Source organism: Thermus sediminis, assembly GCF_003426945.1.
GTDB lineage: Bacteria > Deinococcota > Deinococci > Deinococcales > Thermaceae > Thermus > Thermus sediminis.
Map to the genome: position 1 here is coordinate 1,699,255 of NZ_QURO01000004.1, position 107,220 is coordinate 1,806,474.

At 68.6% G+C, this 107,220-nt stretch carries 112 protein-coding genes and 6 tRNA genes (1 of these 118 only partly in view); 70 read left to right on the forward strand and 48 right to left on the reverse strand.

The window, feature by feature from the left end; genetic code table 11:
- A protein-coding gene (gene rpe, locus ATI37_RS09790; RefSeq protein ID WP_117238179.1) for a ribulose-phosphate 3-epimerase crosses the window boundary here: on the forward strand, positions 1-407 show its 3' portion. 259 nt of this gene lie to the left of the window's left edge; 407 of the gene's 666 nt are visible here — the last part of the coding sequence; its start codon lies off the left edge, out of view; its stop codon occupies positions 405-407.
- A gap of 94 nt (positions 408-501) precedes the next feature.
- Here rpe and ATI37_RS09795 read toward each other — a convergent pair.
- A tRNA-Pro gene (locus ATI37_RS09795) sits at positions 502-578 on the reverse strand.
- A 56-nt stretch (positions 579-634) separates the two neighbouring features.
- On the opposite strand from ATI37_RS09795, the gene ATI37_RS09800 reads away from it, so the two are divergent.
- The 9 genes from ATI37_RS09800 to ATI37_RS09835 all read left to right on the forward strand — a co-directional run bounded on the left by ATI37_RS09800 (position 635) and on the right by ATI37_RS09835 (position 8,255).
- A complete protein-coding gene (locus ATI37_RS09800) occupies positions 635-952 on the forward strand; it encodes a cupin domain-containing protein (protein WP_117238180.1) in 318 nt (105 codons plus the stop codon).
- 38 nt (positions 953-990) lie between these two features.
- A complete protein-coding gene (locus ATI37_RS09805) occupies positions 991-3,156 on the forward strand; it encodes an ATP-binding protein (protein ID WP_117238181.1) in 2,166 nt (721 codons plus the stop codon).
- A gap of 60 nt (positions 3,157-3,216) precedes the next feature.
- On the forward strand, positions 3,217-3,576 hold the full coding sequence (locus tag ATI37_RS09810) for a response regulator transcription factor (RefSeq protein ID WP_117238182.1): 360 nt from the start codon (positions 3,217-3,219) through the stop codon (positions 3,574-3,576).
- Entirely contained in the window at positions 3,560-4,708 is a 1,149-nt protein-coding gene (locus ATI37_RS09815; RefSeq protein ID WP_117238183.1) for a HEAT repeat domain-containing protein, read from the forward strand. Before ATI37_RS09810 ends, ATI37_RS09815 begins: the two co-directional genes overlap by 17 nt.
- The gene (locus ATI37_RS09820; protein WP_232822492.1) at positions 4,696-5,643 is read left to right on the forward strand and encodes a glycosyltransferase family 2 protein; all 948 of its coding nucleotides are present in this window, start codon (positions 4,696-4,698) and stop codon (positions 5,641-5,643) included. Before ATI37_RS09815 ends, ATI37_RS09820 begins: the two co-directional genes overlap by 13 nt.
- Positions 5,526-6,122, forward strand: a complete 597-nt coding sequence (locus ATI37_RS12200; protein ID WP_232822493.1) for a glycosyltransferase — start codon at positions 5,526-5,528, stop codon at positions 6,120-6,122. The genes ATI37_RS09820 and ATI37_RS12200 overlap by 118 nt, the downstream gene beginning before the upstream one ends.
- Positions 6,123-6,275: 153 nt before the next feature.
- Entirely contained in the window at positions 6,276-7,133 is an 858-nt protein-coding gene (locus tag ATI37_RS09825; RefSeq protein WP_117238184.1) for an NAD(P)H-dependent flavin oxidoreductase, read from the forward strand.
- A gap of 10 nt (positions 7,134-7,143) precedes the next feature.
- Positions 7,144-7,638 (forward strand): hypothetical protein, encoded by a 495-nt coding sequence (locus ATI37_RS09830; protein WP_117238185.1) that lies wholly within the window; start codon positions 7,144-7,146, stop codon positions 7,636-7,638.
- 23 nt (positions 7,639-7,661) lie between these two features.
- The gene (locus tag ATI37_RS09835) at positions 7,662-8,255 is read left to right on the forward strand and encodes a TetR/AcrR family transcriptional regulator (RefSeq protein WP_117238186.1); all 594 of its coding nucleotides are present in this window, start codon (positions 7,662-7,664) and stop codon (positions 8,253-8,255) included.
- Here the strand turns inward: ATI37_RS09835 and uvrA are convergent.
- Genes uvrA through ATI37_RS09850 form a run of 3 tightly spaced genes read right to left on the reverse strand, consistent with a single transcriptional unit; the run spans position 8,252 to position 11,764 of the window.
- The gene (uvrA, locus tag ATI37_RS09840) at positions 8,252-11,110 is read right to left on the reverse strand and encodes an excinuclease ABC subunit UvrA (RefSeq protein WP_117238187.1); all 2,859 of its coding nucleotides are present in this window, start codon (positions 11,108-11,110) and stop codon (positions 8,252-8,254) included. The two genes, ATI37_RS09835 and uvrA, sit on opposite strands and share 4 nt — an antisense overlap.
- Before the next feature lie 40 nt (positions 11,111-11,150).
- Complete coding sequence (locus tag ATI37_RS09845) at positions 11,151-11,549, reverse strand: type II toxin-antitoxin system VapC family toxin (protein WP_117238188.1); 399 nt, start codon at positions 11,547-11,549, stop codon at positions 11,151-11,153.
- On the reverse strand, positions 11,531-11,764 hold the full coding sequence (locus ATI37_RS09850) for a toxin-antitoxin system HicB family antitoxin (protein WP_117238189.1): 234 nt from the start codon (positions 11,762-11,764) through the stop codon (positions 11,531-11,533). The genes ATI37_RS09845 and ATI37_RS09850 overlap by 19 nt, the downstream gene beginning before the upstream one ends.
- A gap of 30 nt (positions 11,765-11,794) precedes the next feature.
- On the opposite strand from ATI37_RS09850, the gene ATI37_RS09855 reads away from it, so the two are divergent.
- Entirely contained in the window at positions 11,795-12,826 is a 1,032-nt protein-coding gene (locus ATI37_RS09855) for an SIS domain-containing protein (protein ID WP_117238190.1), read from the forward strand.
- A 77-nt stretch (positions 12,827-12,903) separates the two neighbouring features.
- On the opposite strand, the gene ATI37_RS09860 is transcribed toward ATI37_RS09855, so the two are convergent.
- Both ATI37_RS09860 and ATI37_RS09865 read right to left on the reverse strand, forming a co-directional pair.
- A complete protein-coding gene (locus ATI37_RS09860; RefSeq protein ID WP_117238191.1) occupies positions 12,904-13,233 on the reverse strand; it encodes a tRNA-binding protein in 330 nt (109 codons plus the stop codon).
- 43 nt (positions 13,234-13,276) lie between these two features.
- Positions 13,277-13,353 (reverse strand) — tRNA-Ile (locus ATI37_RS09865).
- 71 nt (positions 13,354-13,424) lie between these two features.
- Here ATI37_RS09865 and ATI37_RS09870 point away from each other — a divergent pair.
- Together ATI37_RS09870 and ATI37_RS09875 are read left to right on the forward strand one after the other, a co-directional pair.
- On the forward strand, positions 13,425-13,616 hold the full coding sequence (locus ATI37_RS09870; RefSeq protein ID WP_117238192.1) for a YgaP family membrane protein: 192 nt from the start codon (positions 13,425-13,427) through the stop codon (positions 13,614-13,616).
- A complete protein-coding gene (locus tag ATI37_RS09875) occupies positions 13,613-14,137 on the forward strand; it encodes a DUF402 domain-containing protein (RefSeq protein WP_198665545.1) in 525 nt (174 codons plus the stop codon). The genes ATI37_RS09870 and ATI37_RS09875 overlap by 4 nt, the downstream gene beginning before the upstream one ends.
- Positions 14,138-14,354: 217 nt before the next feature.
- Here ATI37_RS09875 and ATI37_RS09880 read toward each other — a convergent pair whose 3' ends face one another.
- The 3 genes from ATI37_RS09880 to ATI37_RS09890 form a co-directional block, all read right to left on the reverse strand.
- Positions 14,355-14,903 (reverse strand): LabA-like NYN domain-containing protein, encoded by a 549-nt coding sequence (locus ATI37_RS09880; RefSeq protein WP_117238194.1) that lies wholly within the window; start codon positions 14,901-14,903, stop codon positions 14,355-14,357.
- Between the two features lie 96 nt (positions 14,904-14,999).
- Entirely contained in the window at positions 15,000-16,007 is a 1,008-nt protein-coding gene (locus ATI37_RS09885; RefSeq protein ID WP_117238195.1) for an NAD(P)/FAD-dependent oxidoreductase, read from the reverse strand.
- A gap of 71 nt (positions 16,008-16,078) precedes the next feature.
- Positions 16,079-17,110 (reverse strand): zinc-binding dehydrogenase, encoded by a 1,032-nt coding sequence (locus ATI37_RS09890; protein ID WP_117238196.1) that lies wholly within the window; start codon positions 17,108-17,110, stop codon positions 16,079-16,081.
- 139 nt (positions 17,111-17,249) lie between these two features.
- Between ATI37_RS09890 and ATI37_RS09895 the strand changes: the two genes are divergently transcribed.
- The 9 genes from ATI37_RS09895 (at position 17,250) to ttuA (ending at position 26,522) form a co-directional block, all read left to right on the forward strand.
- Positions 17,250-18,998, forward strand: a complete 1,749-nt coding sequence (locus ATI37_RS09895; RefSeq protein ID WP_117238197.1) for an ABC transporter substrate-binding protein — start codon at positions 17,250-17,252, stop codon at positions 18,996-18,998.
- Between the two features lie 51 nt (positions 18,999-19,049).
- Positions 19,050-20,033 carry an ABC transporter permease gene (locus ATI37_RS09900; RefSeq protein WP_117238198.1) on the forward strand — a complete coding sequence of 328 codons (984 nt, stop codon included), beginning with the start codon at positions 19,050-19,052 and terminating at the stop codon, positions 20,031-20,033.
- A gap of 10 nt (positions 20,034-20,043) precedes the next feature.
- Complete coding sequence (locus ATI37_RS09905) at positions 20,044-21,402, forward strand: ABC transporter permease (RefSeq protein ID WP_117238199.1); 1,359 nt, start codon at positions 20,044-20,046, stop codon at positions 21,400-21,402.
- A gap of 72 nt (positions 21,403-21,474) precedes the next feature.
- Positions 21,475-22,494 (forward strand): ABC transporter ATP-binding protein, encoded by a 1,020-nt coding sequence (locus tag ATI37_RS09910; RefSeq protein WP_117238200.1) that lies wholly within the window; start codon positions 21,475-21,477, stop codon positions 22,492-22,494.
- Positions 22,491-23,468, forward strand: a complete 978-nt coding sequence (locus ATI37_RS09915; protein ID WP_117238201.1) for an ABC transporter ATP-binding protein — start codon at positions 22,491-22,493, stop codon at positions 23,466-23,468. Before ATI37_RS09910 ends, ATI37_RS09915 begins: the two co-directional genes overlap by 4 nt.
- Positions 23,469-23,609: 141 nt before the next feature.
- Positions 23,610-24,236 carry a CBS and ACT domain-containing protein gene (locus ATI37_RS09920; RefSeq protein WP_117238202.1) on the forward strand — a complete coding sequence of 209 codons (627 nt, stop codon included), beginning with the start codon at positions 23,610-23,612 and terminating at the stop codon, positions 24,234-24,236.
- Positions 24,230-25,357: an acetoin utilization protein AcuC gene (locus ATI37_RS09925; RefSeq protein ID WP_117238203.1), complete on the forward strand. Its 1,128-nt coding sequence runs from the start codon at positions 24,230-24,232 to the stop codon at positions 25,355-25,357. The genes ATI37_RS09920 and ATI37_RS09925 overlap by 7 nt, the downstream gene beginning before the upstream one ends.
- Before the next feature lie 4 nt (positions 25,358-25,361).
- Entirely contained in the window at positions 25,362-25,559 is a 198-nt protein-coding gene (gene ttuB, locus ATI37_RS09930) for a sulfur carrier protein TtuB (RefSeq protein WP_117238204.1), read from the forward strand.
- On the forward strand, positions 25,560-26,522 hold the full coding sequence (gene ttuA / locus ATI37_RS09935) for a tRNA-5-methyluridine(54) 2-sulfurtransferase (protein WP_117238205.1): 963 nt from the start codon (positions 25,560-25,562) through the stop codon (positions 26,520-26,522).
- Here ttuA and treS read toward each other — a convergent pair.
- From treS to ATI37_RS09950, 3 genes are read right to left on the reverse strand one after another with little or no spacing between them, the layout of a single operon-like run.
- The gene (gene treS / locus ATI37_RS12500) at positions 26,519-29,413 is read right to left on the reverse strand and encodes a maltose alpha-D-glucosyltransferase (protein ID WP_117238206.1); all 2,895 of its coding nucleotides are present in this window, start codon (positions 29,411-29,413) and stop codon (positions 26,519-26,521) included. The two genes, ttuA and treS, sit on opposite strands and share 4 nt — an antisense overlap.
- A gap of 17 nt (positions 29,414-29,430) precedes the next feature.
- A complete protein-coding gene (gene otsB, locus ATI37_RS09945) occupies positions 29,431-30,120 on the reverse strand; it encodes a trehalose-phosphatase (protein ID WP_117238207.1) in 690 nt (229 codons plus the stop codon).
- Positions 30,117-31,472: a trehalose-6-phosphate synthase gene (locus ATI37_RS09950; protein ID WP_117238208.1), complete on the reverse strand. Its 1,356-nt coding sequence runs from the start codon at positions 31,470-31,472 to the stop codon at positions 30,117-30,119. Before ATI37_RS09950 ends, otsB begins: the two co-directional genes overlap by 4 nt.
- Before the next feature lie 111 nt (positions 31,473-31,583).
- Here ATI37_RS09950 and ATI37_RS09955 point away from each other — a divergent pair, with 111 nt between their 5' ends.
- The 3 genes from ATI37_RS09955 to ATI37_RS09965 are packed head-to-tail and all read left to right on the forward strand — an operon-like array spanning position 31,584 to position 34,556.
- Positions 31,584-33,173, forward strand: coding sequence for an alpha-amylase family glycosyl hydrolase (locus ATI37_RS09955; protein ID WP_117238209.1), 1,590 nt, complete (start codon positions 31,584-31,586; stop codon positions 33,171-33,173).
- Positions 33,174-33,177: 4 nt separating this feature from the next.
- Entirely contained in the window at positions 33,178-33,816 is a 639-nt protein-coding gene (locus tag ATI37_RS12505; RefSeq protein WP_117238210.1) for a class I SAM-dependent methyltransferase, read from the forward strand.
- Positions 33,807-34,556: a class I SAM-dependent methyltransferase gene (locus ATI37_RS09965; protein WP_117238211.1), complete on the forward strand. Its 750-nt coding sequence runs from the start codon at positions 33,807-33,809 to the stop codon at positions 34,554-34,556. Before ATI37_RS12505 ends, ATI37_RS09965 begins: the two co-directional genes overlap by 10 nt.
- A gap of 20 nt (positions 34,557-34,576) precedes the next feature.
- Here the strand turns inward: ATI37_RS09965 and ATI37_RS09970 are convergent.
- Positions 34,577-34,663, reverse strand: a tRNA-Leu gene (locus ATI37_RS09970).
- Positions 34,642-35,973, reverse strand: a complete 1,332-nt coding sequence (gene lnt, locus ATI37_RS09975) for an apolipoprotein N-acyltransferase (protein WP_198665546.1) — start codon at positions 35,971-35,973, stop codon at positions 34,642-34,644. The genes ATI37_RS09970 and lnt overlap by 22 nt, the downstream gene beginning before the upstream one ends.
- Positions 35,974-36,042: 69 nt before the next feature.
- Between lnt and ATI37_RS09980 the strand changes: the two genes are divergently transcribed.
- Complete coding sequence (locus ATI37_RS09980) at positions 36,043-36,747, forward strand: metallophosphoesterase family protein (RefSeq protein ID WP_117238213.1); 705 nt, start codon at positions 36,043-36,045, stop codon at positions 36,745-36,747.
- Here the strand turns inward: ATI37_RS09980 and queG are convergent.
- Entirely contained in the window at positions 36,676-37,797 is a 1,122-nt protein-coding gene (gene queG / locus ATI37_RS09985) for a tRNA epoxyqueuosine(34) reductase QueG (RefSeq protein WP_117238214.1), read from the reverse strand. The genes ATI37_RS09980 and queG overlap by 72 nt on opposite strands.
- Positions 37,798-37,831: 34 nt before the next feature.
- On the opposite strand from queG, the gene ATI37_RS09990 reads away from it, so the two are divergent.
- The 5 genes from ATI37_RS09990 (at position 37,832) to ATI37_RS10010 (ending at position 41,000) form a co-directional block, all read left to right on the forward strand.
- Entirely contained in the window at positions 37,832-38,830 is a 999-nt protein-coding gene (locus ATI37_RS09990) for a homoserine dehydrogenase (RefSeq protein WP_117238215.1), read from the forward strand.
- 229 nt (positions 38,831-39,059) lie between these two features.
- Positions 39,060-39,290, forward strand: coding sequence for a PDDEXK family nuclease (locus ATI37_RS09995; RefSeq protein WP_232822494.1), 231 nt, complete (start codon positions 39,060-39,062; stop codon positions 39,288-39,290).
- A 31-nt stretch (positions 39,291-39,321) separates the two neighbouring features.
- The gene (gene thrC / locus ATI37_RS10000) at positions 39,322-40,377 is read left to right on the forward strand and encodes a threonine synthase (RefSeq protein WP_117238216.1); all 1,056 of its coding nucleotides are present in this window, start codon (positions 39,322-39,324) and stop codon (positions 40,375-40,377) included.
- A gap of 12 nt (positions 40,378-40,389) precedes the next feature.
- Positions 40,390-40,704: a hypothetical protein gene (locus ATI37_RS10005; protein WP_117238217.1), complete on the forward strand. Its 315-nt coding sequence runs from the start codon at positions 40,390-40,392 to the stop codon at positions 40,702-40,704.
- Positions 40,704-41,000 (forward strand): hypothetical protein, encoded by a 297-nt coding sequence (locus ATI37_RS10010; protein ID WP_117238218.1) that lies wholly within the window; start codon positions 40,704-40,706, stop codon positions 40,998-41,000. The genes ATI37_RS10005 and ATI37_RS10010 overlap by 1 nt, the downstream gene beginning before the upstream one ends.
- On the opposite strand, the gene ATI37_RS10015 is transcribed toward ATI37_RS10010, so the two are convergent.
- Together ATI37_RS10015 and ATI37_RS10020 are read right to left on the reverse strand one after the other, a co-directional pair.
- Positions 40,973-41,311 carry a hypothetical protein gene (locus ATI37_RS10015; protein WP_117238219.1) on the reverse strand — a complete coding sequence of 113 codons (339 nt, stop codon included), beginning with the start codon at positions 41,309-41,311 and terminating at the stop codon, positions 40,973-40,975. The two genes, ATI37_RS10010 and ATI37_RS10015, sit on opposite strands and share 28 nt — an antisense overlap.
- Complete coding sequence (locus ATI37_RS10020) at positions 41,304-42,728, reverse strand: ATP cone domain-containing protein (protein ID WP_117238220.1); 1,425 nt, start codon at positions 42,726-42,728, stop codon at positions 41,304-41,306. Before ATI37_RS10020 ends, ATI37_RS10015 begins: the two co-directional genes overlap by 8 nt.
- 83 nt (positions 42,729-42,811) lie before the next feature.
- Here ATI37_RS10020 and ATI37_RS10025 point away from each other — a divergent pair.
- From ATI37_RS10025 to ATI37_RS10035, 3 genes are all read left to right on the forward strand, one after another.
- Positions 42,812-42,886: transfer RNA gene (locus ATI37_RS10025), tRNA-Cys, on the forward strand.
- A 7-nt stretch (positions 42,887-42,893) separates the two neighbouring features.
- A tRNA-Val gene (locus ATI37_RS10030) sits at positions 42,894-42,970 on the forward strand.
- A 45-nt stretch (positions 42,971-43,015) separates the two neighbouring features.
- Positions 43,016-43,405: an NADH-quinone oxidoreductase subunit 15 gene (locus ATI37_RS10035; RefSeq protein WP_117238595.1), complete on the forward strand. Its 390-nt coding sequence runs from the start codon at positions 43,016-43,018 to the stop codon at positions 43,403-43,405.
- On the opposite strand, the gene hemW is transcribed toward ATI37_RS10035, so the two are convergent.
- From hemW to ATI37_RS10080, 9 genes are all read right to left on the reverse strand, one after another.
- Positions 43,402-44,508: a radical SAM family heme chaperone HemW gene (gene hemW, locus ATI37_RS10040; protein ID WP_117238221.1), complete on the reverse strand. Its 1,107-nt coding sequence runs from the start codon at positions 44,506-44,508 to the stop codon at positions 43,402-43,404. The genes ATI37_RS10035 and hemW overlap by 4 nt on opposite strands.
- Positions 44,492-44,860 (reverse strand): HEPN domain-containing protein, encoded by a 369-nt coding sequence (locus tag ATI37_RS10045; RefSeq protein ID WP_232822495.1) that lies wholly within the window; start codon positions 44,858-44,860, stop codon positions 44,492-44,494. The genes hemW and ATI37_RS10045 overlap by 17 nt, the downstream gene beginning before the upstream one ends.
- Positions 44,861-44,882: 22 nt before the next feature.
- Entirely contained in the window at positions 44,883-45,200 is a 318-nt protein-coding gene (locus tag ATI37_RS10050; RefSeq protein ID WP_117238223.1) for a nucleotidyltransferase domain-containing protein, read from the reverse strand.
- A 4-nt stretch (positions 45,201-45,204) separates the two neighbouring features.
- A complete protein-coding gene (locus ATI37_RS10055) occupies positions 45,205-46,425 on the reverse strand; it encodes a glycerate kinase type-2 family protein (RefSeq protein ID WP_117238224.1) in 1,221 nt (406 codons plus the stop codon).
- Positions 46,410-46,802: a type II toxin-antitoxin system VapC family toxin gene (locus ATI37_RS10060; RefSeq protein WP_117238225.1), complete on the reverse strand. Its 393-nt coding sequence runs from the start codon at positions 46,800-46,802 to the stop codon at positions 46,410-46,412. Before ATI37_RS10060 ends, ATI37_RS10055 begins: the two co-directional genes overlap by 16 nt.
- Positions 46,802-47,062 (reverse strand): type II toxin-antitoxin system VapB family antitoxin, encoded by a 261-nt coding sequence (locus tag ATI37_RS10065; RefSeq protein WP_117238226.1) that lies wholly within the window; start codon positions 47,060-47,062, stop codon positions 46,802-46,804. The genes ATI37_RS10060 and ATI37_RS10065 overlap by 1 nt, the downstream gene beginning before the upstream one ends.
- Positions 47,063-47,165: 103 nt before the next feature.
- The gene (locus ATI37_RS10070) at positions 47,166-48,422 is read right to left on the reverse strand and encodes a (Fe-S)-binding protein (protein WP_117238227.1); all 1,257 of its coding nucleotides are present in this window, start codon (positions 48,420-48,422) and stop codon (positions 47,166-47,168) included.
- Positions 48,412-49,470, reverse strand: coding sequence for an FAD-binding protein (locus tag ATI37_RS10075; protein WP_117238228.1), 1,059 nt, complete (start codon positions 49,468-49,470; stop codon positions 48,412-48,414). The genes ATI37_RS10070 and ATI37_RS10075 overlap by 11 nt, the downstream gene beginning before the upstream one ends.
- Positions 49,457-50,842 (reverse strand): FAD-linked oxidase C-terminal domain-containing protein, encoded by a 1,386-nt coding sequence (locus ATI37_RS10080; RefSeq protein ID WP_117238229.1) that lies wholly within the window; start codon positions 50,840-50,842, stop codon positions 49,457-49,459. Before ATI37_RS10080 ends, ATI37_RS10075 begins: the two co-directional genes overlap by 14 nt.
- A gap of 36 nt (positions 50,843-50,878) precedes the next feature.
- On the opposite strand from ATI37_RS10080, the gene ATI37_RS10085 reads away from it, so the two are divergent.
- The 3 genes from ATI37_RS10085 (at position 50,879) to ATI37_RS10095 (ending at position 52,863) form a co-directional block, all read left to right on the forward strand.
- A complete protein-coding gene (locus tag ATI37_RS10085) occupies positions 50,879-51,277 on the forward strand; it encodes a hypothetical protein (protein ID WP_117238230.1) in 399 nt (132 codons plus the stop codon).
- Positions 51,264-52,793, forward strand: coding sequence for a tRNA lysidine(34) synthetase TilS (gene tilS, locus ATI37_RS10090; RefSeq protein ID WP_117238231.1), 1,530 nt, complete (start codon positions 51,264-51,266; stop codon positions 52,791-52,793). Before ATI37_RS10085 ends, tilS begins: the two co-directional genes overlap by 14 nt.
- A tRNA-Ser gene (locus tag ATI37_RS10095) sits at positions 52,772-52,863 on the forward strand. The genes tilS and ATI37_RS10095 overlap by 22 nt, the downstream gene beginning before the upstream one ends.
- A 126-nt stretch (positions 52,864-52,989) precedes the next feature.
- On the opposite strand, the gene ATI37_RS10100 is transcribed toward ATI37_RS10095, so the two are convergent.
- On the reverse strand, positions 52,990-53,595 hold the full coding sequence (locus ATI37_RS10100; protein WP_117238232.1) for a YkgJ family cysteine cluster protein: 606 nt from the start codon (positions 53,593-53,595) through the stop codon (positions 52,990-52,992).
- Positions 53,592-53,768 (reverse strand): hypothetical protein, encoded by a 177-nt coding sequence (locus ATI37_RS11705; protein ID WP_198665547.1) that lies wholly within the window; start codon positions 53,766-53,768, stop codon positions 53,592-53,594. The genes ATI37_RS10100 and ATI37_RS11705 overlap by 4 nt, the downstream gene beginning before the upstream one ends.
- Positions 53,769-53,791: 23 nt before the next feature.
- Between ATI37_RS11705 and ATI37_RS10105 the strand changes: the two genes are divergently transcribed.
- Together ATI37_RS10105 and ATI37_RS10110 are read left to right on the forward strand one after the other, a co-directional pair.
- Entirely contained in the window at positions 53,792-54,280 is a 489-nt protein-coding gene (locus ATI37_RS10105) for a DinB family protein (protein ID WP_117238233.1), read from the forward strand.
- 9 nt (positions 54,281-54,289) lie between these two features.
- Positions 54,290-54,682 carry a DUF3197 domain-containing protein gene (locus ATI37_RS10110; RefSeq protein ID WP_117238234.1) on the forward strand — a complete coding sequence of 131 codons (393 nt, stop codon included), beginning with the start codon at positions 54,290-54,292 and terminating at the stop codon, positions 54,680-54,682.
- Here the strand turns inward: ATI37_RS10110 and ATI37_RS10115 are convergent.
- The 8 genes from ATI37_RS10115 to guaA all read right to left on the reverse strand — a co-directional run bounded on the left by ATI37_RS10115 (position 54,679) and on the right by guaA (position 61,452).
- The gene (locus ATI37_RS10115) at positions 54,679-55,536 is read right to left on the reverse strand and encodes a hydroxymethylglutaryl-CoA lyase (protein WP_117238235.1); all 858 of its coding nucleotides are present in this window, start codon (positions 55,534-55,536) and stop codon (positions 54,679-54,681) included. The two genes, ATI37_RS10110 and ATI37_RS10115, sit on opposite strands and share 4 nt — an antisense overlap.
- Positions 55,537-55,619: 83 nt before the next feature.
- Entirely contained in the window at positions 55,620-57,293 is a 1,674-nt protein-coding gene (locus ATI37_RS10120) for an acyl-CoA carboxylase subunit beta (protein ID WP_408646671.1), read from the reverse strand.
- Positions 57,294-57,317: 24 nt separating this feature from the next.
- Complete coding sequence (rnhA, locus tag ATI37_RS10125) at positions 57,318-57,809, reverse strand: ribonuclease HI (protein WP_117238237.1); 492 nt, start codon at positions 57,807-57,809, stop codon at positions 57,318-57,320.
- A 9-nt stretch (positions 57,810-57,818) separates the two neighbouring features.
- Positions 57,819-58,676, reverse strand: coding sequence for an ABC transporter ATP-binding protein (locus tag ATI37_RS12605; RefSeq protein ID WP_117238238.1), 858 nt, complete (start codon positions 58,674-58,676; stop codon positions 57,819-57,821).
- On the reverse strand, positions 58,664-59,041 hold the full coding sequence (locus tag ATI37_RS10135) for a VOC family protein (RefSeq protein WP_117238239.1): 378 nt from the start codon (positions 59,039-59,041) through the stop codon (positions 58,664-58,666). The genes ATI37_RS12605 and ATI37_RS10135 overlap by 13 nt, the downstream gene beginning before the upstream one ends.
- Positions 59,041-59,328: a glutamine synthetase/cystathionine beta-lyase binding protein gene (locus ATI37_RS10140; RefSeq protein WP_003045118.1), complete on the reverse strand. Its 288-nt coding sequence runs from the start codon at positions 59,326-59,328 to the stop codon at positions 59,041-59,043. Before ATI37_RS10140 ends, ATI37_RS10135 begins: the two co-directional genes overlap by 1 nt.
- A gap of 43 nt (positions 59,329-59,371) precedes the next feature.
- Complete coding sequence (locus ATI37_RS10145; RefSeq protein ID WP_198665548.1) at positions 59,372-59,941, reverse strand: Uma2 family endonuclease; 570 nt, start codon at positions 59,939-59,941, stop codon at positions 59,372-59,374.
- On the reverse strand, positions 59,941-61,452 hold the full coding sequence (gene guaA, locus ATI37_RS10150; RefSeq protein ID WP_117238241.1) for a glutamine-hydrolyzing GMP synthase: 1,512 nt from the start codon (positions 61,450-61,452) through the stop codon (positions 59,941-59,943). Before guaA ends, ATI37_RS10145 begins: the two co-directional genes overlap by 1 nt.
- Positions 61,453-61,482: 30 nt before the next feature.
- Here guaA and ATI37_RS10155 point away from each other — a divergent pair, with 30 nt between their 5' ends.
- The 6 genes from ATI37_RS10155 (at position 61,483) to ddl (ending at position 65,884) form a co-directional block, all read left to right on the forward strand.
- Positions 61,483-61,941 carry an S-ribosylhomocysteine lyase gene (locus tag ATI37_RS10155; protein ID WP_117238242.1) on the forward strand — a complete coding sequence of 153 codons (459 nt, stop codon included), beginning with the start codon at positions 61,483-61,485 and terminating at the stop codon, positions 61,939-61,941.
- Complete coding sequence (gene mtnN, locus ATI37_RS10160; RefSeq protein ID WP_117238243.1) at positions 61,938-62,615, forward strand: 5'-methylthioadenosine/S-adenosylhomocysteine nucleosidase; 678 nt, start codon at positions 61,938-61,940, stop codon at positions 62,613-62,615. The genes ATI37_RS10155 and mtnN overlap by 4 nt, the downstream gene beginning before the upstream one ends.
- Positions 62,616-62,618: 3 nt before the next feature.
- Positions 62,619-63,542 (forward strand): ribose-phosphate diphosphokinase, encoded by a 924-nt coding sequence (locus tag ATI37_RS10165; protein ID WP_117238244.1) that lies wholly within the window; start codon positions 62,619-62,621, stop codon positions 63,540-63,542.
- Between the two features lie 52 nt (positions 63,543-63,594).
- Positions 63,595-64,212: a 50S ribosomal protein L25 gene (locus tag ATI37_RS10170; RefSeq protein WP_117238245.1), complete on the forward strand. Its 618-nt coding sequence runs from the start codon at positions 63,595-63,597 to the stop codon at positions 64,210-64,212.
- Positions 64,213-64,357: 145 nt separating this feature from the next.
- Positions 64,358-64,909: an aminoacyl-tRNA hydrolase gene (gene pth / locus ATI37_RS10175; protein ID WP_117238246.1), complete on the forward strand. Its 552-nt coding sequence runs from the start codon at positions 64,358-64,360 to the stop codon at positions 64,907-64,909.
- Positions 64,910-64,924: 15 nt separating this feature from the next.
- Entirely contained in the window at positions 64,925-65,884 is a 960-nt protein-coding gene (ddl, locus tag ATI37_RS10180) for a D-alanine--D-alanine ligase (RefSeq protein ID WP_117238596.1), read from the forward strand.
- 3 nt (positions 65,885-65,887) lie between these two features.
- Here the strand turns inward: ddl and ATI37_RS10185 are convergent, their stop codons facing one another.
- Positions 65,888-68,692, reverse strand: a complete 2,805-nt coding sequence (locus tag ATI37_RS10185; protein WP_117238247.1) for a glycoside hydrolase family 2 protein — start codon at positions 68,690-68,692, stop codon at positions 65,888-65,890.
- Between the two features lie 72 nt (positions 68,693-68,764).
- Here ATI37_RS10185 and ATI37_RS10190 point away from each other — a divergent pair, with 72 nt between their 5' ends.
- From ATI37_RS10190 to ATI37_RS12225, 6 genes are read left to right on the forward strand one after another with little or no spacing between them, the layout of a single operon-like run.
- Positions 68,765-69,556 (forward strand): carbohydrate deacetylase, encoded by a 792-nt coding sequence (locus ATI37_RS10190; protein WP_117238248.1) that lies wholly within the window; start codon positions 68,765-68,767, stop codon positions 69,554-69,556.
- A complete protein-coding gene (locus tag ATI37_RS10195; RefSeq protein ID WP_117238249.1) occupies positions 69,553-70,806 on the forward strand; it encodes an MFS transporter in 1,254 nt (417 codons plus the stop codon). The genes ATI37_RS10190 and ATI37_RS10195 overlap by 4 nt, the downstream gene beginning before the upstream one ends.
- Positions 70,803-73,163 carry a glycoside hydrolase family 31 protein gene (locus ATI37_RS10200; protein ID WP_117238250.1) on the forward strand — a complete coding sequence of 787 codons (2,361 nt, stop codon included), beginning with the start codon at positions 70,803-70,805 and terminating at the stop codon, positions 73,161-73,163. The genes ATI37_RS10195 and ATI37_RS10200 overlap by 4 nt, the downstream gene beginning before the upstream one ends.
- Complete coding sequence (locus tag ATI37_RS10205; protein WP_117238251.1) at positions 73,160-75,208, forward strand: glycoside hydrolase family 2 TIM barrel-domain containing protein; 2,049 nt, start codon at positions 73,160-73,162, stop codon at positions 75,206-75,208. Before ATI37_RS10200 ends, ATI37_RS10205 begins: the two co-directional genes overlap by 4 nt.
- Before the next feature lie 8 nt (positions 75,209-75,216).
- Positions 75,217-75,660 (forward strand): aminopeptidase P family N-terminal domain-containing protein, encoded by a 444-nt coding sequence (locus tag ATI37_RS12220; protein ID WP_232822496.1) that lies wholly within the window; start codon positions 75,217-75,219, stop codon positions 75,658-75,660.
- A 30-nt stretch (positions 75,661-75,690) separates the two neighbouring features.
- Positions 75,691-76,221 carry a M24 family metallopeptidase gene (locus ATI37_RS12225; protein WP_232822526.1) on the forward strand — a complete coding sequence of 177 codons (531 nt, stop codon included), beginning with the start codon at positions 75,691-75,693 and terminating at the stop codon, positions 76,219-76,221.
- On the opposite strand, the gene ATI37_RS10215 is transcribed toward ATI37_RS12225, so the two are convergent.
- Complete coding sequence (locus ATI37_RS10215) at positions 76,201-76,974, reverse strand: DeoR/GlpR family DNA-binding transcription regulator (RefSeq protein WP_117238252.1); 774 nt, start codon at positions 76,972-76,974, stop codon at positions 76,201-76,203. The genes ATI37_RS12225 and ATI37_RS10215 overlap by 21 nt on opposite strands.
- Positions 76,975-77,093: 119 nt before the next feature.
- Here ATI37_RS10215 and ATI37_RS10220 point away from each other — a divergent pair, with 119 nt between their 5' ends.
- The 8 genes from ATI37_RS10220 to ATI37_RS10255 are packed head-to-tail and all read left to right on the forward strand — an operon-like array spanning position 77,094 to position 87,503.
- Positions 77,094-78,365: an ABC transporter substrate-binding protein gene (locus ATI37_RS10220; protein WP_117238253.1), complete on the forward strand. Its 1,272-nt coding sequence runs from the start codon at positions 77,094-77,096 to the stop codon at positions 78,363-78,365.
- 45 nt (positions 78,366-78,410) lie between these two features.
- On the forward strand, positions 78,411-79,259 hold the full coding sequence (locus ATI37_RS10225) for a carbohydrate ABC transporter permease (RefSeq protein ID WP_117238254.1): 849 nt from the start codon (positions 78,411-78,413) through the stop codon (positions 79,257-79,259).
- Positions 79,256-80,086, forward strand: a complete 831-nt coding sequence (locus ATI37_RS10230; RefSeq protein ID WP_117238255.1) for a carbohydrate ABC transporter permease — start codon at positions 79,256-79,258, stop codon at positions 80,084-80,086. Before ATI37_RS10225 ends, ATI37_RS10230 begins: the two co-directional genes overlap by 4 nt.
- Positions 80,087-80,089: 3 nt before the next feature.
- Positions 80,090-82,027 carry a beta-galactosidase gene (locus ATI37_RS10235; protein WP_117238256.1) on the forward strand — a complete coding sequence of 646 codons (1,938 nt, stop codon included), beginning with the start codon at positions 80,090-80,092 and terminating at the stop codon, positions 82,025-82,027.
- Complete coding sequence (locus ATI37_RS10240; RefSeq protein ID WP_117238257.1) at positions 82,024-83,454, forward strand: glycoside hydrolase family 36 protein; 1,431 nt, start codon at positions 82,024-82,026, stop codon at positions 83,452-83,454. The genes ATI37_RS10235 and ATI37_RS10240 overlap by 4 nt, the downstream gene beginning before the upstream one ends.
- Complete coding sequence (gene galT / locus ATI37_RS10245; RefSeq protein ID WP_117238258.1) at positions 83,438-84,484, forward strand: galactose-1-phosphate uridylyltransferase; 1,047 nt, start codon at positions 83,438-83,440, stop codon at positions 84,482-84,484. Before ATI37_RS10240 ends, galT begins: the two co-directional genes overlap by 17 nt.
- Positions 84,481-85,971: a glycerol kinase GlpK gene (glpK, locus tag ATI37_RS10250; protein WP_117238259.1), complete on the forward strand. Its 1,491-nt coding sequence runs from the start codon at positions 84,481-84,483 to the stop codon at positions 85,969-85,971. The genes galT and glpK overlap by 4 nt, the downstream gene beginning before the upstream one ends.
- Complete coding sequence (locus ATI37_RS10255; RefSeq protein ID WP_117238260.1) at positions 85,968-87,503, forward strand: glycerol-3-phosphate dehydrogenase/oxidase; 1,536 nt, start codon at positions 85,968-85,970, stop codon at positions 87,501-87,503. Before glpK ends, ATI37_RS10255 begins: the two co-directional genes overlap by 4 nt.
- Positions 87,504-87,580: 77 nt before the next feature.
- Here the strand turns inward: ATI37_RS10255 and ftsH are convergent, their stop codons facing one another.
- Positions 87,581-89,425: an ATP-dependent zinc metalloprotease FtsH gene (ftsH, locus tag ATI37_RS10260; protein WP_117238597.1), complete on the reverse strand. Its 1,845-nt coding sequence runs from the start codon at positions 89,423-89,425 to the stop codon at positions 87,581-87,583.
- 74 nt (positions 89,426-89,499) lie between these two features.
- Here ftsH and ATI37_RS10265 point away from each other — a divergent pair, with 74 nt between their 5' ends.
- Positions 89,500-90,849, forward strand: a complete 1,350-nt coding sequence (locus tag ATI37_RS10265; RefSeq protein WP_117238261.1) for a tetratricopeptide repeat protein — start codon at positions 89,500-89,502, stop codon at positions 90,847-90,849.
- Here the strand turns inward: ATI37_RS10265 and ATI37_RS10270 are convergent.
- Both ATI37_RS10270 and ruvB read right to left on the reverse strand, forming a co-directional pair.
- Positions 90,842-91,879 carry a DUF4388 domain-containing protein gene (locus ATI37_RS10270; protein WP_117238262.1) on the reverse strand — a complete coding sequence of 346 codons (1,038 nt, stop codon included), beginning with the start codon at positions 91,877-91,879 and terminating at the stop codon, positions 90,842-90,844. The genes ATI37_RS10265 and ATI37_RS10270 overlap by 8 nt on opposite strands.
- The gene (gene ruvB, locus ATI37_RS10275) at positions 91,876-92,853 is read right to left on the reverse strand and encodes a Holliday junction branch migration DNA helicase RuvB (protein ID WP_117238263.1); all 978 of its coding nucleotides are present in this window, start codon (positions 92,851-92,853) and stop codon (positions 91,876-91,878) included. The genes ATI37_RS10270 and ruvB overlap by 4 nt, the downstream gene beginning before the upstream one ends.
- A gap of 24 nt (positions 92,854-92,877) precedes the next feature.
- Here ruvB and panB point away from each other — a divergent pair, with 24 nt between their 5' ends.
- From panB to ATI37_RS10295, 4 genes are read left to right on the forward strand one after another with little or no spacing between them, the layout of a single operon-like run.
- The gene (gene panB, locus ATI37_RS10280) at positions 92,878-93,660 is read left to right on the forward strand and encodes a 3-methyl-2-oxobutanoate hydroxymethyltransferase (RefSeq protein ID WP_117238264.1); all 783 of its coding nucleotides are present in this window, start codon (positions 92,878-92,880) and stop codon (positions 93,658-93,660) included.
- Positions 93,661-93,671: 11 nt separating this feature from the next.
- Positions 93,672-94,586, forward strand: coding sequence for an RluA family pseudouridine synthase (locus ATI37_RS10285; RefSeq protein WP_117238265.1), 915 nt, complete (start codon positions 93,672-93,674; stop codon positions 94,584-94,586).
- Positions 94,587-94,594: 8 nt separating this feature from the next.
- Positions 94,595-95,458 (forward strand): DNA-methyltransferase, encoded by an 864-nt coding sequence (locus ATI37_RS10290; protein WP_117238266.1) that lies wholly within the window; start codon positions 94,595-94,597, stop codon positions 95,456-95,458.
- Between the two features lie 2 nt (positions 95,459-95,460).
- Positions 95,461-96,117 carry a hypothetical protein gene (locus tag ATI37_RS10295; protein WP_232822497.1) on the forward strand — a complete coding sequence of 219 codons (657 nt, stop codon included), beginning with the start codon at positions 95,461-95,463 and terminating at the stop codon, positions 96,115-96,117.
- Here ATI37_RS10295 and ATI37_RS10300 read toward each other — a convergent pair.
- Together ATI37_RS10300 and purE are read right to left on the reverse strand one after the other, a co-directional pair.
- A complete protein-coding gene (locus ATI37_RS10300) occupies positions 96,114-97,205 on the reverse strand; it encodes a 5-(carboxyamino)imidazole ribonucleotide synthase (protein WP_117238267.1) in 1,092 nt (363 codons plus the stop codon). The genes ATI37_RS10295 and ATI37_RS10300 overlap by 4 nt on opposite strands.
- Entirely contained in the window at positions 97,202-97,696 is a 495-nt protein-coding gene (gene purE, locus ATI37_RS10305) for a 5-(carboxyamino)imidazole ribonucleotide mutase (RefSeq protein WP_117238268.1), read from the reverse strand. Before purE ends, ATI37_RS10300 begins: the two co-directional genes overlap by 4 nt.
- 47 nt (positions 97,697-97,743) lie before the next feature.
- Here purE and ATI37_RS10310 point away from each other — a divergent pair, with 47 nt between their 5' ends.
- Together ATI37_RS10310 and ATI37_RS10315 are read left to right on the forward strand one after the other, a co-directional pair.
- Complete coding sequence (locus tag ATI37_RS10310; RefSeq protein ID WP_117238269.1) at positions 97,744-98,700, forward strand: sodium-dependent bicarbonate transport family permease; 957 nt, start codon at positions 97,744-97,746, stop codon at positions 98,698-98,700.
- 3 nt (positions 98,701-98,703) lie between these two features.
- Positions 98,704-99,006 carry a P-II family nitrogen regulator gene (locus ATI37_RS10315; RefSeq protein ID WP_117238270.1) on the forward strand — a complete coding sequence of 101 codons (303 nt, stop codon included), beginning with the start codon at positions 98,704-98,706 and terminating at the stop codon, positions 99,004-99,006.
- 83 nt (positions 99,007-99,089) lie between these two features.
- Here ATI37_RS10315 and ATI37_RS10320 read toward each other — a convergent pair whose 3' ends face one another.
- Together ATI37_RS10320 and ATI37_RS10325 are read right to left on the reverse strand one after the other, a co-directional pair.
- A complete protein-coding gene (locus ATI37_RS10320; protein WP_117238271.1) occupies positions 99,090-99,620 on the reverse strand; it encodes a DedA family protein in 531 nt (176 codons plus the stop codon).
- A gap of 1 nt (position 99,621) precedes the next feature.
- Positions 99,622-100,317, reverse strand: a complete 696-nt coding sequence (locus ATI37_RS10325; RefSeq protein WP_117238272.1) for a TerC family protein — start codon at positions 100,315-100,317, stop codon at positions 99,622-99,624.
- Positions 100,318-100,493: 176 nt separating this feature from the next.
- On the opposite strand from ATI37_RS10325, the gene ATI37_RS10330 reads away from it, so the two are divergent.
- Positions 100,494-100,850, forward strand: a complete 357-nt coding sequence (locus tag ATI37_RS10330; protein WP_117238273.1) for a metal-sulfur cluster assembly factor — start codon at positions 100,494-100,496, stop codon at positions 100,848-100,850.
- 141 nt (positions 100,851-100,991) lie between these two features.
- Here ATI37_RS10330 and ATI37_RS10335 read toward each other — a convergent pair whose 3' ends face one another.
- Positions 100,992-102,047, reverse strand: coding sequence for a proline racemase family protein (locus tag ATI37_RS10335; RefSeq protein WP_117238599.1), 1,056 nt, complete (start codon positions 102,045-102,047; stop codon positions 100,992-100,994).
- A gap of 224 nt (positions 102,048-102,271) precedes the next feature.
- Here ATI37_RS10335 and ATI37_RS10340 point away from each other — a divergent pair, with 224 nt between their 5' ends.
- From ATI37_RS10340 to ATI37_RS10350, 3 genes are read left to right on the forward strand one after another with little or no spacing between them, the layout of a single operon-like run.
- Positions 102,272-104,002 carry an NAD-dependent malic enzyme gene (locus ATI37_RS10340; protein WP_117238274.1) on the forward strand — a complete coding sequence of 577 codons (1,731 nt, stop codon included), beginning with the start codon at positions 102,272-102,274 and terminating at the stop codon, positions 104,000-104,002.
- 4 nt (positions 104,003-104,006) lie between these two features.
- Positions 104,007-104,891 carry a DNA double-strand break repair nuclease NurA gene (locus tag ATI37_RS10345; RefSeq protein ID WP_117238275.1) on the forward strand — a complete coding sequence of 295 codons (885 nt, stop codon included), beginning with the start codon at positions 104,007-104,009 and terminating at the stop codon, positions 104,889-104,891.
- Positions 104,891-106,615, forward strand: a complete 1,725-nt coding sequence (locus ATI37_RS10350; protein WP_117238276.1) for an ATP-binding protein — start codon at positions 104,891-104,893, stop codon at positions 106,613-106,615. The genes ATI37_RS10345 and ATI37_RS10350 overlap by 1 nt, the downstream gene beginning before the upstream one ends.
- Here the strand turns inward: ATI37_RS10350 and ATI37_RS10355 are convergent.
- On the reverse strand, positions 106,612-107,052 hold the full coding sequence (locus ATI37_RS10355; protein ID WP_232822498.1) for a PIN domain-containing protein: 441 nt from the start codon (positions 107,050-107,052) through the stop codon (positions 106,612-106,614). The two genes, ATI37_RS10350 and ATI37_RS10355, sit on opposite strands and share 4 nt — an antisense overlap.
- On the reverse strand, positions 107,007-107,219 hold the full coding sequence (locus ATI37_RS10360) for an AbrB family transcriptional regulator (protein ID WP_117238277.1): 213 nt from the start codon (positions 107,217-107,219) through the stop codon (positions 107,007-107,009). Before ATI37_RS10360 ends, ATI37_RS10355 begins: the two co-directional genes overlap by 46 nt.
- Position 107,220: the final 1 nt, after the last annotated feature.

Consider the following 107,220-nt stretch of genomic DNA (forward strand, 5'->3'; position numbering starts at 1 on the left):
TCCACTTTGAGGCCACGCCCCACGCCCACCGGGCGGTGCAGCGGGTGAAGGAGCTGGGGAAGAAGGCGGGGCTGGCCATCAACCCCGCCACCCCTTTGGCTGCCTTTGAAGCCCTTCTGCCTGAGCTGGACCTGGCCCTCCTCATGAGCGTGAACCCAGGGTTTGGCGGGCAGAGGTACATCCCCCAGTCCACCGAGCGGCTTAGGCGGCTGAAGGCCATGCGGGATGCCCTTAACCCGGGCTGCCTCCTGGAAGTGGACGGGGGGATAAACCGGAGCACGGTGGGCGAGGTCTACCTGGCGGGTGCGGACGTGGCGGTGGCGGGAAGCGCCCTTTTCAACGACAGGCCGGTCGGGGAGAATTTGAGGGAGTTAAAGGCGGCGCTGTATGCCTTCGGCGGCGGATAGGTGGGGTCTGGGACAAGGCTCGGCAGGAGGTTGCGCCATCGTCCTCTAACCCCGGCCGTAGAATGCTTTACCCCGCCCTCAGGGCGGGGCCCTTTGGTCGGGGAGGCCGGATTTGAACCGACGACCACACGCACCCCAAGCGTGTGCGCTACCAGGCTGCGCTACTCCCCGGCGCGCAGAGGTCAGTCTAGCCTCCCGCCCGCCCTTCGTCAAGTAGACTTGGGGGCATGGAGATCCGCGACCTGAAGAAGCTAGCCCGCTTCTCCGAGGAGAAGCTTTTGAAGATCCCCGTCTTTGACTCGGAACGGATGTTCTTTGATCTCTACGCCCTTCTTCCAGGGCAAGCGCAGAAGGCGCACGCCCACAGGGGCTCGGACAAGGTGTACTGCGTCCTCGAGGGGGAGGTGGTGGTCCAGGTGGGGGAGGAGGAGGCCCTCCTGGCCCCGGGCATGGCTGTTTTGGCCCCGGCGGGGGAGGTGCACGGGGTCAGGAACGAGTCGGCAAGCCCCGCCCTGCTCCTGGTGGTCATGGCCCCCAAGCCCTAGCCACAGATTTTTCGCGCAGAGGCCCTAGGCTGGAGGCGATGGTGCGGGCTCCTCCCTCGGACCTCGCCTTCCTGGCGGAACTCCTCGCCCGCTACCCGGTGCGGCTCGTCTACCGGGGTGAGGTTCTGCCCCAGGGGCCCGTGCAGGGGGAGAAGCTTTTGCAGGAGGGGGAGCTGGCCCTTTATTGGGAGGGTCCCAAGCCCCCAAGCCGGGGGGTGCGGGAGGCCTTGGCCCTCCTTTTGCGGGCCTTCCGGGAGCTCCTCGCCCTGCGGGAGCGGGAACTTGCCCTCCTCCAGGCCCAGGACGAGACGGCGAGGCTTCTTCGCCTCCTCCTTCACGAGATCAAAAACCCCCTCATGAGCATCCTGGGCGCCATGGAGCTCCTGGGGGTGGAGGGTCTGCCCGAGGAGGCTAGGGAACTTCTCCAGATCGCCAAGAGGAGCGCCAGGCGCATCCAAGAGCTTCTGCAAAAGGCCCAGGACTACCTGAGGCTGGGCCAGGGGGTCCGCCTCGAGGTGGAGCGGGTGGACCTGAAGGCCCTCCTCCAGGAGGCGGTGGAGGAGGTGCGCCCCTTGGCCCGCAGGAAGCGGATCGCCCTCCGCCTTACCCTGCCCCGGGGGGAGGCCTGGGCCTATGGGGACCGGGACTGGCTTTACCAGGCGGTGCTCAACGTCCTTTCCAACGCCGTCAAGTACACCCCGGAGGGGGGGCAGGTGGCCGTGCGCCTCCTCCAGAGCCGGGATCGCTACGGCATCGCTGTGGCCGACACCGGCCCCGGCATCCCCAAGGAGGAGCAGGAAAAGGTCTTTGAGCCCTTCTACCGGGCCTCCACCCGGGGGGAAGTGGAGGGCACAGGGCTGGGACTGGCTCTGGTGAAGCGGGTCCTCGAGGCCCACGGGGGCGAGGCACGCCTGAGGAGCCGCCTGGGCAGGGGAAGCCTTTTCCTCCTCCTTCTCCCCAGGCCCAGGCCCGGCCAGAGGGCCCCGGTGGGGCGGCTTCTCCTCCTCCTTCTCGCCCTCATCGCCCTGGCCCGGCTTCCCCTCTACCCGGCCCCCCTGGGCTCCAAGGCCTTCGGGGAGGTGCCCGCGGGGGAGGTGGTGCGCCTAAAGGGGTTGGAGCTGGCCTTTAGCCCCGAGGCCCGGGGGGAGGCCCGGAGGTGGCGGAGCCTCTGGGGTGGTGGAGAGCGGGTGCGGGTGGCCCTGGAGGCGGGCAGCGTGGAGGCGGTGCGGGAGGCGGCCATCCCCCTCACCCTCTCCACCCCGGAAGGGGAGGTCCGGCCCACGGGCACCCACCTGCGCCTTTCCCGGGAGGAAGGGGGGCGGGTTTCCCTCTACCGGGGCCGGCTGGCCCTGGGTGCCGAAGGGCTTCCCGCTGGGGAGGGGGTGGTCTTGGGCACGGGGGAGCGGCGGAAGCTCCTCTCTGCGCCCCTGGTGCGGGCGGCCTATGGCCCCTCGGGGGAGGTGGTCTTCCGCCTCCTGGGCCCCGAGGGTAACCGGGGCTTTCGTGTGGAGGTGCGAAGCGGGGAGGCGGTGGTCCTTTCCGCCAAGGTGGCTGAGGCTTTGTTCACGTACGCTCCCCAGGCGGACCGGGTGAGCCAGGTGCGGGCCTTCGCCCTGGACGAGCTAGGCCTCGAGGGCTTCCCCTCGGAACCCCTTTCCTTTCGGGAGCGGAGGAGCTTTTACGAGGGGAAAGGGCGCCTCCCGGGGGACCCCCAAGGGGCCGAGGCCCATCTGAGGCGGGCGGTTGCCGCCTTCCCCGATGACGCCGAGGCCCTAGGGGAACTGGCCTTCGCCCTCTACCTCCAAGGCCGTCACGCCGAGGCCAAGCCCCTTTACGAGAGGGCCCTAGCCCTTCTGGACAGCCCCGACATCCGGGTACGCTATGGCCGCCTCCTCCACCACATGGGGCGCTACGGGGAGGCGGAGGCGAGCTACCGCCAGGTCCTCTCCCAGGACCCCGGGAACCTGGACGCCCGCTGGGGCCTGGCGGAGGTGGCGCTGGCCTTGGGCCGGGCCAAGGAGGCGGAGCTTCTCGCCCGCCAAGTCCTCCTGGTGAGGCCCGACTACCCCTTGGGCCGCTTCACCCTGGCCAAGGCCCTCCTGGAGCAGGGGAAGGGGGAGGAGGCCCGGAGGCTCCTGCAGGAGGAGCTCAGGGCCAACCCGGACCCCGAGGTGGGGCGCCTTTTGCGGGAGCTGGGAGAGTAGCTTTCACGGGGTTTTGACATCCCCTTCTTACCTTGTAGTTGGGAGTAGTTCGGAGGTTGCATGAGGGTTCTTTTGGTGGAAGACGACCCTTTGGTAGCCCGGGTGCTTGAGATGGTCCTCTCCCGGGCGGGCCATGAGGTCCACCTGGCCAAGGGCCTCCCCGCGGCCAAGGAGAGGCTCGCCGAGGCCTGGGAGGCCATCATTTTGGACCTGAACCTGCCCGGGGGGTTCGGCCTGGACCTCCTCCGCCACCTGCGCCAGGACCTGGGCAAGGCGATCCCGGTGATCGTTCTCTCCGGCCTGAAGCAGGAGAGGACGGTTTTGGAAGCCATGCGCCTGGGGGCCCAGGACTACCTCACCAAGCCCTTCAGCCCGGGCGAGCTGGTCCTCAGACTGGAGCGGCATGTGGCGAAAAGGTGAGCGGCTCTACGCCCTCCTCGTCTTCCTGGTGGTGGCCCTCGAGGCCCTGGCCCTGGGCGGGCTCCTTTGGGTTTTTTCGGGGCGCCTCCTGGGTGCCTTTGACTACCCCTTGGCTAGGCTCTACCTCCTGCGGGGGCTTCTCCTCACCGCCCTGGCCCTCCTGGTCCTAGGGGCATACATCCTCCTTTACCACGTCTACACCTACTGGAAAGAGGTCCGGGATAGGGCCCTTTACGAGCGGTACCTCTCCACCTTTACCGAGGCCCTCTTCTCCGGGGGTAAACCCCCGCCCCCTCCTTGGCCGGAGCCCGCTCTGGAGGCCCTCTTGCACCTAAGGGAGATGCTAAAAGGGGAGATGGGAGAGAGAGTGTCCGGTTGGCTCCGGCAGGCCCGTCCGCCCTGGGTGTTTCGCCTCCAGGCCCGTTGGACCTCCCGCCCCGAGCGCCTCGAGGCCCTGGAGGCCCTGGGGCTCGCCCGACTTCCCGAGACCCTTTGGGCTATCCTTCCCTATCTGGAGCAGCGGGACCCCGTCCTCCGGCTGGCGGCGGCCCGGGCCGGGGCCCGGGTGGCCCAGGGAGAGGGGGTCCTTCACCTGGGTAAGGCCCTCTTGAGGGCGGGGCTCCCCCGGGGGGCCCTTCTGGAGGCCCTGCTCCTCCTGGAGGACCGGGGGGAGCCCGTGGCGGCCCTTTTTCTGGAAAAGGGGGGAAGGGAGGAGGTCTGGGCGGCCCTGGAGGCCACGGGCCGCCTCCATCTCCACGCCTTGGCGGAGAGGGTTCTCCCCTTCCTGGAGGCCGAGGACCCCGAGGTGCAGGCGGCCGCCCTCAGGGCCCTAGCCCGCCTGGGCTATCCCCTTGTGGGCCACGAGGGGGTGGTCTTGGGGCTTCTGACGGGTGGGGAAGAGTTCCTGAGGGTCCATGCGGCCCGCCTCGCGCCCCTTCTCCCCCAAAACCTTGCCAGAAGGGCCCTCTGGGAGGCCCTCGAGGACCCTTCCTTCTACGTGCGCCGGGCGGCGGCGGAGGCCTTGGCTACCCTGGACCTGGAACTCCTCAGGAAGGCAGCCGAGGCCCATTCCGACCCTTACGGCCGGGCCATGGCCGCCCAGGTGCTTCAGGAGGCAGCATGGAGTTCCTAGCCCCCCTCCTTTACGCTTACCAGGTCTTTATCCTCTACTACTTCGCCCTCCTCAACTTCCTCTACGCCCTCTTCGCCGTCTTCGGCCTGGGCATGGTGGCCCGCTACGCCCGGGAGCTCTCGGAGCTCTCCCTCAAGGACCTCCTGGAGCGGGAGGCCTACCTGCCCGTCTCCATCCTGGTCCCCACCTACAACGAGGAGAGGACCATCGTCCACTCGGTGCGCTCCTTCCTGGCCCTCCGCTACCCGGAGTTTGAGGTGATCGTGGTCTGCGACGGCCCCAAGGACCGGACCCTCGAGGTCCTGAAGGAGGCCTTCCGCCTGGTCCGGGTGGACTGGGTTTTCCGAAGGGCCCTCCCCACCAAGCCCATCCGCGGGGTCTACCGTTCCCTCGCCCACCCCAACCTCCTGGTGGTGGACAAGGAAAACGGGGGCAAGGCGGACGCCCTGAACGCCGGCCTCAACCTCGCCCGCTACCCCCTCTTCTGCGGGGTGGATGCGGACAGCCTCCTGGACCCCGAGGCCCTCCTCCGGGCGAGCCGGCTTTTCCTGGAGGACGAGCGGGTCCTGGCGGTGGGGGGGACCATCCGCCCCCTGAACGGGGCCAGGGTGCGGGAGGGCATCGTGGAGGAGCTCCGCCTTCCCAAGGGATTTCTGGAGAAGATGCAGATCGTTGAGTACGCCCGGGCCTTCTTCATGGGCCGGGCTGGGTGGAGCGCCATGAACGCCCTCCTCATCATCTCCGGGGCTTTTGGCCTCTTCCGGCGGAGCGAGGCCCTGAGGGCGGGGGGTACCGCACGGACACCGTGGGGGAGGACATGGAACTGGTGGTCCGCCTCCACCGGAGGGCGCGGGAGGAGGGACGGGACTGCAGGGTGCTCTACACCCCAGACCCCATCTGCTATACGGAGGTGCCTGCCGACTGGGCCACCCTGAGGCGGCAGCGGAACCGCTGGCACCGGGGGCTATGGGAGGTCCTTTGGCTCCACCGGGCCATGCTCTTCAACCCCAGCTACGGCCGCCTGGGCCTGGTGGCCATGCCCTACTTCTTCCTCTTTGAGGCCCTGGGGCCGGTGGTGGAGGTCTTAGGCTACCTCCTCCTTCCCGTCTTTTACCTCCTTGGGGTCCTCAACGCCGAGTTCGCCCTTCTCTTCCTCCTCCTGGCCCTGGGGTACGGGGTGCTCCTCTCCCAGCTGGCCATCGGCATGGAGACCCTTCTCCTCAAGCGCTACCCCAGGCTCCTTGACCGGGTGGTCCTCCTCTTCCTGAGCCTTCTGGAGGTGCTGGGCTACCGCCAGGTTCTGGCCCTGGAGCGCTTCCTGGCCACCTTTCAGGTCCTCAGGAAGCGGGGCCAGTGGGGGGAGATGCGCCGCAAGGGGTTAGAAGGCGAAAGCGCCAGGCCACCAGGATCCTGAGGGCCAAGGCCCCGGGGGCGTAGCCTGTCAGGATCACCCCGGTGCTCCAGTGGGTAAAAGGGGCGGAGAGGGCCCCTTCCCAGAGGGCAAGCCTTAGGGACCGGTCCGGTTCCACCCCCTGGTCATTCCTTGAACCCGGTAAAATCCTGTGCCATGGAAACCGCCGTCACCAGGATGCTGGGCCTCCGCTACCCCATCGTGGCTGCCCCCATGTTCCTGGTCTCCGGGGCCAGGCTTCTCCTCGCGGTGGCCGAGGCGGGGGGGATCGGGGTCATCCCTAGCCTCAACTTCCGCACCCACGGGGCCTTCCGGGAGTTCCTGGAGAACTTCCCCCAAGGGGTGCCCTTCGGGGTCAACCTGATCCTGAAGGACAACCCCCGCCTCGAGGAGGACCTCCTGGCCGTGGCCGAGCGCCGGGTGCCCCTGGTGGTCACCTCCCTGGGGGACCCCTCGAGGGTGGCGGAAAGGGTCAAGGCCTACGGGGGCGTGGTCTGGTGCGATGTGGTGGGCCTGAGGCACGGGAAAAAGGCGGTGGCGGCCGGGGCCGACGCCCTGGTGGCCGTGGCCTCCGGGGCGGGGGGGCATGCGGGCACGGTGAGCCCCTTCGTCCTCGGGCCCTGGCTCCGGGAAGAACTCGGGGTGCCCGTCCTCATCGCCGGGGGCATCGCCACGGGCCGCCAGCTCCTCGCCGCCTTAGCCCTGGGGGACGGGGCCTACATCGGCACCCGCTTCATCGCCACCCTGGAATCCGAGGCCCCTCTGGAGTACAAGGAGGCCCTCCTCCGGGCCACCCCCGAGGACATCCTCTACACCCCTGAGGTGTCCGGGGTGCCGGGCAACTTCCTCCGGGAGTCCCTGGAGCGCTTCCGCCAGGGCGGGGGGAAGGCCTGGAAGGAGGTCTACTCCGCAGGGCACGGGGTGGCCTTCATCCGGGAAATCCCCTCGGCCAAGGAGGTGGTGGCCCGCCTGGTGGCGGAATACCAGGAGGCCAGGCGGGCCCTTCCCTCATAATGGGCCCAGGGTGCTGGCGATCCTCCTCCTCCCCGAGTTCTCCGAGCTGGAAGCGGCCTTGGGCCTCGAGGCGGCGAGGCGGTTGGGCATCCCCGCCTACACCGTGGCCAAGGGCCGAAAGGGGACGCCCGCCTTGGCGGGTTCGGTCTGGACCCCCACCTACGCCTTTCCCGCGGCCCCGCCCCCCAAGGCCCTCCTCATACCCGGGGCCAGGAGTCCTGGACGGATGGCCCAGGACTCCACCTGGTTGGCCTTTTTGGAGTTGGTCTGGGAAGATCTGGAGATCGTCTTCCTGGGGTACAACGCCCACCTCTTCCTGGCGGAGGTGGGGAGGCTCCCTCCCCGGGTGGCGGGGGGGGAGGAGGTGGCGGAACCCCTCCGGGGGATGGGGTACCAGGTGGAGCCCGTGCCTTTCCTGCGGGAGGGCAGGGTGTACACCACCCGGGGGGGGCTAGCCCTCCTTCCCGCCCTCTCGGACTGGGTAGGAAAAGTGGTTGAGCTTTGAGTTTGTACGGGTACACTAAGCCCATGACCGTGAGGGAGTACCAGAAAAGGCGGCGCCGGGACCGGATCTTCCAGGCGGCCATGGCCCTCTTCCGCGAGCGGGGCTTCCAGGAGACCACGGCCAGCGACATCGCCAAGGCCGCCCACGTTTCCCGGGGCACCTTCTTCAACTACTTCCCCTACAAGGAGGCCGTCCTTTTGGACTACGGGAGCCTCCTTCTAGCCCGGCTCAGGGAGGAGATACGTGGGCGCCTGGCCCAGGGGATGGACCCTTTGGCCGTCCTTCACTTCCTCTTCCAGGAGGTGGCCCTGTTCACCGAGGCGGAGAAGGAGCTCTTGCTGCCCCTCTTCTACGAGCTTTTGAACCCCGAGCCCATCCGGGCCAGGGCGGCCTTTGAGGCCCTGCCTCTTGGGGACCTGATCGCCGAGGTGCTAAGGCCCCTCAAGGAGAAGGGGATGGTGCGGCAGGACCTCTCCCTGGAACGCATGGGCCGGACCTTGGCCGACCTCTACTTCCTCTCCGCCTTGCGCTGGGCGGCCTACACCCCCCACCGGGACCTGAAGGGGGAGCTGGAGAAGACCCTGGACCTAGCCCTTTTGGGCATCCTGGCCCGCTAGTCCGCGGCCACCTTGAGCCTTTCGGCGATCTCGGGGATCCTGGCCAGGAAGACGCCGGTGGGGCTTCCCGTGAGGGCCACCTCCTCCGGGGTGCCTTCGGCCACGATCTCCCCGCCCCGGTCCCCGCCCTCCGGCCCCAGGTCAATGACCCAGTCCGCGGTCTTCACCACCTCCAGGTTGTGCTCAATGACCACCACGGTGTTACCCCCGTCCACCAGGCGGTGGAGGACCGAGAGGAGCTTGGCCACGTCGTCGAAGTGGAGGCCGGTGGTGGGCTCGTCCAGGATGTAGAGGGTGCGGCCCGTGGACTTGCGCCCTAGCTCCGTGGCCAGCTTGACCCGCTGGGCCTCCCCCCCGGAGAGGGTGGGGGAGGGCTGGCCCAGGCGCATGTACCCTAGGCCCACGTCCACCATGAGCTGGAGCTTGCGGGCGATGGTGGGGACGTTCTGGAAGAAGTCCAGGGCCTCCTCCACGGTCATGTCCAGGACGTCGGCGATGCTCCTGCCCCTAAGCTTCACCTCCAGGGTTTCCCGGTTGTAGCGCCTCCCCTTGCACACCTCGCAGGGCACGTAGAGGTCGGGCAGGAAGAGCATCTCGATCTTCACCGTGCCGTCCCCACCGCAGGCCTCGCACCGCCCCCCCTTGACGTTGAAGGAGAACCGGCCCGGGCCGTAGCCCCGCTTCCTGGCCTCGGGGGTCTTGGCGAAGAGGTCGCGGATCTCGTCAAAGATGCCCGTGTAGGTGGCGGGGTTGGAGCGGGGGGTGCGGCCGATGGGGGACTGGTCGATCTCGATGACCTTGTCCAGGTGCTCTATTCCCTCCAGGCCCTCGTAGGCCCCAGGGGTGGTCTTGGCCCGCATGAGCCTCTGGGCCAGGGCGGCGTAGAGGATGTCGTGGATGAGGGTGCTCTTGCCCGAGCCCGAGGGTCCGGTGACCGCCACGAAGCGGCCCAGGGGGATGCGCAGGGTGATCCCCTTGAGGTTATGCTCCCTAGCCCCTTTGAGCACCAGCCACTTGCCGTTTCCCTTGCGGCGCTCCTTGGGCACGGGGATCCGCTTCTCCCCCCTCAGATAGGCCCCGGTGAGGCTCATTGGGTTTCGCAGGATGGCCTCGAGGGGGCCCTCGGCCACCACCTCCCCCCCGTGGATCCCCGCCCCCGGGCCCATGTCCACGATCCAGTCCGCGGCCCGCATGGTCTCCTCGTCGTGCTCCACCACGATCAGGGTGTTGCCCAGGGCCTGGAGGCGCTTGAGGGTGGCGATGAGGCGCTGGTTGTCCCGGGGGTGGAGGCCGATGCTGGGCTCGTCCAGGACGTAGAGGACCCCGGTGAGGCCCGAGCCCACCTGGGTGGCCAGGCGGATCCTTTGGGCCTCGCCCCCGGAGAGGGTGTTGGCGGCCCGGTCCAGGGTGAGGTAGTCCAGGCCCACCCCCACCAGGAACCCCAGGCGCTCCACGATCTCCCGCAGGATGGGCTGGGCGATCCTGGCCTGGAAGGGGGGGAGCTTTTCCCCAAGGTCCTGGAAGAAGGCCAGGGCGTCCCGCACCGTGAGGGCGGAGACCTCGGCGATGTTCCTCCCCGCCACCCTCACCGAGAGCACCTCCCTCCTGTACCGGGTTCCCCCGCACGCGGGGCAGGGCTTCGTGGCCATGAAGCCCTCGAGGACCTCCCGCACCCCCTCGGAGTCCGCCTCCCCATAGCGCTTCTCCAGCCAGGGGATGACCCCCTCGTAGTGGACCTCTACCCGGAAGGTCTCCTTACCCCCGCGGCGGAAGACCACCTGGAAGGGCTCGGGGAGGCCGTAAAGCACCGCCTGCCTCGCCTCCTCCGGCAGATCCTTGAAGGGGGTCCTGAGGTCAAAGGAGAGGTGCTCTGCCAAAGCCCGTAGGCGGTCCCAGAGGTAGCTCCGGCCCGTGTCCCGCCCCCGGGCCCAGGGGAGGATGGCCCCCTCGGCCAGGGAGAGCTCGGGGTTCACCACCAAGGCGGGGTCAAACTCCTGCTTGTACCCAAGCCCCGAGCAGGCGGGGCAGGCCCCGTAGGGGGCGTTGAAGGAGAAGATCCGGGGCTCAAGCTCCTCCAGCACAGAGCCGTGCTCGGGGCAGGCGAACTTCTCTGAGTAAAGGGCCTCCTCCCCCAGGTCGGGGTAGAGGACCCGCAGGAGGCCCTCCCCCCGGAGGAGGGCGAGCTCCACGGCCTCGGCGATGCGGGGGCGCTCCTCTTCCTTGAGGACCACCCGGTCCACCACCAGGTCGATGTCGTGTTTCTCGTATTTCTCCAGGTTGAGGTTCTGGGCCTCCTCCAGGAGGTAGATGACCCCGTCCACCCGCACCCGGGCGTACCCCTCCTTCAGGAGCTGCTGGAAGAGCTTGCGGTACTCCCCCTTCCTGCCCCGGACCAGGGGGGCCATGAGGACGGCCCGGGTGCCAGGGGGCTTCTGGAGGAGGCGGTCGGCGATCTCGCTGGCGGACTGCTTCTCAATGGGACGGCCGCACTCGGGGCAGTGGGCGGTGCCCACCCGGGCGAAGAGGAGGCGGAGGTAGTCGTGGATCTCCGTGACCGTGCCCACGGTGGAGCGGGGGTTGTGGCTCGTGGTCTTCTGGTCAATGGAGATGGCGGGGGAGAGGCCCTCAATGCTCTCCACCTCGGGCTTGTCCATCACCCCCAGGAACTGGCGGGCGTAGCTGGAGAGGCTTTCCACATAGCGCCTCTGCCCCTCGGCGTAGATGGTGTCAAAGGCCAGGGTGCTCTTCCCCGAGCCCGAGACCCCGGTGATGACGATGAACTTGCCCCGGGGGAGCTCGAGGCTGATGTTCTTCAGGTTGTGCTCCCGCGCCCCCCGGATGACGATGCGGTCCATCTGTGGAAGTATACCACCCCTTCAGGGCCCGGAGTAGGGCCTAGAGGCGGAGGTGGATCAGGGGTACGGGAAGGCCTGGGACCCGGGCCAAGGGGCCGCTTGCGGTGAGGATGGGGGCGGCAAGCTTCTGGGCCAAGGCCGCGTAGAGGGCCTCGTAGGCGGAGAGGCGATCCCTTAGGGCAAAGGCGGGTAGGAGGAGGGGCCTGTGGTCCACCCGGATGAGGGGCCAGCTGGAGAGGTCCTCCAAGGCTTCCTGGGCCCGCTTTGGGGAAAGGCGGCCAGAGAGGATCGCCCTGTGGAGCACGGCCAACACCTCGGCGTCCAGGAGGGCTGGGGCGAAGAGGCTCTTTCCCTCCACCAGGGCAGCCACCTGTTGGCCCAAAGGGGTGCGGAGGAGGTACTCCGCCGCGGCGGAGGCGTCTAGGACGAGGCGGTCCACTTCCCCTCCTGGGCCTCTTCTAGAAGCCTGGCGGCGGGGAGGCCCAGGTCCACGGGGGACCTTTTGGAGAGGCGTTCCTGCCACTCGGACCACTCCAGCTCCCGTTCCAGGGCCTTTAGGACAAACTCACTCAGGGTCAGGCCTCTAGCCCGGGCCTGGCGCAAGAGGCGGGCCTTGAGCTCGTCGGGCACCTTCTTCACCTGAAGGGTGCTCATGGCATGATTTTAGCATGCTAAACTTTGAGTATGGCCTCCTGGATGCTGCGGGAAGCGGAGGAAGCCCCTAAGGTGGTGGAGCGGCTTCTCAAAGAGAACGAGGCCGAGGTGCGCGGCCTCGCCGCCTTCCTGCGGCGAAGACCCCCCGCTCTGGTCCTCACGGTGGCCCGGGGGAGCTCGGACCACGCGGCCCTCTACGCCAAGTACCTCCTGGAGACCCGCCTCCTGTGGCCCGTCCTCTCCTTGGCCCCCTCCGTCCTCACCCTCTACGGGGCGAGGCCCAGGGTCCCTTGGCCTAGCCTCCTCCTGGCCTATAGCCAAAGCGGGGAGAGCCCGGACGTGGTGGAGACCGTGCGGGCCTACCGAGGGGCGGGGGTCCTCACCGTGGCCCTGGTGAACCAGGAGGAAAGCCCCTTGGCCCAGGCGGCGGAGGTGGTCCTCCCCCTCCACGCCGGGGAGGAGCAGGCCGTGGCCGCCACCAAGAGCTTCCTGGCCATGCTGGCCGCCACGGTCCACCTCCTTGCCCACCTCCTGGAGGAGCCCGCTTTGAGGGAGACCCTCCCCGCTCTCCCCGAGGCCATGGGCCGGGCCCTGGGGGCCGAGGGGAGCCTCGAGGACCTGGTGGAGGCGGAAAACCTCTTCGTCCTGGGCCGGGGCCTCGTCTTTCCCATGGCCCTCGAGGCCGCTCTAAAGCTCAAGGAGGTGGCGGGCCTCCACGCCGAGGGGCTTTCGGCCGCCGAGTTCCTCCACGGGCCCAAGGCCCTTTTGGAGGCGGGCTTCCCCCTTTTGGCCCTGGTCCAAAGGGATCAGGCCCTGGAGGCCACGCTGAGGACCCTCGAGGCCCTGAAGGCCACGGGGGCCCACCTCCTTGTCCTCTCCCCCGAGCCGGAGGCCCTGGACCTGGCGGACGTACCCTTGCGCCTTCCCCTGGCCCTTTCTCCCGAGCTCACCTCCCTGCTCCTGGCCCAAGCCTTCTACCCCATGGCCGAGGCCCTGGCCTGGGCCCGGGGCCTGGACCCGGACCGGCCCCGCCACCTCTCCAAGGTGACCCGCACCCGCTAAGTGCCCCGCTACCCGGATTGGACCTAGGGCGATGGCCACCCGTTTTCTAGAGCCCGTCTGGGCGCAGGCCAGGGCGGTTAAAAGACCTTTTCCCCCAGGGGCACCTCCCGCTCAGGAGCCAGGAGGACCACCCGCCCCTCCTCGTCCCGCACCCCCAGGACCAGGACCTCTGAGGGGAAGCCGGCGATGGAGCGGACCCCCAGGTTCACCGCCGCCACCACCAGGCGGCCCGTTAGGGCCTCGGGCCGGTAGAGGTCCGTGATCTGGGCGGAGCTGGTCTTTACCCCCAAGGGGCCAAAGTCAATCCAGAGCCTGTAGCTGGGCTTCCTGGCCTTCTCGTGGGGCTCGGCCTTTAGGATCCGCCCCACCCGCACGTCCAGAACCTGGAAGGCCTGCAGGGGGTCCATGCCCCGAGTGTGGCAAAAAACCGGGCCCCTGGCAAGGGGCCTCTGGTGGGCCGTGCAGGACTTGAACCTGCAACCAACCGGTTATGAGCCGGCCGCTCTGACCGATTGAGCTAACGGCCCGCGCCGAAGGGTCATTTTAGCACAAAGCGCCCCTAAAGCCGAGGGTGTATACTTCACCTGGAGGTGAAACCATGACCGTGAACGAGAGCGCCACCGACCGGGCCATCCGCTTCGTGCTGGCCCTGGTCCTCTTCTACTTCGCCTTCCAGTCGGCCTCCCCGTGGAACTGGATCCTGGGCATTGTGGCCCTGGTCCTCCTCTTCACCGCCGTCACCGGCTTCTGCGGCCTCTACCGGCTCCTCGGCATCAGCACCAAGCGGTGAGCTTGCCCGTGGCCCCCGGGGACTCCCTGCGGGTGGAGTTCTTCAAGTTCCCGGGGAATGCCCTGCACTACTGGTGGGAGGCCCGGGTGGTGGAGGTGCGGCCCGAGGGGGTCCTCACCCTCCTCCCCCAGGGCGGGGTTTTCCACCACACGGGCAAGGGGAGGCAGGTGGTCTTGGACCACGAGGCCTACGTGGCCTTCTTCCCCGGGGCCTGGTACTCCGGGGGGCCCGACGTGCGGGAGGGCCGGGTTCTGGAGTACTACTGGAACGTCCAGACCCCTCCCCTTTGGACCGGCAGGGGCTTCCGCCAGTACGACCTGGAGCTGGACGTGCGGTGCCGGGCCGACCACACCTGCCAGGTCTTCGACCAGGAGGAGTTTCTGGCCAAGCGCCACCTCTACCCAAGGGCCTGGGTGGCCCAGGCTGAGGAGGCGGTGGGGGCCATCCTCCGCCACATGCGGGAGGGGCGGTGGCCGGTCCTGCCCCCTGGGGAGCCCTCGCCATGGATGGAGCGAATCTAGAGGATACGGGGTAGAGGGGCCGGGAGCGTGCGCCGGGACGTGGTGGGCAACGATGATAGGAGAGGGGGGCTACGGGCCTGGCCCATGGCCTGGTTGGGACTGGGGAAGTACCCCTGGACTGCCCCCGCGCCCAGGAGAGGGTAAAGGCCTGCCCTGTGGGCTAGGCGCTGGGCCGCCAAGGCCAGGAGGAGGGGGGCTAGGGGCCCCGGGGCATGGGCTACTTCCCTGGGCCCTCCACCGTGGCGGGGGGTACCTCCACCGTGGCCTCCACCGGGTAGCCTGCGTAGGTACGGCGCCCCCCCACGCCCCTTTCCAGCACCTCCCGCCACTCGGGGAGGTTCAAGAAGCGGTCCGCCTGGTTGCGGAGCTCGATGTCGGAAATCTCCCGCACCCCCAGGAGGTGGATCTCCTTGCCCATGGCCCTGAGGGCCTGGAAGGCGTGGGCCAGGTCCCCGGAGCCCGAGGCCACGATGGCCCGGTCCCAGCGGGGGGCGGTGGTGAGGAGGTCGGTGGCCATCATGGCCTCAAACCGGGCCTCCCCCCGCACCAAGCGGCTTCGCACCGTGTAGCCCATGAAGACCAGGGCGTCTATGAAGCGCTGCTGGCGCTCGTCCTCGGGGTCGGTGACGGGCACGTAGTAGAAGGCGTTGTAGAGCTGCTCGGGGGTGGCGAACTGGGTGAGGACCCGCCGGTGGTCCACGTTCCAGCCCAGGCGCTTGGCCGCCTGGTACATGTACGATCCGTCAATGAATAGGGCAACCCGCATGCTGGCCTCATCTTAGCGGAAAGGGCCCTGGCCAGGGCCCAGAGGGTTTGGGGTGAACCGAGGTTCCTGTTCTGGAGAAGCCAGGATGGGGCGGGGCTAGGCCGGGGCCTTCTCCTCTGCCCTTTCCGAGGAGTGGCCAGGGTTCACCTTGAGGGCGGGGTTGGCGTAGGCGGCGGCGTGGTTGGCGGCGATGGCCGCCTCGCCGAAACCTAGGACGATGAGGGGAAGCTTCCCGGGGTAGGTGACGATGTCCCCGCAGGCGTAGACGCCGGGGATGCTGGTGGCCATGGTGGTGTCCACCTTGATCTTGTTCTTCTCCAGCTCCAGCCCCCAGGCCGCCAGAGGGCCCAGCTTGGTGAGGTAGCCCGCCAGGATGAGGACGGCGTCCACCGCAAGCTCCATCTCCTCTTGGGTCTGGTTGTGGAAGATCACTGCCCGCCTTACCCAAAGGTCTCCCTCGAGGCGGCGCACCTCGTAGGGGGTGAGGACCTTAAGGCGGCCCTCCTCGTGGGCCCTGAGAAGCTCCTTAACGCTGGCCTCGTGGGCCCTAAACTGGGAGCGGCGGTGGATGAGGGTGATCTCCTTGGCGGTGCCCAGGAGGTTCAGGGCCCAGTCCACGGCGCTGTCCCCGCCCCCCACGATCAGGACCCGCTTCCCCTCGAACTCGGCCTTGGCCCTCACCGCGTAGTAGACCCCCCTGCCTTCAAACTCCTTCTCCCCCGGGGCCCCTAGGCGCCTGGGCTCAAAGGCCCCCACCCCGGCGGCGATGATCACCGCCTTGGCGGTGTAGACCCCCCCGGCCGAGGTGGCCACCTTGAAGAGGCCGTCCTCCCTGGTGAGGGTCTCCGCCCGCTCCCCCAGGTTGTAGATGGGGCCAAAGGGGGCCACCTGCTCCACTAGGCCCTGGACCAGGTCCTTGGCGTAGACCTTGGGGAAGCCCGCCACGTCGTAGATGTACTTCTCCGGGTAGAGGGCGGATAGCTGTCCCCCTGGCTCCGGAAGAGGGTCGATGAAGCGGAAGGAAAGCCCCCGCATGCCCACATAAAACCCTGCGAAAAGCCCCGCAGGTCCCGCGCCGATGACGATGACGTCCGTGTGCTCCATGGCCCTACCTCTTCCGGCATTCTAAGGCTTTCCCCATGGTGGGGACGCTTCCTTTTTGGAAGGGACAAACCTCAGTCCACCCTGAGGACCACCTTGCCGAAGACCCGCCTCTCCTCCAGGAGGCGGTGGCCCTCAGCGGCCTCCTCGAGGGGCAGCACCTGCCCGATCACGGGCCTGAGCTTCCCCGCCTCCACCAGCCGCAGGATGGGGAAGAGGCGGCTTTTGGAGGCCATGGTGGAGCCCAGGATGGAAAGCTGCCGGAAGAAGACGTGGGCGAAGGGCAGGGTCCCCTCGTACCCCGAGGAGGCCCCGGCGAGGGCGATCCGGCCCCCATTCGCCGTGGCCTTGATGACCCCCTCAAAGTAGAGGGCCCCCGTGTGGTCCACCACCTTGTCCACCCCCTTGCCCCCCGTGAGGCGGCGCACCTCCTTGAACCAGTCGGGGTGGGTGTAGTTCACCACCTCGTCAGCCCCAAGCTCCTGGGCCTTCCGCAGCTTGTCCTCCGAGCCTGCGGTGGCGATGACCCGCCCCCCAAAGAGCTTGACGATCTGGATGGCGGCCACGCTCACCCCGCTTCCCGCCGCCATGACCAAAACGTCGTCCCCGGGGCGCACCTGAAGCTTGTCCACCACCATCTGCCAGGCGGTGAGGAAGGTGAGGGGAATAGCGGCCGCCTCCTCAAAGGAGAAGCCCTGGGGCTTCCTGAGGAGGTTCACCTCGGGGACCACCAGGTACTGGGCATAGGCCCCGTGGCGGTGCTCCCCTAGGATCTCGTAGCGGGGGCAGAGGTTATCCTCTCCCGAAAGGCACCGTTCGCAATGGCCGCAGGAAAGCCCGGGATTCACCACCACCTCGTCCCCTGGGGCGAAGGCGGTAACCCCAGGCCCCACGGCCTCCACCACCCCGCTGGCGTCGGCCCCCAGGATGTGGGGAAGGGGGATCCGGGGGCTCGCTACCCCCTTGCGCACCCAGACGTCCAGGTGGTTGAGGGCCGCCGCCCTCACCCTTAGGCGCACCTCCTTGGGCCCTGGCTCCGGGGTGGGCATCTCCGTGGGCTTCAGGACTTCTGGGCCGCCTCGAGCCTCCATCACCACCGCCCTCATGCCGCCTCCCTACGCCAGGGATTTTCCCACGCCCTCTTCCCAGGGTCAAGGCACCCCACCTCTTGACAACCCCCTGACGGGGCGGGTACCCTTACCCCAACGGGTACCCTTACCCCAATAAGACCTCGAGGAGGTTGGAATGAAAAAAGCCTTGGTGCTGATCGGCCTTTTGGCCCTGGCGGGCGCCGCCAGCGCCCAGACCTTCGTCTGGCCGCAGAAGTGGACGGTGGCCAAGCCCCAGGAGGCAAGGCGCGGGGGTACCTTGCGGGCGGCGGTCATTTCCGACTACCGCACTTTTAACCCTTTCATCACCGCCGAGGCGGGCAATGTGCCTAGCATCATCTCGGGAGATAGGGGCCTCGTGACCCGGGACCCCACCACCGGGGACTGGATCCCCTACATGGCCGAGTCCTTCACGGTGAGCCCCAACAGACTGGAGATCACCTTCAAGATCCGCCGGGGCATGAGGTGGTCCGATGGCCGCCCCATCACCGCCGATGACTGGATCACCACCTGGCGCATCCACACGGACAAAGCGGTGGGCTCCAACGCTTACGACTCCTTCTTCCTTGACGGCAGGCCCATTGTCCTTCGGAAGCTGGATGACTACACCATCCGCTTCATCTACCCTAGGACGGACGCTGAGGCCTTCAGCGTGGCCAGCTTTGCGCCCTGGCCCGCCCACATCTTCGGCCCCGTCTACCAGCGGGAGGGGGCGGAGGGTATCAAGAGGATGTGGCCCCTGAGCGCGGACCCTGCCAGTATCGTCTCTGGCGGCCCTTGGCTCATTGAGAGCTACCGCCCCGGGGAGCGCCTAGTCCTCAGGCGGAACCCCGCCTTTGGGGAGTGGAACAGGGACGAGGCGGGCAACCCCCTCCCCTACCTGGACCGCTACGAGATCCGGATCGTTGCGGACACCAACGCCCAGCTGGCCCAGTTCCTCGTGGGGAACATCGATGTCTTCAACCCCGCTACCGTAGACCACATCTCCCAGGTGCGCCAGGCCATCCAGGCGGGCCGTCTGGACGCCACCCTCAAGGTGAACGCTTCCCCTGTAGCCTCCAGCCAGTTCATGGTCTTCAACTGGAACAAGGCCTCGGACCCCTTCAAGCAGAGCCTCTTCCGCTCCGACAAGTTCCGCCGGGCCATGAGCCATGTGGTGAACCGACAGGCGGTCATTGACATCGTCTACGGGGGCCTGGGCACTCCCATGTACACCAGCGTTTACCCGGTCCTCACCCAGTGGGTGAACCCCAGGGTGCCCAAGTACGAGTACGACCTGAACCAGGCGTCCAAGCTCCTCGCTGAACTGGGCTTTACTCGGAGGGACCGGGAGGGCTTCCTGGTGGATAGCAGGGGCCGCCGCCTGGAGTTCAACCTGTCCACCAACGCCGGCAACGTCCAGCGGGAGCAGATCGCCAGACTCATCGTAGATGAGGCCAGGAAAGTGGGGGTCAGGGTCAACTTCCAGGCCATTGACTTCAACACCCTGGTGGGCCAGCTCCTCTCCTCCGGCCCCGACCGGCCGTTTGACGCCATCATCATCGGCCTCACAGGGGGCGGCCTGGACTGGCCCTTTGGCGCTAATGTGGTGCCCTGCAATGGTAACCTCCACATGTGGAACAAGTCGGGCCAGTGCCTGGACCCTAGGGAGACCCAGCTGGACGCCCTCTACTCCCGCGGCCGCGCGGAGCTGGACTTCCAGAGGCGGCGGGAGATCGCCTTCCGCATGCAGGAGATCGAAGCAGAGCTCCTCCCTGTCATTTACATTGCCGGCCCCAACTACCACCCCGCCTGGAACAATCGCCTGGGGGGCGAGCACCCCGATGCCATCATCTCCAGCATCTGGGGGCAGCGGCAGCTGGAGCTGACCTTCATCAAGAGGTGAGCTAAGCTAGGTGCGCCCTGGGGTCCTGGCTCCGGGGCGCCTTCCGCCACTATGGCAGCCTACATCTTCCGCCGCATCCTCTACCTTATCCCCACCTTCTTCGGGGCTACCTTCCTGGCCTTCCTCATCATCCAGATGGCCCCGGGGGACTACCTGACCCAACTGGAGCTGGACCCTAAGGTTACCCCAGAGACCATCGCCCGCCTCCGGGCCCAGTTTGGTCTGGACCGCCCCATCTACGAGCAGTACCTCCTGTGGATGAACAACCTCCTCCACCTGAACCTGGGATACTCCTTCGCCTACCAGGCCCCGGTGCTCGAGGTCATCTGGCCCCGAGTGGTGAACTCCATGGTCATCGTCATCCCCTCCACCCTCCTCCTCTACCTGGTGGCCATCCCCATCGGGGTCTACGGGGCGGTGCGCCCGTACTCCCTGGGGGACCGGATCCTCTCCTTTCTGGCCTACGTGGGCCTTTCCGTGCCCAGCTTCTTCCTGGCCCTCATCGCCATCTACATCCTTCTGCAGATCAAGTTCAAGACCGGAGTCCTCCTTTTCCCGGTCTCGGGTATGACCAGCAGCGGCTTTGAGCAGATGCCCCCCCTCAAGCAGTGGCTGGACATCGCCTGGCACGCGGTGGTGCCCATCCTGGTGGCCACAGCCAACGACATCGCCGGGCTCTCCCGCCTCATGCGGGGGCAGATGCTCGAGGTCTTGGGCCAGGACTACATCCGCACCGCCCGGGCCAAGGGCCTCGCGGAGCGGCTGGTCCTCTACAAGCACGCCTTCCGCAACGCGGTCATCCCCTTCGTGGCCACCCTAGGCGGCCTTCTTCCTAGCCTCATCTCTGGGGCGGGCTTTGTAGAGGTGGTCATGGCCTGGCCGGGTATCACCCCCTTCCTCCTAGACGCCATCGCCAGCCAGGACCTCTACGTGATCGCGGGCTTCCTCACCGTGAGCCTGGTACTCCTTATGGTCGGCAACCTGATCTCCGACTTGCTCTTGGCTTGGGTGGACCCCAGGATCCGCTACGAGTAGGGGGTGGCCCTTGGAACGAGCCTCCGCTTCCCAGTTCGCCGTCGCCTTACGCCAGTTCCGCAAACACCGCCTGGCGGTCTGGGGCGGGCGCATCCTCCTGATCCTCTACTTCATGGCCGCCTTCGCGGGCTTCTTCAGCCCTTACGACCCCAACTACTACGAGCTCTTCCCCCCCAAGGGCCACCACCCTCCAAGCCGCATCCACTTCGTGGACCCGGAAACAGGCCGCTTGAGCCGCCCCTTCGTCTACGCCACCCAGAGGAGTATTGACCCCGTCACCCTCCAGCCCCGCTACGAGGAGGACCCCAGCCAGGGGAAGTTCTACGTCCGCTTCTTCGTGCGCACCCCGGAACAGCCCTACACCATCTTCCGGGTCTTCCGCTCCGACCTACGCCTCTTCGGCGTGGACCCTCCCGGGCGCATCTTCCTCATGGGCACGGACAACTTTGGCCGGGACCTCTTCAGCCGCGTGGTCTACGGGGGCCAGGTATCCCTCACCATCGGCATCCTCTCGGCCCTGGTTTCCTTCGTCCTGGGCCTCCTCCTTGGGGGCATCGCCGGGTACTTCTCGGGAAGGCCCTTCCGGCTCTCCCTACCCCCTTCCGCTTGGCGGGGGGCGGGCCTTCTTCTTGGGCCCCTGAGCCTCCTCCTCTGGCTTGGGGTGGGGGGAGCGGCCCTTTTCCTAGCCCTCTCCTTCGTCCGCTTAAGCCCCCAGGATAAGCTCTTTTCCTATACCACCCTGGTGGACGGGGTAGTCCTCCTCCTGGGGGTGGGGGCGGTTTTCCTCATCCTCCGTCGCATTTTCCGGGAGCCCATCCGCTTGGACCCTGACGACCTCATCATGCGCACTGTGGAGATCATCGCCGCCATTCCCTCCCTCTTCCTCCTCATCTCCTTGAGGGCGGTTTTTCCTACGAACATTGACCCCCTTTTCACCTTCTACCTGGTGGTGGGGCTTCTAGGCTTCATCGGCTGGGGGGGGCTCGCCCGGGTGGTGCGGGGCATCGTCCTCTCCGTAAGGGAGATGGACTACGTGCAGGCGGCCCGGGCCCTGGGGGCTTCCGATAGGCGCATCATCGGCCGCCACATCCTGCCCGCTACCGCCAGCTACATCATCGTGAGCCTCTCCCTTACCATCCCCGGGTTTATCCTGGGGGAGTCGGGCCTTTCATTCTTGGGGCTTGGGGTCACGGAGCCCTACACCAGCTGGGGCCTTCTCCTACAGGCGGCCCAGCAGGGAGGTTTCGCCTCCTTCACCGACCGCCCCTGGGTGCTCTGGCCGGGGTTTTTCATCTTCCTTTCCGTGCTCTCCTGGAACTTTTTAGGGGATGGCCTCAGGGATGCCCTGGACCCCAGGCGAAGGCAGTAGGCCCTTCTCTTTTGACCAGGTATGGCGTATAACGGATGAGGTGTTTTCGGGGCAACGCCCGAAGGAGCTAGCATGGACGAGAAGCGGCTACTGGAGGTGAGGGACCTCAAGGTCCACTTCTTCACCGACGACGGGGTGGTGAAGGCGGTGGACGGGGTCTCCTTCCACGTGGACAGAGGGGAGACCCTGGCCGTGGTGGGGGAGTCGGGTTCGGGGAAGAGCGTGACTTCTTTGGCCATCATGCGTCTGATCCCCACGCCTCCTGGGCGGATCGTGGGGGGGGAGGTCCTCTTCCGGGGGAAGGACGGGCAGGTCCGGGACCTCACCAAGCTCCCCGAGGCGGAGATGCGGCGGATCCGGGGCAACGACATCGCCATGATCTTCCAGGAGCCCATGACCTCTCTGAACCCGGTGTACACGGTGGGGGACCAGATCGCCGAGGCCATCATGCTCCACCAGGGGAAGAACCGGAAGGAGGCCATGGACTTGGCCGCCCACATGCTAGACCTGGTGGGGATTCCCGAGCCCAAGAGGCGGCTGGCCAACTACCCCCACCAGATGTCGGGGGGGATGCGGCAGCGGGTGATGATCGCCATGGCCCTCTCCTGCAACCCCTCCTTGCTCATCGCCGATGAGCCCACCACGGCCTTGGACGTGACCATCCAGGCCCAGATCCTGGAGCTCATGAAGAGGCTCCAGGAGGAGTTTGGCATGAGCATCCTCTTCATCACCCACAACCTGGGGGTGGTGGCGGAGATGGCCGACCGGGTGGTGGTGATGTATGCGGGCCGGGCGGTGGAGCAGGCGGACGTGGTGCCCCTCTTCAAGGAACCCCTTCACCCCTACACCCAGGGGCTCCTCCACTCCGTGCCCCGGTTGGACCTGGCGGCGGAGCACAAGGTCCGCCTGGAGGCCATCCCCGGGAACGTCCCCAACCCCCTCTACCTCCCCCCTGGGTGCGCCTTCCACCCCCGGTGCAAGCACTACGCGGAGGGCCTCTGCGATCGGGAGGTCCCCCCCTTGGAGGACGCCGGGGAGGGGCGGCAGGTCCGGTGCGTGCGTTGGCGGGAGATCCTGGAGGTCAGGGCATGAACGGGGTTCTCCTGGAGCTCAAGGACCTGAAGAAGCACTTTCCCATCCGGGGCGGGATCCTCTCCCGGGTGGTGGGGACCGTCAAGGCGGTGGACGGGGTTTCCTTCGCCATCAGGAAGGGGGAGGTCCTGGGCCTGGTGGGGGAGTCGGGGAGCGGCAAGACCACGGTGGGCCGCACCCTCCTCCGCCTCATTGAGCCCACGGGGGGGCGCATCCTCTTTGACGGCCAGGACATCACCGAGCTGCCCCGGGACAGGCTCCGCCCCTTCCGGCGCCGGATGCAGATCATCTTCCAGGACCCCTTCAGCTCCCTGAACCCCCGGATGACCGTGGGGGACATCATCGCCGAGCCCCTCCTCATCCACGGGCTGGGCAAGACCCCAGAGGAGCGCCTGGAGCGGGTGGCGGAGCTACTAAAACTCGTGGGCCTCTCCCCAGACCACATGCGCCGCTACCCCCACGAGTTCTCCGGGGGGCAGCGGCAGAGGATCGGCATCGCCCGGGCCCTGGCGGTGGCCCCGGAGTTCATCGTGGCCGATGAGCCCGTTTCCGCCCTGGACGTTTCCATCCAGGCCCAGGTGGTGAACCTCCTCCAGGACCTGAAGGAGGAGCTGGGCCTCACGATGCTCTTCATCGCCCACGACCTGGCGGTGGTGGAGTACATCTCCGACCGGGTGGCGGTGATGTACCTGGGGAAGATCATGGAGATCGCCTCCTCCCGGGACCTCTACCGGAGCCCCAAGCACCCCTACACCGAGGCCCTTCTCTCCGCCGTGCCCATCCCTGACCCCACGGTGAAGCGGGAGCGGATCGTCCTCCAGGGAGACATCCCTTCCCCCATCAACCCCCCTTCGGGGTGCGTCTTCCGCACCCGGTGCCGCTACGCCCTGCCCGAGTGCGCAGAGGTGGTCCCCGAGCTCAAGGAGGTGGCCCCGGGCCACCTCAAGGCCTGCATCCGGGACGACATCCTCTAAGTACCCCGCCGTGGCTTTTGCCGCGGCGGGGGCTAGGAAGGGCCCTTTCGGGCGCGAAGGTTGGCCCAAGTAGGGTGGGGGCCCCAAGATCCGCAGAAACCTCATAGGCCAGGTTTGCCCTCTTGGGGGTATACTGGCCCCATGCTGGTCAAGGATGTGATGAAGGGTCCGGTCCTCACCGTGGGCCCAGATGTGACCCTCGAGGAGGCCTACGGGCTCCTCCTGGCAAGGGGCATCCGCCACCTTCCCGTGGTGGCGGAGGGGAGACTGGTGGGCATCGTTACCGACCGGGATATCCGCCTGGCCACCAGCCACCTGAACCCCAAGGGTCCCTGCCCCGGGTGCACCCAGGTGGGGGAGGTCATGACCCGAGAGGTGGTGACCGCCCACCCCTTGGACCCCGTGGAGGAGGCGGCCTTCGTCATGCGCCACCGCAAGATCGGCTGCCTGCCCGTCCTGGAGGATGGGGAGATCGTGGGCATCGTGACGGGAATAGACCTCCTGGACGCCCTCCTCAGGCTCACCGGGGTCACGGAGCCCTCCGGAAGGCTGGAGGTGCGCCTTCCTGACCGGGTGGGGGAGCTGGCCCGCCTCACGGGCTTTCTGGCGGGGCGGGGGGTGAACATCCACTCCCTCCTCTCCTACCCCGAGGAGGGGGAGTATGTGCGGGCCGTGGCGCGGGTGAACACCCTGGAGACCCACCTCCTGGCCCAGGGCCTCCGGGAGGCGGGCTTTGAGGTGCTCTGGCCCCCCAAGAAGCCATGGTGATCTACCGGGACGAGTACCGCCTCTACAACTTTGGCCCAGGCCACCCCTTCACCCCCGCCCGCCTGGAGATGCTCACCTCCCTGCTCCAGGCCCTGGGGGTCTGGCGGGAACCCCTGGCCCCCCCCGAGGCCAGCCGGGAGGAGGTGCTCTCCGTCCACTCCGAGAGGCTGGTGAGGCGGGTGGAGGCGGCAAGCTGCGGCGAGGGGGTGCCGGATTTGGAGCACTACGGCCTGGGCACGGGGGACACCCCGGTCTTTCCGGGGATGGACCGGGCGGCCCGGGTCCTGGTGGGGGGGACCCTTGAGGGGGCGAGGCGGATCCTAGTTGGGGAGCGGCGGGTTCTGCAGCTGGGGGGCGGCCTCCACCACGCCCAGTACGACCGGGCCTCGGGCTTTTGCGTCTACAACGACCTCTCCGTGGCCATCCGCCACTTGGTGCGGGCGGGCCTAAGGGTGGCCTATCTGGACATCGACGTCCACCACGGGGACGGGGTGCAGTGGATCCACTACGAGGAGAAGGAGGTCCTCACCCTAAGCCTCCACGAGTCGGGGCGCTACCTCTTTCCCGGCACGGGCCACGTCCACGAGATAGGCCGGGGGGCAGGCCTGGGGCGGAAGCTGAATCTCCCCCTGGAGCCCTTCACGGAGGACGGGAGCTACCTGGAGGTCTTTGAGGCCCTCCTGCCCTGGGCCCTTGGGGCCTTCCGCCCCGATGTCCTGGTGGTCCAGGCGGGGGCTGATGCCCACTTCTTGGACCCCCTGGCCGACCTCCTCCTCACCACCCGGGCCTACGAGCGCCTCTTCCGCCTCATCCTGGAGTACGCGGAGGCCTACGCCGGAGGCCGGGTCCTCTTCACCTTGGGGGGCGGGTACAGCCTGGACGCTACGGTCCGGGTCTGGACCCTCCTCTACCACGTCTTCCACGGCCTTCCCCTGCCTGAGAGGCTTCCCGAGGCCTGGCTCCGCCTCTGGGAGGCCCGTCTGGGGAAGCCCCTCACCCCCACCCTCCACGACCCCGAGGGGGCCTACCCGGAGATCCCCAGGAAGCCGGAGATCGAGGGGCGCAACCGCCTTACCCTGAGAAGGCTCACGGAGCTGGCAGAGCCCTACCTGCTACACTAGCGGGGTGAGGGTGATCCTGCGCCTGCCCGAGCGGAAGGAGGTGGAGGTGCGGGGGGATAGGCCCCTCAGGGAGGTCCTGGAGGAGCTGGGCCTGAACCCCGAGACCGTGGTGGCCGTGCGGGGGGAGGAGCTCCTTACCCTGGACGAGAGGGTGGAGGAGGGGGACACCCTGGAGGTCCTCTCCGCCATCTCCGGAGGCTAGATGGTTTGCAAGGTATGCCGGGCCAAGGCCCAGGTGGAGGTGAAGAGCCGGGGCTTCGCCCTTTGCAAGGAGCACTACCTGGAGTGGTTTGTTAAGGAGACCGAGAGGGCCATCCGCCGCCACCGGATGCTGCGGCCTGGGGAAAGGGTCCTGGTGGCCGTCTCCGGGGGGAAGGACTCCCTGGCCCTTTGGGACGTCCTCCACCGCCTGGGCTACGAGGCCGTGGGGCTCCACCTGGAGCTCGGCATCGGGGAGTACTCCAAAAGGAGCCTCGAGGTCACCCAGGCCTTCGCTAGGGAGCGGGGGCTTCCCCTTCTCGTGGTGGACCTCAAGGAGGCCTACGGCTTCGGCGTGCCGGAGCTGGCGGCGCTTTCCGGGCGGGTGGCCTGCTCCGCCTGCGGGCTTTCCAAGCGCTACCTCATCAACCAGGTGGCCCTGGAGGAGGGCTTCAGGGTGGTGGCCACGGGCCACAACCTGGACGACGAGGCCGCCGTGCTCTTGGGCAACCTCCTGAACCCCCAGGAGGATGCCCTCGCCCGCCAGGGGCCCGTCCTCCCCGAGAGGCCGGGCCTCGCCGCCCGGGTCAAGCCCTTCTACCGCTTCAGCGAACGGGAGGTCCTCGCCTACACCCTCCTTCGGGGTATCCGCTACCTCCACGAGGAGTGCCCCAACGCCCAAGGGGCCAAGAGCCTCCTCTACAAGGAGGCGCTGAACCGGGTGGAAAAGGAGATGCCTGGGGCCAAGCTCCGCTTCCTGGAAGGTTTCCTGGATAAAATCCAACCTCACTTGAAGCCCGAGGGGGAGGTACCCCTTCGGGAGTGCCAGCGGTGCGGCTACCCCACCACGGGAGCGGCCTGCGCCTTCTGCCGCATGTGGGAGGCCGTCTACAAAAGGGCCAAGAGGCACCGCCTCCTCCCCGAGGAAGCCCAGTTCTCCCCCAAGGCCCAGGCCGTCCGCGGCTAAGTCTCCTGGGCCTTCCTCCGCCAGCGCTCGTGGATGCGCTGGCGCGCGGGGTGGTCCTCCCGGAGGAGCTGGGCCTCGGACCAGCGGAGCATGGCGGCGGTCCAGGCCTCCTTTTCGGGCGGGGGGGCCTGGGCGGCGCTCTGCCAGGCCGAAAGGAGGGCCTCCTCCAGAAACTCCCCCACCTCGCTCCGGAGTTCCCAGGGGGTTTCCTCCGAGCCTTCCCAGGCTAGGGCCACCGCCCGCTCCAGGTCGTAGGCTAGCCGGGCCAGGTCCTCTAAGGGGTGGCCACGTCCCCTGGATCCCAGGGCCAAGAGGTAGACCTCTCCCGCCACCTCCAGGAAGGCCCCCAGCCCCCGGCCCAGGAGGGGCTGCCCTCCCTCCTCCCCCTCCGCTTCCGCCAGCGCCTGGTGGAGGAGGGCGAGGCGCACGCCCAGGAGGCGGGCCAAGGCCTCCAGCTCCCGCAGGGCCTCGGCCAGGAGCCCCCGGCTTTCCACGGGCAAGGGGTGTCCCTGGAGCCGGGAAAGCCCCTCGGCGGCCATGGCCTGGGCCAAGGCGAAGGCTTCCCGAGGCTGGCCTGGGGGCAGGGAGCCCGTGAGGGCCAGGACGCGCCGCTGGCCGCCTCGCTCCCAGAGGAGCCTGCCTTTGGGGGAGAGGATCCAAGGAAAGGGGAGCTGGGGCAGGACCTCCAGGGTGCGCTCCAAGCCGCCGTCCTGCACCAGGCCCGACTGGAGCCAAACCCCCTCCCCGGCGGCTAGCCCCGGGTGGAGGAGGTCCAAACCCTTTGGGACCGGCCCCGGGTGGTGGCCCCGGTAGTAGGCCTTGAGGCTTCGGCCCTCAAAGCCCCTCGCCAACCTTTCCAGGAGGAGGCTGTAGAATCCTGCGTCCTGGGATAGCTCGTAAAGGTAGCCCTCCTTGGGCCAGGTGCGGGCGAAAAGCCCCGGGGCCTGGACCATGGTGGGCTGGAAGCGGATGGGGAGGAAGACGTCTTGCACCCCCTGGCCCTCGAGGCGGAGGAGGGTCAGGTAAAGGGGAGGGTCCTTTTGCAGGCGCAGGGCGTCCAGGAGCTCCGCCCGCTCGGGCTTCAAAGCGAGCCAGCTCCGGCCTCTCAGGCTCTGGGTCAAGGCGTCTAGGAAGGCCTTGCGGGAGCCCTCCTCCGCCAGGGTTTCCACGAAGAGGATCTCGGGGCCCTCCTTTAAGGGCACTTCGGGGACGCTTTCGGGGACGGCCTCCTCCTTCCAGTCGGGGGTCTGGACCCGGAGGGGCTCCTCGGGGGTGAGGGCGAAGAAGGCGAACCCGTGGGGACCCAGGGTGAGGCGGTAGGGGCCCTCCACCGGGGGAAAGGGGTTTTGGGAGAAGAGCTCCACGGGCACCAGGCCCCTGTGGGCCTCGAGGGGGAGGTCAAAGGCCTGGGTGTAGCGGGAGAGGTTGGCCACCACCAGGATCCTCTCCCCTTGGTACTCCCGCACATAGGCCAGGATCCGGCGGTTTTCCACGGGCAGGAGGGCCAGGCTCCCCCGGCCAAAGGTCTGGGCGTGCCGGTTTCTCAGGGCCAGGAAGCGGCGGACGAAGTTCAGCAAGGAGTGGGGGTTTTCCTGCTGGGCCTCCACGTTGACGAAGTGGTAGCTGTAGGGTCCCTCGCTGATGGGAGGGAGAAAGAGGCGGTGATGGGGGGCGCGGGAGAAGCCGGCGTTGCGGTCGGAGGACCACTGCATGGGGGTGCGGACCCCGTTGCGGTCCCCCAGGAAGGGGTTATCCCCCATGCCGATCTCGTCCCCGTAGTAGATGATGGGGGTTCCCTTCAGGGTGAAAAGCAGGGCGTGCAAGAGCTCATACCGCCTGCGGTCCCCGCCCAGCAGGGGCATGAGGCGCCGCCGGATGCCCAGGTTGATCCGGTACTGGGGGTCCGGGGCGTAGACCTCCCACAGGAACTCCCGCTCCTCCTCCGTGACCTTCTCCAGGGTGAGCTCGTCGTGGTTGCGCAGGAAGAGGGCCCACTGGGCCGCTTCGGGGATCCCCTCCGTCTCCTTGAGCATGGCCTCGATGGGCCCGCGGTCCTCCCGGCGGAGGGCCATGAAGATCCTGGGCATCAGGGGGAAGTTGTAGGCCATGTGCACCCCGTCCCCCTCGCCGAAGTAGGGGAGGGTCTCCTCCGGCCACATATTGGCCTCGGCCAGGAGGATTTTCCCCGGCCCGTAGCGTTCCTCCAGGGCCTTGCGCAGGCGTTTGACCGCGGCGATGGTCTCGGGGAGGTTTTCGCAGCTCGTGCCCTCCCGCTCGTAAAGGTAGGGGACGGCGTCCAGGCGGAAGCCGTCCACGCCCAGGTCGCCCCAGAAGAACATCACCTCGTGGATGGCCCGCTCCACCTCGGGGTTGTCCCAGTTCAGGTCGGGCTGGTGGTGGTAGAAGCGGTGCCAGTAGTAGGCCTGGGCCACGGGGTCCCAGGTCCAGTTGGAGGGTTCAAAGTCCTGGAAGATGACCCGGACCCCCTTGTACCTCTCTGGGGTATCGCTCCAGACGTACCAGTCCCGCATGGGGCTGCCGGGCTTCCGGGCCTCCTGAAACCAGGGGTGGTCTATGGAGGTGTGGTTCAGGACCAACTCTATGAGGACCCGGATCCCCCGTGCGTGGGCCTCGTCCAAAAAGGCTTTGAAGTCCTCCAGACTGCCGTGGACGGGGAGGATCTGGTAGTAGTTGGAGATGTCGTACCCGTCGTCCCGCAGGGGGGACTGGAAGAAGGGCATGAGCCAGAGGGTGTTCACCCCCAGGGCCTCCAGGTAAGGGAGCTTCTCCTTGAGGCCGGCGAAGTCCCCGTAGCCGTCGTGGTTAGCGTCAAAGAAGGAGCGCACGTGGAGCTGGTAGATGACCGCATCCTTGTACCAAAGGGGGTCCACGCCCCCAAGTTAGGGGACTAGAGGTAGGTTTTCAAGTAGGCCAACACCGCCTCCACATCCCTAAGCCGCCCCTGGGCCGCCGTGGGCCCGGGCCCCACCTTGAGGGTGAGGCCCCGGCCCTCCAGGGCCCGGAAGGCGGTCTCGTCCGTGGTGTCGTCCCCGATGTAGACCGGGGTCCTCCCGGGGTGGCGCGCCAGGAGCCGGAGCACCGCCTCCCCCTTGTTCACGCCCTGGGGCTTGATCTCCAGGACCTTCTTCCCCGGGAGGACCTCGAGGCCCAAGGCCCGCAAAAGCCCCTCCACCTCCCCGAGCCAGGCCTGCAGGCAGGCCAGGGCCTGGGCCTCATCCTCCGCCTCCCGGTAGTGCAGGGCCAGGGCAAAGCCCTTGTCCTCCACCCGGACCCCGGGGCACCGGGGCAGGCGCGCCCGCAAGGGGGTTAGGTCCACGGGGAAGAGGGACCGCTTCTCCCCACCCAAAACCCCCTCCTCCAGGCCGTGCCCGCCCACCACGGGGAGGCCCGGCAGGGGTAGAAGGCGTTCCAGGTCCTCCACCCGCCTTCCCGTCACCACGTACACCGGGTGGCGTTGGCGGAGGGCCTCCAGGACCCTTGGGGTCTCCGGATGGGGGAAGGCCTCCTCGGGCCTCGGGGCCACGGGGGCCAGGGTTCCGTCGTAGTCCAGGAGGAAAACCGGGTTTTCCGCCTTCACGCCGCCTCCAAGGAGGCCAGGAAGCGCTCCGCCCAACTCTTGGCGTCCAGGGCCTGGATGCGCCGCTTGAGCCTCGCGAGCCGCTCCCGCCTTTCCCCTTCCGGGGTCCGCAAGGCCCGGTCCAGGGTCCGGGCTACCCCGTCCAGGTCGTAGGGGTTGACCAGAAAGGCCTCCTTCAGGTGCTCCGCCGCCCCCGCCAGGTTGGAGAGGACCAGGGCCCCACTATCCGAGGTGTAGGCGTACTCCAGGGCCACCAGGTTCATCCCGTCCCGCAGGGGGGTGATGAGGGCCACGTCCGCCGCCCGGTAGAAGGTGGCCAGCTCCTCCTGGGTGTAGGTCTGGTAGAAGTAGCGGAGGGGTACCCAGTCCTCCCGGAGGAAGTTCCCCAGGATCCGCCCCACCACCTCGTCCACCAGGCGCTTGAGCTCCCGATAGGCGCCCACGCCCGTGCGGCTGGGGGTGGCGATCTGGAAAAGGCTCACCCGCCCCCGCCACTGGGGGTAGGACTGGAGGAAGCGCTCGTAGGCCAGAAGCCGCTCCAGGATCCCCTTGGTGTAGTCCAGCCGGTCCACCCCTAGGATGAGGCGGTCGGCCCCCGCCAGGTGCTTCAGGCCCCGGGCCTGGAGGCCGATGTGGGGGTCCTGGGCCAGCTCCCCAAAGCGGCCCGTGTCGATGCCCAGGGGGTGGACCTCCACCCTCGCCCAGCGGTCCCCAACCCGGACCCGGCCTTCCTCTACGGGGAACCCGTAGTGGGCCGCGGTCCTGAGGAAGTTCTCCGCGTACTCCTGGGTGTGGAAGCCGATGAGGTCGGCCCCCAGGAGGCCTTCCACCAGGGCCCGGCCCCAGGGGAGGATGCGGAAGACGCCGCTAGAGGGCCAGGGGATGTGGTAGAAGAACCCGATCCTCATCCTCCCCGGCGCCCGTTCCCGGAGAAACCTGGGCAGGAGGAGGAGGTGGTAGTCCTGGACGAAGACCGCGTCCCCCTCCCGCCACACCTGCAGCACCTTCTCGGCGAAGCGCCGGTTGGCCCGCAGGTAGTCCTGGTAGAACTCCCGCTTCAGCTCCGTCCGCTCCAGAAAATAGTGGCAGAGGGGCCAGAGCACCCGGTTGGAAAAGCCCCCGTAGTAGCCCTGCCATTCCCTTTCCGGGATGGGGACCTGCTCCAGGCGGACCGGGCCCTTTAGGGTGGCCGGGGCCTTTCCTCCTTCCTTCCACTCCCCTGCGGCCACCCAGACGCCTTCCTTGGCCTCGAGGACGGGGAGGAGGGCGGTGGCGAGCCCGCCCACGGCGGGCACCAGCCCCTCGGGGGTGAGGCGGAAGGGGGCCCGGTTGGCCACGATGATGAGCCCCATAGGGCCCAGGATACCTCCTCCCAGGCTCCCGGGGCCAAGGGCCGGAGGGCCCTGCCAAAGGGGGGTCGGCCCCGGGGCTGCTCCCCCGGGCCAGGAGCGTAGACTGGGGCCATGGCCTGGTGGAAGGAGGCGGTCATCTACCAGATCTACCCCCGAAGCTTCCAGGACGCGAACGGGGACGGCGTTGGGGACCTGGTGGGCGTGGGGCAGAGGCTTCCCTACCTCAAGGCCTTGGGGGTGGACGCCGTCTGGCTTTCCCCCTTCTACAAAAGCCCCATGAGGGACTTCGGCTACGACGTGGCCGACTACACCGACGTGGACCCCGTCTTCGGCACCCTGGAGGACTTCAAGGCCCTCCTGGAGGGGGCCCACGCCCTGGGGCTCAGGGTCTTGATAGACCTCGTTCCCAACCACACCTCCAACGAGCACCCCTGGTTCTTGGCCTCACGCGCCTCCCGGGAAAATCCCAGGCGGGACTGGTACATCTGGAAGGACCCGGGGCCCGGCGGGGGCCCCCCCAACAACTGGCAGAGCTTCTTCGGCGGCCCCGCCTGGACCCTGGACGAGAGGACGGGCCAGTACTACCTCCACCTCTTCCTCCCCGAGCAGCCCGACCTCAACTGGCGCAATCCCGAGGTGCGGGAGGCGATCCTCGAGGCCATGCGCTTTTGGCTCCGCCTTGGGGTGGACGGCTTCCGGGTGGACACCCTCTGGCTTTTGGGCAAGGACCCCCTTTTCCGCGACGAGCCGGGAAGCCCCGCCTTCCGTCCAGGCCTGCCCGACCGGGCCCGGCACGAGCACCTCTACACCGAGGACCAGCCGGAAACCTACGCCTACGTGCGGGAGATGCGCTTTGTGCTGGACGAGTTCTCCGAGCCGGGGCGGGAAAGGGTCATGGTGGGGGAGATCTACCTGCCCCTCTTTCGCCTGGTGCGCTACTACGCCGCGGGGTGCCACCTCCCCTTCAACTTCAGCCTGGTCACCCAGGGGCTTCCCGACTGGCGGCCCGAAAACCTCTCCCGGATCGTGGAGATGTACGAGGGCCTCCTCACCCCCTGGGACTGGCCCAACTGGGTCCTGGGCAACCACGACCAGCCCCGGCTCGCCTCCCGCCTGGGGGAGGCCCAGGCCCGGGTAGCGGCCACGCTCCTCTTCACCCTAAGGGGCACCCCCACCTGGTACTACGGGGACGAGATCGGCATGGTCAATGGGGAGATCCCTTGGGAAAGGGTCCAGGACCCCGCCGCCCTCCGCCAGAAGGGCCGCCTGGGGGAGCACGGCCTCCCTCCGGGCCGCGACCCCTGCCGCACCCCCATGCAGTGGGACGCCTCCCCCTACGCGGGGTTTTCCACGGTGGAGCCCTGGCTTCCCGTGAACCCCGACTACCCCAGGAGGAACGTGGCCCTCCAGGAGGAGGACCCCCGATCCATGCTCCAGTTGGTGAGGCGCCTCATCGCCCTGAGGAAGGACCCCGGGCTCCTCTACGGGGCCTACCGCACCTACCGGGCCCAGGGGGGGGTCTACGCCTACTTCCGGGGGGAGGGCTGGCTCGTGGCCTTGAACCTCACCGAGAAGGAGCGGGCTCTGGGGCTTCCCAGTGGAGGGCGGGTGGTCCTCTCCACCCACCTGGACCGGGAGGAGGGGGTAGGGGAGAGGCTCCTCCTGCGCCCCGATGAGGGCGCGGTCCTCCGGCTAGACTAGGGGCGTGGACCCCTTCGCCCCCATCGCCGAGGCCTACGAGGCCTGGTACGAGACCCCCTTGGGGGCCTATGCGATCGCTGAGGAGGAAGGGGCCCTCCTCCGCCTCCTCCCCCCGGGGGAAAGCCTCCTGGAGGTGGGGGCGGGCACGGGGTACTGGCTTAGGCGCCTCCCCTACCCGAGGAAGGTGGGCCTCGAGCCCTCGGAGGCCATGCGCCGCCTAGGGGAGGCCCGGGCGCCCGAGGCCCTTTGGTTAGCGGGCCGGGGGGAGGCCCTGCCCTTTCCCGAGGGGAGCTTTGACCTGGTCCTCCTCTTCACCGTGCTGGAGTTCGTGGAGGACGTGGAGAAGACCCTCGCCGAGGCCAGAAGGGTCCTGAAGCCAGGAGGGGCCCTCCTCGTGGGGATCCTCGAGGCCCTCTCCCCCTGGGCCGCCCTCTACCGGAGGCTTGGGGAGAGGGGCGCGCTCCCCTGGGCCCAGGCCCGCTTCCTCTCCCGGGAGGACCTCCTCGCCCTCCTGGGCCCCCCGGAGGCGGAGGCGGGGGCGGTCTATCTGGCCCCGGAGGCCGCCCCGCCCTTCCCCGAGGCCGAGGCCGCGGGGAGGCGGGCCGGGAACCGCCCCGCCCTATACTTGGGAAGATGGCGGTGAAGGCCCTCTTCGCCCTTTACCCCCTCCTCCAGGGGGATTACAAGGCGGTGGAGAAGGCCCTTCTGGTTCTGGAAGGGAGCGGTCTGGAATACCGGGTCTTTCCCACCCACTCGGAGCTCTCCGGCGAAGAGGAGGGGGTTTTCCAGGCCCTGAAGGAGGCCTTCCTTGCCGCCTCGGAGGAAGGGGGCCTCGTCATGTGGGCCCTCCTCACCAACGCCTGCGAGGCCAAAGACCCCTTCCGCAAACCGGACCGCCTCCTGCGCTTTCCCCCATCCCGGATCGCCAAGGAGGCCCTCGAGGGCCTGGAGGCCAGAAGCGCCCTGGACATCGGTACCGGGACCGGGGTCTTCGCCGAGGCCTTCGCCGAGCTCGGGCTTTTCACCGTGGGGGTGGACCCCCGGGCGGACCGCCTGGAGGTGGCCCGGGCCAAGGTGAAGGGGGCCCGCTTCGTGGAGGCCAGGGCGGAAAGCCTCCCCTTCCCTGAGGGGAGCTTTGACCTGGCCTTCTTCGGCCTCTCCCTCCACCACCTGGAGGCGGAAAAGGCCCTGAAGGAGGCCGCCCGGGTGGCCCGGCGGGTGGCCGTCTTGGAGTGGCCCTACAAGGAGGAGGAGGTGGGCCCGCCCCTCGCCAGGAGGTTTTCCCCGGAAAGCCTCAAGGCCCTCTTCCTGGGGGCCTTGGGAAGCCCGCCCCGCCTCCTCTTGGGGGAGGGCTACGTCCTGGCCCTCTGGGACAAAGCCTAGGCCCCCCGGAGGGGGCCCTTTGGTGCCGGGGGCGGGACTCGAACCCGCACGCCCTTGCGGGCAGCAGATTTTGAGTCTGCCGCGTCTACCGATTCCGCCACCCCGGCGGACGCACCCTAAGGATAAGGCCCAGGAGGAAGGAGGTCAACGCCACCCCCAAGGGCCAGTCCCCAAGGCGTACATAAGGGGTTTCCCCGGTCCTCAGGGCGTAGGGGGCCAGGAGGAAGCCTTCCTTTTGGGGGGGGATGGCGGCCACCACCCGCCCATAGGGGTCAATGCTGGCGGTAATGCCATCGTTCCCCGCCCGAAGGAGCCAGCGCCCCGTCTCCACCGCCCGCAAGCGGCCTAGGGCGAAGTGCTGCCTTCCCCCGTAGGAGGGGCCGAACCAGGCGTCGTTGGTGAGGAGGACCAGGGCCTCCGCCCCCGCCCGCACCAGCCCCCGGGCGGCGCTGGGGAAGGCGGACTCGTAGCAGATGAGGGCCCCGTAGGGCCTCAAGGGCCTTAGCCCTTCCCCCGGGGTGCGGTCCCCCAACTCCCCCAGGCCCATGGCCCGGAAGAAAAAGGCGTAGACCCCCCCCAGGACCTCCCGGAAGGGGAAGCGCTCCCCGAAGGGCACCAGGCGGGTCTTGTCGTAGTGGGCGAGGACCTTCCCCTCCCGGTATAGGACCGCCCGGTTGGGGCCCGGGAGGTTGAGCCCGGTGAGGAGGGGGCGGCCCTTTAGGACCTCGTCTATCCCCTCGGGGATCTGCCAGACCGCGGTCTCGGGCCAGACCACCAGGCCCGCCTCGGGGTGGGCCCTTAGCCCCTCTTCCGTGAGCCGCAGGTAGACCGCCTCGTCCAGCTCCCCCTGGAACTTGCGCAAGGGGTTGATGTTCCCCTGGACCAGGAGGGCCTGGGCCTCGCCCCTGGCCTCGGGGAGGGGGAGGAGCCAGAGGAGGCCCCAGGGGAGGAGGAGGTACCAGCGCCCCCTGGAGAGCCCCCAGGCGAAGAGGAGGACCAGGAGGGAGAGGAGGTAGACCCCGCCCAGGGCGGCCAGGACCCGGCCCGGGGCCTCGAGGAGGGCGTAGCCCAGGAAGCCCCAGGGGAAGGCCAGCTCCCCCTGCTCCGTGAGCCATTCCAGGAGGACCCACCCCCCCACCCGGGAGAGGGGTGTGGGGGTGAGGGCGAAGAGGAGGCCGAAGCTGAGGGCCTTGAGGAGGACCAGGGGCAGGAAGGGCACCGCCCCCCAGGGGCCGAAGTTCTGGGCAAAGCTCTGGGGGAGCCAGAGGAGGTGGAGGCTCCAAAACCCCAGGCCCATGAGGAAGCCTGCCCGGAAGCCCCCTCTGAGGAGGGGGACCAGGACCAGGGGGGCCAGGGGGCCAAAGGGGAAGGGGGGAAGGGTGAGGGCCAGGAGGAGGCCCAGGAGGAGGGGCCGCACCCTTCCACCATACGGGCTTCGCGGGAGGATTTCACCGGGTTTTCGCAAGCGGGGTGGGAGAATAGGGGCGTGCGCCTAGGGGTGATCTCCGACATCCACGCCAACCTCCCCGCCCTGGAGGCGGCCCTCGAGGCCCTTCGCAGGGAGGGGGTGGACGAGGCCCTGGTCCTGGGGGACCTGGTGGGGTACGGGCCCCACCCCAAGCAGGTGATCCAGAGGGTTTGGAAGGAGGGGCTTCCCGCCATCGCCGGGGCCTGGGACCTCAGGGTGGCCTACCCCCTCCCCGGCACCCTCCCCGAGGGGGTGGGGAGGGCCACCCTGGCGTGGACCCGGGCCCAGCTTTCTGAGGAGGAACTGGACTACCTCCGCTCCTTGCGCCTTTCCCACCGCAGGGCCTACGGGGGGAGGCGGCTTGTGGCCTTCCACGGCAAGCCGGGAAGCCCCGAGGAGCAGCCCGACCTCCTGGGCCCCGCCAAGGATTTTTTGGAGCTTCTTTCCCGTTACGGGGCGGGGATCCTCCTCCTCGGGGGGCGGCACCTGCCCCTGGCCCGAAGGGTGGGGGCGGGGCTTCTCGCCGACCCGGGGAGCGTGGGCCTAAGCCTCTCCGGGGAGCCCGGGGCCGACGCCCTCATCCTGGACACGGAGTCCCTCGAGGCCCGCTTCCTCAAGGTCCCCTACGACCTGGGCCCCCTCCTCTTTGACCTAAAGGCCTGGGGGCTTCCCCCCGTTCTGGAGAAGGTCTACCGCACCGGGCGCTTCCCCAAGGAGGGCTAGGGCCTCGGCCCGGATCTGGGGGTCGGGGTCCTTCAGGAAGCCCTCCAGGGGCTTTCCTGCCCGGTGGAGGGCGTGGAGGGCGGTGCGCCGCACCAGGGGGCTGGGGTCCCAGGCCGCCTCCGCCATGAGGGCCTCCCCCAGGCCCAGGTTGCTTAAGGCGATGAGGGCGTTCCGGGCCATGCGGGCCCGCCCAGGGCGTAAGAAGGCGGTGCCCGCGTACTTCCTCCTGAAGGCCCGCCCCGAGAGGCGGAAGAAGTCCAGGAGGTCCGGGTGGGCGAGCCCGGGCTCGGGCCGGAAGCCCCGCCAGGCCTTGCCAAAACGCTCCCAGGGGCAGGCCTCCCCGCAGAGGTCGCACCCCAAGAGCCAAGCCCCCATCCCCCGCCAGAGGCCCGGGGGGATGAAGCCCTTCTCCTCAATGGTCAGGTAGCTGATGCAGATTCGGGCGTCCAGGGTGCCATCCCCCAGGAGGGCCCCCGTGGGGCAGGCGGGGAGGCAGCGGGCGCAGCGGCCGCAGCGGGAGGGGTGGAGGGGAGGGGGCTCCACCTCTAGGGAGGTGAGGAGGACCCCTATAAAGGCGTGGACCCCGAAGCGCTGCGAGAGGAACATCCCGCTTCTCCCCACCCAGCCCGCCCCGGAGAGGACCGCTAGGGCGCGCTCGGGAAGGGGGCCGTGGTCCACGTAGCCCTTGGCCTCCACCCCAAGGCCCTTCGCCAGGGCCTCGAGGGCCCTAAGCTCCTCCCCTAGGAGGAGGTGGTAGTCCCGGGTCCAGGCGTAGCGGGCCACGAGGCCCACCCGGAGGCCCCCTGGGGGCTTCCCCGGGTCCTCGTAGGCGTAGGGGGCGAAGAGGAGGAGGGCGCTCCTCGCCCAGGGAAAGCGCCGCCAGGGGCGGAAGCGCTCCTCCTTGGCCCTTTCCAGGTAGGCCATTCCCCCGTGCCTTCCCGCCCCCAGCCAGGCCAGGAAGGGGCCCTCGGCCCCGGGGAGGGGGTCCAAGGGGGCCCAGGCGGTGAGGAGGCCCCTTGCCCTGGCGGCTTCCTCCAGGAGGTCCCTCATTTCCCCTAGTTTAGGGGCCGATATAATCCTCCCCATGGAGCCCTTGAAGATCGCCCTCCTGGGCGGGGGAACGGTGGGGAGCGCCTTTTACCGCCTGGTCCAGGAGCGCCAGGAGGACCTGGCCGCCCTGGGCTTTGCCCCCAGGTTCCTGGGGGTCCTGGTGCGGGAGAGGGGCAAGCCCCGGCCCCTCCCCGAGGAGCTCCTCCGCACGGAGCCCTTTGACCTCCTGGAGGCCGATGTGGTGGTGGAGGCCCTGGGGGGGGTGGAGGTGCCCCTGGGGCTCGTCCTTCCCGCCCTAAAGGCGGGGATTCCCCTCATCACCGCCAACAAGGCCCTCCTGGCCGAGGCCTGGGAGGGGCTCAGGCCCTTCGCCGAGGAGGGCCTTATCTACCACGAGGCCAGCGTCATGGCGGGCACCCCGGCCCTCTCCTTCCTGGAAACCCTTAGGGGTAGCGAGCTTGTGGAGCTCCACGGGATCCTGAACGGCACCACCCTCTACATCCTCCAGGAGATGGAGAAGGGCAGGATCTACGGGGAGGCTCTGGCCGAGGCCCAGCGCCTGGGCTACGCCGAGGCCGACCCCACCCTGGACGTGGCGGGGATAGACGCCGCCCACAAGCTCACCCTCCTCGCCCGTCTCCTCGTAGACCCCGGCTTCCCCTTCGCCCAGGTAGAGACCAGGGGCATCCAAGGCCTCACCCCAAAGGCCCTGAAGGAGGCGGGGGCCAGGGGGGAAAGGGTGCGACTTTTGGCGAGCCTCTACGGGGAGGAGGGGCGCTGGCGGGCCCGGGTGGCCCCGGTGCGCCTTCCCCAGGAGCACCCCCTGGCCCGGGCCCAGGGAAACGCCCTCTGGGTCCGGAGCGTCCCCCTGGGAGAGGTCTTGGTCGCCGGGCCCGGGGCGGGGGGAGGGGCCACTGCGAGCGGCCTCTTCGCCGACCTCCTCCGCTTCCTCTCCGGGGCCCCCGGCCACCTGCCCGCCTCCGGCAAGAAGGCCCCGCCCTCGGAAGGCACCCCCTTTCCCGAGGTAGAGTGAGGCCATGCCCCTGCTGGGGGTCCGTTAAGGGCCTCCTGGCCCTCTCCCGGCGGAACCCCGGGCCCAAGCTAGAAAGGGTGAAGGCAGGCTTTGCGCGTCTCCCACGGGCGGGGAAGGGGGACGGGTGAGCGCCGAGGTTCTGGGCCGGTTTTCTCCCCGGATGCCGCCTAAGAAAGGAGCGCTGGCTCGCCCTCATCCCGGGGAAGGCTTCCCTCCCTTGGCTCCCGGCGTGGTCTTTGAGGTGGGCTCCAGGGGCGATGGCCCGGCGGAGCTTCGGGAGAAGACCAGGTTTTGCCTGAAGAATGGGACGCCCCTGGTGGTCTTGGTGGACCCCTACGGGCCCTGGGTGAGGCGCACCGCCCCTGAGGTGGGGAGCGCTTTGGAACCTCTGGAAGTCCCCCTGGACCCCGGGCCCCAAGGCTTCCGCCCCCGGGCTTCCCAGCTCTTCTCCACCCCTTGACCCTCAACCTTTTATCCCTGACCATATCCCCATGCGCCTGTCCCTCATGGAGCGCTACCGCGCCTTCCTGCCCGTCTCCGAGGCCACCCCGGTGGTCTCCCTCCTCGAGGGCTCCACCCCCCTCATCCCCCTGAAGGGCCCAGAGGAGGCCAGGAGGAGGGGGATCCGGCTCTACGCCAAGTACGAGGGCCTGAACCCCACGGGGAGCTTCAAGGACCGGGGGATGACCCTGGCCGTGTCCAAGGCGGTGGAGGCCGGGGCCAAGGCCGTGGCCTGCGCCAGCACCGGGAATACCGCCGCCTCCGCCGCCGCCTACGCTGCCCGGGCAGGGATACTCTCCATCGTCATTCTGCCTGCGGGGTACGTGGCCCTGGGCAAGGTGGCCCAGAGCCTGGTGCACGGGGCCAGGATCGTCCAGATTGAGGGGAACTTTGACGAGGCCCTCCGCCTCACGCGGGAGATCACGGAGCGCTTTCCCGTGGCCCTGGTGAACTCGGTAAACCCCTACCGCCTCGAGGGCCAGAAGACCCTGGCCTTTGAGGTGGTGGACGAGCTGGGGGACGCCCCCCAGTACCACGCCCTCCCCGTGGGCAACGCTGGGAACATCACCGCCCACTGGATGGGCTACAAGGAGTACTTCGCCCTGGGGAAGGCCAAAAGCCTCCCCAGGATGCTAGGCTTCCAGGCGGCGGGGGCGGCTCCCCTGGTCCTGGGCCGCCCCGTGGAGAGGCCCGAGACCCTCGCCACCGCCATCCGCATCGGCAACCCGGCGAGCTGGGAAGGGGCCCTTCGGGCCAAGGAGGAGTCGGGGGGCTTGATTGAGGCCGTGACCGACGGGGAGATCCTGGCGGCCTACCGCTACTTGGCCCGGGAGGAGGGGCTTTTCGTGGAGCCCGCTAGCGCCGCCAGTTTGGCGGGGGTGTGGCGGCTTCTCAGGGAGGGCCGCCTGGAGGAAGGGGCCACCCTGGTCCTTACCCTCACCGGCCACGGCCTCAAGGACCCCGCCACCGCGGAAAGGGTAGCTGAGCTTCCCAAGCCGGTTCCCGCCACCCTCGAGGCGGTGGCCCGGGCCTCGGGCCTCCTGTGATAAGCTTGGGCCATGTCTGAGGCCAGAGACGCCCGTAAGAGGCGCAAAGAGCCTTTCCCCGGGGCCTACTACCTGGCAGGGGCCATCACCATTGGCCTCATGCTCCTCTTCCTGGCCCTGGGGGCGAGCCTTCCTCCAGGGGTAGCGGGGTTTCTGGTGGCCTTCGTCCTGGGCCTTACCGTGAGCCCCAGGTACGTGCCCTTCTTCCTCCTTGCCGGGATCTTCTCTGCGGTCATGGGCTTTCTGGGCCGGGAGCCCCAGGTGGCCTGGGGGGGTGTGGCCCTCGTCCTCTCCCAGCTCCTCCTGCCCCGTCTGGTGAAGGACTGATGGACCCGAACCGCCTCTCCCAGGCCCTCTCCCTCTTGGGCGTGGCCGCTTACGCTTACTTCCTCTGGTTCCGCCCCAGCCAGGAGGGCATCGCCCTGGCCCTGGGCCTGGCCCTCGGGGGGGCTTCCCTGGCCTATCGGGAAAGGCCCTTCCCCGTCCCCCTCTTTCTGGGGCTTTTCGCCCTCCTCCTCCTCTTGCAGACCCTGTTCGGCCACCCCCTCTACTATCTCCTGGGGGGGGCTTTGGGGGCAGGGCTTCCCTACCTGGTTTACCGTTTGCGGAGCCCCGCCAGGTAGAGGAGGGTTCCCAGGAGCATCCCCTCGCCCAAGGCGGGGAGGTAGAAGGTGAACTCGCGGAAGTCCAGCCGCAGGTAGAGGAAAAGGGGCCAGGGTGTGAGGGCCCAAACCATCAGGGGCTTGCCGTACCCCGCGGCCAAGAAGAGCCCCGATCCCAGGCCCCGCAGGTAGGCCAGCCAGCCCGAGCCCCACTCGTTCTGGTAGACGAACCAGAGGAGGTTGAGCCAGATCCCAAGGGCGGCCAAGGGGAGGCGCCCCTGCATGCGGAAGGCCAAGGCCAAGAGGAGGGGGAAGGCCAGGGCCTCAAGCACGGGCCGCCTCCTCGGCCTCCAGGTAGGCCACCAGGACCTCCAGGGCCTTCTCCACCGCCTCGTCCAGGTCCTCCCCCGGGATGACGGGGATACCCTCTTCCTGAGCCCAGAGGAGGAGGCGTTCCTGGATGAGGCGGATCTCGGCGAAGTGGGTCAGGTACTTCTCCTGGGGCCGGGCGTGGCCCGTCTCCCAGTCCCTAAGGAGGAAGCGGTCCCGATGGAGCCCTTCGTCTTGAAGGGCCACCAGCATGGGCACGGTGGTGACCTTTTGCCGATGGGGGTGGTCCAGATAGCGGGGCACCACGTGGACTCCCTCCAGGACGATGGAGGTGCCCTCCAGGGCGCTCCGCTCTTGGATGGCCCTGAGGCCCACGGCCACCTTCATCACCTGGTCCAGGAAGCCCCGCAGGACCCGTTCCTCGTGGCCTTCCTCCTTGGAGATCTCGGGCGGAAGGGCCTTCCAGGCCTCAAAGGTGGACTGGTGCAGGGTGGGGAGGAGGTCCTTGGAAAGGGTGGCGCGGAAGACCTCGCGCACCGCGTCCGAGGGGACGATGTGGGTGATCCCAAGCCGGTAGGCCAGGGCCGAGGCCAGGACGCTCTTCCCTACCCCCGTCACCCCCCCGATCAGGATGTGCACGGGGCGGGCGCTCCTCCTCAGGTGCCTCAGGAAGAGGTAGCGGCGGGCCATTTCCTCCCCCGCTTCCTTGAGGAGGGCCTGGTGCACCCGTTCCCGTAGCTCGGTCCGGCGGACCACCCTTTTCCCCTCCTGGCGGAGCTGGGCCTCCAGCTCCCGGGCCAGGCGGTAGGCTCCTTCCGGGGAAAGGCCGATCCCCATGAGGGACTGGGCCAGGATTCCCTTGGAAAAGGGCATCTGGGGTTCCCCGCTTTCCTCCGCCACGAAGAGCTCTCCCGCGAAGGTCCGGCGCTGGAGGTAGCGGCGCTTGGCGGCCTTGCCCTTGGTCCGCTCCAGCTCCTGGGCCACCAGGCCCTCGAGGCGGCGGGCAGGGATGGCCTTGACTCCCTCCTCGCGCAGGCGGCGCTCTATCCTCTTGGCCAGCTCGTGGGCCTCCTTTAGGGAGAGCCCCGCCTCCTCCAGACTTCTGGCCATGAGCCCCTTGGAGAAGGGCTGCCTCCGCCTGCCCTCCACCACCAGGATCTCCTCAAAGGGAAGGGTCTGGCGGGCCAGGCGCTCCGCCACCTCCTGGCCTAGGGCCCGGGCCACCTCCTCCAGGAAGACCCGGCGCAGGGTCCGGGGGGAGACCTCCGTCTGCTTCGCCCCCCTGAGGCGTTCCTCCACGGTGTGGGCCGCGGCCTGGGCGGCCTCGAGGGGCACCTTTAGGGGCAGGAGGGCCTCCACCAGAAGCCCCTTGGAAAGGGGCCAACGGCCCCGCCGGAGGCGGACGAAAACCTCGCTCATTGCCTGGCATCATAGCACTTTTGCCTTAGGAAGGGCTTTTCTTGACAGCCTTTGGCCTTGCGTGCTACCATGCTTGTTGGCTTGGCGCCGTAGCCAAGGGGTAAGGCAGAGGTCTGCAAAACCTCCATTCGCCGGTTCGAATCCGGCCGGCGCCTCCAAAAGCATGGGCGCGTAGCTCAGGTGGCCAGAGCACTACCTTGACACGGTAGGGGTCGGTGGTTCAAGTCCACTCGCGCCCACCAAAAGGCCCCGGCAACCCCGGGGCCTCGCCCTTGTATACTCGGGCCATGGGCGCGTCCCACGAGCGCGAGCTCTACGAGGCCTGGGTGGAGCTATTGGGCTGGATGCGGGAGTACGCCGAGGAGAAGGGCGTGCGCTTTGAAAAGGAGGCCGACTTCCCCGACTTCATCTACCGCATGGAGCGGCCCTACGACGTCCCCACCACCATCATGACCGCCTCCCTCTCCGACGCCCTGGGGGAGCCCTTCCTCCTCGCCGACGTCTCCCCCCGGCACGCCAGGCTCAAGCGCATCGGCCTCCGCCTGCCCCGGGCCCACATCCACCTCCACGCCCACTACGAGCCGGAAAAGGGCCTGGTGACGGGCAAAATCCCCCTCACCAAGGAGCGCTTCTTCGCCCTGGCCGATCGGGCTCGGGCGGCCTTGGCCTTCACCTAGAGGGCTTCCCAGAGAGAGAGCAACACGGCGTGGAGGAGGGCGAGGCCCCGCGGGGTGGGCTTCAGGCGCTTCCCTTCAATGAGGAGGAGTCCCTCTTGGGCTAGGGTTTGGGCCTTGGCCTCTAGGGCGGGCCAAAGGAGGAGGCCGGCGCGGCCTTCCACCTGGCCCACATCCACCCCCTCCTTGAGCCTCAGCCCCAGCATCAGGGCCTCCTTGGCGTGCTCCAGGGGGGAGATGGCCTCCTCCCTCGGGGCCTCGCCCAAAAGCCAGCGGGGGAGGGGCGGATTCGTCCGCCGGAGGGCGTAGGCGGGGCCCTCCCCTGGGTAGTGCCCGGTGGCGGCGGGTCCCAGGGCCAGCCAGAACCCGGCCCGCCAGTAGACGAGGTTGTGCCGGGCCTCCTCCCCCTCCCGGGCGAAGTTGGAGACCTCGTAGCGTAGGAGTCCCGCTTCGCCCAAGACCTCCTCCGCCCGCTCCATGGCCCAGGCCTCCCGTTCGGGGTCTTCTTGGAGACCCATGAGGGCGAAGGGGGTCCCCTTCTCCACCTGGAGGGTGTAGGCAGAGACGTGCCCCACGCCTAGAGAAGCCGCCTCCTCCAGGTCCTTTTCCACGTCCTGCATGGGAAGGCCCAGGATGAGGTCTATGGATACCCTAAAGCCCCCTTCCAGGGCCATCTCCACCGCCCTTAGCGCCCCCTTCCTTCCGTGGGCCCGGCCTAGGAAGCGGAGGACCTCGTCCTGGAAGCTCTGGACCCCCAGGGAGAGGCGGTTCACCCCCAGGTCCTTAAGGAGGGCAAGCCTTGGCGGCGAGAGGGTTCCGGGGTTGGCCTCGAAGGTCACCTCCGCCCCCTCCTCGAGGCGCCACGGGAGGCTTCCAAAGAGGGCCACGAGCTCCCGGTCCCTCAGGTAGCTGGGCGTGCCCCCGCCCAGGTAGAGGGTGGAAAGGGGCCCGGGGTAGGCCTCGTGGAGGGCCCTGGTCTCTTCCCCTAGGCGCCTCAGGTAGGCCTCCACCCAGGCCCCGCCCCGGCGCACCACGTGGAAGTCGCAGTAAGGGCAGAGGGTGGGGCAGAAGGGGACGTGGACGTAGAGGCTAGCGGGGTTCGGCATCGCCCAAAAGGCGCTCGGCCCAGAGGATGGCCCGCTCAGGCAGGCCCACGGCCTCCCGCCAGTCTTCCTCTGTGGCCTCCGGCAGCTCCCCGGGGTAGCGGTCCATGACGGCGAAGGGATTGAGGCGCGGCAGGTCTTCCAGTTCCGGGGGGACCGGGAGCTTGGGGCGCAGCAGGTCCAAGAGCCTGGCCAGATCGTGGGTTTTGGGGAAAGGGGTGTTTAGCGCCACAAGGAGGGCCTTGAGGGCTTTCTCTGCCGCTTGGTGGGCATCAAAACAGAGGTCCTCCCAGAAGATCTCTGGGGTTGGGCGGCCCAAACGCGCCCGGGCCAGGTTGCTCTTGGCCCGGACCAACCAGGTTCTAGGGTTTTGCGGGTTAGCTGGCATAGAGGAGGTGACCCTCCCGGAGGACCGCAGGGTGTACGGTCATCCAGGCATCCCGATAGCACTCCAAGTCCTTTTCCGTGGCCAGGAGGAGGTCCAGGGCTAGGCCTGGCCGCGCCTGGGCCACGGCCTGGTACAGGCGCTTCCAGACCTCCGTGGTCTTGTGCTCCTGGGGTACCACCACCAAGAGGTCGTAGTCGCTTTCCGGGCGGGCATCCCCCCGGGCCCGGCTCCCGAAGAGGATGATCTTATGGGCCGGGACCACCTGCAGGATGGCCTCGAGGACCGGCCCAAGCTCCGGGTACTCCACCCCTTCAGTCTACGCAAAGGAGGCGGAAGTCGTTGAGGTTGGTGCCCGTGGGCCCTGTCCTGAGGAGGGTCCCTGCCTCCTGGAAGAAGGCCAGGCTGTCGTGGGCCTCGAGGTAGGGCCCTGGGTCCAGGCCCTTCTGCCAAACCTCGGGCGTGAGGAGGGCGCCAGCGGCCCCGCTGGGGCCATCCAGGCCGTCCGAGTCCGCGGCCAGGGCGTAGAGGGGGGCCTTCAGGTGGGCGTAGAGGGCCAGGAGGAACTCCAGGTTCCGCCCGCCCCTTCCCCCTCCCCGCACCCGCACCTGGGCCTCGCCCCCGGAGAGGAGGAAGAGGGGCTTTTTGAAGGGCAGGCCGTGGGCGCGGATGGTCTCCACCAGCTCGGCGTGGAAGCGGGCCAGCTCCCGGGCCTCCCCCCCGAAGCGGTCGGAGAGGATGACGGCCCTCTGGCCCCTTTCCCGCAAGAACCCCTGGGCCGCCTTCAGGAGGTCCAGGTTCCGCCCCACCACCCGCCAAGAGAGCCGCCTCAAGGCGGGGTCGCCGGGCTTCAGGGTCTCTGGCGCCTCTCCCCTTTGCCCCTGGAGGAGGACCTCCCGGGCCTCGGGGAAAGCTAGGCCGTAACGGTCCAGGACGGAAAGGGCCTCACCAAAGGTGCCGGGATCGGGGTGGAAGGGCCCGGAGGCGATGACGCTGGGGTCGTCCCCGGGCACGTCGGAGAGGAGGAGGGCGTGGACCCGGGCCCGGGTGGAGAGGAGGGCCCTGCCCGCCTTGATGCGGGAGAGGTGCTTGCGCACAGCGTTCATCTCCCCGATGCTCGCCCCGCTCCTCAGGAGGGCCTCGGTGAGGGCCCTTTTCTCCTCCAGGGAGACCCCAAAGGGGGCGCACCAGAGGGCGCTCCCACCCCCAGAGAGGAGGGCCAGGACCCGGGCCTTTGGGGGAAGGTCCTGGAGAAGGGCTAGGACCTCCTCTGCCGCCTTCAGGCTCCCCTCACTGGGCACGGGGTGGCTTGCGAAGCGGGCCCTGAGGCCCAGGGGGTCTTGGCCCTGGGGAAGGGTGAGGTGGTAGAGGACCTCCCCGTAGCGGTCCAGGGCCGCCTTGAGCATGGGGGCAGCCGCCTTGCCCACCGCCAGGATGAGGTCCGGCCGCCAAGGGGGAAGGGCCCTCTGGGTCAGGCGGTAGGGCTCCGTGGCCCTCAAGGCGTGAAGGAAGGCTTCCTTCAGGAGGGCTTCCACGCCAGGTCCGTCCGGTCAAAGTCCTCGCCCTTGTAGAGGAGGGGCTCCCCCTCCACCCGGGCCAGGGCGTAGCTCAGGCAGTCGCCGAAGTTTAAGCCCCCGGGGTGCCGAGCCCGTCCGTAGCGTTGGTAGGCTCGGATGGCCTCTTTGGCGTGCTTCTCGGTGAAGGGGACCACTTCTACCTGCAGCTCTTCCAAAAGCTCTAGGAGAAGGGGTACCCGCTCAAAACCGAGCCGGGCCCCCAGGACGATCCCTGCTTCCACCAGGGTGGGGGCGGCGATCCTGTGGGGGCGGGTTTGCCTCAAGCGCTCCAGAAGGGCCTCGTGCCCTTCCTCCTGGAACAGGATGGCCATGAGGGCGGAGGTGTCCAGGACCATCAGTACCCCTCCGGCCCGTACCCGAGGATTTCCTCCAGCTCTTCTTTGCGGATTCCCTTTCCCCGGAGTTCGGGAGGAATCTGAGGCCAGACCTCCTCCTCCAAAAACCGGAGGACCCGGTCAAAGCGCCGCTTCCTCTCAAGCTCCTTGAGGCGCATCTCCAGGGCCTTCCGGATGGCCTCGGTTTTGGTCTCCCCCGCCAGGCGGGCCACCTCCTCCGCCAGGCGCTCCACCTCCTGGTTGCGGATGGTAAGGGCCATGGGTTAAGCATATGCAGAAGAAAGTATGCATGTCAAGCAAGGGCAAGGGGAGGCCTAGCGCCCGCACGGGCGGTTTTGGCGCGTGGAGGTGCTCCTTGGGCGCCTAGGCCTGGGGCTCCTTCCCCTCGTAGAGGAGGGCCAGAAGCTCGGCGGTGTGGAGGACGGGGAGGTCCAGGTAGGCCCCTATCTGGGTGAGGCAGCCGATGTTGCCCGTGGCCACCAGGTCTGCCCCCGTGGCCTTCAGGTTTTCCGCCTTCCTCCGGCCCAGAGCCTCGGCGATCCCCGGCTGGAAGAGGTTATAGGTGCCGGCGCTTCCGCAGCAGAGCTCCCACTCCTTGGGCTCCAACACCTCCACCCCCGCCGCCCGGAGGAGCTTCCTTGGGGCCTCCCGCACCCCCTGGGCGTGGGCCAGGTGGCAGGCGTCGTGGTAGGCCACCCTGAGGGGCCTCTTGGGGGGAGGAGGGGGGAGGAAGCCCAGTTCATCCAGGATCACGGAGAGGTCCTTTACCTTGGCGGCTAGGCCCTGGGCCTCCTCCTCCTCGGGCTGGCCCAGGAAGAGGAGGGGGTACTCCTTCATCCCCGAGCCGCACCCAGCGGCGTTGGTGACCACGTAGTCCACGTCCCGGAAGGCCTTGAGGTTCCGCCTGGCCAGGGCCCTGGCCCCCTCCTCATCCCCGGCGTGGAGGTTTAGGGCCCCGCAGCAGGCCTGCTCCTCCAGGGCCAGGACCTCCACCCCGTTTTCCTGGAGGACCTTTAGGGTGGCCCGGTTGATGGAGGGCCTCAAGACCCTCTGGGCGCACCCCAGGAGGAGGCCCACCCGGGCTCGCCTCTCCCCCTTGGCGGGGTAGACCCCCCTGTGGGGCTCTTCCCTTTCCAGGCGGTCTGGGAGGAGGGCCAGGGGGGCCTTCAGGGCCTTGGGCAGGGGGAGGGGGTTTAGGAGGGGCTTGAGGCGCGCCCCCAGTTCCGCTAGGGGCCGGAAGCGGCCCGGGTAGGGGAGGGTGCGGAGGAGGGCCAGGCGGTAGGCCCTTTCCAGGGGGTAGCGGTGCCTCTTCTCCTCGCTCCAAAACCGGAAGGCGGCGAGGAGTTCCCCGTAGGGCACCCCGCTGGGGCAGGCGGTGACGCAGGCCTGGCACGCCAGGCAGCGGTCCAGGAAGGGGAGGGCCTCCTCCAGGGGGAGGCTTCCCTCCAGGACCTCCTTCATGAGGAAGATCCGCCCCCTGGGGGAGTCCATCTCCTCCTGGAGCACCACGTAGGTGGGGCAGGTGGGCAGGCAGAAGCCGCAGTGCACGCAGGCTTCTATGGCGTGGGCCATGACCCCGCCCTTGGGGCCAAGCTCTTTCACGGGGATCTTATGCTGCATGGCCCCACCCTAAGGGAAACCGGCCCAAGGGGTCCAGGGCCTTCTTCACATCTAGGAAGAAGCCGTGCTGGAGCCTGGGGAAGAGAGGCTCCTCCGCCCCCTTTAGGACCAGGTAGGGGACCCCTGCCGCCCTCAGGGCCCTTAGGCCCTCGGCCTCCAGGCCCGCGTAGAGGACCTCCCCCCCGTCCAGGTAGCGCCTAGGTCCTAAGGGAAGGCTCTCCAGGAGGGGAATCCGGTCAAGCCCCGCGGGCACCTTGGCCCAGATGGGGCTTCCCTCCAGGAAGCTTAGGTCCCGCACCCCCCGCCAGTGCCCCTCGTCCTCCTCCAGGACCTCCCCGCCCCCGAGGAGGCCTTTTAGCCTCTCCAATCGCTTCGCCACGCTCTCCGGGAAGCCCCCCAGGCGAAGCTCCAAGGTGGCGGGGGGGAGGAGGTCCAGGGCCAGGAGGTCTAGGGGCAGAAGCCGAATCTTTTCCAGGGCGCCAAGGGCCTCCTCTAGGCTCCCCATCTCCACCCTCAGGGTCCGGGTGGCCCGGGGCCTGGGGAAAACCTTGAAGGAGAGCTCCACCACCACCCCAAAGGCCCCCAAAGAGCCCACCATGAGGCGGTGGAAGGGGAAGCCCGCGGCGTTCTTCACCACCTTGCCCCCGCCCCGGACCACCCTTCCCTCCCCGTCCACGAAGCGCACCCCTAGGAGGAAGTCCCTAACCCCCCCAAAGCGGTGGCGCATGGGCCCGGAAAGCCCCGCGGCCACCGTCCCCCCCAAGGTGGCCCCCTGGCCCACCAACGGGGGGTCAAAGGGGAGGTACTGGCCGTGGACCCCAAGGGCCTCCTCTATTTCCCCAAGAGGGGTCCCGGCCAGGGCGGTGAAGACGAACTCCTCGGGCTGGTACTCCAGGAGGCCCCTCAGGCCAGAGAGGTCCAAAACCGCTTCGCCCTCCTCCGGGGCGGAGAGGGCGGGCTTCGTTCCCCCGCCCCGCACCCGGAGGCGGGGGTGGGCCAGGACCGCCTCCTGGACCTCCTCGAGGGTGGTGGGCCTAAGCGGGGGCATGGGCCTCCTCCGGAAGGACCTTGCCCCGGTTGGCCAGGCCCTTCGGGTCCAAGGCAGCCTTCACCCTTTCCATGGCCAGGAGGTCCTCCCGGGCGAACATCTCCGGCATGTAGGCCTTCTTCTCCACCCCGATCCCGTGCTCCCCGGTGAGGGAGCCCCCAAGGCGGACGCAAAGCCTCAGGATCTCCCCGGCCAGCGCCTCGGCCCTCTCCAGCTCCCCGGGCCGCTTGCCGTCGTAGAGGACCAGGGGGTGGAGGTTCCCGTCCCCGGCGTGGAAGACGTTGGCCACCCGGAGGGCGTAGGCCTGGGCGAGGCGCTGGATCTCCCTTAGGGCCTCCCCCAGCTTGGAGCGGGGCACCACCCCGTCCTGGACCAGGTAGTCAGGGGAAAGCCTCCCCACGGCGCTGAAGGCGGCCTTCCTGCCCTTCCAGATGGCCTGGCGCTCCGCCTCGCTCCTGGCGATGCGCACCTCGGAGGCCCCGCTTTCCTGGATGACCCCGTGGAGGACCTCGGCCTCCGCCGCCACCTCCTCCTTGGGGCCCTCGAGCTCCACGATGAGGAGGGCCTCGGCCTCGGGGTAGCCCGCCCGCACCGCCTTCTCCGCGGCCTCAATGCTCAGGCGGTCCATGATCTCCATGGCCCCGGGAAGGAGCCCGGAGCGGATGACCCGGCTCACCGCCTCCCCCGCCCCTTCCAGGCTGTCGTAGGCGGCGAGGAGGGTGTGGTAGGCCTCGGGCCTGGGGAGGAGCCTTAGGGTGATCTCCAGGGCCACCCCCAAAAGCCCCTCCGTGCCCACGAAGAAGCCGTGGAGGTCCGGCCCCACCCCCTCCAGTCCCTCCCCGCCCAGGCGCACCACCTCCCCCGTGGGGGTCACGATCTCCAGGCCCAGGACGTGGTTGGCCGTCATCCCGTGCTTGAGGCAGTGGGCTCCCCCGGAGTTAAAGGCCACGTTGCCCCCGAGGGTAGATACGGGCTGGCTGGAGGGGTCGGGGGCGTAGAGGAGCCCAAAGGGGGCCGCCTTTTGGCTTACCTCCAGGTTCACCACCCCGGGCTCCACGATGGCGATGCGGGCCTTGGGGTCTAGCCTCAGGATCCGGTTCATGCGGTTTAGGGCCAGGACGATCCCCCCTTCCACGGGGAGGGACCCCCCGCTTAGGCTCGTGCCGCTTCCCCGGGCCACGAAGGGGACCCCGTGGCGGTGGCAGAGCCGCACCACCTCCACCACCTCCTCCTTCCTCTCCGGCAGGACCACGGCCAGGGGGCGCTTGCGGTAGGCGGTGAGGGCGTCGGACTCGTAGGGGGCGAGCTCCGCCTCCCTGGTGAGAACCCTGCCCCCCGGTAAAAGGGCCTTCAGCTCCTCCAGAAAACCCACGGGCTTACCTCCTCCCCTTCACTTTACAATGGGGGCATGCTCTGCCCCCGAAACGGCAAGGAGGGCCTTCCCGTCCCCCTCAAGACGGTGAAGAACTTCCTTGCGGGCCAGGGCCTGGCCCGCCTGGACCCGAAAAGCCCCCACTCCCTCTGCCAAGACCCGGGCTGTCCCGTGGTCTACTACGGCCGGGAGGGGGTCTACACCCTGGGGGAGGTGCGCTTTCCCATCTACGACAAGGGGGCCTCCTGGGTCTGCTACTGCTTCGGGTGGACCCGGGAGGCCATCCGGGAGGCCCTGGCCCGGGGGGAGGACCCCGTAGCCCAGGTGGCGGAGGGGGTAAGGGAGGGGAGGTGCGCCTGCGACCTGCGGAACCCCCGGGGGAGGTGCTGCCTCCCCGCCCTGAGGGCGGAGGTGGAAAGGCTTGCCCGCCCTTGAGGAGGCCTTCCGTGAGCGCCTGGCGAAGTTGGCCCCGGAGGACCCCTTGGTCCTCGCGGTCTCCGGGGGCGGGGACTCCGTGGCCCTGGCCCACCTGGTGAGGCGGGTGGGAAGGCAAGGGGTGGTGGCCCACCTGGACCACGTCCTGCGCCCGGATAGCGGCGAAGACCTCCTCTTCGTGCGCCACCTGGCCCAGAGGCTTGGCTTTCCCTTCTACGGGGAGCGGGTGGAGGTGGGGCGGATCGCCGAGGAGCGGGGGGAGAACCTCGAGGCCCTGGCCCGGGAGGTGCGCTACGCCTTCCTCCACCGGGTGGCCAAGGAGGTGGGGGCGAGGGCCATCCTCACCGCCCACACCCTGGACGACCAGGCGGAGACCGTGCTCCTTAAGCTCCTCCAGGGCACGGCCCGGGGACTCGGCATCCGGGAGAAGGAGGGGATGGTGGCCCGGCCCCTCCTCCCCTTCACCCGGGAGGAGCTTAGGGCTTACCTCCGGTCCCTGGGGGAGGCCTGGCGGGAGGACCCCACCAACCAGGACCTTTCCCTGGACCGCAACTACCTGAGGCTCATGGTCTTTCCCCTCCTTCAGGAAAGGTTTCCCCGGGCCAAGGAGGCCCTTTCCCGCTTCGCCCAGGTGAGGGAAGGGGAGGAGGCCTTCTTGGAGGAGGCGGCCAAGGCCCGGCTCCTCCCTGACCCCCGCTTCTTCGTGCCCGCCTACCGGGCCTTGCCCCTCCTCAAGGCCCCGGAGGCGGTACGGAGGCGGGCTTTACGGCGGATTCTGGAGGCCTTGGACCTCCGCCCCGAGGCCCGGCACATCCTCTTCCTGGAGGAGGCCCTAGGGGGCAAGGCGGGGACGCTTCCCGAGGGGCATCTGGCCCGGCGGCACCTAGGGACCCTTTTCCTCATCCCCCCCAGGCCCAAGATTCCCCTCCCCAAGGGCTTCCGCAGGCCCTTGCCTGGGGACTACTTGGAAAGGCCCTTTGGCCGGAAGCGCCTGGTGGAGTTCCTGGCGGAAAAGGGGGTGCCCCGGGAGCTCAGGGCCCTCTGGCCCGTGCGAGGGGAGAGGGGCCGGGTGGAGGCGGTCCTGGGTCTCTTTCCCCCCTCGGAGGAGGAGGGCCTCATGGGCCTGGCCCTAGAGGAGGCCAGGAAGGCCTTCGCCCTGGGGGAGGTGCCCGTGGGGGCGGTCCTGGCCCTAGGGGGGGAGGTCCACGGGACGCACAACCAGGTGGAGGCCACGGAAGACCCCACGGCCCACGCGGAGATGCTCCTCCTAAGGAGGCTGGGGAAGGGGGCCCGGGGAGGGAGGCTTTACGTGACCCTGGAGCCCTGCCGCATGTGCCACCACGCTCTCCAGGAGGCGGGGGTGGAGGTGGTCTATGGGGTGGAGAACCTGAAGGAGGGGGCCCTCACCCGCTATGGCCAGGGAGGGGGGATGCGGGGTGGCCTTAGGGAGGGGGAGTGTGCTAAGCTCTTAAGGGACTTCTTCGCCCGGCTCAGGGAGGGGTGCCGGAGCGGTTGAACGGGCCGGTCTCGAAAACCGGTAGGCTCCGCAAGGGGCCTCGCGGGTTCGAATCCCGCCCCCTCCGCCAAAGGCGGCCTCAGGGTCGCCCTTTATACCCTTTCTTCCTGTTTCCTTCGCTCTGTCGGCTCAGAAAAGCCCGCTGGGAACCTTCTGACGGGGCCCCCATGCTGGCGCAAGCCAGAATGGGGTGGTATTACACTACCTGGTACCCCCACCTTCCCCCCAGGACCCCAAGCTCTTTAAGCAGGGCCTCCACCTCCTCCTTTTCCTGGGGAAGGCCCTTCAGGAGGAGATAAAGGAGGCTTGCCAACTCCCCGACAAGGGTGTAGCCGTAGCGCCTCCGCTCCTCTTCCCAAAGGGCTTCCATACGCAAGCGGGCCATGCGCCAGGGCACGGGGAGGAAGTGGCCCTTGGGTGGGTCCGCCTCGGGAGCGCAGAGCCTGGGGTCTCCCCGGGTGAGGAGGCCCCGGCAGGCCAGGGGGCGGTGGGGGTAGACCCCGCAGAGCCCCCCTTCCAGGAGGGGGCAGGGGATCTGGCTTTGGAAGAAGCGGCTAGGGAAGCGGGGGTCGTCCTTGCCCTCCTGGAGGAGGCGAAGGCGCCTGGGGCCTTCCTCCAGGAGGCGCTCCTTTTGGGCGGGGCTGAGGTGGGGAAGGAGGGCCAGGCCCTCGAGGCGGGAAAGGGTCACCAGGCCAAAGCAACAGGCGGAGCACCCCGCCTGGCAGGAGGGCTTCACCCCCTTCCTCGCCAGGTAGTCCGCCAGGTCCTCCTCTAGGACGCGCCAGGCCTCTTCTGGGGTCATCGCCGCAAGCGGTAGACGCCTTTCCTGGGGTCAAAGGGACAGGCCCGGAAGGCCACGTGGGGGCAGAAGCGCCGGTGGCGGCGCACCTCTTCCGCCAGGGGCCGGGGGAGGCCACAGACGGGGCAAGCTGCCCCACCCTTGGCCCTTTGTAGGAGGCGGAGGAGCGCCCTCACCCTAACCAGGGTACCATGGGGGTATGCCTGCGCCCTTTCTGGAACCCCTGGTGCCGGGGGTGCCCCCGGCGGTCTCGGCCTGGGTAAGGGGCCTCGAGGAGGTCCGGCTCCACCTGGAGCGCTGGGTCTTGGACCTCCCCGAGGAGGCCTTCTGGTGGCGGCCCAAGGAGGGGGCGAACCCCATCGGCGGCCTGGTGCGCCACATCGCGGGAAGCTCCCTCCGCCTCGCCGCCTACGCCCTCGGCCTTCCCCTGCCCGAGTGGGCCCAAAGGGGCCGGGAGTGGGAGCTTTTGGGGGAGCCCGAGCCCAAAGAGGCCGTGGCGGCCCGCTTCCGGGAGGCCTGGGACCTCCTCCTGGAGGCCCTCGAGGGGGTGCGGGAGGAGGACCTGGCGGCCCCCGTCCCCGTGGGGGGCCAAGGGGTCATGGCCCCCCGGGCCCACGTCCTCCACCACCTGGTGGAGCACGCCCAGCACCACGCGGGCCAGGTCATCTACGCCAGGAAGCTCCTTTAGGATGGAAGCATGGAACGCATAGGCCTGCGCGGCGCCCCCAGGGTGACCCTCGAGGCCCTCAAGGAGGCCCTAAAGGGGATCCGCCTCCCCGAGGCCAAGGTCTACCTCATCACCGACTGGCAGGACCGGAGGGAGGAGGCCCGCTACGCCCTCCTCGTCCACGGGGGGAAGAGGGGCCTCCTCACCCCCGACGCCTTCGGCCCCGCCTTCCCCGGGGGGGAGGAGGCCCTGGCGGAGCTCGTGGCCCTCCTCCTGGAGCGGGGGGCCAGGAAGTTCTATGAGGCCGTGGTCTCCCCGGGGGAGATGGGCGCCCTTCTGGACCTTCCCCCAGGGGAGCTCCTCAGCCGGATCAACGCCATCGCCAACCCCACGGACCCCCACATCTACCGGCGGGCGGCCTAGGCGTAGAGGGCCTTGAGCCCCGCCGCCTCCTCCGCCAGGAGGGGAAGCTGGGCGAGGTCCACCCCGGTCCTAAAGCCCCGCCCCTCCAGGTGGGGGAGGACCACCTCCGTGGGGAGGTTGCCCACGAGCTCGTCCCCGGCGAAGGGGCACCCCCCCACCCCGGCCAGGGCCCCCTCCAGCCAGGTGAGGCCCGCTCCCAAGACCGCCTCCACCTTTTCCAAAACCCCCTGGGGCCGGGCGTGGAGGTGGGCCCCCAGGCCCTCGGGGCCAAAGCGCCCCGCGGCGGCCTCGAGGACCTCCCGGATGCGCCCCGCTTCCGCCACCCCGTAGGTGTCCGCCAGGGCGATCTCCTTGACCCCAAGCTCCCTTAGCCGGGCGATGGCCTCCAGGACCCCCTCCACCCCCCAGGGGTCCCCGTAGGGGTTGCCGAAGGCCATGGAGAGGTAGACCACGAGGCCAAGCCGCCCCTCCACCGCCCGCACCATCCCCGCCACCAGGGGCCAGGACTCCTCCAGGGAGCGGCCCGTGTTTTTCCTTTGGAAGGTGTCCGAGAGGGAGAGGGGGTAGCCCACGTGGGTGAGGTGGGGGACCTCCAGGGCCCGCTCCAGCCCCTTCTCGTTGGCCACGATGGCCAGGTAGGTGCGCCCCTCGGGCGGGGGGAGGGCCTTTAGCACCGCCTCGGCGTCCGCCATCTGGGGGACCCACTTGGGGGAGACGAAGCTCGTCAGGTCCAGGTGGCGGAAGCCCGCCTCCAGGAGCCTCTTCAGAAAGGCCACCTTCTCCTCGGTGGGGATGAAGCGGGAAAACCCCTGCCAGGCATCCCTCGGACACTCCACCCATCTGACCGTTGCCACCTTTTCCCTCCTCTGGGGCCCCCATGCTGGCTTGGGCGTATCACCGGGGCCCCCATGCTGGCGCAAGCCAGCATGGGGTGGTACTAGACCTGAAAGACCCCCACCCGGAGGGGCTCCCGCTCCGGGTTCAGGGCGCAGGCCTCGAGGCTCTTTATGATCCACCTCCGGGTCTCGTGGGGGAGAACGATCCCGTCCACCCAGAGCCGGGCGGCCGCGTACCGGGGGTCCAGGGTCTCCTCGTAGCGGCCCTTGATGCGCTCGTAGAGCTCCTTGAGCTCCTCGTCCGAGGGCTCCTGGCCCTGGCGCCTGAGCTTTTCCACCTCCAGCTCCAGGAGGGTCTTGGCCGCCTGGGCCCCGCCCATGACGGCGTACTTGGCGCTGGGCCAGGCGTAGATGAACCTGGGAGCGTAGGCCTTGCCCGCCAGGGCGTAGTTCCCCGCCCCGAAGGACCCCCCCAGGATCACGGTGATCTTGGGGACGGTGGCGTTGCTCACGGCGTTCACCAGCTTGGCCCCCCGCCTTATGATCCCCGCCTGCTCCGACTCCTTGCCCACCATGAAGCCGGTCACGTCCTGGAGGAAGAGGAGGGGGATGTTCATCTGGTTCACGTCCAGGATGAACCGGGCCGCCTTGTCCGCCGCCTCGGCGTAGATGACCCCGCCCACCTCAATCCGCCCCCTCTTCTTGAGGACGAGGCGCTGGTTCCCCACGATGCCCACGGGGTACCCTCCGATGCGGGCGAAGCCGGTGACCAGGGTCTCCCCGTACCCCCCTTTGTACTCCAGGAACTCGGAGCCGTCCACCAGCCGGGCGATCACCTCCCTAAGGTCGTAGGGCTTGGAGCCCTCGGGGGAGACCAGGCCGTAGAGGTCCTCGGCGGGGTAGAGGGGCTCCTTGGGCTCCTTCCGGGCCTCGGCCCAAGGGGCCAGGCGGGGGGGCGGGTAGAGGGCGGCCAGTTTCCGGATCCTCTCTAGGGCGGCCTCGTCCGTGGGCTCGTAGAAGTCCACGGTGCCCGAGACCTCGGCGTGCATCCGGGCCCCCCCGAGCTCCTCGGAGGAGACCTCCTGGCCGATGGCTGCCTTAACCAGGGCGGGCCCCGCCAGGTAGAGCCCAGAGCCCTCGGTCATGAGGAGGACGTCGGTCATCACCGGCAGGTAAGCCCCCCCGGCCACGCAGTTCCCCATGATGGCGGAGATCTGGGGGATGCCCAAGGCGCTCATGCGGGCGTTCAGGTAGAAGATGCGGCCGAAGTCATCCTGGTCGGGGAAGACCTCGTCCTGAAGGGGAAGGAAGACCCCGGCGGAGTCCACCAGGTAGACCGTGGGGATGCGGTTTTCCAGGGCTATGGTCTGGGCCCGGATCACCTTCTTGGCGGTGATGGGGAAGAAGGCCCCCGCCTTCACCGTGGCGTCGTTGGCGATGACCATCCAAAGCCTTCCCCCAATCCTCCCCAGGCCGGCGACAACCCCCCCTGCGGGGGCCCCGCCCCACTCCTCGTACATCCCCCACCCGGCGAAGGCCATGAGCTCGTAAAACTCCGTCCCCGGGTCCAAAAGCCTAACGATCCTTTCCCTTGCGGTGAGGCGGCCCTTTTGGTGCTGGCGCTCTATGGCCTTGGGGCCGCCCCCCAGGCGCACCCTTTCCAGGCTCTCCTTGAAGTCCCGCACCAGGGCCACCCAGGCGTCCTTGTTGGCCTTAAAGGAGGGGCTTTCCCGGCTCAGCGAGGTCTCCAGCACGGGCCGGCCTCGAGGCTCCATGGCCCAAGTATATCGCTCTTTCGCTTAGGGCCAAAAAAGCGCGCCCCCTTTGGGGGGGTAGGGCACCGGGGGTTGGGCTTTGGCCTGGCGGCGGGCCTCCCGGTCCACCCTTTCGTTCTCGGGGTGGCCGCTATGCCCCTCTACCCAGTGGAAGCTCACCCGGTGCCCCTCCATGGCCCCTAGGAGGGCCTGCCAGAGGTCTTGGTTCTTCACGGGCCTCCCCTCGGCGGTCCGCCAGCCGTTCCTCCTCCACCGCTCCACCCAGCCCTCGGCGAAGGCCCGCTTGAGGTACTGGCTATCCGTGTGGAGGTGGACCTCGCAGGGCGCTTTTAGGGCCAGGAGGCCCTCGAGGGCCGCCCTCAGTTCCATGCGGTTGTTGGTGGTGCAGGGCTCTCCCCCGGAGAGGAGCTTTTCCCGGTTTCCGTAGCGGAGGAGGGCCGCCCACCCCCCGGGGCCCGGGTTCCCCAGGCAGGCCCCATCCGTGAAGAGGTCCACGCGCTTGAGGGAAAGGCTCACCCTCCCATCTTAGCCCTGGGAAGGGGCCCCAAAGAGCCTGAGGAAGAGGCTTTCCAGGCTAGGGGTCCCCTGGGAGACCTCCTGCACCTCCCCGTCCAGGTAGGGGAGGTGGGCCCGCAGGGCCTCCCAGGGGCCCAGGAAGAAGAGGCGGTCGGGGGCCTCCACGAGCCAGCCCGGCCCCAGGGCCCCCGCCAGGGCCTCCGCCTGGGGCTCCAGGAGGCGCACCCTATACCCCTCCCCCGCCCACTCCTGGAGGAGGGCCCGGGTGGGCCCCTCCCGCAGGACCTCCCCCCGGTGGAGAAAGGCCACCCGGTCGCTCACCCGCTCCACTCCCTCCAGGTCGTGGGAGGTGAGGAGGATCCCCCACCCTTCCCCCTTAAGCTCCAGGAGGATCCCCTCAAACTCCCTCCGGCTCACCGGGTCCAGGCCCAGGGTGGGCTCGTCCAGGAGGAGGAAGCGGGGCTTGAGGGCGAGGGCGGCGGAGCCCATGGCCTCCCGCAGGCGGCCAAGCCGCCTCAGGGTGCGGGCCAGGGCCAGGGCGAGGCGGGCCTGGGCCCGGGGGTCCTCGGCGCGCCGAAGGGCCTCCTCCAGGGCCAGCGCACCCTCCCTTGGGGGCAGGGCCAGGCCCAGGTGGTAGAGGGTGAGGGGGGTCTGGGCCCTCCGGGCGGCCTCGAGGGCCAGGGCCCGGTAGGCCCCGAGGTTTCCCCGCCTCGCCTTCAAGAAGCCCAGGAGGGCCAGGCGCTCCGCCTCCAGGAGGCCTTCCTGGGGGGTGAAGAGGAGGGCTTCCGCTTCCCAGTCCTTCCCCCTTTCCAGGAGGGCGAGGGCCTGGGCCAGGGTATCCCCCACGCTTCCCCCTAAAGGCCCCATATCCTTCCGGGGGCCAGCTCCACCAGGTTGCCCGCGGGGTCTTGGGTGTAGAGGCTCCTTCCCCCGGGCCACTCTGCCCAAAAGACGGGGTAGCCCGCCCTCTTCAGGCGCTCCTCCCAGAGGGGAAGCTCCTCCTCCTCCACCCGGAAGGCCACGTGCACGCTCCCATGGGCCCCGTGGGGGGGCAGGGCCTCCTCCTTCTCCGTGAGCTTGGGGTTGAAGACCAGGAAGACCCCCCGGCCCGCGCGGAAGAAGGCGTGCCTGGGGGGTTTGAACTGGAAGCAGGGGAGGCCTAAGACCCCCTCGTAGAAGGCCCGGGCCTTCTCCAGGTCCTCCGCGTAGACCGAGGTCTCCAGGACCTCCACTACTTGAGCCGGGCGATGAGGTCGGCCACGGGGATGGCCTCCAGGGTGGTGGTCTTCACGCTCCCCCTCGAGGCCAGGTGGAGCATGGCCCGGGCCACGGCCAGGCTGTCCTCCGCTTCCACGATGTTCACAAAGTCATAGGGCCCCAAGACGGCGTACTGGGCCACCACCTTGACCCCGAAGTCCCGCTCCAGCTCCCCGTTCACCTCCTTGATGCGCTCGGGGTTCTTCACCAGGGTCTCCGCGCCGTCGTCCGTCAGGGTGCTGAGCACGATAAAGGTGGGCATACTTTGGCCTCCTTTCCCCTTTAGCCTACGCCTCCTCTTTAGCCTACGCCTCCTCGGCCTCCAGTTCAACCCCCGCGTAGACCTCCTCCACGGCGAGGGTTCCCCCCAAGCAGGGAAGGGCCAGCCCGCCCGCCTCGAGGGCCTGGTGGACCACCTCCTCCCCCTCCTTGCGGCAGAGCTCCGCTAGGGGCCTTTGGGCGCTCACCAGGAGGTAGCCCCTTAAGGAGGGAAGGGCCAGGTAGCGCCCCAGCTTCTCCCGGCGGTCCACGGCCTCGGTGTTCTGGGAGAGGACCTCCACCACCAGGCAGGGGGCTTCCTCGTAGTAGGGGTTTTCCGGAGGTGGGGCGCAGACCACCATGAGATCGGGGTAGTAAAAGGTGGCCTCCCCCACCTTGAGCTTCATGTCCGCCACGTAGAGGCGGCATCCCTTCCTTCGGGCCAGGGGATAGAGGAGGTAGTGGAGGTTGCTCACGATGAGGTTATGGGCCCGGCCCGCCCCGGCCACGGCGTAGGGGATCCCCTCCAGAAGCTCGTGCTTCACCGGGGAGGAGGCCTCCAGCTCCAGGTAGGCCTCCGGCGAAAGCCGCTTTAGGACCCTAGCGGGTTCGCCCATTACTCCCATTCTATGGTGGCCGGGGGTTTGGAGGTGATGTCGTAGACCACCCGCCCGATCTCGGGTACCCGCCTGGTGATGCGCCTGGCCACCTCGTCCAGGAACTCCAGGGGGAGCCTGGCCCAGTCCGCGGTCATGAAGTCCTCGGTGGTCACGGCCCTGAGGGCCAGGACGTACCCGTAGCGCCTCTCGTCCCCCGCCACCCCCACGCTCCTCAAGGGGGTGAGGACGGCCAGGGCCTGAGCCACCTGGCCATAGAGCCCCCACTCCTTGAGGAGGTTTACAAAGAGGTCGTCCGCCCGCCTCAGGATGTCCAGCCCCTCCTCCGTCACCTCCCCCAGGAGGCGCACGGCGAGGCCGGGGCCGGGGAAGGGGTGCCGGAGGCGGATGGGGTCGGGAAGCCCGAGGAGAAGCGCCAGCTCCCGCACCTCGTCCTTGAAGAGGAGGCGGAAGGGCTCAAGAAGGGCAAACTGTAGGTCCTCGGGGAGGCCCCCCACGTTGTGGTGGCTCTTGATCTTGGCCGCCCCGTGCCCCCCGGCGGACTCGATGACGTCGGGGTAGAGGGTCCCTTGCGCCAGGAAGCAGAAGGGCCCCTTCTCCCGGGCCACCTGGCCGAAGACCTCCACGAACTCCCGCCCGATGACCCTCCGCTTTTCCTCGGGGTCCTCCACCCCCTTTAGGGCCCTCAGGAAGCGGTCCTTGGCCTCCACCACGAGGAGGTTCACCCCCAGGGCCCTCAAGGCTCCTTCCACCTCCTCCCTCTCCCCCAGGCGCAAAAGCCCGTGGTCCACGAAGACCGCCAGGTGGTCCACCCCCGCCCGGGCCAGGAGGAGGGCCAGGGTGGAGGAGTCCACCCCGCCGGAGACCGCAAGGAGGACCCGGTCCTTCCCCACCTGTTCCCGCACCTCCCTGAGGAGGCCCTCCAGGATGTGCTCCGGGGTCCAGTCCCGGGGCACCTGGGCCATCTCCAGGAAGTTTTCCAGGATCTGCATCCCCTTGGGGGTGTGGGCCACCTCGGGGTGGAACTGGACCCCATAGAGGGGGGCCCCTTCCGCCTCCATGGCGGCCACGGGGTTCTCCTCGGTCTCGGCGGCCACCCGCCACCCGGGGGGGAGTTCGGTGACGGCGTCGCTGTGGCTCATCCAGACCTGGACCTCCCCGGATACCCCCCGGAAGAGGGGCCCGGAATAGCGGGTGAGGAGGGCCTTGCCGTACTCCGCCCGCCCCGCCCGCTCCACCTTCCCCCCGAGGGCCTGGGCCATGAGCTGCATGCCGTAGCAGATGCCCAGGATGGGGAGGCCCTGGGCGAAGAGGCGGGGGTCGGGCCTGGGGGCGTCCTCCTCGAAGACGCTCCTCGGCCCCCCGGAGAGGATGAGGGCCTGGGGGTTGTGCTTTAGGACCTCTTCCAAGGGGGCCGTGCCCGGGAGGATCAGGGAAAAGGCCCGGAGTTCCCGGAGCCTCCTGGCGATGAGCCGGGTGTACTGGGAGCCGAAGTCCAGGACCACCACCATGGGGCCCAGTCTACCCCTTACCATGGGGGTATGGCCGAGGTGGAGAGCTTCCGGCTGGACCACACCCAGGTCCAGGCCCCCTACGTGCGCCTGGCGGGAAGGAAGCCTTTGGGGGGCGGAGTGGTGGAGAAGTACGACCTAAGGCTGGCGCAGCCCAACCGGGAGGCCCTCCCCACGGGGGCCTTGCACACCCTGGAGCACCTCCTGGCGGGGTACCTCAGGGACCACCTGGAGGGGGTGATAGACCTCTCCCCCATGGGGTGCCGCACGGGGTTTTACCTGGTGGCCGAGGGGCCTTTGGGGGAAGAAGCGGTCCTGGTGGCCTTGGAAAGGGCCTTGAGGGACGTCCTCCTGCACCAGGGGCCCATCCCGGGGGCGAGCCTTAGGGAGTGCGGCAACTACCGGGACCACGACCTGGAAGGGGCCAGGGCCTGGGCGGAAAGGGTCTTAAAGGCGGGGCTCAAGGTCCAGCCCACCCTCCCCCTATGACCGCCTTCTTCGCCGCCGAGCCCGAGGAGGCGGAGGCCCTCAGGGAGGCCCTCGAGGCCACCACCCCCCTAGAGGCCCCCTTCCCCCTCCACCAGGGGGAGGGGGTCCTGGTGGCGGAGACGGGGGTGGGGAAGGTGGCCTGCGCCCTGGCCGTGGCCCACGTCCTCACCCGCTTCGCTCCCAAAGGGAGCTTCTTCCTGGGGGTGGCGGGGGCCCTGGACCCTGCCCTTAGGGCCTTGGACCTCCTCCTGGCCCAAAGGGCGGTGCAGTGGGACGTGGACCTCACCCCCTTTGGCCGGGCTCCCGGGGAGACCGCCTTGGGGGTGCGCTTCTTCCCCTCAGACCCAAGGCTCCTCGCCCGGGCAGAGGCCGCCGCCCGGGCCCTGGGCTTCCCCCATAGGCTTGGGGTGGTGGCCACGGGGGACCGCTTCCTCCAGGACCCGGAGGAGGCCAAGAGGCTTCGCGCCCTCCACGGGGCGGATGCCGTGGAGATGGAGGGGGCCGCCGCCCTCATGGTGGCCTACCGCTTCCGCCACCCCATGGCCCTGGTGCGCATCGTCACCGACGGGGCGGGGGAGGGGGCGGCTTTGGACTTCCAGGCCTTTTTGCGGGAGGCCTCGAGGCGCCTTGGCCGCCTGGCCCGGGCCCTCCTCCCCTATACTGAGGGGGGATAGGCCATGGAAATCCGGCTCTTCACGGGGAACGCCCACCCCGACCTGGCCCGGCGGGTGGCGGAGGCCCTGGGGGCGCCCTTGGGCCAGGCCCTGGTGGACCGCTTCCCCGATGGGGAGGTCAGGGTGCGGCTTCTGGAAAGCGTCCGGGGGGACGACGTCTACCTGGTCCAGCCCACCTCCCCCCCGGTGAACGACCACCTCATGGAGCTCCTCCTCCTGGCCGATGCCGCAAGGAGGAGCTCCGCCGCCCGCATCAACGCCGTCATCCCCTACTTCGGCTACGCCCGCCAGGACAAGCAGACCGAAGGCCGCGAGCCCGTGAGCGCCAAGCTGGTGGCAAGCCTCCTGGAGCGGGTAGGGGTCCAGCGGGTCATCGCCATTGACCTCCACGCCCCCCAGATCCAGGGCTTCTTTGACATCCCCGTGGACCACCTCTCGGCGGTGCGCCTCTTTGCCCGCTACCTCAAGGAGAAGGGGTACGCGGAGAACGCCGTGGTGGTCTCCCCGGACGCCGGCCGGGCCGAGGAGGCCAGGCGGCTTTCCGAGCGCCTAGGCCTCCCCTTCGCCATGCTGGCCAAGCGCCGCCACGGCCCCTGGGAGACCTCGGTGACCTACGTGATCGGGGACGTAGAGGGGAAGAGGCCCCTCCTCATAGACGACATCGTCTCCACCGGCGGCACCATCAGGCGGGGGGTGGAGGCCCTCTTGGAGGCGGGGGCCCTGCCGGAAATCGTGGTCATGGCCACCCACGCGGTTCTGGTGGGCGGGGCCCGGGAGAACCTGGCCCACCCTGCCATAGCAGAGGTGGTCTTCACCGACACCATCCCCTTGAAGGGCGGGGGCTACACCGTCCTTTCCACCGCCGAGCTCCTGGCCCAGGCCATCCGCCGCGTGCACACCAACCAGTCCGTGAGCGCCCTCATCTAGGGGCGTGGTACACTCTTCTCCGCGTGCCCCTTTGGGGGCTTAGGGAGGAGCCATGGAGTACCGCTTGAAAGCCTATTACCGCGAAGGGGAGAAGCCGGGGGCCCTAAGGCGGGCCGGGAAGCTCCCCGGGGTCATGTACAACCGGAGCCTAAACCGCAAGGTCTACGTGGAGCTTGGGGAGTTCGACAGGGTCTTCCGCCAAGCCTCCATCCACAACGTCATCGTCCTGGAGCTTCCCGACGGGGAGGTCCCCACCCTGGTGCGCCAGGTAAACCTGGACAAGAGGCGCCGCCGCCCTGAACACGTGGACTTCTTTGTCCTCTCCGACGAGCCAGTGGAGATGTACGTTCCCTTGCGCTTCGTGGGCACCCCCGTGGGCGTGCGCGAGGGTGGGGTGCTCCAGGAGGTCCGCCGGGACATCCTGGTGCGGGTCTCCCCCCGGAACATCCCCGAATACATCGAGGTGGACGTGTCTGGCCTCGGCATCGGGGATAGCCTCCACGCCGCCGACCTGAAGCTTCCCGAGGGGGTGAAGCTGGCCATCTCCCCTGAGGAGACCCTCGCCGCCATCGTGCCGCCCGAGGATGTGGAGCGGCTGGCCGCGGAGGCCGCCGAGGTCCCGCCCGAGCCCGAGGTCATCAAGAAGGGCAAGAAGGAGGAGGAGGCCTAGTACCACCCCATCCTGGCCTGGGCCAGCATGGGGCCCCAAAAGGCGCCAAGGCCATGCCCCCTATGGGTCTTGGCTAGGGGGGTTGGGTGGGGAAAAGGGGCGGCCGGGGGGTGGGGCCGCCCCCGCTTTTTCCCGGAGAGAGCGTATGTTCCTTGTGGTAGGGCAGGGAAACCCGGGGAAGGCCTACGCCAAGACCCGGCACAACGTGGGCTTCATGGTCCTGGACCGCCTGGGCCTCTCCTTCCGCAAGAAGGGGGAGGCCCTTTTGGCGGAGGCCAAAGGGGGTCTTTTCCTGAAGCCCCTCACCTACTACAACCTCACGGGGCGGGCGGTGGCCCCCCTGGCCCGCTTCTACAAGATTCCTCCAGAAAGAATCCTAGTGGTCCACGATGAGATGGACCTGCCCCTGGGCCGCCTGCGCCTTAGGGCGGGGGGGGCCGCCGCAGGGAACCGGGGGGTGGCCTCCATCGCCGAGGCCCTGGGCACCCTGGCCTTCCACCGCCTGCGGATCGGCATCGGCAAGCCCCCCGCCAAGGAGCTGGGGGCGGCCTACGTCCTCTCGCCCTTTTCCCAGGAGGAAGAGCCCCTTCTGGCCCGGGTCATGGAGGCCGCCAAGGAGGCGGTCTGGTGTTGGGTAGAGGAGGGGCTCCTCCCCTGCGCCGACCGCTTCAACGGGTTGGACCTAAGGGGCGGGTAAGCTTTAGGCATGGCCATCCAGGTTCTCCTCATCGCTGGCGGAAGAAGCCCCGAGCACGAGGTCTCCCTGGCCTCCGCGGAGGGGGTCTTGCGCCACATCCCTTTTCCCACGGAGCTTGCGGTGATCGCCAAGGACGGGCGCTGGCTCCTTGGGGAGAAAGCCCTTGGGGCCCTCGAGGCCAAGCTGGCCCCCAAAGGGGAGCACCCCTTCCCACCCCCCTTGGACTGGGACCGCTACGGGGTGTTTTTTCCTCTCCTTCACGGGCGCCTGGGCGAGGACGGCACCATCCAGGGGTTTTTGGAGATGCTGGGCAAGCCCTACGTGGGGGCGGGGGTGGCGGGGAGCGCCCTTTGCATGGACAAGGACCTCTCCAAGCGGGTCCTGGCCCAGGCGGGGATTCCCGTGGTGCCCTGGGTGGCCCTCCACCGGGGGGAGACTCCCTTCGTCCCCTTTGAGCCCCCCTTCTTCGTGAAGCCCGCCAACACCGGTTCCAGCATCGGCATCACCAGGGTGGAGCGCTACGCCGACTTGGAAGGGGCCCTGGAGGAGGCCTTCCGCCACGACGCCAAGGCCGTGGTGGAAAAGGCCCTCCTGGGGGTGCGGGAGCTGGAGGTGGGGGTTTTGGGGAACGTCTTTGGCGAGGCCAGCCCCGTGGGGGAGGTGCGCTACCAGGCCCCCTTTTACGACTATGAAACCAAGTACACCCCAGGCCGGGCGGAGCTCCTCGTCCCCGCCCCCTTGGACCCGGGGACGGAGGAGACGGTTCAGGAAACGGCCCTGAAGGCCTACAAGGTCCTGGGCCTCAGGGGCATGGCCCGGGTGGACTTCTTCCTCTCCGAGGGGGAGGTCTACCTGAACGAGGTGAACACCATCCCTGGCTTCACCCCCACCAGCATGTTCCCCCGCCTCTTCCTGGCCAAGGGGCTGACCTACCCCGGGCTTCTGAAGCGTCTAGTGGAGCTTGCCCTAGCCTGAACCCTAGGGGCTTTCCAGCCCCTCCCGCCTCAGCCCCACAGGGGTGTGGGAGGTCCAGCCCACGGGTAGGGGAAGCGGTTCGGCGTACCGCAGCAACACCGTCGGCTCCACGGGATAGCAGCCCATACCCTCGCCGTAGATGGCCAGGCCGCCCCGGTGGACGGCGTTCCAGGGCACCTCGAGGCGGAGAACCAGGTGGCCCTGCTCCGCCAAACGATTTCGGATGGCCAGGCCCTCGGGGGAGTCCATGCGGATCTGGGCCTGCCTTAGGTAACCGTACGACCCCCCTTCGCGGCCGCGCCAGTGGGAAAGGACCCCGCAGGCGTCGGCGGGATCATCGGGAAGCTCCCAAGTGGCCACGTGCACCCCGTTGACGGAGACCTCCACGGTGGTGGGAAACGCCTTGCCCCCGGACTGGGGGTAGTCCTGAGGGTGCGGCCGCCCAGGCCAGTCCACCTTCTCCCGCCCGGCTTTGGCGGCGACCTCGCAGAGAAAGGTGAGGGATTCTGCCCCTTCCAGGGTAACGCCTTCGGGTAAGCGGAGCCGGTACTCCACAAACCCGTGCCCCCGACCGTAGTGCTTGCCCTCGAGGGGGGTTGGAGGTGCGGAGGCCTCGCTGAAGCGGCTTTCCCAGAAGTCCTCGGGGGCGAAGCGCAGGGCCAGGGTGCTGGCGTCCACCACCTCCACCCTGGGCAGGCCCCCCGTTTCCCGCACCCACCACTGCGTGTAGTTGGTGTGTACCCGCCCGGCCTCAGCGCCCTCTACCCAGGCCACGAGGGTTGCCAAGGCGGGTTCCTGCGGCAGCGTGAGGGGGATGGTCCCCAAGGGTGTCAGCCGGTAGGGAGGAAAGCGCGGACACTCCCTGGACTCCACCCGGCTCTCGCGCCAGTTGCCGAAGCGGTCCAGCCACCGCATCTGCCACCGGAGGGTCAGCCCTTCCTCGTGGCGGCCGCTCATGTGGCTAAAGAGCACGGGCACGTCCACCCTCTCTCCCGGGCGGGCCTGTTTGATGGCGGGTACATCCAGGACCAGGAAGTCCTCGGCGAATACATCCCGCACCGTCATGCCCGGGGCCCAGAACTCGTACCCGAAGCGCTTGGGGGAGCGGTCGTAGTTGTAGACGCCGTTGTGTTCCCATTCCACGTCGGTTAGCTGGGTGTAGGTGTAGCCCACCAGGCCTTCGCAACTCCGCAGGGCGTTGGCGTAGGAGAGCACCCCCCAGGAGATGTCCTCGTCCCCGTCCTCCGCGCTTACGTAGCCGAACTCGTTGTTCACGAAAGGTTCGCCCCGTTGCCGGTAGCCCGGAAGGTAGTTCCACTCCTCTCCGGGCCTGAGGTGCTCCGCGCTGGCCTGGCGGCAGAGCTGCCGGGGAACCTCCGCATCCCGCCCGTACCAGTGGAAGGAGTTCAGGTCGGTGTCCAGGTGGGACCAGCCCGAGTTGTCGTGGACCAGCCGCGTGGGGTCCAGCCGGCGGGCCAGGCTGACCATCTCCAGGGCCCAGCCGATGCGGTGCTCTTCCGGAGCCTTTTCCGGGCTGCCAAGGCCCCACTCCTCATTGAAGACCGTCCAGCAGAAGAGGCTCGGGTGGTTGAAGTCCCGCTCTACGAGTGCGCGCAGGGTTTGCGCAAAGGCTTTGCGGGCGCGCTGGGCGTTCTCGGGGGTGTAGGGGGCCCCGGGGTGGGTGAGGAGCCAGGTGTTGGGCAGGTCCTGCTGGACCAAAAGGCCCAGGCGGTCGGCCCAGTAGAGGCGGCGGGGCTCGTCGGCCTTGACGTGGATGCGGAGCATGTTGAAGCCTGCGGCCTTGGCCAGCTCCAGGTCCCTTCGCAAAAAGGCCTCGCTGGGGGCGGTGTAGAGGCCTTCGGGGTTGAAGGACTGGTCCAAGACCCCGCGCAGGTAGATGGGTTTGCCGTTCAGCAGGACAAAGCTGTACTCCCCAGCGTACCCCCCAAAGGCGATGGTACGTATGCCGAAATAGGTGCGGACGCGGTCGTAAACCCTGGACTTTGCCCCTCTTCCGGCGCGGAGCAGGATCTCCGCAGGGTAGAGGTGGGGGGCCTCGAGGCTCCAGAGGATGGGCTCGGGGACCCTGATCTCCAGTTCCATCTCCTCCTGGTCCGGCGCTGCCCTAGCCTCCGCGGTGGGAAACCGCCCTTCAGGGGAGCGTACCTGCACCCAGACCTCCCCGCTCCCTTCCTCTCCCCGGTCCAGCCGGATGGCGAACCGCACCCTTCCCGTGGGAAGGTGGTCCCGTCCCGCCAGGGGAAGGATGCGGAATCCCCGGATGGCCACCGGCCCCGTGGCCTCCAGCCAGACGGTCTGCCAGATGCCGCTCGTGGGGGTGTACCAGCCCACCTGCTTGCCCGTGGGCAGCACCGGGTCGGTGAAGTCGGCTACCCGGACGGTGAGCTGGTTGGGCATGGAGAAGCTCGCCTGTTGGGAGACATCCAAGCGGAACTCGCTGTAGCCGCCCGCGTGCTCCCCCACCTTTTCCCCGTTGAGCCAGACCGTGGCGTGCCAGTCCACCGCGCCAAAGCAAAGCCAAAGCCGCCTGCCCCTCCAGGCCTCGGGGAGGGCGAGGGGGCGCCGGTACCAGGCGACGCCCCTATAGCCCGTGCGCCCAAGGCCGCTAAGCCGGCTTTCCCAAGGAAAGGGCACCCGGATGCGCAAGGGGAAGGTGGGGGGAGAGGTGAACCATCCTCCCTCCATCCCGATGTTCTCTGGATCAAAGGCGAACTCCCAGATGCCGTTGAGGGTCTGCCACGCCGGGCGCTCCAGGTCGGGGCGGGGGTGTTCGGGCCGGGGGATCACCAGCCCAAAGTTTACAATGGGTTTGACCCTTTAAGGGGAGGAAATGTAACCTTGGGGCAAAAGGGGGGTAGCATGAGCCTTCTAGAGCGGTTGGGGCTTTCCGGCAGGCGGGTCCTCATCCTCCACCACGACGACCTGGGCCTGACCCACGCCCAAAACGGGGCCTATCTGGCCCTGGGCTTTCCCACGGGGAGCGTCATGGTCCCCGGGGCCTGGGCGGGCGGGGTGCGGGGCCGGGACCTGGGGGTCCACCTGGTCCTCACCAGCGAGTGGCCCGCTCCCCGGATGCGCCCCCTCACGGAGGGTGAAAGCCTGAAGGATGAGGCAGGGTTCTTCCCTTCCTCTTTGGAGGCCCTTTGGCGAAGGGCCCGGGCGGAGGAGGTGGAAAGGGAGCTCAGGGCCCAGATAGAGGCCGCCAGGAGGCTCTTTACCCCCACCCACCTGGACACCCACCAGGGGGCGGTCCTGAGGCCGGATTTGGCCGAGGTCTACCTGCGCTTGGCCCAGGAGTACCGCCTGCCCGCCCTGGTTCCGGAGAGCCTCGAGGGCCTGGGCATCCCTAAGGCCTTCCTCCCCGACCTCCTCCGCCTGATGGAAAGGGCCCCCTTCCCCCGGGTGCGCTTCCTGGACCCCTACGGCCTTCCCCCCGAGGAGCGGCTTGGCTTCTACCTGGACCTCTCCCGGCTTCCCCCGGGGCTTTACCACCTGGTCCACCATGGCGCCCTGCCCACCCCCGAGGGCCGGGCCCTACCGGACTGGGCTACCCGGGAGGCGGACTACTTCGCCCTAAGCCACCCCGAGGTCCGCCGGGTCCTCTCCGAGTTCCACCCCCTCACTTGGGAAGAGGTCGGGGAGACCTTATGAAGGCTTGGCGCTACGCCTCGGGGCAAATGGGTCTCACCATCGTTTCGGAGAGTTTTGGCACCTATCTGGCCTTTTTCTATCTGGAAAAGCTCGGGTTATCCGCTGCCTTTTATGCCCTTGCGCGTAGCCTGTATGCAATCTGGGACGCGGTGAACGATCCCCTTTTCGGCCACCTCTCCGACCGCACCAGGACCCCTTTGGGCCGCAGGCGGCCCTGGCTTCTCCTGGGCATTCCCCTTTTCCTCCTCTTCTACCTCCTGGTCTTCTGGGTTCCGGACTGGGCCAAGAGCCCGGAGGTGCTCCCCTATTACTTTGCCCTGGCCATCGTGCTCTATGAAACCGCGGCCACCGTGATCTGGACCAACTACGGTGCCCTTTTCCCGGAGATGTTCCGAGGCCTTTCGCACAGGGCCCAGGCCGCGGCCTTACAGCGGGGCACGGAGCTCTTTGGTCTCATCCTAGGTATCGCCCTGGCCCCGCTGATCTACGCCCAGTTTGGCTTTGCTGGCATGGCCCTCTTCTTCGCGGGATTGGCCCTCTTCGCCTTCCTCTTCTTCCTTTCGGGCGTGGAGGAGGACCCCAGGGCGGAAAGCGGGCTTGGACTTTTGCCCTCCTTCCGCCTGGTCCTCGGCAACGGGGCCTTCTGGGTGGCGGCCGTGGTGGGGCTTCTCTTTGAGTTCGGGCGCACGGTGATCCAGACGGCCATGGCCTTCTACGCCAAGCATAGTCTAGGGTTGCCCGAGGCGGCCACCACCCTCCTTTTCGCCGCCGTCTTCCTGGTGGCCCTGCCCTCGGTCTTCCTCTGGGGATGGCTTTCCCGGGCCCTGGGGGGGAAGCGGGCCTGGCGGCTAGCCCACCTCCTCATGGGCCTGAGCGCCCTCCTCCTCTTCCTGCCCCAAAGCCTCCTTCCCGCTCTCCTGGTGGGAGCCCTGGTGGGGGTGGGCTTCGCCGGGGTCCGGGTCACGGGGGCGGTGGTCATGGCCAAGGTCATAGACCTGGACGCGGAGAGGACGGGCACCCGTAGGGAAGGGGCCTACTATAGCCTGGTGGGCTTCTTGGGGCGGGTCTCCGGGGCCTTGGTGGGCGCGGCCTTCCTCCTTTTGGGGCCCCTCTTCGGCTACGTGAGCGGGGAGAACCCGGGGCCCAACCCCGGCCTGGCCTTCCGCTTCCTCATCTCCGTGGTGCCGGGGGTGGCCATCCTCCTGGCCTTCCTCCTCACCGCCCTCTTCCCCCACGAGGTGCGGGAATGAAGCCGGGACTCCGCTTTTGGCAAAGGGCCCTCCAGGCCCTCCGCTTTCTGGGCCCGGAGGGGACCCGGCGGGCCCTCCTCTACGCCCTTCTCCGGGACTCCTGGAACCGTAAGGAGCCCGCGCCCAAGTCCCCTTGGCGCCCCGTGGGCCCGCCCCAGGCCGTGGCGGCCATCCCGGGGGGCGGCCGCTTCCTCTTCCCCGAGGGGGAGCTGGAGGCAGTTTTCCTGGAGGGGGGGCTCCGCCTCACCTGGACCCCGGGCCGCCTCCCGCCCCCTTACGCCATAGAGAAAGCCCCGGCCCTCCTGGAGCCCGAGCGGGAGGGGGAGGGGGGGCGCTTTGTGCTGAGGGCGGGGGGCCTTCGCCTCGAGGTGGGGCCGGAGGGCCTCCTCTTCCTGGACGAAAGGGGGCGGGTGTGGCGGCGGGAGGCCCTGCCCGAGCGCCAAGGGGAGGCCTGGCGGCACCGGGTGGACCTGGCCCCGGGGGAGCGGCTCCATGGCCTTGGGGGGGTGGCGGCCCCTCTGGACCGCCGGGGCCGGGCCTACCGCCTCTGGAACCGGGACGTGGGGGGGAGTTACGGCCCGGAGGAGGGCCCCTTGTACCTCACCCTGCCTCTCCTCCTCTCCCGCAAGCCAGGGGGCGGGTACCTGGTCTTCTACGAGAACCCTTACGAGGCCTCCCTGGACCTCCGCGGCGAAGCGGCTCTGGTGGCCTTTGCGGGCGGGGCCCTGAGGTACTACCTCTTTCCCGGAAAGCCCCAGGAGGCCCTGGCCGCCTACACCGCCCTCACGGGCAGGCCCCCCCTCCCGCCCCGCTTCGCCCTGGGCCTCCACTTTGCCCGCTGGGGCCTTAGGACGGAGGAGGAGGTGCGGGAGGTGGTGGAGGGGTTTTTCGCCCACGACCTCCCCCTTTCTGCCCTCCACCTGGACATAGACTACATGGACGGCCACCGGGTCTTCACCGTGGACCGGGGGCGGTTTCCCCACCTGGAGGGGCTGGTGCGGGACCTGGAGGGGCGGGGGGTGCGCACGGTCCTCATCCTGGACCCCGGGGTCAAGGCCGAGGCCGGCTTTCCCCCCTTTGAGTCGGGCCTTAGGGAAGGCGTCTTCTGCACCCTTCCGGGAGGGCGCCTCCTCAAGGCCCCGGTGTGGCCGGGGTGGTGCGCCTTCCCCGACTTCACCAGCCCCAAGGCCCGGGCCTGGTGGGGGGAGCGGTGCGGGGAGCTCCTCGCCCTGGGCGTCCAAGGCTTCTGGCTGGACATGAACGAGCCCGCGGCCTTCGCCGCCTGGGGGGACCCCACCCTGCCCAAGCCCACCCGGCACGCCCTCGAGGGCCAGGAGGGGGACCACCGTGAGGCCCACAACCTCTACGGCCTCCTCATGGCCCGGGCCACCCACGAGGCCCTGCGGGCGCGGGGCGTGGCCCGGCCCTTCCTCTTCTCCCGCTCCGGCTGGGCGGGCCTGGCCCGCTACGCCTGGAACTGGACGGGGGACGTGGAGAGCAGCTGGGAGGCCCTGCGGCGCACCGTGGGCATCGTCCTGGGGCTTGGGCTTTCCGGGGTACCCTACACAGGCTCGGACATCGGGGGCTTCAGCGGCCACCCCTCCCCCGAGCTCTTCCTGCGCTGGTTCCAGGCCGCGGCCTTCATGCCCTTCTTCCGCCTCCACTCCGCCATCTCCACCCCCAGGCGGGAGCCCTGGCGCTTCGGCGAGCCCGTGCTCTCCATCCTGCGGAACTTTGCGCGGCTTCGCCAGGCCCTCATCCCCTACCTCTACACCCTGGCCTGGGAGGCCCGGGAGAAGGGCTACCCCCTGGTCCGCCCCCTCTTCTTCCTGGACCCCGAGGGGGAGGCAGAGGACGCCTTTCTCCTGGGGGATGCCCTCCTCGTGGCCCCGGTGGTGGAGGAGGGGGTGCGCCACCGCCTGGTCCCCTTGCCCAGGGGCCTCTGGTATGACTTCTGGAGCCACCGCCTGGTGGAGGGGCCCGGGGAGGTCTTTGCCGAGGCGCCCTTGGAGCGCATCCCCCTCTTCGTGCGGGCGGGCGCCGCCTTGCCCCTGGCAGAGGGGGAGGGCCTGGTCCTCCACCTCTACCCGGGGCCGGAGGGCCGGGCCGAGGGGGTTCTCTACTGGGACGAGGGGGATGGGGAGGGGCCTTCCCGGCTGGACCGCTTCCTCCTGGAGGGGGGGCGGCTCCTGTGGCAGGGGGAGGGGGCTTACCCCTGGCCCTGGGAGGGGCTTGGGCTTCGCCTGCACGGGGCCAGGCTCAAGGGGGGAAGGGTGGGGGACGCGTTCTATCCTGTTCAGGACGGGCTTCTCCGCCTTCCCCCTTTTCTTGAAGCGTTTTTGGAGGTGGAGGGATGAAGCTGGAAAGGGCGCTGTTTCTGTCCCATCCGGCCCAGGACCCCGGGGGGCTTCCCGGGGAGGGGTGGCGGGAGGTGGCCCTGCCCCACCAGTGGAGCCTCGAGGGCCTGGAGGCCGAGGTGGGCTGGTACCGCCTCCAGGTGCCCGAGGTGGGGCCAAGGCGCTTCCTGCGCCTTTGGGGGGATTACTCCCAGGAGGCCTGGCTGGAGGGGGCCTACCTGGGGCGGCACGAGGGGTACTTCTTCCCCTGGCTCTTGGAGCTTCCCCCGGGGCGGGAGCTCCTCCTCCGGGTCTCGGCCCCCAAGGAGCCCCTGGGCCAGTGGCCCCGCTTCAAGCGGCAGATCAAGGGGGTCTTGGGCCAGCACGACTGCCGCCCCGGGGGGAACACGGAGAGGGGGCAGGAGCGGGGCACCGGGGGGCTTTGGGGCGGGGTGGAGCTTTGGGTCCGGGAGGAGGTGGCCCTCCTGGCCCTCACCCACCGCCTTCACCGGACCCCCAAGGGCTGGCGGCTCCTGGTCCAGTTCCTGGTGGACGCTCCCCGGGCCTTCCAGGAGGAGGTTGAGCTCCGCCTCCTTCCGGAAAACTTCCCCGGGGAGGCCCTGGAGAAGGCGGCGCCCTTGCGGGGGGATGGGGGGCGGGCCTGGCTTGGGGTGGTTTGGGACCTGCCGGAGATGCCCCTTTGGGAGGTGTGGGAGCGGGGCTTCCCCCACCTTTTCCGCCTCGAGGCCCAGGTGGCCGGGGCTTCCCTTGCTGTCCCCTTGGGCTTTCGCACCGTAGAGGTGGATGGGGAGGGTTGGCTCCTCCTGAACGGGAGCCGCCTCTTCCTCCGGGGCACCAACCTCATCCCCACCCAGTGGCTTGCGGCCTACGGCGAGGAGGCGGCCCAGAAGGACGCGGCCCTCCTCAAGGAGGCCCACCTGAACGCCGTGCGGGTCCACGCCCACGTGACCCACCCCGCCTTCTACCGGGCCTGCGACCGGGAGGGGATCCTGGTCTGGCAGGACTTCCCCCTGCAGTGGGGGTACGCCCCCGACGAGGCCTTCGCAAAGGAGGCCCTGCGCCAGGTCCGGGCCATGGTGGACCTTCTGGGGGCCCACCCCTCCATCTACCTCTGGTGCGCCCAGAACGAGCCCACCCACAACCGCCACACCCTGGGCCCCCTCCTCCTTGCGGCCCTGAAGGAGGCGGACCCCACCCGCCCCGCCAAGGAGGCCTCGGACTTCCGGGAGCACCCCTACCCTGGCTGGTACTATGGGCACCACCGGGACTTCCTGGCCCTCCCCGGGGCCCCCCTGCCCTCGGAGTTCGGGGCCCAGGCCCTGCCCCGGGCGGAGCTTCTGAGGCGGGTCCTGGGGGAGGCCGCCTGGCCGCCCAAGTGGGAGGTCTGGGCCTACCACAACTTCCAGCCCCACGAGACCTTCCGCGTGGCGGGGGTGGAGGTGGGGGAGAGCCTCGAGGCCTTCGTGGAAAGCTCCCAGGCCTACCAGGCGAAGCTCTTGGAGTTCGCCATCCACGCCTACCGCCGGGCCAAGGGTAGGGTGGTGGGCTACTTCCAGTTCATGTTCGTGGAGCCCTGGGAGGGGATCACCTGGGCGGTCTTGGACGTGGAGCGCGTCCCCAAGAGGGGGTACTTCGCCCTCAAGGAGGCCAGCAGCCCCGTCCTCCTCTCCCTGGTGCCCTTCCGGGAAAGGCTGGAGGTGGGCGGGCCGCCCCTCATGGAGGCCTGGCTGGTGAGCGACCTGCCCCGGCCCCTCACCCTGCGGGTGCTCCTCTGGCTGGAGGGGGAGGAAAGGCTCCCCTTGTGGGAAGGGGAGGTGGTCCTGGGGCCGGCTGAAGCGCGGCGCTTCTTCCACCTCATGGAGCTTTGGGAGGCCCCCCTAGAGGGGCAGGACTCCCTGGCTCCCTTGCGGGAGGCCCTGGGGAGGCTTTCCCCCGGGGCCTACCGCTTGGTGGGGGAGGCCTGGGAGGGGGAGAGGCGTTGGTCCCGGCACGAGGTGGCCCTCACCTACCTGCCCCCCCTTCTTCCTCTGGGGGTGGCCTGGTAGCCTAGGGCATGGACCTAGAGGCCTGGAGCCGCTTGCGCCGCTTCATGGAGGCAAAGGGGTTGGGCCGCTTCCATGTGGCCCGGCCGGAGAACTTCGCCTGGCTTTTGGGCGGGGAGAACACCCTGGGGATGGGGGAGGGGGTGGCCTACCTGGAGGTGGGGGAGGAGGTGATTCTCCACACGAGCGCCATAGAGCACCCCCGTATGGTGGAGGAGGAGGCCCCGGGCCTTCCGGTTAAGGTCCATCCCTGGTACGCCTTCCCCTCGCCGGGAAGCCCCAACGACCTGGAGCACGACCTCACCCCCTTGCGTCTGGTCCTTTCCCCCAAGGCTCAGGGGGTCTTCCGCGAGCTAGGGCGGGAGGCGGCCTCCGCCTTCGGGGAGGCGGTGGGCCAGGCCCGGACGGATTGGAAGGAGTACCAGCTGGCTGGGGCCCTGGCGGAGACCCTCTAGGGGCGGGGCCTCCGCCCCCTCTTGCTTTTGGTGGCAGGGGAGGAAAGGCTCTTCCGCCACCGCCACCCCCTGCCCAAGGACCGCCCCTTGGGCCGGGCCTTCATGGCGGTGGCCTGTGCCTCCCGGGGGGGGTTGGTGGCCAACCTGACCCGGATGGTGGCCCTGGGCCGCCCCGAGGTGGAGGCCCGCTATCGCCGGGTTCTGGAGGTGGAGCGGGTGGCCCTAGAGGCTTCTCGTCCTGGGGCCACCCTAGGCGGGGTCCTGGCTGCCATCCAGGGGGCCTACGGGGAGGTGGGTTTCCCCGGGGCCTGGGAGGAGCACCACCAGGGGGGCGTGGGCGGGTACCGCTCCCGGGAGGTCTTGGCCACGCCGGGCCACCCGCTGGCCTTGGAGGTGGGCATGGCCGTGGCCTGGAACCCGAGCTTAGCGGGGGCTAAGGTGGAGGACACCTTTCTCCTCACGGAGGAGGGCCTCTTGAACCTCACGGAGGACCCTTTTTGGCCCCAGGTGGCGATCGGGAGTAGGAGGCGGCCTGACCTCCTACGCCACCTCCAGGGTTAGGCCAGCATTCTTCAGGGCCTCGAGGGCCTCGGGGCGCGCCTTTTTGTCGGTGATGAGCAGGGTGGCGGCCGAAAGGGGAGCGATCTTGGCGGCGGCTACCTGGAGGAGCTTAGAGTGGTCTGCCAGGAAGTAGACCTCCCGGGCGGCCCGCGCCATGGCCTTTTTGATCTCGGCCTCCTCCAGGTTGGTATTGGTGAAGCCTCGCTCGGGGTGGACTCCGTTGCATCCCAAGAAGGCCTTGTCCGCGTTCAGTTCCTCCAGAAGGAGGGTGCCGAAGGGGTTCACCAGGGAGTGCTGGAGGGGCCTTAGCCTCCCTCCGGTGACGATCACGGTGACGCCGGGGTGGTTTTCCAGGAGGAGGGCGATGTTGAGGGCGCTGGTGATGACCACCACGTCCTTGAGGCTTGGGGAGAGGGCCTTGGCCACCTCGGTAGTGGTGCTGCCCACGTCCAGGATCACCACGTCCCCGTCCTTGACCAGGCCCGCCGCCCGCTTGCCGATGGCCTCCTTTTCCCGGGCGTGGACCGCACGGGTGACCTCCAGGGGAAGCTCAAAACGGCGGGCCTCCCAGGGAACAGCCCCCCCCCTGAGACGCCTTAGGAGGCCCTGGCGTTCCAGGGCCTCGAGGTCGGCCCGCACCGTCACCTGGGAGACCCCAAAGGTCTTAGCCAGGTCAGCCACCTGCACCTGGCCGTTTTGCCGGAGGAGGGCAAGGATTTTCTCTCGCCGGGCTTGGGTTTCCAGGGTGGACATGCCCCTATTCTGCCATACTTTCTTTTATCTTGCGGAAGCTTGTGAAAACGGCAGACTTGACAAGCAAAAGAAGGTAAGCGTAAAATCGGCCTACCCCAAGGGGGTCAAAGGAGGACGGCATGAAGGCGAGACTTTTGGCACTGGTGCCCCTTCTCGGTTTGGCTTGGGGGCAGAGCATGGCCTTAAGGGGCGAGATCACGGTCTGGAGCTGGGACATCGCTGCCAAGGCCCTCGAGGCGGTGGTCCCCAGCTTCAACAGGCTTTACCCCAACGTCAGGGTTAGGGTGGTGGACCTGGGGAACCAGCAGGTCTTTGACCGAGGGCTAGCGGGATGCGCAGCTGGGGGAAGGAACCTCCCCGACGTCTACTCGGTGGAGAACAACGAAGCCGAGGTTTTCTGGAGCCGTTTCCCTAACTGCTTCACTGACCTGACCACCTTCGGGGCTAACCAGCTGCGGAACGACTTCCCCGAGTTCAAGTGGACTGAGCTTACCATGGGCAACAGGATTTTCGCCATCCCCTGGGACTCTGGTCCGGTGGTCGTCTTCTACCGGCGCGACCTGTACCAGAGGGCAGGAATTGACCCCAGCAGGATTGAAACCTGGGATGAATTCATTGAAGCTGGCAGGAGGATGCTCCAGGTCACTGGGGGCAGGGTGAGGATGGGTACCATCGCCAATGGTCAGGACGATGAGTGGTTCCGCATGCTGGCCAACCAGAACGGCTGCTTCTACTTCAATAACCAGGGCACCGCCGTTACCGTAAACCAACCTGGCTGCGTGAGGGCCTTGGAGACCATCAAGAAGCTGGTGGATGCCGGCGTGGTGGCCTTTGGCGGCTGGAACGAGCAGATCCAGTACTTCAGGGCCGGCGCTGTGGCCAGCGCCATGTTCGGCGCCTGGTACGAGGGCACCATTCGCACCAACGCCCCAGACCAAGCGGGTAATTGGGGAGTCTTCCTCATGCCGGCTTCGCAGAGAGGGGGCGTGCGGGCGGCTAACCTCGGGGGCTCAGCCCTAGCCATTCCCGCCAGCAGCAGGAACAAGGAGGCGGCTTGGGCCTTTGTGAGGCATGCCCTGGCCACCACCGAGGGGCAGATCACCATGCTCAGAGAGTACGGTCTGGTCCCCTCCTACCTGCCCGCCCTGAACGACCCCTATGTGAGGCAACCCCAACCCTATTGGGGAAACCAGCCCATCTGGCAGCTAGTCCTGGGCACCCTGGGCAGGATTCCGCCCGCCCGGGGCACCCAATACTTTCAGGAGGCTAGGCAGATCTTGACCGCCGTTCAGGTGGACTTCCTGGCGGGTAGGTATAGGACTGCCGAAGAAGCCCTGGACGCCGCAGCCAGACAAATCAGCCGGGCCACAGGACTGCCCATCGCCAGGTAGGTTCTTTGGGGCCGCGGGTCTGTACTGCGGCCCCGCCCTTCCCCCATGCGCACCAAGGCCCCCCTCTTTTTCCTCGCCCCCTACCTCTTTCTCTTCGGCCTCTTTTGGGCGTGGCCCATCCTTTACTCCTTCTACCTCTCCTTCCTTAACACCCGGGTTTATCCTTGGCACCTTGATCCCGGGGTGAACTGGAGCCGTCTCCTCCAGGACCCCTTTTTCTTCGTGGCCCTCAAGAACACCCTCTTCATCCTGGTGGTCCAGGTGCCCCTGATGCTGGTCTTAGCCTTGTTGCTGGCCTTAGCCTTGAACTCCGCCCTTCTACGCCTGAAGGGGTTCTACCGTTTTGCCTTTTTCGCCCCAGTGGTGGTGGGGGCTGTGGCTTACTCCGCCATTTTCCGCCTCCTCTTCAACACCGAGTTTGGCGCGGTCAACGCCTTCCTCCAGGCCCTAGGCCACCCAGGGTACGACTGGCTTTACGCTCCTGGTCCTGCCATGGCGGTAATCGTTATCGCCCTTACCTGGCGCTGGACGGGCTACAACGCCATCATCCTCCTGGCGGGGCTTCAGAGCATTCCCCGGGAGCTTTACGAGGCCGCCTCCTTGGATGGGGCAAGTCCCTGGCAGCAGTTTTGGCATGTGACCCTTCCTGGCCTGCGCCCGGTACTTTTGTTTGCCCTGGTCTTATCCATTATTGGCACGCTGCAGCTTTTCACCGAACCCTTCCTCATCACCGGAGGAGGGCCGGGAAACGCCACCATGACTTTGGGACTTTACCTTTACCAACAGGGCTTTCGCGGCTTCAACTTCGGGTATGCCTCGGCCATCGCCTACACGGTGGCCCTGCTGGCGGCGGGGTTTTCCTTTATGCAGATGCGCCTTTGGAGGGAGCGGTGAAAAGGAAACGTTTTTGGCTTTCCATAGGTCTGCACGGGCTTCTGACCCCTCTTGCCCTGCTTTGGCTGGCTCCTCTCTGGCTTATGCTGGTCTTCTCCACCCTGCCTGAGCACGAGATCTTCCGGGTTCCCACGCCCCTCCTGCCTGGGGAAAGGTTTTTGGAGAACTTGGCAGGCCTGCAAGCCGATACCAACTTTTTCCGGGCCATGGCGAATAGTGTGGTGGTTTCCCTTCTCTACACCCTGGGGGGGCTTCTCCTCAGCGCCTCGGCGGGGTACGCTCTAGCTGTCTACCGCTTCCGCCTACAGGCCCTTGTTTTCTCCTTAATCGTAGCCACCCTAACCATCCCCTACTTCGTGGTCCTCATCCCCCAGTACATCCTCGTGGCCCGGGAGCTGAACCTCGCCAACACCTACTGGGGGGTAGTCCTTCCCTTCCTGGCTAACGCCTTGGGGGTTTTCTACATGCGCCAGGTCTTCCTCTCCCTGCCTTCTTCCCTTTTAGATGCAGCGCGCGTGGATGGGGCCAGCGAGGGCCGGATCTTTTTCCAGATCGCCCTTCCCATGGTGACCCCATCCCTAGCCGCCTTAGCCTTGATCCTTTTCCTAACCGCCTGGAATGACTACCTCTGGCCCCTTTTGGTCCTTTCTGAGAGGGAGATGTACACCGCCCCCGTTGCCTTGGGCACCCTGATCGGCCTCACCCGGGTTTCCTGGGGTGGGATCATGGTGGGCTCGGTGCTGATGACACTCCCTTTCCTCGTGCTCTTTTTATTCTTGCAGCGCTACTTCGTGGCGGGCATCACCGCTGGCGCAGTGAAGGAGTGAGGCATGTTGGGAGTCTGCTATTATCCGGAGCACTGGCCCAAGGTGCACTGGAAGGAAGACGCTAGACGGATGCGGGAACTCGGGCTAAGCTACGTGCGCCTTGGGGAGTTCGCCTGGGCCCTCCTCGAGCCTGAACCTGGGCATCTGGACTGGTCCTGGCTGGACGAGGCCCTGGCCACCCTGGCGGGAGAGGAGCTAAAGTTGGTGCTAGGTACCCCTACGGCCACGCCCCCCAAGTGGCTGGTGGACCGGTACCCAGAGATTCTCCCCGTGGACCGGGAGGGGAGGAGGCGGAGCTTCGGAGGCAGACGGCACTACTGCTTTTCTAGCCCCGCATACCGGGAGGAGGCCCAGCGGATCGTGACCCTCCTGGCGCAACGTTACGGGAGCCATCCGGCCGTGGTCGGCTTCCAGACGGACAATGAGTACGGCTGCCACGGCACCGTGCGTTGCTACTGCCCGCGCTGCCGTGCGGCTTTCCAAAGGTGGCTGGCGGACCGATACGGGGAGGTAGAGGCCCTGAACCGGGCTTGGGGGACAGCCTTTTGGAGCCAGCGCTACCGGGGCTTCACCGAGGTGGAACTTCCCCACCTCACCGTGGCGGAGGCCAACCCCAGCCACCTCCTGGACTACTACCGCTTTGCCTCGGACCAGGTGAGGTCCTTCAATCGCCTGCAGGTGGAGATCTTGCGGGCCCACGCCCCGGGGAGGTTTGTCACCCACAACTTCATGGGCTTCTTCACCGACCTGGACCCCTTCGCCCTGGCCCAGGACCTGGACTTCGCCAGCTGGGACAGCTACCCCCTCGGTTTCACCGACCTGATGCCCCTGCCCCCAGAGGAGAAGCTCCGCTACGCCCGCACTGGCCACCCTGATGTGGCCGCCTTCCATCATGACCTCTATCGGGGGGTGGGGCGGGGACGGTTCTGGGTGATGGAGCAGCAGCCAGGTCCCGTGAACTGGGCTCCACACAACCCGAGCCCTGCCCCTGGCATGGTGCGGCTTTGGACCTGGGAGGCCCTGGCCCATGGAGCAGAGGTGGTCGCCTACTTCCGCTGGCGGCAGGTGCCCTTTGCCCAAGAGCAGATGCACGCGGGGCTTAACCGTCCCGATTACGCCCCCGATCTGGCCTTTTTTGAGGCTAAGAAGGTAGCGGAGGAGCTAGAGGGCCTAGACCTCCCTTCCCTCAGGCAGTCCCCGGTGGCCTTGGTCTATGACCCGGAGGCGGCGTGGGTCTATGAGATCCAGCCCCAAGGGGCGGAGTGGAGTTATCTGGGCTTGGTCTACCTCTTCTACGGTGCCCTTAGGCGCTTGGGCTTGGACGTGGATTTTCTCCCCCCGGGGGCCTCGCTACAGGGCTACCCCCTGGTGGTGGTGCCCAGCCTACCCCTTGTGGGTGGCGAGGCTCTTAAGGCCTTCAAGGGAGCGGATGGCCTGGTCCTCTTTGGTCCCAGGAGCGGGAGCAAGACCAAGACTTTTCAGATTCCCCCTGAGCTTCCCCCGGGATCGCTTCAAGAGTTCCTTCCCCTCAAGGTGGTGCGGGTGGAAAGCCTGCCCCTAGACCTCAGGGAGAGGGTGGAGGGATCCTTGGGGGTCTACGCCCTGGGGCTTTGGCGCGAGTGGGTGGAAAGCCCCTTGGAGCCCCTCCTACGGTTTTCGGATGGCTGGGGGGCCCTGTTCCGCTCAGGGCGCTACCTTTACCTGGCAGCCTGGCCCTCAGCGGAGCTTCTGGGGGCGCTCCTTGCCCTTTTGGCGGGGGAGGTGGGGCTTCCCGTGAGGCTTTTGCCGGAAGGGCTTCGGCTGAGGCGACGGGGACCTTGGGTCTTCGCCTTCAACTACGGCCCCCAGGCGGTGGAGGCGCCTGCTCCTAGAGAGGCGCGGTTCCTCCTTGGGGAAAGGTGGATTCCGCCCTACGACCTTGCGGTATGGGAGGAGGGATGAGGGTAAGCCTGGGCAAGATGGAGGTGGCCCTCGAGGCGGACTCCCTAGAACCCGGGGAAGGGGGTTTCCGCCTCTGGGGGAAGGAGGTGCGGATCTTCCCCCCCTTCCAGGCCCAGGCCTTCTTCCGCCACGGCTGGCAGAGCTGGAGCCTAGCGGCCTGGGTGGCCCTGGGGAAGGCCCCAAGGCCCCTCCTCCCGGAGGCGCGGCGGCCCCAGGCGGACGATCCCTTCCTCCTGGAGTCCGGGGCCTGGTGGGGAAGCGGGGTGGGGGCCCTGAAAGGGCCAGAGGGCGGGGTCCTCCTCCTCGGCGCCCTGGACCTCGGAGCCCGGGTTCGGGGGGAGGAGGGCCTGCTTCTCGGGCGGTACGCCGAGGGCTCCGGTGCCTGGTTCTTGGCCTACGGAGAGGAGGAGGCCGTCTTCGCCGCCTACGCCAGGCACCTCCCCAGGCAGCTATCCGGGAAGCCACCAAGGGTCTGGTGCTCCTGGTATAGCCTCTACACGGGCATCAGCGAATCCCTTCTCCTGACCATCCTAGACGAGATCCGAGAGTATCCCTTTGAAGTTTTCCAAGTGGACGACGGCTGGCAGCGGGCTCTCGGGGACTGGGAGCCCAACGAGCGGTTCCCCCGGGGCATGGCCTTCTTGGCGGAGGCCATCCGGGAGAGGGGCCTGAGGCCTGGCCTCTGGCTCGCCCCCTTCCTGGTGACGGCGGATAGCCCCCTCTACCGGGAGCGGCCCGACTGGGTCCTCAGGGACGGGGAAGGCAGGCCCATCCCTGCGGGCTTCAACTGGGGGAAGCCCCTTTTTGCTCTAGATTCCGGTAAGGAAGAGGTGGTGGACTTCGCCGTGGGCCTGGTGCGGAAGGCCCTCGCCTGGGGGTACGGCTACCTCAAGCTGGACTTCCTCTACGCCGCTGCCCTCCCCGGGGCCGGGGGGGAGGGTCGGTACCGGGAGGCCATGGGGCGGATCCGCCAGGCGGCGGGGGAGGCCTACCTCCTCCTCTGCGGGGCCCCTGTCCTCGCCTCCCTGGGCCTTGCCGATGGGCTCCGGGTGGGGCCGGACGTGGCCCCCTACTGGGACAACGAGGACCGCTCCCTCTGGCTTTCCGACCCCACGGGGCCCGGGCTCAGGAACGCCCTGCGCACCAGCCTCCACCGGCTTTGGCTTTTGGATAACGTCCACGTGGACCCGGACGTGGCCTACTTCCGCACCCGCTTCAACCTTTTGCGCCCGGAGGAGATGCGCCTGCAGGAGGGCCTGGCCCACCTCACGGCCTTTAAGGCCACCTCGGACCCGCCCTCCTGGCTCCTACCCGAGGAGAGGGCGCGCCTTCGGGCCTTTCTCTCCCAGGATCCTCCCGTGCGCCGCCTGGGCCCCTACCGCTTCCAGGTGGGGGAGGAGGTGTTGGACTATGCCCGCGTTCTATAAACGCCACCACCGCAAGGCCGACGGGCGGGAGCTCATCCTCTACGGCCTCGCCCCCCTCGAGGACTCCCCCCTCCCCGAGCCCGCCGAGCCCTTCCGCGCGGCTCCCCACCTGCGTTACCACCCCTTAAGGCAGGAGTGGGTGGTCTACGCCGCCCACCGCCAGGAGCGCACCTTCCTTCCCCCAAAGGAGCACTGCCCCCTCTGCCCAGGCCGGGAAGGTGGCTTCCCCACGGAGATCCCCTTCCCCAGCTTCCAGGTGGCCGTCTTTGAGAACCGCTTCCCCTCCCTAGTGCCAGACCCTCCCGCCCCGCCCGAGGGGCCTCCCGTGGCCGTGGGGGAGGCCTCTGGCCGGTGCGAGGTGGTGGTCTACACGGAGGCCCACGCTGGAAGCCTGGCCTCCCTCTCCGAGGAGGAGAGGCTCCTCCTCGCCTGGGTCTGGCGGGAGCGGTACCAGGCCCTCTACGCCCTAGAGGGGGTGCGCTTCGTCATGCCCTTTGAGAACCGGGGGGAGGCGGTGGGGGTCACCCTCCACCATCCCCACGGGCAGATCTACGCCTACCCCTTCGTGCCCCCAGTCCTGGAGCGGGAGGGCCAGGCCTTCCGGGAGCGGGGGGTCCTCCTGGAGCTTTTCCCCCACCTCGGGCCCTATGCGGTGGACGAGGAGGAGGGCTTTCTCGCCTTTGTTCCCCCCTTTGCCCGCTACCCCTTTGAGGTCTGGGTGGCTCCCAGGGAGCGCCACCCCGGCCCCTGGACCTTTAGCGAGGGGGAGATGGCTGCCTTCGCCCGCCTCCTGGGCCGGGTGGTGGCCCGGTACGATGCCCTCCATGGGGAACCCTTCCCTTACGTCATGGTCTTCCACGCTGCCCCCCTCGGGGAGGAGCGCACCTTCCACTTCCACGTGGAGTTCTACCCACCAAGGCGCAATCGCGACAAGCTCAAGTTCCTGGCGGGCACGGAGCTGGGGGCGGGGACCTTTGTGGTAGACGCCTTGCCGGAGGAGACGGCGGGGCTTTTACGGGAGGCGTTATGAGGTATCTTTTGGCCCTGGACCAGGGGACCACCTCCAGCCGGGCCCTTCTTTTCACCCTGGCGGGGGAGGTGGTGGGGATGGCCCGGCGGGAGTTTGGGCAGCACTACCCGGCCCCGGGCCTGGTGGAGCACGACCCCGAGGAGATCTGGGAGACCCAGGCATGGGCGGCCCGGGAGGTTTTGCGCCAGGCGGGGGTGGACCCCGGGGCGGTGGTGGCCCTGGGGATCACCAACCAGCGGGAGACCACCCTGGTGTGGGACCGGGCCACGGGGAGGCCCTTCCACCGGGCCATCGTCTGGCAGGACCGGCGCACGGCCCCCTTGTGCGAGGCCCTGAGGGGGAGGGGCTTGGAGCCCCTTTTCCGGGAGCGCACGGGCCTCCTCCTGGACCCCTACTTCTCCGGCACCAAGCTCCTTTGGCTTCTGGAAAACGTCCCCGGGCTGCGGGCGAAGGGGGAGAGGGGGGAGGCCCTCTTCGGCACCGTGGACACCTGGCTCCTCTGGCGGCTCACCGGGGGCAGGGTGCACGCCACCGACCCCACGAACGCCAGCCGCACCCTGCTTTTCAACCTGCACACCCTCTCTTGGGACGGGGAGCTTCTGGACCTCCTGGGGATTCCCCGGGCCATGCTTCCCGAGGTGCGCCCTTCGGACGGGGAGTTTGGGGAAGCCCTTGGGGAGCTCTTTGGGGCCCCCATTCCCATCCGCGGGGTTCTTGGGGACCAGCAGGCGGCCCTCTTTGGCCAGGCGGCCCTCTTGGCGGGGGAGGGGAAGTGCACCTACGGCACGGGGGCCTTTCTCCTCCTGAACACGGGGGAAAAGCCCGTCCCTTCCCAGAGGGGCCTCCTCACCACCGTGGCCTGGCAGCTAGGGGGAAGGGCCACCTACGCCCTGGAGGGGAGCATCTTCGTGGCGGGGGCGGCTGTCCAGTGGCTGAAGGAGGTGGGCCTCCTGGGGGAGGAGGGGGAGGTGGAGGCCCTGGCGGGGGGTGTGGCGGACACGGGCGGCGTCTACCTGGTCCCCGCCTTCACCGGCCTGGGGGCCCCCTACTGGGACCCCTACGCCCGGGGGGCCATCCTGGGCCTGACCCGGGGGACCACCAAGGCCCACCTGGCCCGGGCGGCCCTGGAGGGGGTGGCCTTCCTGGTGGCCGAGGTGGCGGAGGCCATGGCGGGGGAGGCGGGTCTCCCCCTCCGGGAGCTCCGGGTGGACGGGGGCATGGCGGGGAACGACCTCTTCCTCCAGATCCAGGCCGACCTCCTGGGGAGGGGGGTGGCCCGGCCCCGGGTGACGGAGACCACGGCCCTGGGGGCGGCCCTCATGGCGGGGGTAGGGGCTGGGGTGCTGGACCTGGAGGGGGTGCGGGGGGCCTGGGGCCTGGGGGCCCGCTTCCTCCCCCGGATGCCCGAGGAGCGCCGCCAGGCCCTCTGGCGGGGGTGGCGGCGGGCGGTGGAGCGGGCCCTGGGCTTCGCCAGGGAGGGAGCGTGACGGACCGGGAAGCCCTCTTTGAAAGGCTAAGGGAACCCTGGGACCTCCTCGTCCTGGGGGGCGGGGCCACGGGGGCGGGGGTGTTGTGGGAGGCTACCCTGAGGGGCCTGAAGGCCGCCTTGGTGGAGGCGAAGGACTTCGCCTCGGGGACGAGCTCCCGCTCCACCAAGCTCCTCCACGGGGGGGTGCGGTACCTGGAGCTCGCGGTGCGGCGCCTGGACCCTCGCCAGCTCCGGTTGGTGCGGGAGGCCCTGGGGGAGAGGCGGGTGGTCCTGGGGCTCGCCCCCCACCTGGCCCGGCCCCTCACCCTGGTCACCCCCCTCTTCCGGCCCCTGGAGATCCCCTACTACTGGGCGGGCCTCAAGCTCTACGACCTCCTTTCGGGGAGGAGGTGGCTGGCCCCAAGCCGCTACCTCCCCCCGGGGGCGGTGCGGGCCCTCTTCCCCGACCTCCCGCCCACCCTGGGGGGCGTGGCCTACGCGGATGGGCAGTTTGAGGACTTCCGCCTGAACCTGGCCCTTATCCTCTCCGCCCTGGAGCGGGGGGGCGTGGCCCTGAACCACGCCCAGGCCAAGGCCCTCCTCCTGGAGGGGGGGAGGGTGCGGGGGGCGGTGGTGGAGGACCGCCTCACGGGGAGGGAGGTGGAGGTCTGGGCCAAGGCGGTGGTGAACGCCACCGGCCCTTTGGCGGACGGGGTGCGCCGCCTCCTGGACCCCGACCTCCCTCCCCTCCTCACCCCCTCTAGCGGGGCCCACCTGGTCCTGGACTACCCCTTGGAGGCGGGCCTCCTCCTCCCCCGGACCCGAGACGGCCGGGTCCTCTTCCTCTTGCCCTACCGGGGGAGGGCCCTCCTGGGGACCACGGACCTCCCCGCCGGGCCCACCCCCTGCCCCCTCCCCCGGGAGGAGGAGGTGGCCTACCTCCTGGAGGAGGTCCGCCCCTACCTGGGGGACCTCTCGGGCCGGGTGCGGGCGGCCTGGTCGGGCCTGAGGCCCCTGGTGGGGAGGGGGGAGACCCGGTTCCTCGTGCGGGACCACCACATAGAGGCCCGGGGGGGCCTCTACACCCTGGTGGGGGGGAAGTGGACCACCTTCCGCCTCATGGCCCGGGACCTGGTGGAGCGGGTGGCCGGGGACCTGGGCCTCACCCTCCCCCCCTCCTCCTCCCACGCCACCCCCCTCCTGGGGGCGGGCCCCAGGCCTCCTTTGGACCTTCCGGAAGGGGTGGCGGAGCACCTCTACGCCACCTACGGCGTCCTGGCCCCTAAGGTGGCGGCCCTTGGGGATAGGCCCCTCCTTCCCGGGCTGCCCTACCTGGAGGGGGAGGTGGTGTGGGCCGTGGGGCGGGAGCTTGCCAGGAAGCCCCTGGACGTCCTGGCCCGGAGGATGGGCCTGGCCCTCCTGGACCGGGAGCAGGCCCTCCTGGCCTTGCCCCGGGTGGTGGAGCGCATGGCCCCCCTCCTGGGCTGGGACGAGGGGCGGAGGCGGGCGGAGCAGGAGGAGGCCAGGGAAGCCCTGCCGGGGCTCTGCTAGCCACCCCACCGCGGCCTTCTCCGCGATGGGGGCCCCTATCGGCTAGACGGCGCGGGGGGAAACCAAGGTGCGGACGCTCAACCCTCCTGGCTCCTCTGCACCGGGGCGGTTTCCTTCAGGATGGCCCGGACCCTTTCCCCGGGGATGGTCTCCTCCCTCAGGAGCTCCTCGGCGATCCGGTGCATGGCCTCGGTGTGCTCCAAGAGAACCTGGCGGGCCTTGGCGTAGGCCTCGTCCAGGATGGCCCGGATGTCCTGGTCAATGAGGCGGGCGGTCTCCTCGGAGTGGTCCTTCTTCTTGGCGATCTCCTCCCCCAGGAAGACGGGCCCCGAGTCCGAGCCCCAGGCGATGTTCTTGAAGTGCTCCCCCATGCCCCAGTCCAGGACCATGCGCTTGGCGAGCTGCGTGGCCCGCTTGAAGTCGTCCTGCGCCCCGGTGGTCACGGTGCCGGTGAAGAGCTCCTCCGCCACTCGGCCGGCCATGAGGACGGCGAGTTCGTCCATGAGGTGGTCCTTGGAGACCAAAACCCGTTCTTCGGGCTTGCTCCAACGGGCCCCCAGGGCCATCCCCCGGGGAACGATGGAGACCTTTTCCGTTTTGTTCGCATGGGGAAGGACCTCCCCCACCACCGCGTGCCCCGCCTCGTGGTAGGCCACGGCCCGCCTCTCCTCCTCGGAGAGCTTCAGGGCGGGGCGCTCGAGGCCCAGGATGATCTTGTCCAGGGCCTTCAGGAAGTGGTCCTTGCCGATCTCCTTTTTCCCTTCCCGGGCGGCGAGGAGGGCGGCCTCGTTCACCAGGTTCTTGAGGTCGGCTCCGGAGAAGCCAGGGGTAAGGTGGGCGAGCTCCAAGGCATCCATCCCCTCGGCGATGGGCTTGCCCCGCAGGTGCACCAGGAGGATCTCCTTGCGCTCCTCCAGGGAGGGGAGGCCCACCACCACCTGGCGATCAAAGCGGCCGGGGCGGAGAAGGGCGGGGTCCAGGATGTCGGGGCGGTTGGTGGCGGCCAGGACGATGACCGAGGTGTCCTTCTCAAAGCCATCCATCTCCGAGAGGATCTGGTTTAGGGTCTGCTCCCGTTCGTCGTGGCCTCCCCCTATTCCTGCCCCCCGCTTCCTGCCAATGGAGTCCAGCTCGTCGATGAAGATGATGCTGGGGGCGTTCCTGCGGGCGTCCTCAAAGAGGCTCCGCACCCGGCTGGCTCCCACCCCCACGAACATCTCCATGAACTCGCTGGCGGAGACGGAGAAGAAGGGAACCCCGGCCTCCCCGGCCACCGCCCGGGCCAAGAGGGTCTTCCCTGTGCCTGGGGGGCCCACCAGGAGAACCCCCTTGGGGATCTCTGCCCCCAGCTCCAGGTACTTCCTGGGGTTCTTTAGGAAGTCCACCACCTCCATCAGTTCCCGCTTGGCTTCCTGGTGGCCCGCCACGTCCTTAAACGTGGTGGTGACGTTCTTCTCCTTGCCGTAGAGGCGGGCGCGGCTTTGGCCAAACTGCATGACCTGGCCGGCCCCCCCTTGGGCCCGCATGAAGAAGAACCAGAAGAAGGCGATGAGGAGCAGGGCCGGACCCAGGTAAAGGAGAACCTGGGGCCAGAGGGAAGGAGGCTTGGTGACGATCTTGACCCCCCTTTCCTCCAGGAAGGGCAGGAGCTCAGGGTCCTGGACCTGGGCCGGAGGCAGGGGAACCTGGAAGCGCCGGGCCACCCGCTCCCCCTGAGGGGTGGGGAGGCGCTCGGGCTCCTTGAGAAGCCCGGTGATCCGGGTCTCCTCCAGGGTCACCTCCGCCACCTTGTCCTGGCGCACCAGCTCCCGAAACTCCGTGTAGGCCAGGGTGGGGTCGGGGGGACCGGTGAAGGCGGTGTAGACCAGGTAACCCAAGAGGAGCAGAAAGACCAGGGTGAAGGGGTTGATCCGTTGCGCCAACATCTACCTCCTAAGATTCTATGGTAGCGCCTTCCCGGTGAGAGGACTGAGGGCTGTGGTATCCTCTAGCGGCGATGAGGGGGGTCCTCGAGGCCCTGCACCAGGGGGACTACGACACCGCCATAGAGCGCCTCACCCGCAAGGCCCTTTTCGGCCGGAAGGAGGAGGCCCGGGAGGCCCTGCTCCTCCTGGCGGAGGTCTATAGCCTCTACGGGGAGGAGGGGCTAGAGAAGGCCCACCGGGCGCTGGAGGAGGCCTACGACCTGGGGGAGCTGGAGTACAACCCGGTTTACCGCGCCCTCCTGGGGGAGCTCCTGGCCCTCGAGGGGCGGCCGGAGCGGGAGGTCCTCCCCCTCTTCCTGCCCACGGAAGAGCCCAGGGCTCGCTACCACCAGGCCCAGGCCCTCTTCTACCTGGGGAGGTTTGAGGAGGTCCTTGGGACCCTGAAGCCCGGCCTCCCCGCCTTTCTGGCCTGGCGGGCCGAGGGGCTGAAGGGGCGGGCCTTGGAGCGCCTGGGGCGGCACCAGGAGGCGGCCTTGGCCTATGAGAAGGGGGCGGAGCTGGCCCTGGGCCTTGAGCGCTACTGGCTCCTCCTGGATGCCGCCGCCATGTGGCTGGAGGCGGGGGAGGGGGAGAGGGCCCTTTCGGCCCTCGAGGAGGCCGAGGCCCAGGTGGAGGAGGAGGCGGAGGATGTCGCCACGCGCCACTACCTCCTGGCCCGGGCCCACCTCCTCCTGGGGAACCCCAACCGGGCCCTGGAGGAGGCCCACAAGGCCCTAAAGAGGGAGGAGGAGAGCGGCCAAAAGGGCTACGGCACCCCCATGGTGGCCGGCCAGGCCCTCCTCCAGCTGGGGCGCTACCAAGAGGCCATGGAGGCCTACAGGGAGGCCCTGGCCCGGGCCGATGCCCAGGAGCAGCCCTACGTTCTCCACGAGATGGGGGTGGCGGCCCTGGACCAGGGGGCCTATGTGGAGGCGGAGGGCTACCTGCGCGAGCTTCTGCGGGACGAGGCCTACCCCTACCGCGCCCAGGCCCTGGCCGACCTGGCTGAGGCCCTCTACCGCCAGGGGCGCTACGGGGAGGCGGAGGAGGCGGCCAAGGAGGCCATGGCCCAGGGGGCCGAGGCCTCGGGGGAGCTGATCCTGGGCCACATCGCCTACGACCTCATGCACCTGGAGGAGGCCCTTCTCCACTACCGCCGGGCGGCGGAGCGGGCCGAGGAGGGGAGCCGGGAGTGGGTGGGGGCCCAGGAGATGGTGGTGGATACCCTAGCCCAGCTGGGCTACCGCTCCCCCGAGGAGATCCTGGCCCGCACCGAGGCGGTCCTATCCCACGTGCCCCCATCGGACGAGTGGCACCAGGCCCTTTTGGCCTACAAAGAGCGGGCCGAGGCCCTCTTGCGTGAGGGAAGGCGGCCTAACTAGCCCTCTTGCGCAGGGGTTCCAGGGCCCTGAGCACCTCCTGGACCCGGAGGGGCTTGGGCAGGTGGAGGACTCGAAGGGGCCTAAAGAGGAGGCCCGGCGGGGTTTCGCTCACCAGGTAGACCGAGGCCAGCCTCCCCTCGGGCTGGGCCCGCACCTTCCGGGCGGCCTCCAAGGCCCTTTCCCCCTGGAGGACGATGCCCTTGGGCCGCTCCTTCAGGAGGCGCAGAAGCCCCTCCAGGTCCTTAGCCAGGAGGACCCGGAAGCGGTGGGCCTCGAGGAGGTAGAGGAGAAGCCGCCGCACCACCCCGCTTTCCGCCAGGATCAGGACCAAAGGATCCTCCGCTAGGAGGGTGGAGGGGCGCACCAGACCCCGGCCCTTGAGCTCGTGGAGCACGTGGTAGACCTCCTCCTCGGGGAGCCCGGAGAGGAGGGCCACGCCCTTGGCCCGCCTCACCCCGTCCAAGTGCTCCAAGACCGTCCAGGCCTCGGGGGAGAGGGGGTGGCGGGTGGGGTCCTCCACCAGGTGGAGGACCTCATCGGGGTCCACCTGGCCCCGCCGCCACTCGTCCAGGCGGCGGGCGGCCTCCATAAGGGCCCAGTCCGTGTCCAGGGTGTGGGGAAGGGGGATCTGGCTCCCCTCCACCAGAGGCTCGGCCAGGACCTCCCCCTCCTTCTCCCCCAGGAGGGTGGCCAAGGCCTCCAGCACTTGGGCCTTTAGGGCCTCCAGGAGCTCCTCCTCCCCGATGAGGCCAAGCTCCAGGGCCAAGGCCCCCAGGGGGGTGCCGGGGTTCTCCTGGCCTTGGCGCTCCACCAGGGTCTGGACCTCCTCGAGGCTCAGGTGCCCGAGGCGCACCAGGTACTCCCCCAGGTGGGGGCCGGGCTCGGTGCGGGCGTAGAGGATGCGGCCCGAGAGGAGGTGCACCCGGCCGTGGATCCGCCCCCTAAAGCTCACCACGGCGCTCTTCCGGCCCGCGCTCAGGGCCTTCAGGAGCTCGCCCAGGTCCAGCTCCGCCAGGGTGGCCCGGATCATAGGAGGGGTTCCACGGGGGGCGGGTAGCCCAGGTGGCGGTAGGCCCGCTCCGTGGCCACCCGTCCCCGGGGAGTGCGCTTGAGGAGGCCCTGCTGGATGAGGTAGGGTTCGTGGACCTCTTCCAGGGTGTCCGGGTCCTCGGAGAGGGCGGTGGCCAGGGTCCCCAGGCCCACGGGGCCCCCGCCGAAGCGGCGGATGAGGACCTCGAGGATCTCCCGGTCCCGCCCATCCAGGCCCAGCTCGTCCAGGCCCAGGGCGTTCAGGGCCTCCTTGGCCCTCTCCCCGGTGATCACCCCTTCCCCCGCCACCTGGGCGAAGTCCCGCACCCGGCGGAAGAGCCTCTTGGCGATGCGCATCGTCCCTCGGCTCCTCCTGGCGATCTCCCGGGCGGCCTCCTCCGTGATCCCCACCCCGAGGAGCCTGGCGTCCCGCTTCACCCCCTCCATGAGCTCCTCGAGGGTGTAGTACTCCAGGTGCTCCACGATGCCGAAGCGGCTGCGGAGGGGAGCGGTGATGAGGCCCGGGCGGGTGGTGGCCCCGATCAGGGTGAAGCGGGGAAGTTCTAGCCGCACGGTCCTGGCGGCGGGTCCTTGGCCGATGACGATGTCCATGGCGAAGTCCTCCATGGCGGGGTAAAGGTGCTCCTCCGCCTGGCGGCTTAGGCGGTGGATCTCGTCGATGAAGAGGATGTCCCCCTCCTCCAGGGAGTTGGCCAGGATGGCGGCCAGGTCCCCGGGCTTCTCAATGGCCGGGCCCGAGGTGGTGCGGAGGTTCACCCCCAGCTCGTGGGCGATCACGTGGGCCAGGGTGGTCTTGCCGAGGCCTGGGGGGCCAAAGAGGAGGAGGTGCTCCAGGGGTTCTCCCCGGGCCCTAGCAGCCTCCAGGTAAACCCCAAGCTTCCTCTTCAGGCGCTCCTGGCCGATGTACTCCTCCAGGGTCTTGGGCCTTAGGGTGAGGTCCTCGTACGCGGCCACGCCTTCTCATGATAGCCTCTTCCCATGCGCACGGTGAAGGACTTCCGCCAGGCCAAAGGAAAACGGCTCGTCTACCTCACCGCCTACGACTACCCCACCGCCCGCCTCGCGGAGGCCGCAGGGGTGGACGCCATCCTGGTGGGGGACTCCTTGGGCATGGTGGTCCTGGGCTACCCCTCCACCGTGCCCGTGACCCTGGAGGAGATCCTCCACCACACCAAGGCGGCCCGCCGGGGGGCCCCGGACACCCTCCTGGTGGCCGACCTCCCCTACCTCAGCTACGCCACCTTGGACCGGGCCCTCTTTGCGGCGGAAAGGCTCCTCAAGGAGGGCGGGGCGGATGCAGTGAAGCTGGAGGGCGGGGAGGAGGTGGCGGAGACCGTCCAGGGCCTCACCCGGGCGGGGGTCCCGGTCCTGGGGCACGTGGGCCTCACCCCGCAGACAGCGAGCCAGCTTGGGGGCTACCGGCTTCAGGGAAAGCGCCCAGAGGAGGCGGAGAGGATCCTTGGGGGGGCCTTGGCCCTCGAGGCCGCTGGGGCCTACGGGGTGGTCCTGGAGATGGTCCCTAGCGGCTTGGCCAAGGAGGTCACCGAGAGGCTTTCCGTTCACACCGTGGGCATCGGGGCCGGCCCCCACACCGACGCCCAGGTCCTGGTCTTCCACGACGTGGTGGGGCTTTACGGGGCCTTCAAGCCCCGCTTCGTCAAGCGCTACCTGGAGGCGGGAAGGCTCATCCAGGAGGCCCTTGCCCGCTACGCGGCCGAGGTGCGGGAGGGAGTGTTCCCGGACGAGGAGCACAGCTTCTAAAATGGGGCTTTGTGGTGCGCTTCCGCAGGGAGGGCCTGCGCCTGGACCAGGCGGTGGCCGAGGCCCTGGGGGTGAGCCGGGCCCGGGCCCAGGCCTGGATCCTGGAGGGCCGGGTCCGGGTGGGGGAGAAGGTGGTGCAGAGGCCCGCTTACCGCCTCAAGGGGGAGGAGGTGGTGGTGGAGCCCAAGGAGGAGCGCCCCCTGGTGGTGCCCGAGGACCTGCCCCTTCCCGTCCTTTACGAGGACGAGGACCTCCTGGTCCTGGACAAGCCCCCGGGCCTCCTCACCCACCCCGCCCCCGGGGTCTACACCGGCACCGTGGTCAACGCCCTCCTGGGTCGCTACTACGAGCCCGAGGCCGCGGAGCGCCCGGAGCTCGTCCGCCCCGGCATCGTCCACCGGTTGGACAAGGACACGAGCGGGGTCCTGGTGGTGGCCAAGCACGGGGGGGCCCTCGAGGCCCTGGCCCAGGCCTTCCGCGACCGCCTGGTGATGAAGCGCTACCTGGCCCTCACCGAGGGCCACCCCAGGGAGGGGGCCCTCGTCGCCCCCATCGGCCGCCACCCCGTGGAGCGCCACAGGATGCACGTGGGGGGGATCGCCCCCCGCTACGCCGAGACCCACTTCCAGGTCCTGGCCACCTCCGGCCCCCACGCCCTGGTGGAGGCCCGGCCCCACACCGGCCGCACCCACCAGATCCGCGTCCACCTCAAGCACCTTAGAGCCCCCATCCTGGGGGACGAGGTCTACGGCAAGAGGAGCCCCGTCATCCCCCGGCAGGCCCTCCACGCCTACGAGCTCCGCCTTCCCCACCCCCGCACGGGGAGAATCCTGGAGTTCCGGGCCCCCGTGCCCTTGGACATGGTCCAGGCCTGGGAGGCCCTGGGAGGGGTGTGGCCAGGGGGGATCGCCCTGGAAGGGGTATAATCCCCGGGATGGAAACCTCCCCGGCCCTCCTCGCACCCCCTAGGGCCCCTTCCTACCCCAAGGCCCGCCTCCACGTGGGGGACGCCCGGGAGGTGCTCCCCCGTCTCCCCGAGGCCTCGGTCCACCTGGTGGTCACCTCGCCCCCCTACTGGACCCTGAAGCGCTACGAGGACCACCCGGGGCAGCTCGGGCACATGGAGGACTACGAGGCCTTTTTGGACGAGCTGGACAAGGTCTGGCGGGAGGTCCATCGGCTCCTGGTGCCCGGGGGGCGGCTCGTGGTCGTGGTGGGGGACGTGGCCGTGGCCCGGAGGCGGTTTGGACGGCACGTGGTCTTTCCCCTTCACGCCGACATCCAGGTGCGGTGCCGGAAGCTGGGCTTTGACAACCTGAACCCCATCCTCTGGCACAAGCGGACCAACGCCAGCCTCGAGGCCGACCGCCCCGGCTTTTTCCTGGGCAAGCCCTACGAGCCCGGGGCCATCATCAAGACGGAGGTGGAGTACATCCTCATGCAAAGGAAGCCCGGGGGGTACCGCAAGCCCACCCCTGAGGGGCGGGAGAAAAGCCGCATTCCCAAGGAGCTTTTTGCCCGCTTCTTCCGGCAGATCTGGGACGACCTCCCCGGGGAGAGGAGGGGGCCCCACCCTGCCCCCTTTCCCCTGGAGCTGGCCGAGCGCCTGGTACGCATGTTTAGCTTCGTGGGGGACGTGGTCCTGGACCCCTTTGCCGGTACCGGCACCACCCTGATGGCCGCCCTCAAGTGGGGGAGGGGGGCCATAGGGGTGGAGCTGGTTCCCAAGTACGCCGAGCTAGCCCAAAGGCGCCTTAGGGAGCTTCCGGGGGCAGTGCTGGAGGTGGTGGGAGGCTAGCCGTGGACCCCCCGCCCTTGGCCCAAGAGCCGGAGGAGGCCCTGAGGGCGGTTCTCCTCGCCTACAAGCAGAGTAGCGGCCGCCAGAACCCCTTGGCGGACTACCTCTTGCGGCGTTTGCGCCCGCGCCTTCCCGTTCGCCTCCATCCCTACCTGAAGCGGGAGGTTCAGGTTCCAGGCCTGGCCCGGTCCAAATCCTGGGACCTGGGTTTGGTCTACCCTGAGGGCCCTACTAGGAAACCCCGGCTTCTCCTCTCCCTCAAGTCCATCCTGGCCAACCCCTCGGGGTCCAGGCCCAACCGGCTGGACGACCTGGTGGGCGAGGCCTCCTCCGCGCAGATGCTTTTTCCAGAGGTGGTGGTGGGTTACGTGGTGGTGCTGGACTACGGCGCCCCTGCCAAGCGGAAGGAGGGGTGCAAGCACCCCGTGGGGGACGAGCTCATGCCCCTCTATGCCCGCTTCCTCGAGGGCCTGGAAGCCCTCGCCAAAAGACAGCCTCCCCTCTGGGCCCAGGGCTTGGTGGAGGGGTACTGGGCGGTTGCCATGGACAGTCGTCAGGAGGCCCTTCTCCTGGAGCCCGAGGCCACCCTCAAGAGGGGCGAAGCCTTCTTGGACGCCTTGGTGGCTGCCTTGCGGGAGCGGGAGCCCTTGCTCTTTTAGCTTGCGGCCAGCTTGAGCAGGGGGAGCAGGGCTTCGTGGAGCTCTTCCGGCCTATCCCGCCTCAGGGTGATGTGCCCCACCTTCCGCCCAAGGCGCACCGCCTTGCCGTACCAGTGGAGGTGGGCCCCGGGCACCTTTAGGACCTCCCGGAAGTCGGGCCTGAGGCCGATGAGGTTCACCATGGCGCTATACCCCCTGGGGGCGGTGCTCCCCAGGGGGAGGCCCAGGAGGGCCCGCAGGTGGTTCTGGAACTGGCTCGTCTCCGCCCCCTCTATGGTCCAGTGGCCGGAGTTGTGCACCCGAGGGGCCATCTCGTTGAAGAGGAGCTCCTCGCCCACCTGGAAGAGTTCCAGAGCCAGGACCCCCACGTAGTCCAGGGCCTCGAGGGCCCTCCTCGCGTACCCCTCCGCCTTCTTCCATAGGGCCGCGGACGCCCCCGGGGCGGGGGCCAGGGAGAGGCGGAGGATACCCCCTTGGTGGCGGTTTTCCACCAGGGGGTAGAAGGCCACTTCCCCCGTGGTTCCCCGCACCGCCAGAAGGGAAAGTTCCCGGTCAAAGGGCACGAGGCCCTCGAGGATGAGCCCCTTCCCTCCCAGGGCACGAAAAGCGGCCTCCGCCTCCTCGGGGGCCCGCACCAGGGCCTGGCCCTTGCCGTCGTACCCGCCCCTCCGGGTCTTGAGGAGGGCGGGAAGCCCCACCCGCTTGAGGCCCTCCTCCAGGTCAGGGAGGCCCTCCACCGGGTGGAAGGGGGGCGTGGGCACCCCCAGGCCCCGGAAGAAGCGCTTCTCCAGGAGGCGGTCCTGGGCCACCTCCAGGGCCTTGGGCGGGGGGTAGAGGGGGAGGAGGCCTTCCAGGAAGCGGGCCGCCGCCACGGGCACGTTCTCAAACTCGTAGGTGATGAGGTCCAGCCCCTGGGCGAAGCGGGTCAAGGTGGCCTCGTCGTCAAAGCTCCCCGGAAAAAGCTCCCCCACCTCTCCGGCGCAGGCCTCGGGGGAGGGGTCCAGGAAGCGGAAGGAAAGCCCCAGGGGGTAGCCCGCCAGGGCCAGCATCCGCCCGAGCTGCCCCCCGCCCAGAATCCCAATCCTCACGCCTCCTCCCTGGGGTCGGGGTGGGCCAGGACGGCCTCGGTCTGGGCCTGGCGGTAGGCCTTGACCCTTCCCAGTACCTCGGGGTGCCTGAGGCCCACGATGCTGGCGGCCAGGAGGGCGGCGTTTACCGCCCCCGCCTTGCCGATGGCCAGGGTCCCCACCGGGACTCCGGCGGGCATCTGCACGATGGAGAGGAGGGCGTCCAAACCCTTTAGGGCCTGGCCCTCCACGGGCACCCCCAGGACGGGGAGGGGGGTGTGGGCCGCGGTCATCCCAGGGAGGTGGGCCGCCCCTCCCGCCCCGGCGATGATGACGAGAAGCCCCCGCTCCTCTGCGGTCTTGGCGTACTCGGCCATGAGGTCCGGGGTGCGGTGGGCGGAGACCACCCGGACCTCGTAGGGAACCCCCAGGGCCTCGAGGGTCTCCGCCGCGTAGCGCAGGGTGGCCCAGTCGGACCTGGAACCCATGATGACGCCTACCAAGGGGCGCATCGTACCGGATTGTACAAGGGAGGGCTCTCTGGTAGAAGGGGAAGGCTATGGACGCCCTGGAACTGTTTAGGCTCAACCTCCTTTCCCCCATGGTCCTGGCCTTCTTCCTAGGGGTGGCGTCGAGGCTCATAAGGAGCGACCTGGCCTTTCCCGAGGCCATGTATACGGCCCTTTCCCTCTACCTCCTCTTCGCCATCGGACTAAAGGGCGGGGTGGAGCTCTCCAAGACCCCCTTGGGCCTCCTCCTCCTCCCCCTATTGGCCACCCTCTTCCTGGGGCTCTTCCGGCCCCTTTCCGGTTACCTCTTGGCGCGGCGCCTCCTCCGGGTGGGCCGGGCGGACGCCGGGGCCCTGGCCGCCCACTACGGCTCGGTCTCCGCCGTCACCTTTCTGGCCGCCCTCACCTTCGTCCAGGCGGTGGGTGGGCGTCCGGAAGGGTTCCTGCCCACCCTGGTGGCCCTTTTGGAGGTGCCGGGGATCGTCCTGGCCCTCCTCGTGGCCAAGCGGGGGGGTGGGGATCTGAGGGAGGCCGTGCACGAGGTCCTCACCGGCAAGAGCGTGGTCCTCCTCCTGGGGGGGCTCCTCGTCGGGGCCCTTTCGGGAGAGGCGGGGATGGAGCGGGTGAAGCCCTTCTTCGTGGACCCCTTCTACGGGGTCCTCACCCTTTTCCTGCTGGACCTGGGGATGGTGGCGGCCTCGAGGCTTTCCACGCTAAAGGGGGTGGGCCCTCGCTTGGTCCTCTACGGGGCGGGCCTGGCCCTCTTCCACGGGGCCCTGGGGGTCTACCTGGGCCACCTGGCGGGGCTTTCCGTGGACGGGGCTACGGTCTTTGGGGCCATGGCCGCCAGCGCCAGCTACATCGCTGCCCCGGCGGCGGTGCGCCTCGCCCTTCCCGAGGCCAACCCCAGCCTGTACCTGGCAGCCAGCCTGGCGGTGACCTTTCCCTTTAACCTGATCCTGGGCATTCCCCTTTACCACGCCCTGGCCCAAGCCATCGGGGGGTGAGGCATGGACCTGGTGCCCTTGAAACTGGTGACCATCATGGCGGAAAGCCTTCTGGAGAAGAGGCTAGTGGAGGAGATCAAGCGCCTGGGGGCCAAGGGGTACACCATCACCCCGGCCCGGGGGGAGGGCTCCCGCGGTCTCCGGAGCGTGGACTGGGAAAGGCAGAACATTCGCCTAGAAACCATCGTCTCCGAGGGAGTGGCCATGGACATACTAAAGAAACTACAGGAAACTTACTTCCCTCACTACGCGGTTATCGCCTACGTGGAGAACGTGTGGGTGGTGCGGGGCGACAAGTACGTCTAAGTGCGCCGCGGTGGGACCTCCAGAGGAGGTCTGCCCGCGCGGCAGGGCCGGTCCCTCGTGCGGGAAGGTTTTCCCACGGGCACTCAGCCTTGGGGCTTTCGCCAGCGGGCCCATAGGGGGAGGAGGACCAGAAGGGCGAGCGCGGGCCAAAGGAGCCAGGGGGGTACCCTCTGCCCCAGGAGGTAGGCGAAGAGGACGAGCCCTTGGGTCCAAAGGAGGCTTCCTAGGGCCGAAAGCAGGAGGTAGGCGTGGAGGGGAAAACCTAGGGCCCCGAAGAGGAAGGGGACCAGGGTGCGCAACCCGGGCACGAAGGGAGCGACGAGGAGAGCCGAGGGGCCGAAGCGGGTCAAAAACCGCTCCCCCCTTTCCACCAGCTCTGGGGGAAACCGCTTTCGGATGGGCGGACCAAGCCTCCGTCCGATCCCGTAACCCACCCCGTGCCCCAGGAAGGCTCCCAGGAAGAGGAGGGGCAGGAGGGGGAAGAGGGCAAGCCTGCCCTCCCCGGCGAGGGCGCCTAGGGCCAGGAGGAGGGTGTCCCCGCCGGGCACCAGGAGGCCGAAGGGAAACCCCACTTCCAGGAAGAGCAGGAGGGCTGGGGTAAGGTAGGCCCACATGTCAAGAGGCCTGGGGAGCGGGCTTCCTCATGGCCCAGAGGCCTCCCAGGAAGAGAACCGCCACGATGAAGAGGCTGAAGGCCTCCTTGTCCAGTCCCACGACCATTTCAGGCCGCCCCAGGACCTCCTTGGCCAGCTTATCCCACCCTCCCAGGGCCAGCTTCACCGCGGCCAGGCCCACCACCAGATAGGCCAGGTGCTTGAACCGGGGGTAGCGGTCTAGGAGGCCCACCACCAGGCCGGCCAGCACCCTAAGGGCCAGGATGCCCAAGAGGACCCCGGTGTAGATGACCCAAAGCCTATCGGAAAGGGCCACGGCCACCAGGACCGAGTCTACCGCGAAGGCCAGGTCCATGAGCTCCACCTGGGCCACCACCTTCCAGAACTGGGCGGCAGTGGCCTCCAGGGGCGGAGGCGCGTGGGCCTCCTCGGGCTTCAGGAAGTGCTTGAGGGCAATGTAGAGGAGGTAGGCAGCCCCCAGGGCCTGGACCCACCAGAGCTTGATGACCAAGGTGGCGAAGAGGAGGGCGAGGCCCCTGAGGACATAGGCCCCCAGGATGCCGTAGAAGAGGGCCTTGCGCCTCAGGTGTAGGGGAAGCCTCTGCACCAGCACCCCTAGGATGAGGGCGTTGTCCGCGGAGAGGATCACCTCCAGGACGATCAGGATCAGGATCACCGAGATCACGCCAGCTTCCATGCCCACCTCCAAAACAAAAGGACCACCGCTTCTGCGGTGGTCTTGCCCGGGCTCTTCCGCCCCCGACCCCCCGAGGCCCGTGGCCTGTCCTGACGTGGGGCCGGCAAGGGGCTACTCCCCAACCAAAAGAGAGTATAGCAGCAAGCCGGGGCGGTGGGAGAGGGTATACTTCGGGCATGGACGATGCGCGCCAGCAGGCGAACCCCGGGGCGGGGGCTCTGCCCAGCAAGGAGCAGGTCCTCGAGGCCCTCAAGGTGGTCTACGACCCCGAGATCCCCGTGAACATCGTGGACCTGGGCCTGGTCTACGACGTGGAGGTCCACGAAAACGGCGTGGTGGACGTCACCATGACCCTCACCGCCATCGGGTGCCCGGCCCAGGATGTGGTGAAGGCGGACGCGGAGATGGCGGTCATGCGCCTACCTGGGGTGCAGGGGGTGAACGTGGAGTTCGTCTGGACCCCGCCCTGGACCCCCGCCCGGATGACCGAGGAGGGGAAGCGCATGATGCGGATGTTCGGTTTCAACGTGTAATCCGGCCCCATCCTGGCTTCGCCAGGATGGGGCGGTCTCTCGCCCCTTTGGGCTATGGCGCCAGGGGTGGGCCTAGAGGGCGAACCAAGACCAAAGGGGGGCGCACCCCGGGGGCTAGAGGACCGATGGACGTCCGCGCACCTACCGTAGAAGAAATCCCTGGCCTAGCGGGTCATCTGGGGCAAGTACAAATTCGTGTTGGCCGGTAATCCAGGCACGGCCGGAAACCTCGGGGATGATCGCTGGAAAGCCCGCAACGGCCGCTTCGCTCGCTATCGTGACGGTGAACGTGGTCCCCAGGATGCTCTCGGTGGTGAAGGCCTGGCCTGGCAGTAAGCGGCCACGGGCGTATTCCAGGGCTGCCCTCCCGCTCACGCCGGTCCCCGTGGGGGAACGGTCCACCTCACCATCCGCAAAGATGCAAACGTTGCGCGCCTGGTGCGCCGGATCCTGTGGCGGGCCGCTTATGATCGTCCCGTACAGGAAGCTGAGGTCTGGTTCGAGCGGGTGGTGGATGGGGTAGGCCGACATCACCGCGCGCTTGATGGCCATGCCGGCCTCGATCAGCTTGCGATAGTTGGCGGCCTCCAGCGTCAACCCCAGATCTCTGGCGTCAACATAGGCGTAGAACGCGCCGCCAAAGGCCAGGTCGTAGCGCACACGGCCCCAGCCGGGTACGTCCACAACCTGATCCAACGCATAGGCAAAAGAGGGCACGTTGCGGAAGGAGACGTGCATCACCCGGGAACGGTCCGGGCTCAAAGCCGCCTGGGCGACCACCTGGCCGGCTGGCGTGTCTATGCGCAGCCTTTCTTTGCCCGCCAGGCCCGAGCAGTCCAGGTCAGGGAAGGTGGAGGGTCGGGGCCGGGCCTCCAGCAGGCAGGTGACCAGAGCGATGATGCCGTGCCCACACATGGTGCTCCAGCCCTCGTTGTGCATGAAGAGGACGCCCAGGTCGCTTTCGGGGGAGGTGGGCTCGGTGATGAGGGCCCCGTACATGTCCGCGTGGCCGCGCGGCTCCAACATGAGGAGACGGCGCAACCCCTCCAGACGTTCCCGAGCGTAACGGCGCTTTTGAAGCATCGTTGCGCCGGGGAGGGGATCCAGGCCGGCCGTCAAAACCCTTAGCGGCTCCCCCTCGGCGTGCAGGTCTAGGGTGGTGAAACGCTGCCAGGTGGTGGCGGGCTGCCAGCTCATGATGGAGCCCACGGTCGGCGCGTCTCCCAGGCCGCCGCTGCCTTGGCTAGAACCAACAGATGTGTAACACCTACAATCTGTCCCACTTCATCGCAAGAGTACGGCCACGCCGGGGTCTTGTCAAGGGTTTTGTGGCTCTTCTGGCCCTTTCTCCCTACGAACCCAGGTCCTCACGCGAAGATCACAGAGGCCGCCAGGGCTCCCCTTTTCGCTAAAGTGGGGGCATGCCGGTCAGCCGCTACTACAATGTGAAGCGGGACGAGAAGGGGGAGAGGTACCTGGAGCCCTACGTGAGGGGCTTCCTCCTCCTGAGGCTCCCCCTCCTCAACAAGGGCACGGCCTTCACCGAGGAGGAGCGAAGGGCCTTGGGCCTCGAGGGTCTCCTTCCCCCTTACGTCAACACCCTCGGGGAGCAGAAGGAGCGGGTATACCGCCGCTACCGCCTCCAGACCTCCCCCCTGGAGAAGCACATCTACCTGCGCCACCTCCAAGACCGCAACGAGGTCCTCTTCTACGCCCTCTTGGTGGACCACCTCGAGGAGATGCTCCCCATCCTCTACACCCCCACGGTAGGGGAGGCGGTGCGGGAGTTCTCCCACATCTACCGCTACCCCCGGGGCTTCACCGCCAGCACCAGGAACATAGACCAGGTTGAGGAAGCCCTTCAGAACGTCCCCCTGGAGGAGGTGCGCCTCATCGTGGCCACGGACTCCTCGGCCATTTTGGGCATCGGGGACCAGGGCTACGGGGGCATGGCCATCAGCATCGGCAAGCTCACCCTCTACACCGCTGTGGGCGGGGTGGGCCCCGACAAGACCCTCCCCGTGGAGCTGGACGTGGGCACGGACCGGGAGGACCTCCTCAAGGACCCCCTCTACCTGGGGGTGCGCCACAAGCGTCTACGGGGCGAGGCCTACTACCGCTTCCTGGACCGCTTCGTGGAGGCGGTGAAAAGGCGCTACCCCAAGGCCCTCATCCAGTGGGAGGACTTCAGCAAGGAGGCGGCCTTCACCGTCTTGGAGCGCTACCGCAAGGTGGTGCCCTCCTTCAACGACGACATCCAGGGCACGGGGGCGGTGGCCCTAGCGGGGGTCCTCTCCGCCTGCCGCCTCAAGGGGGAGCGGCTTAGGGACCAGGTGGTGGTGGTCTACGGGGCCGGGGCCGGGGGGATCGGGGTGGCCTGGGCCCTCATAGAGGGGATGAAGAGGGAAGGCCTTTCCGAGGAGGAGGCCAGGGCCAGGGTCCTGGTCCTGGACTCCAGGGGCCTCCTCCTCGAGGGGCGGACCATGGAGGCCTACAAAAGGCCCTACGCCCAAAGGGCGGAGAGGGTTATGGGCTGGCGCTTCGCCGGGGACTCCCCCAATCTTTTGGAAACCATAGAAAATGCCCGGGCCACGGTCCTCCTGGGCCTTTCCGGCCAGGGGGGAAGCTTCACCGAGCCCGTGGTCCGGGCCATGCTGCAATATAGCGAGCGCCCCATTGTCTTCCCCCTCTCCAACCCCACCTCCGCCACGGAGGCCCTCCCCGACGACCTCATCTACTGGACCGAGGGGAGGGCCCTGGTGGCCGCGGGGAGCCCCTTCCCCCCCGTGGGCTTCAAGGGGCGGACCCTTCCCGTGGGCCAGGGGAACAACGCCTTCATCTTCCCCGGCCTGGGCCTGGGGGCCGTCCTCGCCCGGGCCCGGGAGGTGACGGACGGGATGGTCCTCGAGGCCGCCTACGCCCTCCACGACTTCACCCAGGCCCACTTCCCCGGCCTCCTCTACCCCCCGGTGGCGAGGCTTCGGGAGGTTTCCCCCTACGTGGCCGCCCGGGTCATGGCCAAGGCCCTGGAGGAGGGGGTGGCGGAGGAGGAGAGGATCCAGGGCCTCTCCTTCAAGGGCCTCATGGAGTTCGTGCGGGGCCGCTTCTGGGAGCCCCAGTACCTCCCCTACCGCCCGGCCCCGGTAATCTAGGGGCGTGTGGCGGCTCCTCTCCTTAAGCCCCGGGACCCTGGCCCAGGGGGAAGCCCTGCAGGAGGCCCCCGAGCCCCAGGCCTTCCATCCCCTGGAGTCCCCCTGGGAGCCCAGGCGGGCCGGGCCCAGCCCCTGGCCCGAGCCCCTTTACTTCGTGGACGGCAAGGAGCGGGAGGAGGCCCTCCTTCAGGGGGAGGGGCTCGCCCTCCTGGGGTGCGTGGCCGCCGGGGCCCTGGTCCACCAGGGGGGCAGGATGACCCTCCTCCCCCCGCTGGTCCGCCGGGTGGGGGTGGGGCTCGCCGAGCCCCTTAGGGTGGGGGAGCTCCTCTACGAGCCCGTGGCGGCGGAGGGGACGGACTACGCCTCCTTGCGGGCGGGCCTGCAGAGGGTCCGGGAAGAGCTGGAAAGGGAGGTGGCCCGGGGGCTTTCCGGGGGGCTTTTGCTGGTGGACGGGCCCGTGCGCTTCGCGAGGCCCGGGGGGCTTCCCCTTTTGGGCTACGTCAAAACCCACTGGGCCCGCTACCTGCCCGAGGGCGAGGAGGCCCTTCTCCAGGCCCTGAGCCCGGGGGAAAGGACCCCCGCCTTCCGGGTCCGGCGGGGGGGGCGGGAGCTTGCCAGCTGGTACCTCCGCCTCCCCCTCCTCCCAGAGGGCCTCCGCCCGCCCCAGGCGGGGCTTCTCCGGGTAGAGACCCCCCTTGAAGCCCCCTTTTCCGAACTGGCGGACCTCTCCTTGGGCCTCTTTCCCGACCTGGCCTCCCACCCGGTCAAGGACCCCCGGGCCCCCCAGAACCTGGCCCCCATCGGGGCCCTGGAGTGGGCCCTGGGCCGGAGAATGGGGAGCCAGGAGGTGGTGGAGCGCCTCTTGCGGCGGCACCTAGGAGGTGGATAGTGGAGCGGATCGGCGTGGTCCTGGGCAGAAGGGAGGCCACCCCCCTGGAGTTCTGGGTGGGGGTGGAGGGGGAGGGGCTCCTAAGGCTAGACGACCTGGTGGTGGTGGAGGGGTTTCACCCCAAGGTGGGCCGGGTCCGCTACTTCGGCATGGTGGACCACGTGGCCAAGGTCCACGAGGGGGAGGCCTACGATACGGACACCTTCTTGGCTGTGGCGGGGCGGATCCCTGTGAGCCTGGCCTACGTGGCCCATGTGAGCGTGACCCGGATCCTCCCCGAGGAGTTCTTCCCCCCGGACCCGGGCTCCCCCGTCTACCTGGCCCAGGGGCTGGACCTGGAGCTCGCCCTCTACTACGACGCCATGAAAAACCAAAAGGGGAGCACCAGGCTCCCCGCCGGGCTTTTGCCGAACGGGGAGGTGGCCTACCTGAACCTGGAGTTCCTGAACGGGGTCAAGGGGGGGCACGTGAACATCAGTGGCATCAGCGGGGTGGCGGCCAAGACCAGCTACGCCACCTTTCTCCTGAAAAGCCTCCTGGAGAGCGGGGTCCTCGAGGACGCCCACCAGGCCAAGGTCCTCCTCTTCAACGTCAAGGGGGAGGACCTCTTCTTCCTGGATAAGCCCAACGCCCGCCTCACCGAGGAGGCCAAGGAGGCCTACGCCCGCCTGGGCCTTCCCGCCACGCCCTTCGGGAGCGTGGCCTTCCTGGCCCCGCCCAAGAAGGAGGGGTACGTCCCCGACCTGGATACCCGCCTCGAGGGGGTGCGGGCCTACCACTGGGACCTGGTCCAGTTCTGCCAGAGGGGGCTCCTCCCCTTCCTCTTCGCCGACCGCTCGGCCATGTCCAACCTGGGCTTCCTGGTGGCCCACGTGACGGAGCGGCTGAGGAGGCTAGCCGAGGGGCAGAAGGGGCCAGGCCTCCTGGTGGGGGACTGGCCCGGGGAGGAGCTCCCCGAGGAGGTCAACTTTGACGCCTTGGGCAAGGTGCGCCTGAAGAGCTTCGCCCACCTGGTGCGCTACGTGGAGTACAAGCTCCTGGGCCCGGAGACGGGGGAAGGGGAGGGGGATAAGGGGTGGGTGGCCCGGCAGGCCCGGGGCACCCTCGAGGCCTTTGTCCGCCGCCTTTGGGCCAGCGTGGAGGGCGTGGGCCACCTCGTCCGGGGGGACCGGCCCGGCAACCCCCCAGACCCCCTCAAGGGGGAGCAGGTTCACGTGGTGGACCTGGCCAAGCTCTCCCCCCAGGCCCAGATGTTCGTGGTGGGGAGCCTCCTCAAGGACCTCTTTGAGCGCAAGGAAAGGGGGCAGTACCGGGGCCGGGTCTTCATCGTCCTGGACGAGCTCAACAAGTACGCTCCCCGGGAGGAGGAGGGCCCCATCAAGGACATCCTCCTGGACATCGCCGAGAGGGGCCGCTCCTTGGGGGTCATCCTCATCGGGGCCCAGCAGACGGCAAGCGAGGTGGAGCGCAGGGTGGTGGGGAACGCCGCCATCCGCGTGGTGGGCCGCCTGGACGCCGCCGAGGCCGAGAGGCCTGAGTACCGCTACCTCCCCGCCTCCTTCCGTCAAAGGGCCCTCATCCTCCCCCAGGGGGCGGTGATCCTCCACCAGCCCGAGATCCCCGTTCCCCTCCTCCTCCGCTTCCCCTTCCCCGCCTGGGCCACCAAGCGGGAGGAGGTCCTGGAGGACAACTCCGCCGAGGCCTTGAGGCGGGAGCTCTTCTAGGGAATCCGCACCTCCAGGTCCTCCTGGGGAAAGCGGGCATCAAAGGCGTAGACCACTCCTCCAGGCCCCGCTTGGGCCCAAAGCAGGGCGTCGGCGAAGGACACCCGGGCGGAGGGACAGCAGAGGAGGAGGGCCTCGAGGGCCCACTCCTCGTCCACATCCCTAGGGGTGAGGTTTTTCCTGAGGAGAAGGCCCATGAGGGCGTCCACCACGCGCTCGCGGGGGATGCGGTAAACGGAGGTCAGGACGTAGGCCGTCTCCACCAGGACCAAGGCGGTGAGGCCCACCTCTTCCCCCTCAAGGGGGCGGGCTGCCCGCTCCGCCTTTTCCGGATCGTCTCCGGTGAGGTAGCGCACGAGGACGCTGGTGTCCACCAGGGGAATGGGCCTTTTCACCCTAGGGATGCCCTCCAGGCGGCTTCCTTGGCCTCCGGCCACGCCTCGTCCCCCACCCGGACCGCGGTGTAGGGGGCCAGGATGCCCTTGAGGCTTTTGTCCTCAGGAGGGAGAAAGACGAGTTCCACCCGGTTGCCCACCAAGCGCTGGAGGACCCGCCAGCCGGGCCCTACGCCCAGGCGCTCCCGGATGCGCTTTTGGATGACCACT

What these genes read in the sequence shown, in the direction of transcription:
- ATI37_RS10035 (WP_117238595.1), top strand. Translation starts at nt 43,016, where the DNA reads ATGGGCGCGTCCCACGAGCGCGAGCTCTACGAGGCCTGGGTGGAGCTA.
- ATI37_RS09925 (WP_117238203.1), top strand. Translation starts at nt 24,230, where the DNA reads ATGGTGATCTACCGGGACGAGTACCGCCTCTACAACTTTGGCCCAGGC.
- ATI37_RS12605 (WP_117238238.1), bottom strand. Translation starts at nt 58,676, where the DNA reads ATGGGGCCTTTAGGGGGAAGCGTGGGGGATACCCTGGCCCAGGCCCTC.
- ATI37_RS10065 (WP_117238226.1), bottom strand. Translation starts at nt 47,062, where the DNA reads ATGGCCCTTACCATCCGCAACCAGGAGGTGGAGCGCCTGGCGGAGGAG.
- ATI37_RS10340 (WP_117238274.1), top strand. Translation starts at nt 102,272, where the DNA reads ATGCCGGTCAGCCGCTACTACAATGTGAAGCGGGACGAGAAGGGGGAG.
- guaA (WP_117238241.1), bottom strand. Translation starts at nt 61,452, where the DNA reads ATGGTGGTGGTCCTGGACTTCGGCTCCCAGTACACCCGGCTCATCGCC.
- ATI37_RS09965 (WP_117238211.1), top strand. Translation starts at nt 33,807, where the DNA reads ATGGCGGTGAAGGCCCTCTTCGCCCTTTACCCCCTCCTCCAGGGGGAT.
- galT (WP_117238258.1), top strand. Translation starts at nt 83,438, where the DNA reads ATGCCCGCGTTCTATAAACGCCACCACCGCAAGGCCGACGGGCGGGAG.
- ATI37_RS09835 (WP_117238186.1), top strand. Translation starts at nt 7,662, where the DNA reads ATGACCGTGAGGGAGTACCAGAAAAGGCGGCGCCGGGACCGGATCTTC.
- ATI37_RS09910 (WP_117238200.1), top strand. Translation starts at nt 21,475, where the DNA reads ATGGACGAGAAGCGGCTACTGGAGGTGAGGGACCTCAAGGTCCACTTC.
- ATI37_RS10190 (WP_117238248.1), top strand. Translation starts at nt 68,765, where the DNA reads ATGAGCCTTCTAGAGCGGTTGGGGCTTTCCGGCAGGCGGGTCCTCATC.
- ATI37_RS09800 (WP_117238180.1), top strand. Translation starts at nt 635, where the DNA reads ATGGAGATCCGCGACCTGAAGAAGCTAGCCCGCTTCTCCGAGGAGAAG.
- ATI37_RS09855 (WP_117238190.1), top strand. Translation starts at nt 11,795, where the DNA reads ATGGCCTCCTGGATGCTGCGGGAAGCGGAGGAAGCCCCTAAGGTGGTG.
- ATI37_RS10120 (WP_408646671.1), bottom strand. Translation starts at nt 57,293, where the DNA reads ATGGAGCCTCGAGGCCGGCCCGTGCTGGAGACCTCGCTGAGCCGGGAA.
- ATI37_RS09820 (WP_232822492.1), top strand. Translation starts at nt 4,696, where the DNA reads ATGGAGTTCCTAGCCCCCCTCCTTTACGCTTACCAGGTCTTTATCCTC.
- ATI37_RS10320 (WP_117238271.1), bottom strand. Translation starts at nt 99,620, where the DNA reads ATGTGGGCCTACCTTACCCCAGCCCTCCTGCTCTTCCTGGAAGTGGGG.
- ATI37_RS10200 (WP_117238250.1), top strand. Translation starts at nt 70,803, where the DNA reads ATGAAGCCGGGACTCCGCTTTTGGCAAAGGGCCCTCCAGGCCCTCCGC.
- ATI37_RS10155 (WP_117238242.1), top strand. Translation starts at nt 61,483, where the DNA reads ATGGCCGAGGTGGAGAGCTTCCGGCTGGACCACACCCAGGTCCAGGCC.
- ATI37_RS10335 (WP_117238599.1), bottom strand. Translation starts at nt 102,047, where the DNA reads ATGAGCTGGCAGCCCGCCACCACCTGGCAGCGTTTCACCACCCTAGAC.
- ATI37_RS09890 (WP_117238196.1), bottom strand. Translation starts at nt 17,110, where the DNA reads ATGAGGGCGGTGGTGATGGAGGCTCGAGGCGGCCCAGAAGTCCTGAAG.
- glpK (WP_117238259.1), top strand. Translation starts at nt 84,481, where the DNA reads ATGAGGTATCTTTTGGCCCTGGACCAGGGGACCACCTCCAGCCGGGCC.
- ATI37_RS10240 (WP_117238257.1), top strand. Translation starts at nt 82,024, where the DNA reads ATGAGGGTAAGCCTGGGCAAGATGGAGGTGGCCCTCGAGGCGGACTCC.
- ATI37_RS09870 (WP_117238192.1), top strand. Translation starts at nt 13,425, where the DNA reads ATGACCGTGAACGAGAGCGCCACCGACCGGGCCATCCGCTTCGTGCTG.
- panB (WP_117238264.1), top strand. Translation starts at nt 92,878, where the DNA reads ATGCGCACGGTGAAGGACTTCCGCCAGGCCAAAGGAAAACGGCTCGTC.
- pth (WP_117238246.1), top strand. Translation starts at nt 64,358, where the DNA reads ATGTTCCTTGTGGTAGGGCAGGGAAACCCGGGGAAGGCCTACGCCAAG.
- ATI37_RS10145 (WP_198665548.1), bottom strand. Translation starts at nt 59,941, where the DNA reads ATGGGCGAACCCGCTAGGGTCCTAAAGCGGCTTTCGCCGGAGGCCTAC.
- ATI37_RS10170 (WP_117238245.1), top strand. Translation starts at nt 63,595, where the DNA reads ATGGAGTACCGCTTGAAAGCCTATTACCGCGAAGGGGAGAAGCCGGGG.
- ATI37_RS10020 (WP_117238220.1), bottom strand. Translation starts at nt 42,728, where the DNA reads ATGAGCGAGGTTTTCGTCCGCCTCCGGCGGGGCCGTTGGCCCCTTTCC.
- ATI37_RS09900 (WP_117238198.1), top strand. Translation starts at nt 19,050, where the DNA reads ATGGCAGCCTACATCTTCCGCCGCATCCTCTACCTTATCCCCACCTTC.
- ATI37_RS09895 (WP_117238197.1), top strand. Translation starts at nt 17,250, where the DNA reads ATGAAAAAAGCCTTGGTGCTGATCGGCCTTTTGGCCCTGGCGGGCGCC.
- ATI37_RS10100 (WP_117238232.1), bottom strand. Translation starts at nt 53,595, where the DNA reads ATGACCCCAGAAGAGGCCTGGCGCGTCCTAGAGGAGGACCTGGCGGAC.
- ATI37_RS12200 (WP_232822493.1), top strand. Translation starts at nt 5,526, where the DNA reads ATGGAACTGGTGGTCCGCCTCCACCGGAGGGCGCGGGAGGAGGGACGG.
- ATI37_RS09850 (WP_117238189.1), bottom strand. Translation starts at nt 11,764, where the DNA reads ATGAGCACCCTTCAGGTGAAGAAGGTGCCCGACGAGCTCAAGGCCCGC.
- ATI37_RS09955 (WP_117238209.1), top strand. Translation starts at nt 31,584, where the DNA reads ATGGCCTGGTGGAAGGAGGCGGTCATCTACCAGATCTACCCCCGAAGC.
- queG (WP_117238214.1), bottom strand. Translation starts at nt 37,797, where the DNA reads ATGAGGGACCTCCTGGAGGAAGCCGCCAGGGCAAGGGGCCTCCTCACC.
- ATI37_RS10060 (WP_117238225.1), bottom strand. Translation starts at nt 46,802, where the DNA reads ATGGTCCTGGACACCTCCGCCCTCATGGCCATCCTGTTCCAGGAGGAA.
- ATI37_RS10195 (WP_117238249.1), top strand. Translation starts at nt 69,553, where the DNA reads ATGAAGGCTTGGCGCTACGCCTCGGGGCAAATGGGTCTCACCATCGTT.
- ATI37_RS09950 (WP_117238208.1), bottom strand. Translation starts at nt 31,472, where the DNA reads ATGGGGCTCATCATCGTGGCCAACCGGGCCCCCTTCCGCCTCACCCCC.
- ttuA (WP_117238205.1), top strand. Translation starts at nt 25,560, where the DNA reads ATGGTTTGCAAGGTATGCCGGGCCAAGGCCCAGGTGGAGGTGAAGAGC.
- ATI37_RS09885 (WP_117238195.1), bottom strand. Translation starts at nt 16,007, where the DNA reads ATGGAGCACACGGACGTCATCGTCATCGGCGCGGGACCTGCGGGGCTT.
- ATI37_RS10215 (WP_117238252.1), bottom strand. Translation starts at nt 76,974, where the DNA reads ATGTCCACCCTGGAAACCCAAGCCCGGCGAGAGAAAATCCTTGCCCTC.
- ATI37_RS10265 (WP_117238261.1), top strand. Translation starts at nt 89,500, where the DNA reads ATGAGGGGGGTCCTCGAGGCCCTGCACCAGGGGGACTACGACACCGCC.
- hemW (WP_117238221.1), bottom strand. Translation starts at nt 44,508, where the DNA reads ATGCCGAACCCCGCTAGCCTCTACGTCCACGTCCCCTTCTGCCCCACC.
- ATI37_RS10005 (WP_117238217.1), top strand. Translation starts at nt 40,390, where the DNA reads ATGTCTGAGGCCAGAGACGCCCGTAAGAGGCGCAAAGAGCCTTTCCCC.
- ATI37_RS10325 (WP_117238272.1), bottom strand. Translation starts at nt 100,317, where the DNA reads ATGGAAGCTGGCGTGATCTCGGTGATCCTGATCCTGATCGTCCTGGAG.
- ATI37_RS09810 (WP_117238182.1), top strand. Translation starts at nt 3,217, where the DNA reads ATGAGGGTTCTTTTGGTGGAAGACGACCCTTTGGTAGCCCGGGTGCTT.
- ATI37_RS09805 (WP_117238181.1), top strand. Translation starts at nt 991, where the DNA reads ATGGTGCGGGCTCCTCCCTCGGACCTCGCCTTCCTGGCGGAACTCCTC.
- ATI37_RS10290 (WP_117238266.1), top strand. Translation starts at nt 94,595, where the DNA reads ATGGAAACCTCCCCGGCCCTCCTCGCACCCCCTAGGGCCCCTTCCTAC.
- ATI37_RS09990 (WP_117238215.1), top strand. Translation starts at nt 37,832, where the DNA reads ATGGAGCCCTTGAAGATCGCCCTCCTGGGCGGGGGAACGGTGGGGAGC.
- ATI37_RS09815 (WP_117238183.1), top strand. Translation starts at nt 3,560, where the DNA reads ATGTGGCGAAAAGGTGAGCGGCTCTACGCCCTCCTCGTCTTCCTGGTG.
- ATI37_RS10315 (WP_117238270.1), top strand. Translation starts at nt 98,704, where the DNA reads ATGGACCTGGTGCCCTTGAAACTGGTGACCATCATGGCGGAAAGCCTT.
- purE (WP_117238268.1), bottom strand. Translation starts at nt 97,696, where the DNA reads ATGCGCCCCTTGGTAGGCGTCATCATGGGTTCCAGGTCCGACTGGGCC.
- ATI37_RS10310 (WP_117238269.1), top strand. Translation starts at nt 97,744, where the DNA reads ATGGACGCCCTGGAACTGTTTAGGCTCAACCTCCTTTCCCCCATGGTC.
- ATI37_RS10110 (WP_117238234.1), top strand. Translation starts at nt 54,290, where the DNA reads ATGGAACGCATAGGCCTGCGCGGCGCCCCCAGGGTGACCCTCGAGGCC.
- ATI37_RS10330 (WP_117238273.1), top strand. Translation starts at nt 100,494, where the DNA reads ATGGACGATGCGCGCCAGCAGGCGAACCCCGGGGCGGGGGCTCTGCCC.
- ATI37_RS10165 (WP_117238244.1), top strand. Translation starts at nt 62,619, where the DNA reads ATGGAAATCCGGCTCTTCACGGGGAACGCCCACCCCGACCTGGCCCGG.
- ATI37_RS10220 (WP_117238253.1), top strand. Translation starts at nt 77,094, where the DNA reads ATGAAGGCGAGACTTTTGGCACTGGTGCCCCTTCTCGGTTTGGCTTGG.
- thrC (WP_117238216.1), top strand. Translation starts at nt 39,322, where the DNA reads ATGCGCCTGTCCCTCATGGAGCGCTACCGCGCCTTCCTGCCCGTCTCC.
- uvrA (WP_117238187.1), bottom strand. Translation starts at nt 11,110, where the DNA reads ATGGACCGCATCGTCATCCGGGGGGCGCGGGAGCACAACCTGAAGAAC.
- ATI37_RS10270 (WP_117238262.1), bottom strand. Translation starts at nt 91,879, where the DNA reads ATGATCCGGGCCACCCTGGCGGAGCTGGACCTGGGCGAGCTCCTGAAG.
- ATI37_RS09825 (WP_117238184.1), top strand. Translation starts at nt 6,276, where the DNA reads ATGGAAACCGCCGTCACCAGGATGCTGGGCCTCCGCTACCCCATCGTG.
- ATI37_RS10070 (WP_117238227.1), bottom strand. Translation starts at nt 48,422, where the DNA reads ATGCAGCATAAGATCCCCGTGAAAGAGCTTGGCCCCAAGGGCGGGGTC.
- ATI37_RS10085 (WP_117238230.1), top strand. Translation starts at nt 50,879, where the DNA reads ATGCTCTGCCCCCGAAACGGCAAGGAGGGCCTTCCCGTCCCCCTCAAG.
- ATI37_RS10205 (WP_117238251.1), top strand. Translation starts at nt 73,160, where the DNA reads ATGAAGCTGGAAAGGGCGCTGTTTCTGTCCCATCCGGCCCAGGACCCC.
- ATI37_RS10225 (WP_117238254.1), top strand. Translation starts at nt 78,411, where the DNA reads ATGCGCACCAAGGCCCCCCTCTTTTTCCTCGCCCCCTACCTCTTTCTC.
- ATI37_RS09880 (WP_117238194.1), bottom strand. Translation starts at nt 14,903, where the DNA reads ATGCGGGTTGCCCTATTCATTGACGGATCGTACATGTACCAGGCGGCC.
- ATI37_RS09920 (WP_117238202.1), top strand. Translation starts at nt 23,610, where the DNA reads ATGCTGGTCAAGGATGTGATGAAGGGTCCGGTCCTCACCGTGGGCCCA.
- ATI37_RS09915 (WP_117238201.1), top strand. Translation starts at nt 22,491, where the DNA reads ATGAACGGGGTTCTCCTGGAGCTCAAGGACCTGAAGAAGCACTTTCCC.
- ATI37_RS10235 (WP_117238256.1), top strand. Translation starts at nt 80,090, where the DNA reads ATGTTGGGAGTCTGCTATTATCCGGAGCACTGGCCCAAGGTGCACTGG.
- ATI37_RS09860 (WP_117238191.1), bottom strand. Translation starts at nt 13,233, where the DNA reads ATGGACCCCCTGCAGGCCTTCCAGGTTCTGGACGTGCGGGTGGGGCGG.
- ATI37_RS10075 (WP_117238228.1), bottom strand. Translation starts at nt 49,470, where the DNA reads ATGCCCCCGCTTAGGCCCACCACCCTCGAGGAGGTCCAGGAGGCGGTC.
- ATI37_RS12220 (WP_232822496.1), top strand. Translation starts at nt 75,217, where the DNA reads ATGGACCTAGAGGCCTGGAGCCGCTTGCGCCGCTTCATGGAGGCAAAG.
- ATI37_RS10010 (WP_117238218.1), top strand. Translation starts at nt 40,704, where the DNA reads ATGGACCCGAACCGCCTCTCCCAGGCCCTCTCCCTCTTGGGCGTGGCC.
- mtnN (WP_117238243.1), top strand. Translation starts at nt 61,938, where the DNA reads ATGACCGCCTTCTTCGCCGCCGAGCCCGAGGAGGCGGAGGCCCTCAGG.
- ATI37_RS10105 (WP_117238233.1), top strand. Translation starts at nt 53,792, where the DNA reads ATGCCTGCGCCCTTTCTGGAACCCCTGGTGCCGGGGGTGCCCCCGGCG.
- ATI37_RS10140 (WP_003045118.1), bottom strand. Translation starts at nt 59,328, where the DNA reads ATGCCCACCTTTATCGTGCTCAGCACCCTGACGGACGACGGCGCGGAG.